This is a genomic window from Kribbella sp. NPDC048837 (genome assembly GCF_055586945.1).
In genome coordinates this window covers 349,276-464,618 of sequence record NZ_JBVJHF010000002.1, presented here as the reverse complement: position 1 = coordinate 464,618, position 115,343 = coordinate 349,276, and the positions used below count along the sequence as shown (strand labels likewise).

Below are 115,343 nucleotides of genomic sequence, written 5' to 3'. Positions count from 1 at the left end.
ACTGCGTGACGCACTGGCCGCCCGTTATGCCGGGCAGGGTGTGCCGACGTCCGCGGACCAGATCCTGGTGACGAACGGGGGTCAGCAAGCACTGTCGTTGCTGGGCCACGCGCTGGTGTCGCCCGGAGACCGGGTGCTCGTCGAGGCACCGACGTACCCGGGGGCGTTGGAGGCCTTCCGGGAGGAAGGTGCGGTGCTGCGTGGTCTGCCGGTGGGGCTGGAGGGCTTCGAGGCGGCTGTGCGGGAGCTGCGTCCGGCGGTGGCTTATGTGATTCCGACGTACCAGAACCCGACGGGGTCGGTGCTCCCGACGCTGGCCCGGGAGCGACTCGCGCGGTCGGCGGCGGCTGCCGACGTGCCGCTGATCGAGGACGAGGTGCCGGCGGACCTGGGCTTTCCGGGCGAGCCGCGGCCGGCATCGCTGGCCGCCTACAGTTCCGCGGTCATCACGGTCGGCTCGCTGAGCAAGAGCGTGTGGGGCGGCCTCCGGATCGGGTGGATCCGGGCGTCTGCTTCCCTGGTGAACCGGCTGGCCCGACTCCGCGCCGTCCACGACCTCGGCGGCAATGTCCCCGCCCAGCTGGCAGCTGCCCATCTGGTCACCCAGCTCGACGAGCTAGGCCTGGCCGAAGAACTCGAGGCCCGCCACGACCACCTCCGCGCTCTCCTCACCCAGCACCTCCCGACCTGGGAAGTGCCCCAACTCACCGGCGGCCAATGCCTCTGGGTCCGCCTCCCCCAAGGCGACGGCAACTCCTTCGCCCAAACCGCCCTCCGCCACGGCCTCGCCATCCTCCCCGGCTCCGGCCTCGACGTCACCGGCGCCGGCGACCCGTTCGTCCGCCTCCACTTCCGAGCCCGCCCCGCCGAACTCACCGAAGCAGTAACCCGCCTAACCACCGCCTGGCACGCCTACCACCCACCAACCACCCGAACTCACCCCCGCCCCACCCTCGCCATCTGATCGCGAGGCGGACCTGCGCCACTCACTGGGCTGCAGCTGAGCCTGAACCTCGCGAGCGCCACCCGCTTGATGAGTGCCCCAGAACCGGGCCGAGGTTGACTCCGGTGTCAGGGTGGGGGGAGACGAAGGCCAGGCCGTTGGCTCTGGTTTCGAGGGCGGCGGCGTAGGTGGGGTCAGCCTTGTCGAGGGAGATCATGATCAGGCCGGACAGCGGGTGGAAGGCCACCGAGGCGACGTGGGTCGGTAGGCCGAGGTCGTGTTGTCTGCGCATGAGGCCCAGGACCCATTGCAGGGTCCACTCGGCCTCCTGCTGCGGTGGGTGCCAGCGTCTGAAGCGCAGAAGTTCCGGGGAAGGCACGAGGGGTGTGATCTCGGTTCGGGCCCGGAGGAGCTCGTCGGGGTCGGGGATGCTGATGACCAGGACCACCCGACCGCCGCCGTGTTCGGTGGTCTCGGTCAGGTTGGCCTGGGCGCCGGGGTTGCGGTCGACCCAGGTCTGGACGAGCGGGAGGTCAGGTGAGGCCGATGCTGGGACGTATTCATAGTCCACTTCGCCCACCTCCGACCTGGCCGGCGCCCGGCGTGTTCAGGGAAGCACGCCGGGCGCGGCTGGGCTAGGTGGTGGTGAAGCAGAGGGTGAGGGTTGCCGGGGCGGTTTTGAGTTTGTCGCGGTCGGGGAGGGCTGGGCCGCAAGCGGCTGTGCCTACGCCGGTTTGGGCGATGTCCAGGGTGACGTGAGTGGTGTCGCCGGGGGTGAGGGCCGCGGAGTGGGTGGCGGACTCGAGGGCCTGGGTGGTCCAGTCGCGGACGGTGAGGCCGAAGAGCGTGCCGATCGCCTCGATGCGGAGGTTGTCGAGGGTTGCCCAGCGGGTGTCGATGCGGTGGCCGTTCTCCTGGGGGCGGACGTACGGCGTCTGCAGTTCGGCGACCGTGGCGGAGTACTTGCCGACCGCGGCGGCCTCGCGGGTGTCGACGTACGCCTCGTTCGGACCGGTGCCGAACCACTCGACCCGCCGCACCTTCGGGAGCTCGAAGGTGATGCCCAGCCGCGGCAGCACCTCCGGGAACAGGCCTTCGGGTACGACGCTCAGATCGAGGACGACTCCACCGTCCACAGCGGTCCAGCGCCAGGTGCTGACGAGACCCCACTGCAGCTGCGGCGGCGCGGTCCGGGTCACGACCTCCCAGGCGCCGTCACGCTCACCCTGGGAGACGATCCGGTGCTGCACCCGGTGCAGCCCCTGCTCCCGCCAGGCCTCCGCGACACCCGGGATCGCGTCGTTGTCGATCGGCGCCCGCCAGACATCCAGCCGGGCGTTCTGAACATCGCCGAAGCTGATGCCGCCAACCCCAGCCGACACGTTGGTGGCTGGGGTTCCTGCCTCGGCTGGATGAGCTGGCTGGCCGGCCAGCTCATCCAGCCGGATCTGTCCCCAGGCAATGCGATGACCTGCGTCGGCCCAAGCGGTCGGCGAGGTGAGCTCGGCAGCGACCGTCACCCATGTCTCGCGGCGAGAAGCGTCAACGGACGGCAGTTCCACCGTGACCGTCTCGCCGGGCGCGATCGCCGGCACCGACAGCTCACCCGCTTCCACGCGGGAACCCTCGACCTCGACGGCGTACGTGAAGGTCAGGTGACTCGTGTCCAGCACCTCGTACCGGTTCGTGACCGCCACCGAACCATTGCCGTCAGCAACGATCCGCAGCGGCTCGATCACCTTCACGTACTCGAGCATGCCGGGTGACGGCGTCCGGTCCGGGAACAGCAGCCCGTCGCAGACGAAGTTTCCGTCGTGGATCGTCTCGCCGAAGTCGCCGCCGTACGCGTAGACCTCGCGCCCGTCGATCGTGGTCCGGAGGCCGTGGTCGATCCACTCCCAGATGAAGCCGCCCTGGCAGCGCGGGTACTTCTCGAACACCTCGCGGTAGTCGAGCAGCCCGCCCGGCCCGTTGCCCATCGCGTGGCCGTACTCGCACAGGATGAACGGCAGGTTCCGGTACAGCGAGGTGTCCGCGCCGATCTCCGCGCAGCCCTCCGGCGAGGTGTACATCCGCGAGTAGATGTCGACCCACTCGGCCTCGGTGTCGCGCTCGTAGTGCACCGGCCGCGACGGGTCGAGCTCCTTCGCCAGGTCGTACATCGCCTTGAGGTTGTCGCCCATCCCGCACTCGTTGCCGAGCGACCAGATGATGATCGACGGGTGGTTCTTGTCCCGGTGGACGGTCCGCGCGATCCGCGCGACCAGGTCGTCGCGGAACCGCTCGTCCATCACCGGGTTCGGCAGCTTCGGCGGCTGCGGCTCGTATCCGAAGCCGTGCGTCTCGAGGTCGCACTCGTCGATCACGTACAGCCCGTAGGAGTCACACAGCGACAGGAAGTGCGGGTGCGGCGGGTAGTGGCTGGTCCGGACCGCGTTGATCCCGGCCCGCTTCATCAGCAGGACGTCGTCCAGCATGTCCTGCTCGGTCAGCGCCCGGCCGCGGTCGGGGTGGAACTCGTGCCGGTTGACACCGTTGAAGAGCACGCGATTCCCGTTGACGGTCAACACACCGTCGACGATGGCGACCGTACGGAAGCCGATCCGCAGCCGCACCTCACCACTCTCGGTCCGCAGCACACCGTCGTACAGCCGGGGCACCTCGGCGCTCCACGGCTCGACGCTCTCGATCCGGACATGCTCGCCGGTCGGCAGCTCCAGGCCCAGCTCGGGCACCGAGACGGTGCCGGGTACGTCGGACTCCACCAGCAGCGTGCCGGCCCCGTCGCGGTGGTCGTACGCCGCCTTGACGAAAACGTCGGTCGGAGCACCCGGGCGCAGCGCGAGCAGGTTCACCTCGCGGAAGATCCCGGACAGCCACCACATGTCCTGGTCCTCGACGTAGCTGCCCGCCGACCACTGGTGCACGCGCACCGCGATCCGCGCTTCCTTGCCCGGGGCAACCAGCTCGGTGAGGTCGAACTCGGACGGCAGCCGGGATCCCGACGACCAGCCGACCAGTTCGCCGTTCACGTGCACCGCGAACCGCGAGTCGACGCCCTCGAACCGCAGCAGCACCCGGGCGCCGGCCCAGTCCGCCGGCACCGTCACGGTCCGGACGTAGTCACCGGTCGGGTTGTCGGTCGGCACGTACGGCGGCTCGAGCGGGAACGGGTAGACCACGTTCGTGTACGCCGGAGCGCCGTACCCGCTGAGCTGCCAGTGCCCCGGGACCGCGATGGTGTCCCACCCGGTCGTATCCGGGTCCTTCAGGTCGTCGGGGGCGTCCGCCACGCTCGGGGAGAGCCGGAAGCTCCAGTCCCCGGTCAGGGCCACCTTGGCCGAGTCGTCGTCCAGCCAGGCCCGCGGGGGAAGCACGTTCGCGCCGGGAGCAAAGTCCTCGACATAGCTGTGGTCTTGGGTCACAGGCATCGAGCCTAAGCCCAACCCTCAGCACAAATCCACACTGATCAACAGATATGGACAGGCGTGACCGGAACGGGTCAGCCCTGACACTCCTTGCACACGCCGACGAGGGCGACCTGCTCCGGGGCCAGGTGGAAGCCGAGCTCGCGCTGGACCTTCTTCCGGGCCGACTCGAGGATGTCGCCGGGCGCGTCGTACACCCGGCCGCACTCGGAGCAGCGCAGGTGCAGGTGCCGCGGCGCGAGGTCGCCGGCCAGGTGGTACGTCGTCCCCGCGCGGCCGAGGTGAACATGGGTGACCAGGCCGAACTCGCCGAGCGCGTCCAGGGCCCGGTAGACGGTGGCGCGGTGGATGCCCGGCCGCAACTGCTCGGCCCGCTCACCGATCTGCTCGGCGCTCAGGTGCTCCTCGGTCCCCGCGAGCACCTCGACCACGGCGAGCCGGGCCGGGGTCACCCGCTCGCCGCGTTCCCGCAGCCGCTGCGCGCTGACCTCGACCGGACTCGTCACGTGAGCTCCCTCAGGACTTCTTCGCCGCCGTCTTCTTCGCGGCGGTCTTCTTGGCGGCCGTGGTCTTCTTGGCCGCGGTCTTCTTCGCGGCCGCCGTCTTCTTGGTCGTGGTCTTCTTGGCCGTGGTCTTCTTCGCCGGCGACTTCTTGGCCGTCTTCTTCACCGGACCACGCGCCCGCTTGTCGGCGAGCAGCTCGGCCGCGCGCAGCAGCGAGATGTCCTCGACCGAGTCGTCCTTGCGCAGCGTCGCGTTCGTCTCGCCATCGGTGACGTACGGACCGAAGCGGCCCTCCTTCACCACCACCGGCTTGCCGGACGCCGGGTCCTCACCCAGCTCCTTCAGCGGCGGCGCGGCCGCCCGGCGACCACGCTGCTTCGGCTCGGCGTAGATCGTGAGCGCTTCCTCGAGCGTGATGTCGAACATCTGCTCCTCGGTCGCCAGCGACCGCGAGTCCGTGCCCTTCTTCAGGTACGGCCCGTAGCGCCCGTTCTGCGCGGTGATCTCCTCGCCGGACGCCGGGTCCTTGCCGACCACCCGCGGCAGCGACAGCAGCTTCATCGCGTCGTCGAGGCCGATGCTGTCCAGCGCCATCGACTTCAGCAGCGACCCGGTCCGCGGCTTGGCGCCCTTCGGCGCGTCCTCCGGCAGCACCTCGGTCACGTACGGCCCGAACCGGCCGGCCTTCGCGACCACCTTGAGCCCGGTGTCCGGCGCCGTACCGAGGTCGTGCTCGACACCCGACGGCTGGGCCAGCAACTCGTGGGCCTTGTCGACGGTCAGCTCGTCCGGCGGCAGGTCCTCCGGCACGTTCGCGCGCCGCTCGTCCTTGTCCTCGACGTACGGCCCGTAGCGACCGACGCGGAGCACGATGCCGCTGTCGTCACCGCCGACCGGGAACGTCGACATCTCCCGGGCGTCGATGTCGCCCAGGTCGTTCACCATCGAGTGCAGGCCCTCGAGGTTGTCGTCCCCGAAGTAGAACCGGGACAGCACGCCCTCCCGCTGCAGGTCGCCGGCGGCGACCTCGTCGAGCACGTCCTCCATCGTGGCGGTGAACGCGTAGTCGACCAGCCGGGTGAAGTGCTCCTCCAGCAGCCGCACCACCGCGAACGCCAGCCAGGCCGGCACCAGCGCCTGGCCCTTCTTGTAGATGTACCCGCGGGCCATGTTCGTGCCGAGGATCGTCGCGTACGTCGACGGCCGGCCGATCTCCCGCTCTTCCATCTCCCGGATCAGCGTCGCCTCGGTGTAGCGCGCCGGCGGTTTGGTCTCGTGCCCGGAGGCGACCACCTCGACCGCGGGCAGCACGTCGCCCTCGGCCACGCCGGGCAGCCGGGTCTCCTGGTCGTCGGTCCCGGCGGACGGGTCGTCCGCGCCCTCGACGTACGCCTTGAGGAAGCCGTGGAACGTGATCACCCGGCCGGACGAGGTGAACTCGCACTGCTCACCGGTCGAGGCGGTCGCGTCGATCTTGATCGAGACGCTGCGGCCCTCGGCGTCCTTCATCTGGGACGCGATCGTGCGCATCCAGATCAGCTCGTAGAGCCGGTACTCCGAACCGGACAGACCGGTCTGGGCCGGAGTCTGGAAGACCTCGCCGGCCGGCCGGATCGCCTCGTGCGCCTCCTGCGCGTTCTTCACCTTGGAGGTGTAGACCCGCGGCTTGTCCGGCAGGTACGACGCGCCGTACAGCTCGCGGACCTGGGCCCGGGCCGCGGTGATCGCGGTGTCCGACAGCGTGACGCTGTCGGTTCGCATATAGGTGATGTTGCCGTTCTCGTAGAGTCGCTGGGCGATCTGCATGGTCTGCGAGGCCGACATACCGAGCTTGCGGCCGGCCTCCTGCTGCAGCGTGGTGGTCCGGAACGGCGCGTACGGCTTGCGGGTGTACGGCTTGGAGTCGATCGACCGGACGGTGAACTGCGAGTCCCGCAGCGCGCCGGCCAGCGCGGTCGCGGTCGCCTCGTTCAGGTGGACCGTGTTCGCGCCCTTCAGCTCACCGATCGAGCTGAAGTCGCGGCCCTGCGCCACCCGCTTGCTGTCCACCGAGACCAGGCGGGAGGGGAACTGCCGCGGGGTCCGGCTCTCGCCGGCGTCGAGCGTGGCGTCCAGGTCCCAGTACGACGCGCTGCGGAACGCGATCCGCTCCCGCTCGCGGTCGACCACCATCCGGATCGCGACCGACTGCACCCGGCCCGCCGACAGCCTCGGCATGACCTTCTTCCACAGCACCGGCGAGACCTCGTAGCCGTACAGCCGGTCGAGGATCCGGCGCGCCTCCTGGGCGTCGACCAGGGACTCGTCGATGTCGCGGGCGTTGCCGACCGCGTCCTGGATCGCCTTCGGCGTGATCTCGTGGAAGACCATCCGCTTGACCGGGACCTTCGGCTTGAGCTCCTCGAGCAGGTGCCAGGCGATCGCCTCGCCCTCGCGGTCCTCGTCGGTGGCCAGGAAGAGTTCGTCGGCGCCCTTGAGCAGGTCCTTCAGCTTGCGGATCTGCGCCCGCTTGTCGGCCGGGACGACGTACAGCGGGTCGAAGTGGTCCTCGACGTTGACGCCGAGCCGCGCCCACGGCAGGCCTTTGTACTTCGCCGGGATCTCGTCCGCCCCGCTCGGCAGGTCGCGGATGTGGCCGAAGCTGGACTCCACCACGTACCCGGACCCCAGGAAGCCGGCGATCATCCGCGCCTTCTTCGGCGACTCGACGATCACCAGGCGGCTGCCTGCCGGTGTCTTCGTCCCTGCTGCCCCTGCCACTGCGCTCCTTACGCTCGTCCTGCCGACAACGTCCGTGACCGGACGTCTGTTCCCCCGAGCACAGACCGACCCCGTCCGAGGACAGGGTACGGCCGACGGCAACGCATTTCTCCATGCGTTTCTTCAACGCACGGTAACCGGTCCCGCCCCGGGTATGCCTCCCAGGGTTTCAGAAAGTGGCGAACAACCCATCGTCACCGCGCGTCGCACCGGCGCCACTGCGGGCTCCGGGGATCGCTATCGAGAGTACGCCGTCTCAGCGGGCGAACCGGATCTCGGGGAACTTCGGGGAGTCTCCGCGCAGCAGCAGCGACGGCCGGCGGCGCAGGGTCTGGTCGAAGAAGGCGGCGATGTACTCGCGCTGGGCCCAGACGCTGCGGTCCGGCCGCGCACCGCCGACGAGCGCCTTCATTACCGAGCTGATGATCGGGTCGTCGCCGTAGATCGCGCGGAAGAGCTGGTCGAAGATGAACTGGTAGTCGGTGAACGCCTTCTGCTTGCTGCCGGCCAGGCCCAGGTTCACCTTCCCGCCGCGCTGAGCGGCCCAGAAACTGGCCCACGAGGCGTCATAGTTCTCCTGGTCCGGATCGGTCCGCTGGGTGTCGCCCGAGCCGAACAGCAGGAAGGGCTGGTCCAGCCCCGTGCGTGCCACCTCGCCGAGCGGCCCCTTCACGAGGTCGTCCTGCAGGGTGCCGTCCAGGTCTATACCAGCCGACAGCCGGTCGTCCTCGAGCAGCGTGTTCGCGGTCGCGTAGCCTCCGAGCGAGAAGCCGAACATGCCGGCCTTCCGCAGGTCCAGCCCCTCGCCCACCCCGTCCGGAAGGTCGTTGCCCTCGGCATCGGGATTCCCGCCTGCGGCGATCCGCTCGAGCTGGTCCAGCACGAAGCGCGCGTCCGCGGTCCGGGTCTCGACCGCCTGCCGCGTGAAGTCCGGATCGGGCAGCTGCGAGGCGGGTACGCCGGGCAGGAACCGCCCGCCGGGAAACTCGACCGGCGTCTCGTGGGTGTGGTCCATCGTGACCACGACGTACCCGCGACTGGCCAGGTCCTCGACCTGCGCGGTGTTCACGAACCGGCTGTACTGATAGCCGGGCGAGAACAGGACGACGGGGTGCCGGATCGGCTGCATCGGTACGCCGACGCGAGCGTGCGTCAGCGTGTTCGCGAAGTCGAAGGAACCGGTCGGCAGCGCCAGCCCGTACTCACCGGTCCAGGCGTCGTCCACCTCGACCGCGGTCCGGGCCGGCATGTACTTCGCGACCGGTGCGGCCCCGGCCACGGAGGCCGGGTACCAGAGACTGATCATCAGCTCCCGGCGACCGCTGGGCATGGCCGGGTCGGGCCGCGACTGATCGACCAGGTGGATGGCGGTCGTCCCGAGCGCCTTGCGCCCACTCGGCGCCGGCAACCGGAACCTCACCGGGTGGAAGTCCGGGTCGTCGTCGTCCGGGTCGTACGGGACGGCGCGGGCAACGCCGGGAACAGCCAGCGTGAGACCCGTCACCAGCCCGGTGGTCAGCAGGCGGCGCCTGGTGACGGTGTGACTGGTGATGCTGGTGGGCCGACTCTTCGCCATGCGACTCATCGTCACGGCCACGCTTCACCCCGTGATGGCGACTCCGTCTCAACTTCATGACGGCCGACCTGGTGACAACCCGCCTACTCTGCGCTTCAATGACCGCATCTTGTTCATAGATGCGTGAAGTGAGGCACTCGTGAGCATCTTTGTCCGCATGAAACGTTCAGAAATCGCCCTAGCCTTGATCGCCGGTGCTCTCGTGGCTGCCGGCGCCCCGGCCCGGGCCGACGGCACCACGCTCGGTGACGTCACCGGGTTCTCCGCCGACAAGGCGACGTACACCCTCAGCGCCGGTGCGGCGAAGGTGCGCGTGGTCTTCCTGAAGGACGACGTCTTCCGGCTCTGGCTGGCGCCGGACGGGAACTTCACCGACCCGGCCAACACACCGCCCACCGATCCGGGCGCGCCGGCGTCCAACATCGTCACCAAGACCGACTACGGCACCCCGAAGACGTCCTGGCGGGACCGTGGCTCCTACTACTCGCTGACGACCGGCAAGGTCGAGATCCGCGCGCAGAAGTCGCCACTGAAGTTCTCGCTCTACCGCGCGAACGGCCAACTGGTCTGGGCCGAGACCGCACCGCTGTCCTGGACCGGCACCTCCACCACACAGACGCTCGGCCGCGGCGCGAACGAGCAGTTCTTCGGCGGCGGCATGCAGAACGGCCGGTTCTCGCACCGGGACCAGACCATCAAGATCTCCCGCGACTTCAACTGGGAGGACGGCGGCAACCCGAACGCCTCGCCGTACTACATGAGCACCGCGGGGTACGGCGTACTCCGGAACACGTTCAGCCCGGGCAGCTACAGCTTCACCAGTCCCGTGGTCACCACGCACGACGAGAAGCGGTTCGACGCGTACTACTTCGTCGGCGACCTCAAGACCTCGCTGGACCGCTACACCGAGCTGACCGGCCGCCCGTTCATGCCGCCGATCTACGGACTCGAGTACGGCGACTCCGACTGCTACAACCGCGGCCACTACGCCACCGACCCGGACCCCAGCAACGACTGGAAGGTCAACCCGGACAAGGTGACCACGCTGGACGCGGTGAAGGTCGCGCAGAAGTTCCAGGACGAGGACATGCCCGGCGGCTGGATGCTCGTCAACGACGACTACGGCTGTGGTTACTCCGCCACCACCGACTCCGAGCAGGTCGACGGCACCTGGTGGGGCAAGCGGGACATCCCGGCCCTCAAGCAGACCGGTGACGAACTGCGGCAGCGCAACATCCAGATGGGTCTGTGGACGCAGTCCTCGCTGGACCGGCAGCCGGCCGAGGTCGGTGACGCGGGTGTTCGGGTCCGCAAGCTGGACGTCGCCTGGGTCGGCCCGGGCTACCGCTACGCGCTGAGTGCCTGCGACACGGCACACGACGGCATCGAGCAGTACAGCAACGCCCGCGGCTTCGCCTGGATGGTGGAGGGCTGGGCCGGCGCCCAGCGGTGTGCGGTGCAGTGGACCGGCGACCACAGTGGCTCGCTGGACGCGATCAAGTGGCAGATCCCGGCCATCACCGGCTCCGGCAACTCCGGGATCGCCTACAGCGCCGGCGACGTGGACGGCATCTTCGGCGGCTCGGCCACGTCGTACGTCCGGGACATGCAGTGGAAGGTGTTCAACCCGGCCTTCATGACCATGTCCGGCTGGTCCACTCCGGCGTACAAGCAGCCGTGGGCGTACGGCGATCCGTACACCTCGATCAACCGCAAGTACCTGAAGCTGCGCGAGCGCCTGCTCCCGTACTTCTACACGTACGCCGCCGAGGCGCACCGGACCGGAGCACCGCTCAACCGCTCGCTGGTGCTGGAGTACCCGGACGACCCGAAGACCTGGGACGACACCACCAAGTACGAGTTCCTGGCCGGCAAGGAGTTCCTGGTCGCACCGATGTGGGGCGCCGACGAGGTGAAGAACGGCATCTACCTGCCCAAGGGCCAGTGGGTCGACTACTGGACCGGCCGCGTCTACCAGGGCCCGACCACGGTGAACGGCTACCGCGCGCCGCTCGACACCCTGCCGCTGTTCGTGAAGGCCGGTGCGGTCGTGCCGATGTGGAAGGCGGGAATCAACAACGCGGCCGAGCAAGGCTTCGGCGACCGGCTCACGGTCGACGTCTACCCGCAGGGCAAATCGTCGTTCACGCTCTACGAGGACGACCGCGTCACGCGCTCGACCACGTCGGCCCAGCAGACCTTCGCGGTCGACGCACCGACGCAGTCCCGCGGTGACGTGACCGTGAAGATCGGTGCCAGCGTCGGTACGTACGCCGGCAAGCCCGCGACCCGCCCGTACGAGCTCACGGTCCACACCGGCACCGCACCCCGCGAGGTCACCGTCGACGGCCGCCAGGCCAGCTGGACCTACCAGAACGGCGTCGTCCGGATCAACACCGCACCGATCTCCACCTCACACACGGCGGTCGTCCGGCTGACCGGCACCTCGTCCGTCGGCGGACCCGATGTCGCGAACACCTTCGGCACGCCCGAACTCACCACCCCGTCACTGTGGAACGCACCGGGACAGGCCACCGAGGTGACGGCCACCTTCCGCAACGACAGCCCCACCACCATGCGCGACCTGCGTCTGGACCTAGCTGTCCCCGACGGCTGGAGCGTCTCCGGCCAGAGCACCTTTGCCGGCGTGGCTCCGGGCAAGACCGTCAGCACCAAGCTGCAGGTCACGCCGGGTGCCGACGTGAAACCCGCAAGCTTCACGCTGGAGCTCAAGGCCAGCTATGTTGCCCAAGGCAAGAGTTACACCACCAGCGCGGCGGCCACGGCACAGTTGCCGTACGCCTCGCTGTCGCAGGCGGCGACCGTCGTCGGCATCACCGACGCGTCGACGTACGCCGCGGGCAACTTCGACGGGTCGGGCAACAGTTTCAACGGTGAGGCTCTCGCCACGGCCGGATACACGCCCGGAGCGACCGTGACCGTCCAGGACGCGCAGTTCACCTGGCCGACGGGCGCGCCCGGAACACCCAACCTGGTGAAGAACCAGCCGGCCCCGATCCTGGTCTCCGGCACCGGTTCGCATCTCGCCCTGCTGGGTGCGGGTGCCAGCCTGAACGCCCGGGGCACGGTGACGATCATCTACACCGACGGCACCGAGTCCGAGGGCACCTTCCAGCTACCGAACTGGTGCTGCCAGGACCCGGCCACCGGCGGCGCCAAACTGGCGGTGTCGGTCAAGGGCCGCTACACCCGGGCCGGGCTCGCCAACACCACGACCGACTACCGGGTCTTCTACACCGCCGTACCACTGGATCCGGGGAAGACGGTCAAGGCGATCAAGCTGCCGGGCGGTGGACTCGGCTTCTTCGCCGCCACCATCGCGGACAAACCGTTGCCACCGGCACCTACAGGTGACAAGTGGGTCAGTGACCTGGAGTTCCTCGACTCGACCAACGGCTGGGGTCCGGTCGAACGGGATCACAGCAACGGAGAGGACGGCGCGGGTGACGGTGCCGCGATCACCCTCGACGGGACGCAGTACGCGAAGGGTCTCGGTACGCACGCGCCGTCGTCGGTCAGCGTGCGACTGGGTGGCAACTGCACCACCTTCACCGCCAAGGTCGGGGTGGACGACGAGATGGAGGACCGCGGCAAGGTGAGCTTCAAGGTCCTGGTCGACGGCGTCGCCAAGTACACCTCCGACCTGCTGACCGGTACGTCGCCGACCGCGGACGTCTCGGTGAACGTGGCCGGCGGTCAGACCCTCACCCTCCAGGTCACCGACGGCGGCGACGGTGTCACCAGCGATCACGCCGACTGGGCGGAGGCCAAGGTGAGCTGCAACCCATAATGGCTGCATGACTGAACTGACGGGGACCGACGTGGACGCGCTGCGGCAGGCGTTCACGGCAGCCGGGTACACGGTCGAGGGTGTTGCCGACCGGCTGGGTCCCCAGGCGAACGGTGCGCTGGCTCGCAACGAGACGACTCTCGCGGGCCGGCGCACCTCGTCAGGTGATGCTCTCGACACGATGGTCAGATTGTTCCTGCTGCAACGCGCCGTACCCGAATCCCTTGTCACACAGGCGTTTCCCGGCGTTGACTTGGTTGCTCTTGGCATCGTCGCGATCAGCCAGGGGCAGGCGCGCGCGGTGCTGGACGTCCGGCCGTTCGCGGAGGACGACCGGCAGTGGTGGGTGATCGCCGACCTGACGCCCGGACTGGACGGACGACGGGAGGCCATGCGGTCCGACTACGTGCTCGGGATCGCTCCGGCCAGCCTGAGCCTCATCCACCTGACCGTGCCGATCAAGGCCGAGCGGGCGCTCGACATCGGCACCGGCTGCGGGATCCAGTCGCTGCACCTGGCCGATCGGGTCAACCAGTTGGTGGCGACCGACGTCAATCCGCGCGCACTTCAGCTGGCCCGGTGGACGGCCGCGCTGAACCGGATCGACCTCGACGTCCGGGCGGGCAGTCTGTACGAGCCGGTCCAGGGCGAGCGATTCGACCTGATCGTGAGCAACCCGCCGTACGTGATCTCACCGCCCGGGGAAGGGCTGACCTACCGCGAAACCGGGTTCGCCGGGGACTCGGTGGTCGAGCAGCTGGTGCGACAGGCGCCGTACCACTTGACCGAGGGTGGCTGGTGCCAGCTACTCGCCAACTGGACCTGTGTGCGTGGTGAGGACTGGAAGGACCGGATCGCCGGCTGGACTGGCGATCGGTCCGCGTGGGCGGTGCAGCGCGAGCAGCTCGACCCCTCGGAGTACGTCGAGCTGTGGCTGCGTGACGCCGGTCTGCACGGGTCGACGGAATACACGGCCAGGTACGACGCATGGCTGCGATGGCTGGAGGAGCAAGGTGTTGAGGCGATCGGCATGGGCTGGATCACCTTGCACAACGTGGAGGGCACGCTCGAGGCCGAGGAGTGGCCGTACGAGATCGAGCGTCCCATCGGACCGCATGTGCTCCAGCGTTTCGAGCGAGTCGAAGGGCTGCCCGAGGATCTGACCGGGCTGCACCTGGTCCTGGCGGACGATGTCGTCCAGGAGACCAGTGGGCAGCCAGGTGCCGAGGACCCCGCGACGATCGTGCTGCGCAGGCAACGCGGCATGCGCCGGGCCGAGCAAGCGGACACAGTGCTCGCGGGATTCGTCGGTGCGTGTGACGGCGATCTGAGCGTCGGCCAGATCCTGGCCGCGTTGGCTGATCTGCTCGATCGTCCAGTGCAGGATGTATACCGGGACTACCTCCCGGAGGTCAGACGCCTTGTCGTAGAAGGCTTTCTGGACTACTGACTGCGCCGGCGCCGGCGCTTCTCGGCGTACATCCGCCGGTCCGCCTCGGTCAGCAAATCGGCCACCGGCGTACCGTCGGTGCTGCTCGCCTGCCCGATGCTGAGCCGCAGCAAGGCGAACCACGGCTCCACCGCCCGCGCCGCCTCCCGGTCCGCGGCGGCCTTGATCCGCTCGACCATCTCCCGCGCACCACGCTCGTCCGGCTTGTCCAGCACGACGACGAACTCGTCCCCACCGGCTCGCGCGACCACGTCCTCGGCCCGGCACTGCTCCGACAGCAGGTGACCGACCCGCCGGAGTACGTCGTCGCCGCAGGCATGCCCGTAGCTGTCGTTGATCACCTTGAGGTTGTCCACGTCGATCGCGACCACCGCCACCGACCGGCCGGCGTCATGCGCGACGGACATCCGCTCGTCCAGAGCGCGGCGATTGCCCACGCCGGTCAGCGGATCCTCCCGTGCGGCGCGCCACTCCGCGTCGTGCCGGATCGACAGCTCGTGGTTGGCCAGTGCGCTGCGTACGGCGTACAGACCGCGCAACCGCTCGGCCCACCAGCCTCTGGTGATGGCCCGTGCATACTGCAGCCCGGTCAACGCTCCGACATCACCCGACTCCGCGACGACCTTCACGGCCGTATGGCGGACCAGTGCCTCCACCGGCGGATCGGATGTCGGTGGCAGATCGCTCCCCGCCCGCGCCGCGGCCTCTACGGCGTCGTCGATCCGGCCGATAGCGGCGTACGCCTTGGCGAGATAGGCCCCCGCGATCGCAGCCAGCTCGAGATCACCCAGCTTGGCCAGCTGATCCCTGCAGTCCTTGAGGATCACCGCGGCCTCGGCGGCCTCGGCGACGTCGTTGCTGGCCGCCAGCCACATCCGCCCGGCGATCGGCCAGTACCCGAGCAGGTCGGCACGCACGATCACCTCGATCGCCTCACCGGCCCACCGGTGCGCGGACCGCCTCCGCTCCTGGATCTCCTCGTCGTACGACGTGTCACCAAGGCGCTCGAGCTCGTGCGCCCAGCGGAGGTTGGACTCGGCCAGGTTGAGCCGGTTGATCGCGGGCGCCTCGGCCAGTCCGAGCGGGTCGTGGTCGCCCTCGGCGGCGAGCTCGAAGTGCGGGATGCACAGCTCGTACAGCCGCAGCAGGTCGTAGGCGTAGCCGAGGCCGGTGTGCGCCCATCCGGCCAGGCCGAGATCGCGGGTCCGCGAGAGCGCGTTCTCCGCGGCGACCAGGTCGGCGACCGAGTCACCGCCCTCGCCGGTGCGGATCAGCGTGACGATCCGGATCGCGATCGCGTTCGCCTCCCAGCCCGGCTCGTCGATCGCGCGGGCGACGCGGATACAGCCGTCGACGGCATCCAGCGCCTCGACCGAGTCGGTGGCGTGGTGCGCGGCGACGGCCCGTACGTACTCGGCCGCGGCCCGCTCGTGGCTCGGCTCGGGCCCGAGCTCGGCCAGCAGCGCGCCGATCTCCAGCGCGGCCTCGGCCGGACTGCCCGACTGGGCTCGCGTCATCGCTGCCGCGATCCGCGTCGTTACCCCCGACGTCTTGCGCACCACACCTCCCCTGCGTGCCCCGAACCTTGCGGCCTCACCTCTTGCGGCGCTTGTCGCCGTACAGGCGCCGGTCCGCCGTGGCGACCAGCTGATCCACACCGACGCCTTCCGCGGTCGCGGCGTACCCGATGCTCAGTCCGAGCCGCCCCAGCCAGGGCTTGCCGGTCGTGGCCGCGATCGCGGCGACCGCGGTCCGGATCCGCTCGGCCAGCTGCGCACCACCCTTGGCATCCGGCTGGTCGAGCACCACGAAGAACTCGTCGCCCCCCGATCGAATCACGGCATCGGTCGCTCGCGCCTGTTCTACCAGGAGATTTGCCACAACCTGCAGCAATTCGTCCCCGCAGGCGTGCCCGTAGGTGTCGTTCACCAGCTTGAGGTCGTCGACGTCGATGGCCAGCAAGGTCACCGCCCGGCCGGAGTCCCGCGCCGCGGTCAGCCGCTCGTCCAGCGCGCGCCGATTCCCCACGCCGGTCAGCGGATCCTGCCGGGCCGCGTGCCACTCGGCGTCGTGCCGCGCGGACAGGTCGCGGGTGGCAAGCGCATGCCGTACGGCGTGCAGCGCCCGCTGCCGCTCCTTCCACCAGCCCCGGGCCACTGAGCGCGCGTACTCCAAGCCCGCCAGGGCTCCCGGCTCGCCGCCGGCCGCGGCGATCTCCGACCGGGTCTGCAGCACCAGCACATGGGTCGATGGGTCGGCCAACGGAATCAGGTCGTCCGCGGCCCGATCCGCCGCCGCCCTGGCCGCCTCCGGTTTGCCGTCGGCCTGCAACGCCCTGGCCAGGTAGGCGCCGGCGATCGAGAGCCGCTCGGTCTCACCAAGCTTGCTGATCTCGTCGCGGCACTTGGTCAGCTCGGTGACCGCCGCGGCCGGATCGGCGTGGGTGGCGGCCGCCGCGAGCCACAGCTGGGCGGACAGCCGCCAGAACTCCTGGCTCTCGTCGTCGACGATCACCCGCTGCGCCTCCCGCGACCAGTACGCCGCCGACGCGAGCCGCTCCTGGATCTCCTGGCCGTACGACGGATCGCCGAGCCGCTCGAGCTCGTGGGACCAGCGCAGGTAGGTCTCGGCCAGGTTGAGCCGGTCGATCGCCGGGGACTCGGCCAGCTCGAACACGTCCGCGTCGAGCCCGGTGGCCCGCTCGTAATGCGGAATGCACAGTTCGAAAAGTCGCAGGACGTCGTACGCGTAGCCGAGCCCGGTGTGTGCCCACGCGGTCAGCCCCGCGTCCTTGGTCCGGCTCAGCGCGTGCTCGGCCGTGACCAGGTCGTTGACGGTGTCGCCGCCGCGACCGCTGCGGGCCAGGTTGATGATCCGGATCGGCAGGGCGTTCGCTTCCCAGCCCGGCTCGTCGATCGCCTTCGCCACCGCGACGCAGTCGTCGACCGCCCGCAGCGCCTCGTCCGCGTCACTCGCGTGATGCGCCGTGACCCCGCGCACGTACTCGGCGGCCGCGAGCTGGTAGCTCGGCACACCACCGAGCTCGGCCCGGATCACCTCGATCTCGGCTGCCGCGATCGCATGCCCACCCGACTGGGCCGATGTCATCGCGGCGGCGATCCGGGCGGTCAGCGGATCACCCGTCGCCATCTCGCCACTACCCATAACCCCGCCGGCGGCCTTCCTGTCTCCCCACCCGCACCTCGGGCCGGACCGCCCATTGTGACCACCCACCCCCACTCCTGTCACGACCCGAACCGGCCACCGACCACCTAGTGCCACAAACACGTCACTAAAAAGAACCATCAGTTCCGTATGAAGCTCCTCCCCACGCGCCGCTACGCCGCCGCTCCCAACCACCCGACCTTCAGCTGCGGGCTACCCGCCCCCGGATCGCGAGCCGACTCAAACCTCATCCAGGCGCCGAGCGGAACCGCTGTCGGCGAGTTGAGGCGAGCCCTCCCTAGGATGATCCGATGCCAACGCTGAACCTCGGCGCCTCCGGCCTGCAAGCACTGGACGAAACTCTCCGCCGGCACACCGACGTCGACGAGCTCTACCTCCACGAGAACCACCTCACGACCCTGCCCCCATGGCTCGGCGAGTTCACCGATCTGCGGATCCTCGACCTCAGCCACCAGCCCCTGCAGTCGATCCCCGACCTCAGCCGCCTCCAGCACCTCGAGTTCCTCTACGTCAGCGACCTAGCCCTCACCGAGCTCCCCCCATCCCTCGGCACCCTGACCGCCCTCCGCTACCTAGGCGCCACCGACAACGCCCTCAAGTCAGTCCCCGAGTCCCTGGGCCGCCTAACAAACCTCATCGAGCTCCGCCTCTACAACAACCACCTCACCCAGCTCCCCGACTCCTACGGCAACCTCGCCGCACTCCGCGAGCTCCACCTCGACCACAACGCGATCGAGCACCTCCCCACCACCTTCGACCACCTGACCGAGCTCCGAGGCCTAAGCCTCCGCGCCAACGCCCTAGCTGACTTCCCCACCCACCTCAGCCAGCTCCCCCACCTACGCCACCTAGACCTCCGAGCCAACCGCCTGACCCACCTACCCGACCTACCCCCAGACGCCTTCCCCGCCCTAGAAAAACTCGACCTCCGCTGGCTAAACCTCCCAGCCACCCCTGACTGGCTCCACACCCTCGAGGGCCGGGGTTGCGCCATCTACCGCACCGCCGCCTAGCCGACCCGCAGGCCGTACTCACACAACGCCGTCGTCCCATCCCGAACAGCCTCGAGCGCCACCACGAGACGATCGGCAAGCAACGGCTTCACCAACACCCGCGCCTCGTCGACCGTGTAGAACCCCGCCGACAGAATCTCCCCGTCCGGGAACGTCAAGGCGCCGACCTCAGCCTCGGTGAGACGCCCGCCGTCGAAGACGAACACCATCCCCTCCGGCCGGACCTCCTGCGTACGCACGTAATCCACAACCAGCAGCCGCCCCAGCGGCCGGCTCACCCCAAGCTCCTCCGCAAGCTCACGCACCGCCCCGGCCCAAGGAGCCTCGTCCGCCTCGACCGCCCCACCCGGGATCTCCCAGTTCGGCTTGTACGACGGCTCAACCAACAGCACCCGGTCGTCCGCAGACCGAAACAACACCCCCGCCGCCATCCGCTTCCGAGGCAACCCCGCCGCATACCGCGCGACCGAGTCCCCACCAACTCCTACCGAATCCATGACTCCCTCAATCCCTCGGCGACAACAGCTGAGTCTCTCCAACCCCAGCGCTCCACGGGCTGACTCGCCGAGCACATGCTTCCTGGACTCGATCAGCGCCCGCCGCCGAAGGCGGCCAACAGACAGCCGCCGCGAAGCGGTGTCCTTGGCGCCCGGCGTGACAGCCGCCGCGCGGCGCCGCCTGCCTACGCGCTCCGGGTCGCCGTGCAGCGATCCATCACCAACTCACCACGGCCAACTCGCGGAGCACCTGCACCCGGAACGCCGGTCCGCGCGCCTGCCGCCGCAGGCGCCGACAAGACAGCCGCCGCGAAGCGGCGTCCTTTTGTGCAGGACAGCCGGCGCCAAGCGCCATCCTTCTTCCGCACGCCGCGTAGGCGGCGACCCATCGCCAGCTCACCCCCGGTCAACTCGCGGAGCACCTGCACCCGGACAACGATCCGCGCCCCCGCCGCAGGCGGCCAAAAGCACAGCCGCCGCGAAGCGGTGTCCGTTTCGCGGCGGCTGTGTTGGGACGTGAAGTACTACCCCGCGGCCTGCTGGGTGTTGGCGGCGTGGAGTTGGACGGGAAGCGTTTCGACCCCGTACACGATGGAGAAGTCGCGGAAGCGAAGCTGCTCCTCGGGGACGGCCAGCGCCAGATCCGGGAAGCGATGGGCCAGCGCCGTGAAAGCGGCACGCAGCTCCATCCGGGCGAGTTCGGCGCCGACGCAGCGGTGCATGCCGTGGCCGAAGGCGAGGTGTGCGGAGGACACCGTACGGCGCGGCCAGAAGTCCTCGGCGTTGTCACCGAAGACCTGCTTGTCCCGGTCTGCGCCGGACAGCGACACCGCGACCAGGTCGCCCTTCTTCACCTGCTGCCCGAACAGCTCCTGGTCGTGCCGCGCGAACCGCGGGAACGCGACCTGTACGACGGTCAGGTAGCGCAGCAGCTCCTCGACGATCCCGTCGACCGCGCCGGGCTCGTTCCGGATCCGTTCGAAGTTCTCCGGGTCGCGCAGCAGCACCAGCGTGCCGAGCGCGAGCATGCTCGCCGACGTCTCGTACCCGCCGAGGAAGACTCCGTCCGCGAGCCCACCGAGCTCGATGTCGTCGATGTCGTCACCCTGCTCGCGGATGATCGACCCGATCAGCCCGTCGCCGGGGTTGGCCCGCTGCTTGCGCACGATCTCGAACAGGAAGTCCCGCGACTCCGAAGCCGACCCGAACACCCCGATTCCACCACCGGACAGGTCGAACCGGGCCGGTCCGAGCGCGCGGAACCGATCGCGGTCGGACTCCTCCACTCCGAGCAGGTCGGCGATCAACAGGAACGGCACATTGAATGCGAAGTCGGAAACGATGTCGGCGACCGGTCCCTTGGCCTCCATCAGGTCCAGCTGGTCGTTGACGATCTTCTCGATCGCCGGCTCGAGCCGGGCCAGCCGGCGCTTGGTGAACTCGGGCGTCAGCAGCTTGCGCAGACGCGTGTGGTCCGGCGGGTCCGTGAACCCGAGGCCGCCGATCCCCTCCGACGGCTTGTTCGGGTCCGAGCCGACCAGCGGCCGGATGTCGTTGCTGAAGTTCGCGGTGTCGGCGAGCACGGCCTTCGCCTCGGCGTGGCCGCTCACCACCCAGACGTTCAGCCCGAACAGGTGGGCCAGCTTGTGCACCGGCTCCGTCTCGCGCACCTCGGCCAGCGCCGGCACCGGGTCGACGCCCGTACGGCGCAGCGGCATCGAGACCGAGCTCGGGATCATCCGCATCTTCGACAGGTCGAGACCACCCTTTCGGGTGGTCCTACTGAGAATGCGGTTGCCGACCCATCTCTTCAGGTATGTCGCAACCATGACTTCCACGCGCCCTCTCTGAACCGCTTGCCCCCAACGGCTTTTGTCACCTAAAAGCTAGCGTCGCCAGGGACCAGATCTGATGGTGTTGGCACTACTCGGGTAGTGGCGTTGGCACCACCATGGGAGGGGTCCACGGTCGTGCCAGCACAGACCTTGTCACAGTCGGGATCCATGCTTCCACCGGTATCCACCTGTACCTCGCCCGGGCCTGCGACGCGCCGTTCCTCAGGGGCTGTTCAGGGAAATCCCAGCCGAAAGTAGGATGCGCCGCCCACCCGGGGTCTGCTGCGATGAACAACGAACCGTGCATCCCATGAATTCAGGGTAGCCTTACCCGCAGCCCGGTCCGGGAAGCCCGATCTCACAGGTAGTACGGCGTAACCACCCGGATGACGTCGGTGATCTTGGCTTTCACGGCCTCACGGTGGGGAACGGGCGTGAGCATCCCCGCGCCGGCGGGCACCCGGACGCCGTGGTCCACGAGAACGTAGAGCGCTCGAAGCGTCCGGATCGTGTTGGTGACCTCCGGCGCGATCCCCTCCGCGGGTGGGTTCGAGAAAGCGCGCAGCGCCGGGTCGAGCCATTCGGTGGCGTCGGCGTCGGTGAGTTCGTCACGGGTGAGCGTGGCCGCCATGGCGTACCCGAGGCGATCGTCCTCCATGTCCCGCAGAACGTATCCGGTCGGCGTGAGCAGGCGGCCGATGCCGAGGCGGAGCATCTGGACCGGCTCGACCGCGGGGTGCAGTCCCAGCGTCCCGAGCAGGTCGGCGCCGTGCGCGACCGCGTGCAGCCAGCCGAGCTTGGCGTCGTACCCGCGCAGATCCTCCTCGGCGACGTACCAGCGTTCGAACGGCGGCACCCAGCTCGCCTCGAAGACACCGGCGGAGACGATCGCGTCCAGGATCAGCGGAGCGAATGTCCGCACCTGGACCTCGCTGTCGCCGAACCTCGGAACCATTTCGTCGCCTAGGGCACGCAACTGGTGGTCCGAGAACACCCCACGGCCGATCCAGGTGGCCAGGATCGCGTACGCCTGCCGGTCCCGCACCACCGGATCCAGGGAGCGCAGCATCCCGGTCAGCTCCGCGGCCAGCTCGTCCACCGGACGATCTCCCGGAACCACGTACCCGTCATCGCGCACCCGCGCCCAGTCGGTCATGCGCGGCACGCTAGACGCTCTCCAGTCCACCCCGCCACCCCTGACAGCCGACAACGGAGACTGCCCGTGGGACATCCGGTCTCCCAGATGTTCCACGGGCCATAGCGACCAGGACCCCTCAGCCCGGCCGGGCTCCGCGCCCCGGCCGGGCCCCTCAACTCGGCCGGGGTGGTCTTCAGTTGTGTCAGGCGTCCCGCTTGCTCGCCGAGAACAGGGCGATGGCCATCAGCGCGGCCGCCCAGCCGGCGAAGTACAGCAGGGCCCACCAGGGGCTGAGCGCGAAGTTGCTGCCGCCCGCACCGTCCCCGGCCAGACCGAAGTCCTGGCCCTGGTTCAGGAACGAGCTGCCGTTCGCGAACGGCGCCCACCGCGCCAGGTCGTCGCCGACCTTGGGGATCAGGTTGACCAGGTTCTCGACCAGCAGCGGCCAGAGGATCAGGATCGCGATCGCACCGGCGCTCTGCCGGATCAGGATGCCGACCGCCACCGCGATCACCGCGGAGATCGCGAAGACCAGACCCTGGCCGGCCAGCAGGCGCCACTCGGCACCGGTGTTGATCGACAGGTCGGCGTTGCTCGCGAACAGGCTGCCGACGCCCCAGGCGCCGAACGACGCGACCAGGCCGACGACGGCGGCCAGGAACGCGACCACCGCGGTCTTGCCGAGCAACAGCGCGGCGCGCTGCGGAACGGCCTGGAAGCTGGTCCGGATGGTGCCGAACCGGTACTCCGTGGTGACGGCCAGCGCGGCCATCACCATCATCACCATCTGGCTGAGCTGGGCGCCCGGCTGGGTGATGAAGATCGTCGCCCGCTGCTCCTCGGCCCCCTTGAGGAATCCGGTCGTCAGCGCCGCGAACCCGACGGTCAGGAAGGCCGCGATGACCATGCACCACCACGGTGAGCGGGTGGAGAAGAGCTTGATCCGCTCGACAGTGATCACCGACATGTCAGTTGTCCTCCTTCGGACCCGCGGCCACCTCGGCGGCGGTGGGCGCGTCCAGCTGGGTCACCGCGGCGACCTCGTCGTGCGCGTGGTACTCGACCGAGTCACCGGTCATCTGCATGAAGGCCTGCTCCAGCGAGCCGCGCTGCAGGGTCAGCTCGTGCAGCACGATGCCGTGCGCGGCGGCCGCCTCACCGACCTGGTCGGTGGTCAGGTCGCCCTCGACGAACAGGACCTTGCCCTGGTCCTCGATGTCCTCGATCCGGGTGACCAGTTGCTGCTCGTGCAGGACGCCGGCCAGCTGGTCGAGCTGCGGGGTCCGCACCTTGACCGTCGTACCGCTGGCGCGGTCGACGAACTCCTGGGTGCTGCTCTGGGCGATCAGCTTGCCGCGGCCGATGACGATCAGTTCCTCGGCGGTGAGCGCCATCTCGGACAGCAGGTGGCTGGACACCAGCACGGTCTTGCCCTCGTCGGCCAGCCGGTGCATGAAGGTACGGATCCAGACGATGCCCTCCGGGTCGAGGCCGTTGACCGGCTCGTCGAAGAGCAGCACCTCCGGGTCGCCGAGCAGGGCGCCGGCGATGCCGAGGCGCTGCGACATACCCAGCGAGTAGGCGCCGGCCCGCTTGTTCGCGACCGTGGTGAGGCCGACCATCTCCAGCACCTTGTCGACGGAGTCCTTCGGCAGCTTGTTGGACGCGGCCATCCAGGCCAGGTGGGACCGGGCGGACCGGTTCGGGTGCACCCACTTCGCGTCCAGCAGCGCGCCGACCTTGGTCAGCGGGCGGTGCAGGTCGCGGTAGCGCTGGCCGTCGATGGTGACCTCGCCGGCGGTGGGGGTGTCCAGGCCGAGGATCATCCGCATGGTGGTCGACTTGCCGGCCCCGTTCGGGCCGAGGAAGCCGGTCACCTTGCCGGGTTTCACCTCGAAAGACAGGTTGTCAACGGCAACGGTTGCGCCGTATCGCTTGGTGAGGCCCTTTGCCTCGATCATCGCCGTACTCCTCGTTCGGGTGGCGCGGTTCTGTCGGTTGTCGCATTCAGTATCGAGGTCTGACCGGTTCACATCATCGGACCCGGGGCGGATCCGGTGTGTCCACCCGTGGGTTGATTCTGCCGTCGGTGCGGACCGGGCGGCCATCGGTTATACCCCTGACCGCAACCCCGACGATCCCCCATCCGGCCACCCGCCCGCATCAGCCGAAAGTCTGCGAACGGTGCGACCAAAGAAGAACGGCCCACCGGGACGAGTCCCGGTGGGCCGTTCTGCTGCTACATCGGTGTACGGCGCTTCTCCGCCGTACTGCCGCGGTCAGGCGGCGGCGTTCACCTCGGCCGGCGTGTCGGCGATGACCGACTCGCGACGCTTGGAGACGACCACGGCCGCGACCAGGATCAGCACAGCCGCCACGGCGATGCCGATCCGCAGGCCGGTGTTGGTGTCGTCGCCGATCGACGACAAGCCGACGACGGCCGGGGCGATCAGCACCGAGACCAGGTTCATCACCTTGATCAGCGGGTTGATGGCCGGGCCGGCGGTGTCCTTGAACGGGTCGCCGACGGTGTCACCGATGACGGTGGCCTCGTGCGCGGGCGAGCCCTTGCCACCGTGGTTTCCGTCCTCGACCAGCTTCTTGGCGTTGTCCCAGGCACCACCGGAGTTGGCCAGGAAGACCGCCATCAGGGTGCCGGCGCCGATCGCACCGGCCAGGTAGCCGGCCAGCGGCGCGGCGCCGAGGCCGAAGCCGACGGCGATCGGCGCGGTCAGCGCGAGCAGACCCGGGGTCGCCAGCTCCCGCAGCGAGTCGCGGGTGCAGATGTCCACGACCTTGCCGTACTCCGGCTTGCCGGTGCCGTCCATGATCCCGGGGATGTCGCGGAACTGGCGACGGACCTCGTAGACCACCGCGCCGGCGGCGCGGCCGACCGCGTTGATGGCGAGACCGGAGAACATGAACACCACTGCGGCGCCGAGGATCAGGCCGACGAGGGTGGCCGGGTTGAACACCAGCGCCTCCGCCTCGAACTTGGCGTAGTTCTCGCCCAGCGAGGACCGGATCGAGTCGGTGTAGGAACCGAACAGGGCGGTCGCGGCCAGCACAGCGGTCGCGATCGCGATGCCCTTGGTGATGGCCTTGGTGGTGTTGCCGACGGCGTCCAGCTCGGTCAGGATCTGGGCCGCCTCGCCGTCCACGTCACCGGACATCTCGGCGATGCCCTGCGCGTTGTCGGAGACCGGGCCGAAGGTGTCCATCGCGACGATGACGCCGACGGTGGTGAGCAGACCACAACCGGCCAGCGCGATCGCGAACAGCGCGACCACACCGGAGCCGCCGACCAGGAAGGCGCCGTACACGGCCGCCGCGATCACCACGGCGGTGTAGACGGCGGACTCGAAGCCGACCGAGATACCGGACAGGATGACGGTCGCGGCACCGGTCAGCGACGTCTTGCCGACGTCCTGGACCGGCTTGTCCTCGGTGCCGGTGAAGTAGCCGGTCAGGGCCAGGATGATGGCCGCCAGCACGATGCCGATGATCACCGAGACGGTGGCGATCAGCCGCGGGTCGCCGTCGTGGGCGGCGATCAGGTCGGTCGCTCCGGTCAGGTCCCGGAAGCTGCTCGGCAGGTAGACGAACGCGGCCACCGTGCACAGCACCGCGGAGATGATCGCGGAGATGTAGAAGGCCCGGTTGATCGTGCGCAGGCCGTTCTCGCCGGCGCGCGGACGGGTCAGGAAGACACCGATGACCGCGGTGATGGCACCGATGGCCGGCACGATCAGCGGGAAGATCAGGCCCTGCTCGCCGAACGCGGCCTTGCCCAGGATCAGCGAGGCCACCAGCATCACGGCGTACGACTCGAACAGGTCGGCCGCCATACCGGCGCAGTCACCCACGTTGTCACCGACGTTGTCGGCGATGGTGGCGGCGTTGCGCGGGTCGTCCTCGGGGATGTTCTGCTCGACCTTGCCGACCAGGTCGGCGCCGACGTCGGCGGCCTTGGTGAAGATACCGCCGCCGACACGCATGAACATGGCCAGCAGGGCGGCACCGAAACCGAAGCCCTCGAGCACGGTCGGAGCGTCACCCTTGAAGAGCAGTACGACCAGCGCGGCGCCGAACAGGCCGAAGCCCACGGTCGCCATGCCGACGGTGCCACCGGTGCGGAACGCGACCCGCATGGCGGGCTCGCGGCCCTCGTCGCGCGCGGCCGCGGCGACCCGGACGTTGGCGCGCGTCGCGAGCCACATGCCCAGGTAGCCGATCAGGGCCGAGAAGCCCGCACCGACCAGGAAGAAGACGGATCGGAAGATCTTCAGCGTCGTCTCGTTGTCGCCGTCGGTGTGCGCCGGCAACAGGAACAGCAACAGAAACGCGACCACGGCGAAGATCGACAGCGTCCGGAACTGCCGGCTCAGAAAGGCCGAAGCGCCTTCCTGGACCGCTGCGGCGATCGTCTTCATGTTCTCGGTGCCATCGTTCGCGGCAAGCACCTGGCCCCGGAAGACCATCGCAATGGCGACCGCGAGGATCGCGATCACTCCGACGACGATCACCAGTGTGGTGTTGCTCGACGAAAGATCCACCGCTTGTGGAGCAAGCAGCGCGGACATCCGTCCTCCTTGTAGGCAACCCATCCAGGCTTGACGGCCCCCGTCTGCCGCAACCGAAGGGTTGGGAAAATACGACACAGCACCAAGGAACTGGCGCGGTGGGTCACTCTAACGGGTATCCGACCAGACCTGACGACAGGGTGGTCTACGCCATACCCGCGGGGCTGGATAAGATCTCCCCCTGGCCCCGCCGACCTCCTCACGCTTCGTAGTGCCGTGAACACCTTTTCGCTGCGGTCAGATCGCCGAGGCCACGTCCGGATGGATGTCGAAAACCTTGGTCAGACCGGTGATCCGGAAGATCTTGAGCAGCCGTTCCTGGGTGCAGACCAGGGACAGGGATCCATCGTGGGTGCGGACCCGTTTCAGTCCGCCGACGAGCACACCGAGGCCGGTGGAGTCCAGGAACTCCACGCGTTCCAGGTCGATCACCAGGTGGTAGACACCGTCGTCGACGAGCGTGGCGATCTTCTCCCGGAGCTTCGGTGCGGTGTAGACGTCGATCTCCCCCGCCACCTCGATGACGGTACGCCCGCCCTCGGCGCGCGCGGTCAGCGACAGATCCACTTCGGCCTCCGATCCCGTGAACTGCTGCATTCAACCATGTACGGACCGTGAGTAGGGCCGTTGCTCAAAACTCTTTCATCTCGCCAGACCGAAGTCGATTCTTGTCGGCAAAATGAGCCGTGCATCCGTCGCGTGCACACGCCCGTGCACCTGGACGACGACTGTCCGCACTCGCGACTAGGCTCGCGGTATGCGTGCAGGTGGTGAGGCGGCGGCCGTGCTCAAGCGTTTGGCGACCGGCCGCGACGACCGGCTCACGCATGTCGAGTCCGTGCCGGCCCGGCGGGGGCAAACGTGTGCTTGGCCGCGCTGGGTTCCCGATGACGTGCTCGGCCAGCTGGCCGATGCCGGGATCAACGAACCCTGGACGCACCAGGTCGCCACCGCGGAAGCGGCGTACGGCGGGAAGCACGTCGTGGTTGCCACCGGCACCGCCTCGGGCAAGTCGCTCGGTTATCTCCTACCTGCCTTCGCCACCTTGAGCATCGCGCAGGCCGCGTCCCCGCAGCGCCGGGTGGCCTCTGTTCTGTACTTGTCCCCGACCAAGGCTCTGGCGCATGACCAGCTCCGCGCGGTCTCGTCGTACACAGTGCCTGGTCTGCGGGCGACCACGCTGGACGGCGACTCGGAACGCACCGAACGCGACTGGGCTCGCGACCACGCGACGTACGTGCTCAGCAATCCCGACATGCTGCACCGCTCGGTCCTGCCGAACCACCAGCGCTGGGCGCGCTTCCTGGGCTGCCTGCAGTACGTCGTGGTCGACGAGTGCCACCACTATCGCGGCGTCTTCGGTGCGCACGTTGCCGGCGTGCTGCGCCGGTTGCGTCGGGTCTGTGCGCAGTACGGCGCCCATCCGATCTTCATCTGCGCTTCCGCGACGGTCGCCGAGCCGGCGGTGTCCGGCGAGCGGTTGACCGGTCTGCCGATGGTCGAAGTGGTGGAGGACGGCTCTCCGCGCGGCGGCATCTCCTTCGGCCTGTGGGAGCCGCCGCTGACCTCACTGCGCGGCGAGAACGGCGCCCCGGTGCGCCGTTCCGCCACAGCCGAGGTGGCCGACCTGTTGACCGATCTGGTCGTGTCGGGTGTGCGGACCGTGGCGTTCGTCCGGTCTCGTCGTGGCGCGGAGACAGTCGCGATGACAGCACGGGAGAACCTCCTCGAGGTCGACCCTTCGTTGTCAGACCAGGTGTCGGCGTACCGGGCGGGCTATCTGCCGGAGGAGCGTCGACGACTCGAGAGCATGCTGCAGAGCGGTGAGCTCACCGGGGTTGCTGCCACCAATGCGCTCGAGCTGGGCATCGACATCGCCGGACTCGACGCCGTACTGCTCTCAGGCTGGCCTGGTACGCGCGCATCCCTGTGGCAGCAGGCGGGACGCGCCGGCCGGGCCGGGGGCGACGCACTGGCTCTGCTGGTCGCACGTGACGATCCGCTGGACACCTATTTGGTCCGCCACCCGGCCGCCATCTTCGGACGCCCGGTCGAGGCAACAGTCTTCAACCCGGAGAACCCGTATGTCCTCGGCCCGCAGCTGTGCGCTGCCGCACAAGAGCTCCCACTCACTGCCGACGACTACGAGATCTTCGGCAGTACGACGCCAACCGTGATCGCCCAGCTGGTTCGGCAGGGGCTGCTGCGCGAGCGGCCGCACGGCTGGTTCTGGACCCGCCGGGAGCGGGCCGTGGACGCCATCGACATCAGGTCGGCCGGTGGGAAGACAGTGCAGATCGTGGAGGACCAGACCGGTCGGCTGCTCGGCACGGTCGACGGCGGCTCGGCACATGCGTCGGTTCACGAGGGCGCCGTCTACGTGCACGCCGGCGAGTCCTATCTGGTCAGGACTCTGGACCTCGAGGAGCATGCAGCGGTCGTCGAGCCGGCCTCCCCCGACTACACCACCTTTGCCCGGGACCTGACCGAGATCAGCATCCTGGCGACCGAAGAGACCTGCACCTGGGGTACGGCGGAGTTGTCGCGCGGCTGGGTCCAGGTGAAGAGTCAAGTGGTCTCGTACCAGCGCAAGCTGCTCGCCACTGGCGACGTACTCGATGAGCAGCCGCTCGACCTGCCGGAGCGCACCCTGCGGACCAAGGCGGTCTGGTGGACCATGCCGGACGCCGTCCTCGAGAGGCTCGGGCTGTCCGACGTGCCCGGAGCGGCGCATGCGGCCGAGCACGCGTCGATCGGCCTGCTCCCGTTGTTCGCCACCTGCGACCGCTGGGACATCGGTGGCGTCTCCACCGCCCGGCACGCCGACACCGGCTGCCTCACCGTCTTCGTGTACGACGGCCACCCCGGAGGGGCCGGATTCGCGGAACACGGGTACGCCGCGGCGCGCGAATGGTTGACGGCGACACGCGAGGCGATTGCACACTGTGAATGTACGGATGGATGCCCGTCGTGCGTACAGTCGCCCAAGTGTGGGAACCAGAACAACCCACTCGACAAGAGCGGTGCGGTCGCATTGCTCTCCGCACTACTGAGCAGTGAGGCCTGACAGAGTCCGGCAGTCTCCGGACGGAGAGGCAGCTTGCCATGGTCGTCCTCGGAATCGTTCTGATCGCGCTGGCCGTGTTGTTCGGGCTCGGCGTCTCGGTGTCGTCCACCGCCTCGACCAAGCTCGAGGTGTTCGGCGTCGACTTCGGCGTCGCCGTACCGACGGTGTTCTTCCTCGGCGCGGTGACCGGGCTGGCGCTGATGGCCGGCCTGTGGCTGACGAAGAAGGGACTCGGCCGCGGCTACCGTCGCCGCAGGGAGATGCGCGAACTGCGCGCCCAGGCCGCGACCGCACCCAGTGACACCGTCGGCGGCGAGATCACGGACAGTGACGCCACCGCCGACAGCCCTCCGGCTCTGGAGAGCACCCGCGAGGCCCCGGCCGACGAACGGCTCGCGGTCGAGCAGGAACTCGCCCCGGACCCCAAAGACACCAAACAGCCGCAGTGACAACTCTGTTGCCGTAGGCATCAACTGACCCGGTGAGCTACTGGAATCCCCACAGATTGCCGTAACATCTCGATCGACACACAGCCTCCACTCGGCGGCCACACGGCTGGTCTTCAGCCGGATTTCGGTGCCCTGCGCAACAACTTTCGCCTGGCAGTTAGTTGCCATTGGCATCAAGTTTCGGGGTCTCGCCATAACCACCGCCGACGCACCTGTGCCTTACTGGTTGTGGCGTCAACGTCGCGTTGAGTCACTTTCGGCCTTCCGGGCCACACCGCCTCCTCACGGGGGATCGACCGCAGCCCGCCCCACAGCGCTTGGGGTGTCCGTCGCGGTTCCCGGAACCCGGATCTGCTCACGTCACGGGGTCCCGACGACCTGACGCGAGCTGCGATGGCACGACCTCTGGAGGTTGTCTTGATCATCCGTAAGTTGTTGAGTCGCACCGGCGTGGCAGTGCTCGCGGTCAGCGTCGCGCTGGCCACCGCCGTACCGGCCCAGGCCGCGAACCCGGTCGCGGGCGGTGCGACCGCTCCCGGCGTCGAGGTGGGCGTGGCGAAACAGATCGCCACCCGCGCCGACACGCGGTACTGCCTCACCTTCGTCGCGGCCGCCAAGGTGCCGATGGCGGTCATGATGGCGTGCGCACCGGGCAAGGAGGGCAAGACCCAGGAGTGGATCTACACCGAGTCCGGCCAGCTGCAGGTCGCGATGAGCAAGAGCGTCGGTGGCGCCCTTGCCCAGACCGGCGCCTGCCTGGACAGCGGAGCGGACCTGGCCAAGGTTCCGGCCTCCGCACCACTGCTGGTGCTGCCGTGCCGCGCCGGTGACGGGCAGAAGTGGTCCTACGACGAGAGCGCCGGCACCTTCGTGAACGCCGCCAGCGGTCTCGCCCTCACGTCTCTGCTCGGCAAGGGGAAGGCCAAGCAGGCACAACCGACCGGAAGCATGTCCGCGGCCGGTACACCGATCCAGGGCTGGAGCGCACTGCCGCTGCCGGGCCTGGACATCCTGGGTGCGGTCCTGGCTCTCGTGAACGCGCTGCTGGCATCTCTGGGCCTGGCCCTGCCACTGCCGGTCGCGAACGCCGCGTCCAGCCTGCTCGAGCTGGTTCGGCCGAAGCTGCCGATCCCGGCGCAGATGTCGGTGCTGCCCAAGCAGATGATGCAACTGGCCCAGAGCTGAGCCCTCAGGGTTCCTCAGCCGGACAGAGGACGGCCGGCCCCGACATCGTCGGGGCCGGCCGTTGTTCGCACTCCTTCGGATCGACACTTCTCGTTCAGTTGTCCTGGTGATCCTCGGTCGGCGGATGGAGCGGTGCTCGGGGAGATTCCGGATTCCCCGCTGCTTGCGCGTCAGCGGGAGCCCGATGGGATCGTCACCGGCCCACCAGCCGGGTCGTGGCCGTCACCAGCCGGCCGGTCGGGTCACCACCAGCAGTGGTGCCACCAGTGGTGGCAATGACTGAGCAGGTCGTCCAGAAGGCAAGCAACTCCGTGCAGCAGTCCCATGTCGTTCACCTCCGATCCGCTGAACCGATCGGCAAGACCGTACCGCCGCCAGTCACGGTCTGTATCTACTCAACTACCTGTTGCCACACAACCTTGAGCATCCTTTAACTCTTCCGCAATGCGTCCCGCCCGCACCGGGCTTGACACTCCGTCAGTGGTTGCCTACAGCACCTGGCAAACGTTCGCTTCGGGGTTGGAAAAAAGTCTTCACATAGTCGCTCAGGAGTGCCAATGTTTGACCGGCACTCTCGCTGGACCACTTTTCGCAAGGAGCCTTGATGCGATCTCTCACCCGGTTGTCCACCGCCGGCGTCCTCGGCGCGGCGGCCCTCGCCCTGCTCACCGGCTGCCTCGGCTCGTCCGACTCCGGCAGCGGCGACCAGGACGCGAACCGCAACTCCGACGCCAAGAAGGTCGAGCTGACGATCGGCTCGAACTCGGTCAAGGGCGGCAAGAGCAGCGCCGGCGCCACCTTCATCGAGGACGTGCTGATCCCGAAGTTCGTCGCCGAGCAGAAGGGCAAGGGCGTCGACGTCACCGTCAAGTTCCAGGGTGACGGCTCCGACGACGAGGTCTACAAGCAGAAGCTCTCGCTCGACCTGTCGAACAAGTCCGGACCGGACCTGTTCCAGATCGACGGCATCTGGGTCGGCGAGTTCGCCCAGGCCGGCTACATCAAGCCGCTCACCGACACCGTCGGCGACGAGGCCAAGGTGAACGACTGGGACGGCTGGAAGCAGATCCCGGAGTCGGTCCAGCAGCTCGGCAGCTTCGAGGGCAAGCGGTACGGCGTCCCCGGCGGCACCGACGGCCGGGTGCTGTACTTCAACAAGAAGCTCTTCCAGCAGGCCGGCCTGCCCGCCGACTGGCAGCCGAAGTCCTGGGACGACATCATCACCGCCGGCCAGGCGCTGAAGAAGCTGTCCGGCGTCACTCCGATCCAGATCAACGCCGGTACGGCGATGGGCGAGGCGACCACGATGCAGGGTGTGCTGCCGCTGCTGGTCGGCACCGGCGCCACCGTCAACACCGACGGCAAGTGGCTGGGCGACACCCCTAAGCTGCGCCAGGTGCTGGACTTCTACCACAAGATCTACGGCACCGGACTCGGTGACCCGGTGCTGCAGCGCGAGGCCAAGGGCCGGGACAAGTCCTTCGCCGAGTTCGCCGCGAACAAGATCGGCATCCTGCTGGAGAGCGACTACTTCTGGCGCAGCGTGGTGGAGCCCAAGGCGGGTGTGGCCAAGATGGCCGACCGCGACTCGGCCGTCGGCTACGCGCTGATCCCGGCCGCCCTGCCGGGCGCCGGTGTGAAGGGCCAGGACTTCGTCTCGATGTCGGGCGGCGGCGCGACGGTGATCAACCCGAACACCAAGTTCCCGCAGCAGGCCTGGGAGCTCCTGCAGTTCATGAACTCCGCGGACATGGTGAAGGCTTCGCTGGACGGCGCGGCCAAGATCACCCAGCGCAGCGACGTCAACAGCGAGGTGCTCGCGAGTGACCCGATGCTGAGCTTCATCGCCGACAAGGTCCTGCCGCTCACGCAGTACCGGCCCGGACTGGCGGAGTACCCGAAGATCTCGGCCGCTCTGCAGCAGGCGACCGCGGACGTGGTCGGCGGCAAGAGCACGGACGCCGCCGCGCAGGCCTACCAGAAGGCGGTCGAGGCCGCGGCCGGCGGCAAGGACAAGGTCGCCGGCAACTGATGACCTCTGCTCCCGCACCCGCGCCGGCTCAGGCACCTGAGCCGGCGCGGCAGACCTCCGAGTCGGCGCGGCAGGCCCGTGGGCCGGCCCAGGACGTCGCCGGGCTCGGCGTCTCCCGGGCGTTCGGCTTCGTCGCTCCGGCCATGCTGCTGATCGGCGCGTTCCTGATCTTCCCGGCGGTCTGGACGATCTACATCGGGATCACCAACTACCGGTTGACCGGTGTCGAGGCCGTCTCGCCGTCGATCGTCGGCCTGTCGAACTACACCAAGGCGCTCAACGACGCCCTCTTCCACAACGCGCTGTGGCTGACGATGCTGTTCGTCCTCGGCTCGGCGATCATCGGCCAGAACATCCTCGGCTTCACGCTCGCCTGGGTGATGCGCCGTACGCGCCCCGCCGTACGCCGGACCGTCGAGGCGTTCGTGCTGCTGGCCTGGATCCTGCCGTCGACGGTGGTCGCGTACCTCTGGGTCGCGTTCTACGACCGGGACGGCGGGACGCTCAACAGCATTCTGGGTACGCCGGGCACCGCGTGGCTGATCGACTACCCGATGATCTGCCTGGTGGTGTTCAACACCTGGCGCGGTACGGCGTTCTCGATGATGTTGTACTCGTCCGCCTTGCAGGCCGTACCGCCGTCGCAGCTCGAGTCGGCGCGGATGGTCGGGGCATCGGGGTGGCAGACGCTGCGGGACGTGGTGTTCCCGCACATCCGCGGTCACGTGCTGACGAACACGCTGCTGATCTCGCTGTGGACGGCGAACGACTTCTCGCCGTTCCTGCTCACCAAGGGCGGTCCGAACCACGAGTCCGAGACCGTGCCGGTCTACATCTACAACGTGGCTCTGCAGGGCGGTGAGCTCGGCTACTCGTCGGCCATCTCGTTCCTGCTGCTGATCGCGAACCTGCTGGTCTCGCTGATCTACCTACGGCTGCTACGGAGGCGCTCATGAGGCCCGCCCACGTCGTACGCCGGATCGGTTTCTACGTGCTGATCTGCGCGATCACGCTGTTCTTCGCCGTACCGATGCTGTGGATCGCATCGGCGCCCTTCGACGCTTCGCCGGGTCTCGGCGTGCACTGGCCGGACTGGACGCTGGAGAACGTGCGCAAGACCCTCGAGCATCCGTACGCGATGCACTCGATGGTCAACTCGCTGCTGATCTGCGTGACGACCGCCGTGGCCGTGACCGCCTTCGCCGCCTTGGCTTCGTATGCGTTGTCGCGCGTACGTATTCCGGGCCGCGACGCGCTGCTGTACGGATTGTTGCTGCTGTCCTCGGTCGTCACCGGGACGGCCGCGATGGTGCCGATCTTCGTGATGATGTTCCAGCTCGGGCTGATCGACTCCCGGTTCGGGGTCGCGCTGGTGATGACCGGCGGGCTGTTGCCGGCGGCAATCTTCATCCTGAAGGACTTCGTCGACGCGGTGCCGAAGTCCTACGAGGAGTCGGCGCGGGTCTTCGGGGCGTCCACGGGCCAGATCCTGCGGGACGTCGTACTGCCGGTGGCCCGGCCCGGACTCGCGACCATCATGGTCTGGGCGTTCGTCAACTCCTGGGGCAACTTCCTGGTGCCCTTCCTACTCATCCGGTCGATCGACAAGCAGCCCGGTGCGGTGCTGATGCAGACCCTCACCGACGAAGGCGGCAGCGTGAACCTGCAGGTGCTGCCGGTCTTCTCGCTGCTGTTCTCGATCCCGGTCGTCGTGCTGTACCTGCTGGTGAACTCGCGGTACGGGTTCCGCTTCCACGGAGGGATCAAGAGCTGATGGCGGGCATCGACATCGAAGGCCTGGCGACTGTCTACCCGAACGGCGTCCGCGCCGTCGACGGGCTGGACCTGCACGTTGCCGACGGCGAGTTCTTCGCGCTGCTCGGCCCGTCCGGCTGCGGCAAGACCACGCTGCTGCGGACGATCGCGGGCCTGGAGCCCGCGACCGAGGGCACGGTCCGGATCGACGCCGCCGACGTGACCCGGACCGAACCGGGCAAGCGCGGCGTCGCGATGGTCTTCCAGGACTATGCCCTGTTCCCACACATGAACGTGGCGGAGAACATCACCTACCCCTTGAAGGTACGTCGAGTTGCCGCGGCCACTCGTACCGCGGTGGCCGAGCGCACTGGCGGCGAACTGTCCCTCCAGGGCCTCCTCGACCGCAAGCCCGGCCAGTTGTCGGGCGGCCAGCAGCAGCGGGTCGCCCTGGCCCGCGCGATCGCCTCCGAGGGCAAGGTGCTCCTCCTCGACGAGCCACTGTCCAACCTGGACGCGCGTTTGCGCCTGGAAGCACGCACGTTCCTGAAGAAGCTCCAGCGCGACCTCGGCATCACCACGGTCTTCGTCACCCATGACCAGGCCGAGGCGCTGGCCCTGGCCGACCGCATCGCGGTGATGGACGCCGGCAAGCTCCGTCAGCTCGGCTCACCCCGAGAGGTCTTCGCCCGCCCCGCCAACACCTTCGTCGCCAACTTCATCGGCTCCACCCCCATGAACCTCCTCCCCGGCACCGTCACCTCCACCGCGTCGAACGCCGGAGTCTTAACCGGCTCCGGCAGCCTGGCCGTCGCAGCCGGCTCGGGCAGCTCCGCCGGCTCGGGCGGCTCGGGCAGCTCCGCCGGCTCGGGCGGCTCGGGCAGCTCCGCCGGCTCGGGCGGCTCGGGCGGCTCCGTCGGCTCCTCCGGCTCGAACGGAGCCGCGTCCGGCTCGGCCGACTCGTTGGCCGGGGCCGCGTCCGGCCCGAAGGCCCGCTCCAACGGCTCGGCCCCCGATGGTGCGGTCGGCGTTGTCTCGGTCGCCGGCGGCTCGTTGCCTGCGACAACCTTCTCCGCCCCCGCCGGCGCCGAGGTAACCGTAGGCATCCGCCCCGAGTACCTGACCCTGACCACCGGCGACATCACCGGCCCAGCCCTCCGCGGCACCGTCGTAGTCGCCGAGAACCTCGGCACCCAGTCCCTCGTCAGCGTCGACTGCGACGGCACCCTCATCGGCGTCACCGTCCCCGAAGAAGCCGAACCCACCCCCGGCACCCGAGTAGTCCTCACCGCCCCCGCCTCCCGAGTCCTCCTCTACGACCGAGACTCCGGCCACCTCCTAGCCCGCCAACCCGCAACGGTCGCCTGATGCACCACCCATCCCGCCGCCCCCACCCGACGCCCCACCCTTCCCGGCCCGGTCACCTGACGCACCGCCCACCCCACCCAGGTCAGCGGGCCTACCGCCCATCCCACCCAGATCAGCTGGCGCACCGCCCGTCCCACCCACGTCAACTGACACACCGCCCACCCCACACGGATCAGCCGACGCACCGCCCACCCCACCCAGATCAGCAGGCCCACCGCCCACCCCACCCGGATCACCTGGTGCACCACACATCCCGACCCAGTCTGCCGACGGACCTCACGACGCTCCGCGTCCGCCAACCGAATACGGTCGACTGATGGCTGTTACGACGTACCGTCGGCTCTGGACCCTCGACGACCGCGCCGAGTCGGTCTGGCATTCCCTCCCCGTCGACATCCCGGCCGACTGCCCAGGCCTCCTCGTCACCCTCACCATCCCGCCCGTCGAGGGTGCGGTCATCGACATCGGCTGCGAGGGCGCGGCCGGCTGGCGCGGCTGGTCCGGCGGCGCCCGCCAAACCTTCGCGATCACCCCAACAGCGGCAACCCCTGGCTACCTCGCAGGCGACCTGGAACCCGGCACCTGGTGGATAGTCCTCGGCCTCCACCGCATCCCGGTCGAGGGCGTCGAACTCATCGTCGAAGCAGTCACCGGCCCAGTCCCGGAGATCCCCGGCCTCAGGTCGTACGCCGACCTGACCGCCGCAATCGCCGTACCACCACGCCCACCCCGCCGCACTCTCCCCGCACCATCCGGCCTGAAGTGGGTAGCAGGCGACTTCCACGCACACTCACTCCACTCCGACGGCTCCACCCCGATCGCCAACCTCGCCGCGCTCGGCGTCACCGCCGGCCTCGACGTACTAGCCGTCACCGACCACAACACCGTGGCCCACCACCTCGAACTCCCCTCCCTCACCAAGCGCTTCGGCATCGGCCTGATCCCCGGCCAAGAGGTGACCACCGACACCGGCCACGCGAACGCCTTCGGCGACATCGGTGTCATCGACTTCCGCCGCCCCGCCTCCACCTGGGTCTCCGAAGTCGCCCAGCGCGGCGGCCTCCTCTCGATCAACCACCCACTAGGCGGCGACTGCTCCTGGCGCCACCCCCTCCCCGAGCACCCACCCCTGGCCGAGATCTGGCACTCGTCCTGGCTCGACCACACCTGGGGCGGCCCCGTCGCCTGGTGGCAAGCCTGGGGCCTCGAGACCACCACCCCCATCGGCGGCAGCGACTGGCACAACCCAACCTCGCTGACCCCACCCGGCACCCCCACCACCTGGATAGCCGTAGACGCCGCAGCCGAAACCCCCGACGAACTAGTCCCCGCCGTCCTAGCCGGCCTAGCCGCCGGCCGCACAGCCATCTCCTGGTCCTACACCGCCCCCGTCCTAGTCCGCGCCGACGACGAACTAGTAGCCCTCAACGCCCCCAACACCCTCGTCCTGTCCCCCAACGGCACCCGCCACCCCATCCACACCCCCCACCAACGCATCCCCGCCACCCCAGGCCCCCACCTCCTCGTAACCCACACCGGCAACTTCCTCTCCACCTGCACCTAACCCCCGACGCCGGGCCGCCCCCCTCCCACGACGCCGGCCGCCCCGCGAGGTGTGACTCCCGCCGCCGCACCGGGCCGCGACTGTCGGCAGCCCGCCGACCGACCCGCCACCTTTCACGGACCCCTCCCGGCCTACACCTGCTCGCTCCCAGGACCGGCGCGCTCCGACCGACAAATCACCGCCCGGCCCGCACCCACACCACGCCGACCCGCAGCCACGCGGCCGACCTATTACCACCGCGCGCCCACCCCCGCTCGGACTGCGCGGGCCGACCGCGCCGTCACCGGCCGCCGGGCCGACGCGCCACGCGGCACACATCCACATCCAACCCACCACGCGAACCACACCCACATCCGGCCGACCCGTGAGACCGCGCGTACGGACTCACCCCGACGCGGTCCGACCGCCCAGCACTACCGGCGATCACACCCGACCGGCCTCACGACAGCCAACCTCCAGCCGGCCTCACGACAACCCGGCACCCGACCACGGACCACCGGACGACACGGGCTCAGGCAGACGCACTGCCGGACGTGGTGGGCGAGTGTGGAGGGGCGGAGCGGGCAGACTGGCCAGATGACAACCGGACGACCGCGGGTGATCGTCGTCGACGCGGCGAACGTGATCGGCTCCCGCCCCGACGGCTGGTGGCGCGACCGCCCCGGCGCAGCACGCCGCCTCCTGACGAAGCTCGCCGTACTCCAGCACCACCTGCAGGACACCACCGACATCATCGTGATCCTGGAAGGCGCCGCCAGATCCGCCGTCTCCGGCGATGACGCCCCCGACACCGGCACCCTCCGCGTGGTCCTCGCCCCCGGCTCCGGCGACGACACCATCGCCGCCGTCACCGCCGAGTCCGCGGCCCAACCACACAACCCCGAAGTCACCGTAGTCACCGCCGACCGAGGCCTCCGCCAACGCACAGAACCCACCGGCGCCACCTCCACCGGCCCCAGCTGGCTCCTCGACCAACTAGACCAGCTCTAACCACCACTCCCCGGCCAATAGGTCGGCTACCAGCGCGCAGGCCCTCAGCTAATCACCGGACGCCGACCAACGCCCTCCGCACCGTCGCCCTCCGCACCATCGTCCTCCGCAGCGTCGTCCTCCGCAGCGTCGTCCTCCGCAGCGTCGTCCTCGGCGCCGCCGAGCTTGGCGAGGTCGAGGGCCAGTTGGCTACTGGGGTAGTCGGTCAGGCGACCGGAGCCCAATCGGGCTCGGCTGCAGTCCAAGCCGGCAGCCCGTCCCTCGAAGCAGAGCTGTCGACCAGGGTTCCGTCAGCACCGTTAGGCGCCTACCTGGCTGCGTGGGAGCAGCCCACCAAGTGGTTGCTTTGGACACGGAACAAGCGCGTCGCAGTCAGCACGACCTCGACGCGGGCGTGCCAGTTGTACTCGTGGCAGGGCGGTACGAGCGAGCCGGGGTTCAGTCGAGGAGCCAGCCGTTGTGTTCGGCGATTTGGATTGCGTCGGACCGGGTGCGGGCACCAGTCTTGCCGATCGCTGACCACAGTCGGGTACGCACGACGCGCTCGGAGACATCGAGTTTCCGCGCCATCAACGCAACCGAACCACCCTCACGAGCCGTCCGCAGGGTGTCGGTCTCGTCGTCGTCGAGCGGTGTCTCGGAGTACTTGAGTGTCTCGGCCGCCAGGTTCGCGTCGACCACGCGCAGCCCGAGGTGAACCCGCCGTACTGCATCCGCCAACTGCGGCGCCGGACTCCCCTTCAGTGCGAACCCCTTCGCACCGGCGTTGAGACCACGCCGCAGATGCACCGGGCGCCCGTACGTCGTCAGCATCACGACCCGGCACTCCGGCATCGACGTCCGCAGCTCGGCGGTCACCGTGATGCTGTCACTCCCCGGGCCTGCGGCGTCGAGCAGAGCGACGTTCGCGCGGTGCCGTTTCGCGGCACCGACCACATCGTCGCTTCTGTTGAGCTCGGCAACGATCTCCAGATCTCGCTCACGCTCGAGACTGCTGCGAAGCAAGCCGCGGCTGAGGATCTGGTCGTCGACCAGCAGCAGCCGGATCCGGTCGGGCAAACGGACCTCCGAGGTAACCGTCCGGACGCCGGGGAAGTACGTCCGGGAGGATGAGCAGGACTCGGTTCCAGATCATGAAGCCCGCTCGCACGCCCCGTCCACATCAACGCGGCATCTCTACCAGATTGCGACCAGATCGCGACCCCACCAGAACCACGCCGAACCCACACACCCGAACACCGCCTCGGTGGTGCTCGTTGGGTCAGCTAGCGACCGGCGCCGGCTCGGCAGTTCGCCGTACGGATTGCCGCACGCGAGGCCGCAGTGCGAGGTAGATCAGAACCGCACAGGCCAGCGTCACGACCACGTCCGCCGACAGCGCTAGATGGAAGCCGGCGAGCTGTACAGCCTGGCTGGCCGCAATCGCACTGAGGACCGGCGTGCCGACAGTGCCGGCCACCTCCTGCGTCATCGAGGTCAGACCGCTTGCCAGTCCCTGCTCGCCGTCGGGCACGCCGGAGGTCGCCGTCACGGTGTACGCCACAATCGCGGCGACGTGCCCGAAGAAGCCGATGAACAGGGCCGGGATCAGCACGACCAGCGCGATCCGGTGGGCGCCGAGAAAGACTAGCGGGAACGTCGCGACTCCTTGCACGGACATGCTGACGGCCAGGACCAGGCGACTGCCGTGGCGCCCGATGATCCGACCCGCGAGAACACCGGCCGCCACGGACGCGAGGCCCGGAACCCCGAAGACGATACCGGTCGCAAGCGGCGACAACTTCAGCGTCTGCTGCAGGTACAGCGTCGTCAGGAAGATCATCGCGGGCTCCATCGAACACACCACGAACCCAGCGAGGTTGCCCCAAGCCACCGACGGCCGCTTCACCACCTGCCGCGCTACGAGCGGCGCCGGCGAACGTAACTCGATCACGACGAACGCAGCCAGCAGTAGTACGCCGACAACCGCCGATGGGGCGCTCCGCTCGATCACGGCGTACACGACCGCCAGGAGCCCACCGGTGACTGTAACGGCTCCCGGTACGTCCACCTTCGACCGAACACTCGCGGAACTCTCGGCGACCACGAACGGAGTGAGCGCGAGGACGACCACAGCAGCCGGCACGTTGATGAAGAACGCCGCGCGCCAGCCGAGCATGCTGACCAAGGCACCGCCGACCAGCGCGCCCACCGCGAACCCGGCTGACAGCAGTGCTCCTCGCAGCCCTAGAACCCGCTCTCTTCTTGCACCCTCACCGAAGCTCGTGGTCAGCAATGACATGGCCGAGGGAAGCGCCATCGCCGTGGCTAGACCTTGCAAGGCCCGCGCGATCAGCATCACCTCGGCGCTACCCGCGAAGCCTCCGACCAGCGACGCCGCGGCGAGCAGAACCATTCCGGACAAGAACAGCCTGCGTCGCCCGAAGAGATCCCCGAGTCGCCCGAACAACAACGTGAAACCAGCCGCCGGTAACGCGAACGCGGAGGTGATCCATGGCAACCCGGCTGGCCCCAAGCCAACCGCGGCCCCAGCCTCGGGCAGGGCCACGTTCAGGATCGAGAAGTCCACAGACATCATGAACCCGGCTCCGAGCAGCACCAGCAGAACCACCCGCTCTCGCTTGGTGAATCGCAGTGTCGGACCGGCGTGCATGACTACCTCCCGGTTAATAGCAACCTATTGGTTGCCACTTTATAGCAACCGATTGGTTGCGTCAAAGAGATGCTCTGGCCTGCGCGTTCGTGTGGTGGTGGTCGATCCGTGGCTGTTGCACCGTGAGCTGCGAGGCCGTAGCTGCTGCTCCCTGTGAGCTGCCAGGCCGTAGCTTGTGCCGTCTTGTTCAGCCGGGGTCCGTGGCTGGGGCTTGGTGAGGGCTAGAGAGGGCCGGCTCGGGCGGTGGTGGTCAGCGTTGGGTGGGAGATCTGGAGGTTGAGTTGGAGGGCTACCTCGACGGTGACCGAGGTCGGCGTCGGATGGCAGGCGGTCAGTTGGACTTGGTGGAGAGCGGCTATTCGAGCGGCTGTGGCGCAGGCCTCGGTAACGGCTGATGTGGTCGCGGCGAATGCGCGCCCGTCTGAGGTGGATGCTGCGGGAGCTGGCTCGTCTGAGGTGGTCGGAACGAGACCTGGATCGTCTGGCGTGATCGTGGCGAAGGCGGGGGCGTCTGGGTTGGCCGTGGCGAGAGCGGGTGCGCTTGAGGTCGTGGTTCGAACGGGCTCGTTTGAGGTGGTCGTGGCCTGGGGTGGTTTGCGGGTGGCTGTTGTGGGGGTGGTGTCGGTTTGGGTTGCTGCGGCGTACGGGGTGTTGTTGGGCGGGGTGGTGAGGGAGTGGGCGGCGCTTAGGGCTATTAGGTCGGCGGCGGCGGTGAGTTTGTGGCGGGCTGTGGAGATGGCGGACCAGAGGGTGGCGGCGGTTAGGGCTGTGATGAGGAGTACGGCGGCGAGGAGGGAGTGGAGGGTGGAGCTGCCTTTCTCGTTGTGGGTCATGGGGTTTCCTGGGTGGTTGGTTCGGATTGGAGGGTTGCGTGGGCGGTTAGGTGAGAGGGGGCTAGGGCTGCGAGGAGTGGGGGGTTGTGGGTGGGGGCGGCGGTGACTGTTACGTGGATGTCGGAGCCTTCGCGGGTGATGGTGATGTCGCCGGTGGGGAGGGTGCGGCGGCCGATGGCTTTCGCTTCGTCGGGTGGTTCGCCTCGGGCTACTGCGCGGGCTACGTCTCGGGCGGCGTCGATGCATTGGATGTTGAGGACGACCAGGCCGATCGACCAGATCCCTAACAGGAGCAGGGAAAGCAGGACTGGGAGGGTGATCGCCAACTCGGCGGTCACGGCGCCGCGGTCAGACGGTTGAGCTCGTGCGGCAAACGTGGCGCGGGAGCAGGTAGTGGTGTGCGCGGTGGAGACGACTCGCTTGCGTGCGGCGGATCGGGCGGCGGGGATGGCTCGAGCGGAAGGCGTGAGTTGTGGGGTGGTGCGGGCGGCGTCGCGAGGGGTGGCGGGTGGGGTGGCGGCGAGGGGGTTGGGGAGGCGCATGAGGGCTCCGGGATCCAGGCGTTGGGGCGGGTGCGAACTGGGCTGCGGGTTGGGCCGACGGCGGCGGGTGCGAACTGGGCTGCGGGTTGGGCCGACGGCGGCGGTTGTGATCTGGCCAAGGGCCCGTGGCGTCGAGTGAGGGTGGCACCCGAGGCGGCGGGCGGGCGACGCGGGTTCGAGATAGGGCGACGCGTTCGATGAGGGCGGCGGCCGGAGGCGAGGCGGGCTGCGTGATCGGGCCAGGCGTCGGTAATGGCGGCGGCCGGCCGGGGCCAGGCGGGCTGCGCGATCGGGCCAGGCGTCGGTAATGGCGGCAGCCGGGCGGGGGCGAGGTGGGCTGCCGGATGCGGCGAGGCGTTTGGGGTGAGGGTGGCGGCCGGGCGGGGGCGGCGGGATGGGGCGAGGCGTTGGGTTAGGTGCACCGGGGCGGCCGGTCGGGGAGGGGTGGCTCGACCGGCCGCCGGGGGGTGGGGGTTAGAGCTGGACGCCTTCTACGCCGGCTAGCTGGAGGGCGTAGTTGATGAGGGCTTTGAGGGCGTTCATCATGACGTCGGATTTGAGGAGGGCGACGAGGATTCCGCCGAAGCCACAGGCTGCTACGACGCTGACGGCGTACTCGGCGGTGGCGGCGCCGCGCTGGGTGTAGGGGCGGGCGCGGAGATGGTTGCGGACGGCTACTAGTGCCTTGGACATCTGGATACCTCCGTGGTTGCGATCGGCTTGTCCGGTTCGCTCATTGACAACATGCCGTTGCTGGATGGCCTTTTTTACAAGGAGTTTTGGGGTTGTGGATGACGGCTTCAGGGATGGAAAAGGTAGGGGATCAGGGCGTCGGCGATGGTGGGGACGATGGAGAGAAGGATGAAGGCGGGGAGGAAGCAGAGGCCTAGCGGGAGGGCGGCGCGGGACTCTGCCGCGCGGGCTTGTTGGTCTGCGGCGTGGTGGTGCGCCTGGCGGGTGTCGTCGGCTAGGTGTTCGAGGGTTTTGGAGAGGGGTGCGCCTGAGCGGATTGAGCGGTCGATGGCTCGGGCTACGGGGGCGCAGGCTGGTTCGGTGCGTAGACGGGACCAGGCGTCGGCCGGGTCGGCGCCTAGGGCTAGGTGGTGGGCGATCTTGGTGAAGACGTCGGCTAGTGGGCCGGGGATGGCGGTCGCGACGAGGGTTAAGGCGTGTTGGGGTGGGCGGCCGGCTCGGAGACAGGCGGTTAAGAGGTCTACGGCTAGCGGGAGGTCGCGGGTGATTTGGGCGGTGCGTTGTCGGGTGGCGGCTGGTTCTAGGCGGGATAGGGCGCGAGGGATTGTGTAGAAGGCGATTGCTGCCGGTGGGATGCCCCATGGGAGGCCGATGAGGAGGAGTGCGCCGATTGCGGTGATGGCTGCTGCGAGTCGGTGGGGTCTTGGGGTCTGGGTGCGCGTACGGCGGGGGTGTGCGGTGAGGCGGCGGAGGTCGGGGTGGGGTGGGGTTAGTAGGTAGGTGGTGATTGCTACGGCGGTTGCTGCGGAGAGGGTCGCTGGCATGACGGACCTCGGAGAGGGTGGGGCTGGCACCGGGAAGGCGGTGGTCGTGTGGGTGGCACGAGGCGGGGTGATGGCGGGTGGTGGGTTGGTCGGAGAAGCTGTTGTTAGGTGGGGGGTTTGGAGAGGTGGGTTGTCCAGTGGAGGCCGATGGTGGTGAGGGTTAGGCCTGCGGTCATGCAGAGCCAGCCGGTGGGGGTGGCGGTGAGGAAGGTGAGGGGGTGGGCGCCTAGGGAGTAGCCGAGGGCTATGCCGAAGAGAGGGAGGGCGGCGAGGATCCGGGCGGTGGAGCGGGCGCCTGCGAGGCTGGATTCGGTTTGGCGGTGGATGGTTTCGTCGGCGCGGAGGGAGTCGGCCAGGCGCTCGGTGAGGGCGGCGAAGGCGGCGCCGGATTCCTCGGCTACGCGCCAGGCTGCGGAGAGGGCGCGGAGGCCGGTGGCGCCTGGGGATTCTGCGGATAGTTCTAGGGCGCCAGGGACGTCGCCGCCGAGTTTGGCTGCTGCGTGGGCTACTTGGAAGTCGGGGCTGATGGAGGCTGCGCCTTCCAGGCCGTCGACGGGTGGGCGGCCGGCGGTCAGGTCGGCGGCTAGGACGTCTAGGGCTTCGATGATTTGAGTACGGCGTGCTGTGGCGGCTGTGCGGCGTTGGTGTTGGGTGCGTTGGTTGGCGATGAGTTTGATGACGACTGCTATGGCGATGGTCGAGACGAGGAACTGTGCTCCGAGGAGGAGTACGAGGAGCGCGGCGATCGGTGCTAGGGGGATGGCGCGGCCGAGGTGGGCGGGGCGGGTGAGGTTGTCGAGTGGTCGGTGACGGGTTGGAGACGGGCGGGTGAGTTGTCGGTCGTCGGGTCGTTGGGGGTGCGGGGTTAGGCGGTGGAGGCCGCGGCCTGGGTGCGGGAGGAGAAGGGTGCTGGCGAGGAAGACCAGGAGGGCGGAGACGAAGGCGGCGGTCATGCTGCACCGGGTACGCCGGGCTGCGGGTCGGCGGTGTGCGGGTGTGGGTTCGGGTGGGTGGCGCGCGAGGTCGACTGCAGCTGGGAGGTGACGCCGCCGGGCTGCAGGTCGCAGGTGTGTGGGCGTTGGGCCGGGTGAGTGGCGTGTGAGATCGGCTGCGGGCGGGAGGTGGGTTCGCCTGGCTGTGGGTGCGGGAGAGGCGGGCTCGGGTTGGTGGGATCTGGGTGTCGGTGGTCTACAGGTTGGGCTGGGACGGGCTGGGGTGGTTGGTGGGCTGCGGATGGCTGGGTGGGTTGGGGGTTGGCGGCGGGTGGGGTTGGGCGGAGGGTGGTGAAGGTTTGGGCTGAGGGGTGGAGGGTGGTGGTGCCGTTGGGGTGGAAGTGGACGGCGGGGGTGGTGGTTATGTGGCCGGTGGGGTGGCGGGTGAGGGTGTGGATTTCGGCTACTCGGCGGTGGCCGGTGGGGTCTCGGGTCAGGTGGATTACGGCGTGGAGGGCGGATGCGACCTGGCTGTGGATGGCCTCTCGGGGGAGGCCGGCTAGGGCGCCCAGGGCTTCCAGGCGGGCTGGGACGTCGGCGGCTGAGTTGGCGTGGATGGTGCCGCAGCCGCCTTCGTGGCCGGTGTTGAGGGCGGTGAGGAGGTCTACTACTTCGGGGCCGCGGACTTCGCCTATTACCAAGCGGTCGGGGCGCATGCGGAGGGCTTGGCGGACCAGGTCCCGGAGGGAGATCTCGCCGCTGCCTTCCACGTTGGGTTGGCGTGCTTCCAGGCGGACCACGTGGGGATGGTTGGGGCGGAGCTCGCCTGCGTCCTCTACCAGGACCAGGCGCTCGGATGGGTCTGTCAGGGAGAGCAGAGAGTTCAGGAGGGTTGTCTTGCCTGTGCCGGTGCCGCCGCTGATGAGGAACGCTCGGTGGGAGTCGAGGAGGTCGCGGAGGATCGGCGTACCTGATGGAGGTAGGGCGCCGGCGGTGACGAGGTCGTCGAGGGTGAAGACGTGGCGGGCGGGGACGCGGAGGGACAGGCAGGTGCCGGGGCCGGCTACGGGGGCGAGGATGGCGTGGAAGCGGGTGCCGTCGGAGAGGCGGACGTCGACGTACGGCGTGGCGTCGTCGAGGCGGCGGCCCGCTGCGGCGGCCAGGCGGGTGGCTAGGCGGCGGATGGCGGGTTCGTCGCCGGTGCGGACGAAGACGCGCTCCAGGCCTTGGCCGCGGTCGATGTAGACCTCGTCGGGGCCGTTGACGAGGATGTCGGTGATGCCTGGTTCGGCGAGCAGGCTGTCGAGTGGGCCGGCGCCGAGAGCCTCGCGGCGGAGGGCGGTAACGACGGCGAGGACCATCGCGTCGCCGCAGACGGTGCCGTCGGCGCGGAGGGCGGCGGCGACGTGGGCAGGGGTTGGCTTGGCGCCGGTGAGGGCGAGTGTGCCGCGGACGCGGTTGAGCAGTTCGGCGGATACCGAGGCACTCTCGAGGGTGGCTGAGGCAAGACGATTGGTCATGCGGTTTCCGATCCGAGTGTTCGCGCTCAAAGGTGAGGGAGGCGGCCGCTAAGCGGCTGTTGATTGCTGATGGGTGAAGAGGTCCAGGAGGTCGGTGGCTGCTCGGGCCAGAGGGCCGCGGGGGCGGGGGTCGAAGCGGCCTTGGTCCATGGCTGTGGGGAGGTCGCGTTCGAGGCCCACTTTTGTTGCTAAGGGCAAGGACAGGTGGGTGGCGACGTCGGTGGCGGAGAGACCGTGGGGGCGGGATTCTCGAGCGATCACGCGGAGATCGCCGGCGACGGCGCGGAGGGGGCCGACGAAGCGTTTGGCGGCGGCGACCGAGCGGACGTCGCAGGGGACGACGAGCAGGGTGGCGGCGGCTCGGATGAACCCCTCCTCGACCGCCGCGTCCGCGCGGCGGGGAAGGTCGACGACGACGAGATCACTGCTGCGTTGGGCGGCGCCGATCACCGAACTCATCGTGTCGGGTGGCAGGACAGTCACATCGGATTGGTCCCAGGACAGGACCGCGAGACCGTCGACCGACGGTAAGGCGGAGCGCAGGGCGGCGGCGCTCACCCGGCCAGAGGCGTTGAGGAGTTTGGGCCAGCGGTCGCCGGGGTCGCGTTCGATGCCGAGGGCCAACTCGATGCCGCCACCCAACGGATCTCCGTCGATCAGCATGGTGCGGAAACCGCGTCGGTTGCCGAACACCGCGACGGCCGAGGCAAGGGTGGTCGCCCCCGCTCCCCCACATCCGCCGACGAAGGCGAGCGTGACAGCCGTCCGCACGGCACCGTCCACCGCGTCCGCCAACTTGCCCGCCAGCGCGGACTCGTCGTCGGGCAAGCGCAGCACTGCATCCGCACCGACGTCGAAGGCACAGCGGTAGAGGTCGTCACCGTCCAGGACCGAACCCACGACGACGACGCCTGGTCGAGCGGCGGGCTGCGCACGGGCCAGCGGCTCGGCCAGGTCGCGGCCGACCACGACCAGCGAACAGGAGTGCCAGCGACGGCGGACGCCGACCAGGTCCGGCTCGACCACGGGCGTGATCGAGGCGGCCGCCGCCAGCCGGAGCAGGTCGTCGAGCAGGATCTCGTTGGTAGTTGCCAAGAGCACCGATGTGGGGGGTGAGGTGTTGTCCATGCCTAGAACATGCCGTCATCGACCCGCTTCCGCGGACCGCACCGAAACCCTGTGGACAAAGGGGTTGTCGGGTTTCCGTCAGCAGCGGGAACCCGCCACGGCGAGGCGGCGACCAACCCGACGGGAACGGTTACGGTTCCTTTCGAAGCGTCTTTAACTAAATTTCACCGGACCGCTTCCGTCCCACGCTCCGGAGGACCCGCCCATGAGTCGATTACGCATGCTCGCCACCACGGCCACCGTCGCCGCCACCGCCCTGATCGCCGCCGCCGGCGTCTCGCTGGCCACCCCAGAAGCACGCTCCGCCGCGGCTGCGACCAGCGGCGGCGTCAAGACGGCCTACTTCACCCAGTGGGGGATCTACGCCAACGGCTTCTACCCGAAGAACCTGATCACCACCGGCGCCGCCGGCAAGCTGGACTTCCTGAACTACGCGTTCGCGAACATCCATCCGACCGACCACACCTGCTTCATGGCCAACAAGGCCGCGTCCCAGGACGAGAACAACCCGAGCGCCGGTGACGGCGCCGGCGACGCGTTCGCCGACTACGGCAAGTCGTACGGCGCGGACATCAGCGTCGACGGGGTCGGTGACGTCTGGAACCAGCCGATCCAGGGCAACTTCAACCAGCTGAAGAAGCTCAAGGCGAAGTACCCGAACCTGAAGATCCTGATCTCGATCGGCGGCTGGACGTACTCGAAGTACTTCTCCGACGCCGCCTCCACCGACGCCAAGCGCAAGGCCTTCGTCAGCTCCTGCGTGAACATGTTCCTCAAGGGCGACCTGCCGATGGTCGACGGCTTCGGCGGTCCGGGGAGCGCGGCCGGGATCTTCGACGGGATCGACATCGACTGGGAGTACCCGGGCTCGCCGAACGGTCACGTCGGCAACCACTACAGCACCGCCGACAAGCAGAACTTCACCCTGCTGCTGGCCGAGCTGCGCACCCAACTCGATGCCTACGGCAACCAGACCGGCAAGCGCTACTACCTGACCGCGGCCACGCCGGCGGGCCAGGACAAGATCTCCACGATCGAGACGAACAAGATCGGGCAGTACCTCGACTACAACAACATCATGACGTACGACATGCACGGCGGCTGGGAGGCCACCGGGCCGACGAACTTCCAGGACCCGCTGTACACGGCACCCAACGACCCGAGCACCCCGATCCCGCCGGGCCAGGGCAAGTACTCCGTCGACGCCGCCGTGAAAGCGTGGACAGCCGGAGATTCGGCGTACGGCATCCCCGGTGGGTTCCCGGCGAGCAAGCTGACCATCGGATATCCCTTCTACTACAGGGGATGGAAGGGTGTCCCGGCCACGGCCAATGGCAAGTACCAGCCCGCGACCGGACCGGCCGATGGACACGCTCTGAGCGGCAACGTGCCCGGTGTCTCGTTCTACAAGGAGCTCACCGGCTTCGTCGACAACCCGTCGATGACGTACTTCGACGACGCCACCAAGTCCTCGTGGTTCTACAGCAACGGCACGTTCTGGTCGGGTGACAACGCCCAGTCGATCAAGGCCAAGGCCGACTACCAGCACTGCAACGGACTGGCCGGCGCGATGATGTACTCCCTCGAGGCACTGGACCCGGGCGTCACGCTCTTCAACGCCGTCGTCAACTCGGTCAACGCCGAGACGCCGGGCTGCAGCGGCCCGCCAACCTCGCCGCCGACCACGCCTCCCACCACACCCCCGACCACACCGCCCACCACTCCACCGACCACACCGCCGACGACCCCTCCCACTACGCCGCCGACCACGGCGACCCCGTGGGCGCCCAACACGGCGTACGCGACCGGTGCACTGGTGTCCTACAACGGCGTCACCTACAAGTGCATCCAGGGCCACACTTCCCTGACCGGCTGGGAGCCACCGAACGTCCCCGCACTCTGGGGCCGGGTCTGATCACGTACCGCCCACTGATCGGAGCATCATGAAACGCATCTCTCTGGCGATAGCAGCCATCATCGCGGTCGTCGTCGCACTGTTGACCGCACAGGCGGCGAACGCGGCAGGAGTCACCGCAGCCTTCACCAAAGTGTCCGACTGGGGCAGTGGCTTCGAAGGCAAGGTGACCGTCACCAACGGCACCACCAGCACAGTCAGCACCTGGTCGGTCGCACTGGACTTCCCGTCCGGCTACACCGTCAGCAGCACGTGGGACGCCACGCACACGAGCAGCGGCCAGACTCACACCTTCACCCCACCCAGCTGGGCCGGACCGCTCGCACCGGGCGCGTCGGTCAGCTTCGGCTTCAACGGCAGCCCGGGCAACTTCCCAGGCGTCGCCGCCTGCCGGCTGAACGGCGGCTCCTGCTCGGGCGGCGGTGGCGGCACTGCCCCCGGCGCCCCCACGGGCTTGTCCGGTACGGCGTCCGGCACGTCCGTGAACCTGAACTGGTCCGCGACCTCCGGTGCAACCAGCTACAGCGTCTACCGCAACGGCACCAAGGTCGGCAGCCCGACGGGTACGTCGTACACGGACTCCGGACTCAGCGCGAACACGACCTACAGCTACCAGGTCAGTGCGTCCAACAGCGCCGGTGAGGGCCCGAAGAGCAGCAGCGTCTCGGTCACGACCGGCAATGGCGGTGGCAACACGGGCACCCGCCGGGCAGCGCCGTACCTCTACATGGGCTGGGGCGACCCGCCGAACCCGCAGACGGTGATGAACGCGACCGGGATCAAGTGGTTCACGATGGCGTTCATCCTGTCGTCCGGCGGCTGCAACCCGGCCTGGGACGGCTCACGTCCGCTGCAGGGCGGCGCCGACGCCAACGCGATCGCCCAGATCCGCGCGGCCGGCGGTGACATCGTGCCGTCGATCGGCGGCTGGAGCGGCAACAAGCTCGGCCCGAACTGCAGTACGCCGGAGGCCCTGGCCGGTGCGTACCAGCAGGTCATCAACGCCTACAACCTGAAGGCGATCGACATCGACATCGAGAACTCCGACGAGTTCGAGAACGAGGCGGTCCAGGACCGGATCCTGAACGCGCTGAAGATCGTCAAGCAGAACAACCCGGGGATCCAGACCATCCTCACCTTCGGCACCTCGACCACCGGCCCGAACTACTACGGCAACCGGCTGATCGAGCGGTCCGCGGCCCTCGGCGCGAACATCGACATCTTCACGCTGATGCCGTTCGACTTCGGCAGCGGCAACATCTACAACGACACGGTCGGCGCCTCCACCGGCCTGAACAACAAGCTGAAGTCCGTCTTCGGCTGGACGACCGCGCAGGCCTACGCCCACCAGGGCATCTCCGGCATGAACGGCCTGTCCGACCAGCAGGAGATGACCACCACGGCGACCTGGCAGAACATCACCAACTGGGCCAAGTCCAACGGCCTGGGCCGGCTGGCGTTCTGGTCGGTGAACCGTGACCGCGGCTGCGCCGGCGGCGGCGTGGTCTCCAACTGCAGCGGCATCGCCCAGCCCGACTGGGAGTTCACCCGCATCACGGCAGGCTTCTAGAACAGGTACGGCTGAGCGCGGCTGATCCAGCCGTGCTCAGCCGGCCTTGATCGCGTCGACGATCAGGCCGTTGCGGGCGTTCTGACCGAGCGGCACCGACGGATGCAGCCCGTCGCGGAGATACCTCGCCAAGCGGTTCGGCTTGGCGGCCAGATGTTCGGCCCAGTGCACGACGCGAAGGTTGTCGTACCGGCGCTGCGCGTCCGCGAGCTGCAGGTTGATCCAGGCGCTGTTGCGCTGGTCCGAGACCTGCACCCCGGGACCGTGCGCCGTCCGGGCCGCCTGCACGTTGACCCAGTAGACCGTCCGCTCGTCGCCGACGATCTGCATGGTCCGGTCGACCTGAGCGGCGACCGCGGGCGGCGTGAAGATGTCGTTGGAACCGACCGACATGAGGATGCGGTGCGGCAAGCCGTAGTCCTGCGCCCAGGTGTCCAGCGCGTCGACCGCCGGCGTGACGGGGCGACCGGCCCAGTTGTGGACGGCGACGCTGATGCCGAGCTGGGACAGCTGCCGGGCCAGCGCCGGCCCGTCCTGGACCCCGATGCTGTCGCCGAACATGAAGACGCCGTCGGTCTCCCGCGTCTTGCGGACCTGCGCCTCGGCCGAGATCGCGCGGGCCTGCCGCTCCCAGGCTCCGAGTACGCCGGAGCCGTAGTTGCCGAGCGAGCTCATGCCGGCCACCGACTCGGCCGATGCCGCAGCCGTCGAGGCGACCGTCGACGCCGCAGCGGCCGTACCGGCCGCGAACAGCATCCGACGGCTCGGCCGGAACGAACTGAGACGCTTCCTCACGGAGGAAAGAGTGCGGTGGAAAGCCCTCTCACTGCAAGTCGACACCGCGAAATTGGGACGAACGCTACGGAACTCACTGCCGCGGAAGTCAGCTGGACGTCACCGGCCGGGAACGGACGAACGTCCGGAACCGCTCGGCCGCCGGCGTCAACTGCGTCCGCAGCCGCCAGGACATGCCGATCTCACGACGCGCCTGAACACCGGCGAGCGGGATGGGCACCGCGCCACTGTCGTTCCCACGGACAGCACCCGACGGCACGATCGCCACACCGAGCCCGGCACCGACCATGCTGTCGATCGTCGCGAGGTCGGTCGCCTCGAAGGCCAGCCGCGGAGTGAAGCCCGCCGCGCGGCAGAGATCGTCCGTCACGCGCCGGAAGCCGAAACCGGGCTGCAGACCGACGAAGGGCTCATCAGCGACTGTCTCCAGTTCCACTCGATGCCGGGACGCCAACGCATGTCCCGGCGGGACGTGCAGACAGAGCCGCTGCCGCTCGAGCAGGTGCCAACCGAACCGCTCCGGGTCGGGCCGCGGCGCGACGATGGCGATCTCGGCCTCGCCACTCTCGAGGTCCTGGACGATGTCGTGCGCAGGCTCCTGCCGCAGCGCGAAGTCGATACTCGGCGCCACCGCGCGGAAGGCCTTCAGCAGGTCCGGCATCAGGCTGGTCGCGACCGAGTGCAGGAACGCCAGCCGGACCGTCCCGGACTCGGGGTCGAGCAGCGCGTCGATCCGCTGCCGCGCGGCGTCGACCGCCGCCGTCCCGGCCCGGGCCGCCTCGAGCACCAGTCGCCCGTACGGATTCAGCCGTACGCCGCGGTGCTCCCGCTCGAACAGCGGGACCCCGAACGCGCTCTCCACCCGGCGCAGCGAGCGGGACAGATTCGGCTGGCTCGTCCCCAGCACTGCCGCCGTCTCGGTCATGTGCTCGGTCTCCGCGAGTACGGCGAACCACCGCAGGTCCTCGACGTGCATGCGATAAGTGTATCGATTACTGCTGAGATCGACATTTTACGTATCGCACAAGCCGTGCCACCGTCGAAGACATGCACAAGTCCGTCGCTCTCGAGGCCGGCTACCTGCCCGGTGATCCGGAGTACCGCAAGCTCTCGATCGCTCTCTTCGCGGCCGGCCTGGCGACGTTCGCACTGCTCTACAGCACCCAGCCGCTGCTCCCCGCGCTCGTCGACGCCTTCCACGTCTCCCCCAGCCAGAGCGCCTTCACCGTGTCGTTCGCCACACTCGGGCTCGGCATCGCGCTCCTGATCGCCGGTCCGGCCTCAGAGGTGATCGGCCGCACCACTCTGATGAAGTGGTCGGTCGCAGCCACGTCGGCCTTCGCCCTGCTCAGCGCGTTCGCCCCGACCTGGCACACCCTGCTCGCACTGCGCGGATTGCAGGGCATCGCCATGGCCGGCCTTCCCGCGGTGGCGATGGCCTATCTACGGGAAGAGGTCCACGCAGACAGTCACGCGCGAGCCAGCGGCCTCTACATCGCCGGTACGGCGGTCGGCGGCATGGCGGGCCGTCTGATCGCCGGTGGACTCGCGGACCTCGGCGGCTGGAGATTCGCATCCGGCGGGATCGCGGTCGTCGGCATCCTGTGCGCCGCCTTGGTGTGGCTACTGCTGCCCGCGTCGCGCAACTTCCGCCCGAGCTCGGCCAGCCCGCGAGACCTTCGGGTACTGCGGGATCCCGCACTGCTGGCGCTCTACGGCATTGCCGCCACCGCTGTGGGCGCGTTCGTCGCCGTCTACAACGGTGCGGTCTTCCGGCTGTCCGGAGCGCCGTACAGCCTGAGTGCCGGCGCCGCAGGGCTGGTCTTCTGTGTCTATCTGCTCGGGTCGGTCGGCTCAGCCACGGCCGGCTCGCTGGCGGATCGCTACGGTCGCCGTACGGTCGTGCCCGTCGGCTGCCTGATCACACTGGCCGGTGTGGCGATCACGCTGGCCGCACCGCTGCCGCTCATCGTGCTCGGGCTCGCACTGATGACCGCAGGCTTCTTCGCGGTCCATGGCGTGGCCAGCGGGTGGGTCCCGGTCCGGGCACACGCCAGCGGCGGCAGCACGGGCCAGGCCTCCAGCCTGTACCTCTTCTCCTTCTACCTGGGCTCCTCGGTCTTCGGAGGCCTGGCGGGTACCGCGTGGAGTCACGCCGGCTGGAGCGGAGTGGCGCTGGAGGCCGGAGCGTTGTTCCTCGTCACGCTCGTGCTCGCCGTACTGCTCAAGAACGTTCCCAGCAAGGTGCCAAACTAGCCAGGTGACCAGAGCGACCGATGCAGCCGATCAGTTGGGGCTCAGCTACGAGGTAACGCGGCACGGCCGGGTGAACTCGCTCGAGGAGGCCGCCGCGGCGCGCGGCATCGAGCCGGCCAGGCTGATCAAGACGATCGTCGTGCGGCTCGCCGACGACGACTACCGGTTCGTGCTGGTGCCCGGCGACCGGGAGATCGCCTGGCCGAAGCTGCGCGCGCTACTGGGCGTCAACCGCATCTCGATGCCGGACAAGGACACCGCGCTCGACGTGACCGGCTACGTCCGCGGCACGATCACTCCGCTCGGCAGCACGAACGCCTGGCCGGTGATCGCCGACGACCGGATCACCGGCACGATCTCGCTCGGCGGCGGCGACCACGGCGTCGGCATCACCGTGAACGCCGACGACCTCGTCAAGGCCCTCGGCGCCACGGTGGCCGACGTGACGGACTAAACCAACAGCCCTCGCTGACCTGCGCGGAGACCGGCCTGGAAGCGGGTCGTGGCGTCGAGTGCTTTCAGGATGCGTTGCATGCGGCGTTCCACGGTGCGTTGAGCGACGCCGAGGCGGCGGGCTATCGCTTGGTCGGTCAGACCCGCGGCGGCCAGCGAGAGTAGCTGGCGATCGTCGGAGGTCAGGGGTCCTTCAGCGGTGGATGGCGTCAGCGGGCTTGCCTGCTGCCACAAGAGCTCGAACAACCGCAGCAGCGCGTCCAGCAGATTCGATGGTCCGAGCTCCACGACCGTGTCAGGTGTGGTGGGCAGCAGCGCTGTACGACGATCCACCACGACCAGCTTGAGTGGTACGTCGCGCAGCATCCGGCAACCGGCCGACCGAGCGGCCGCCAAATCCCCCGGCTCCGACAAAGAAGCCATGTCGTAGACCGTCCGGTACGACACGCCATGCGCCCGCCGTGGCTCGATCGGCAGCACGACGAATGGCGGGCGGTCCAGTAGCAGCACCTCCTCCTGGGCACTCTGCTGTGCTTGGAAGAACCGCTGGGCTACTGCCTCGCTGCCGCGGATGACGGTGAGCAGCCCGGCGTCGCGCCGGCGGAACTCGGACGTCAGGACAGCAGCACCCAGCCGGGCCTCGACGATCGCGGCCTGCTTCCGGAGGGCCAGCAGTTCCACCGCGGCCTCCGGCACCGCGGGTACATATCTGGCCGGGCGGTCCGGCGTACGGGTGGCCAGGCCGAGGGACAAGAGGGACCGCAGGTGCCGGCCGACGCGGGTGGCCGGCCAGGCGGTGTGGTGGGCCAGATCAGTCGTCGTGGACTCCGGGCGGGCCAGAAGCGCCCGGTAGAGCTGCTCGTCCTCCGAGCAGACACCGAGCGCCTCCAGCACCGGAGCCGGTCGATAACTGTGCATGTCAGGGCAGCGCGTGGACGTGGGCGCCGACCTGATTGGCGAACTGGCTGCCGTTCAGCGCGTCCCAGTTGGTCGACCAGGTCATCGCACCGCGCAGCGTCGGCCACGTGGTGCTCGGCTTGAAGTTGCCGCAGTTCGTGCCCTTGGTCAGGCAGTCCAGCGCGTTGTTGACGATGGCCGGCGAGACGTAACCGCTCCCCGCCGCCCGCGACGACGCGGGTACGCCGAGACCGACCTGGTCGGGCCGCAGTCCGTTCTGGAGCATGATGCAGGCCTGCGCCGTGATGAAGTCGACCGTGCCCTGCGAGTACACCTGTCCGTCGCAGCCGTTCATCGAGCCGGAGTTGTAGTACTGCACGTTGACCACGGTCAGGATGTCCTTGATCGCCAGCGCGAGCTTGAAGTACTCGAACGAGGTGCTCTGCATGTCGATCGTCTGCGGTGCCATCGCGATGATCAGGCCACTGCCGAACTGACTCTGCAGGCTGCGCAGCGCCTGACCCATGTACAGCGCGTTGACCCCGTTCTCCAGGTCGATGTCGATCCCGTCGAAGCCGTACTCGCGCAGCACCGAGAGCGCACTGCTCGCGAAGTTGGCCGCGGCGGTCGGGTCGGCGACCGAGATCGTGCCGTTCTGGCCACCGACGGACAGGATGACCTTCTTACCGGCCGCATGCTTCGCCGCGATGTCGGCCTTGAACTGGGCGACGGTGTAACCACCCAGCCCGGCGCTGTCGAGGTTGAAGGTGATGCCACCGGGCCGCGACGGGTCGGCGTCGGCGAAGGCGACCGCGATCAGGTCGTACGTGGCCTGCACGTCGGAGATGCGCTGTACCGTCGCACCGTTGTTGAAGTTCTGCCAGTACCCCGTGACGACGTGCTTCGGCAGCGGTCCGGCCGGCGGGTTCGTCGGTCCGCTCGAAGTGGTGCCCGACACGGTCGGGCCGTACGGCGAGCAGTTGCCGCTCGGGTCACACGCCCGCACCTTGAAGGAGTACGTCGTACTCGGGCTGAGGCCCGTGGCGGTCCAACTGGTCACGTTGCCGACGCTCTGCGCCGCTCCGGTTCCCCGTACGACGTCATAGTGGTCGATGCCGTTCGCGTCGGAGGCGGCTGACCAGTTCAGCTGCAGTGAGCTCGACGTCGGGCTGCCGACGGTCAGTCCGCTCGGCGTCGACGGCGGAGTGGTGTCCGGGGTCCCGCCCGGTCCATCCAGTACGACGTCATCCGCCTGGTACGGCGGGAGTCCGTACCAGCCGTGCAGATAGATCGTGATCGTCGTGGCCGAGGCACTCGTGGTGAAGGGGACGGTCAACTGGCTCCACGTGCTGCTCGTGGTCCAGGTGCTGGCCCCACCGTCGACACCGAGATAGACGTTCGACCCTTTGACCCACGCCGACAGCGTGTACGCCGTACTGGGCCTGACCGCTATCGACTGGGAACAGCGAGCGATGTCGTTCGAGCCGGGACTGGCCTGGAGGGCGTAGGTCCCGGAGTGTGGGGCCGAGGTGGTCACGCTGCCGGCCGGACAGGACCATCCGGACAGGGAACCGGACTCGAAGCCGGGGTTGGTGACGAGGTTGGTGGCCGCGGACGCGGCGCCGGGGGTCAGCAGGAGACCCATGAGAACGGCGAGCAGGCTGGTGATGACCGCTGCCTGGGGGCGGTACGCAGGCGGTTTCATGACTTACAAAGTGTGACCACTCGATTACATTGTCAAGACCCTGCATAAAGTGGAAGCGCTCTCACGCGCGAAAAAGCTGAGAAATGTACAGCTCTTTACAGAGCGACCTGGAGGAGGAAAGGCGACGGCCCCCGGCGGGGGGGTGACCGGGGGCCGTCTTCGGCCACGGGCTCGGGGGGAGGAGCCGGGGGCCGTTCAGGAGGCGACAGTCTGCCACTGTCAGGGGGTATGTACCCCCCTCGACCGGGTTTAACACATCTCAGTTCGATTGCGAACCGGACCTGCTCCGCCCAGGCGTCAGGACCGCCGATCAGGCGCTCCCAGCCAGTGTCACTGTCACACTGCTCACCAGTCTAACGGGATACCGGCCGACACAAAAGCCCGGGTCTCTCGGCGTTTCGCCCGGCTGCCTATGCTCGGGGTCATGGAGCACTCCGGGGCCGCCCGATCCGCCGCCTTCTTCGATCTGGACAAGACCATTATCGCCCGCTCCAGCACGCTCGCGTTCTCGCGGCCGTTCTACGCCGGCGGGCTGATCAACCGCCGGACCGTGCTCCGCAGCGCCTACGCCCAGTTCGTCTACCTGCTCGGCGGCGCCGACCACGACCAGATGGAGCGGATGCGCGAGTACATCTCCGCGATGTGCACCGGCTGGGACGTCCGGACGGTCCAGGCGATCGTCGCCGACACCCTCGACCACATCGTCACGCCGATGATCCACGACGAGGCGGTGGAGCTGATCGAGCAGCATCACGCGGCCGGCCGGGACGTGGTGATCGTGTCCTCGTCGGGCGCCGAGGTGGTCGAGCCGATCGGCGCGATGCTGGGTGCCGACAAGGTGATCGCCACCCGGATGGTCGTTGCTGACGGCAAGTACACCGGTGAGATCGCCGACTACGCGTACGGTCCGCACAAGGCGACCGCGATGCGCGCGCTGGCCGCGGCCGAGGGCTACGACCTCGCAACCTCCTACGCCTACTCGGATTCCGTCACCGACGAGCCGATGCTGGCCGCCGTCGGCCATCCGCACGCGGTCAACCCGGACAAGGCGCTGCGCCGGCTGGCGGTCGCGCGGGACTGGCCGGTGCTCGATTTCAGCGAGCCGGTCGGCCTGACCGAGCGGTCCCGGCTCCGGCAGGTACGACGTCCCGCGGTGGCCACCGCGGCGGTCGCCGGACTGGCCGCGTGGGCCTTCTTCCTGGCCAGCCGCCGGCGCACCCGGCCGGCCGCGGACTGACCGGAACAACACCCGGAAGTAACCGGAAAAGCTGAAGGTTGCTTCATTGTTCTCAACTCCATGAAGGCCACGCATCCCCTTCCCAGGAAGGGTTTTCAGGAGTACAAAGGAAGCACAAAGGACCTCCGGGTCCGGTAGAGATTGCACGGCAGCCAGGCACCCACGCGGCGACCAGCCCATCCCAAACGGGCAGCTCGACCCAGGCCAGTCCTGTGGCGGCAAACAGGTGCACGCATGGTAACCAGGATGGCGTGCCAGCGACGGCGTTCTCAGCTGAGAACGCCGTTCGCACGTCAGCGGGCAGCCAATCGCAGGGCGGCGTTCCGGGGATCAGCGGGCCGTGGCGAGCGGCGACCGCTCGGCACCCAATGACACGACTTCACACGACCGCAGCAACCAGTCACGAACCCCGGTCAACCCTCGCGCTGCGTAGTCACCCAGCCCTGGAGCATACGAGTTCGCCAACTCACAGTGACCGACCTCCGGCACCGTGACCGCGACCGGGTCGATGCCTCGGGCAACTAACAGGCAGCGTTCGGCGGCGCGGGCGACCAGTCCGTTCGCGGTCGGGAAGGGGCGCAGGATGGCCAGCTCCGCGTGGACCACGGCCGCGACGACCAGGCCGGGTGCCGCGGTCGGCCGGGTCAGGTTCTGGGCGAGCGCGCTCAGCCGCTCCCACATCTCGTCGGCCGGCGGCGCCGGCGGCAGGCCGGGGATGTCGTCGGGCACCGGCTCCTTGCTGGTCCGCAGATGGCCCAGTTCCTCGTCCGGGCCCAGGTCGGCCGCGGCCAACTGGTGCAGTCTGGTCCATACCTGCACCGGCGCCTTGTCCACCCGTGCTGCGAGCGCCATCAGCTCACCGGTCATCCGGACCGCACCGGTGGCCAGTCCGTCACCGGCACCGCGCCGTACCTCCTCCAGCGTCGACTGGCTGCCGGCCAGCACCGCGGAGGCGTGGGCGCCGCGCAGCAGGGCCTCGGCGGTGATGTCCGAGCCGACCTTGCGCAGCCCGCGGTCCCGGAGCAGGACGTCGACCGCGTCCCGGGCCGCCCGGGCCGCCGACCCGACCCCCTCGAGACCGGCCAGTGGCTCGAACACATCTGTACTCATGACTGCACCCTAGGATGACGTGGCATGGCGCTCGGCACCGTCCCCAAGTTCAGCATCGTGGTCCCCTGCCATGCCTCGCGGGCGTGGCTGCGGCCCTGCCTGGACTCGGTGCTGAGCCAGTCGTTCACCGACTTCGAGGTGATCGGGGTGGACGACGCCGACCAGGACGGCTCCGGGCGGATCCTGGACGAGTACGCCGCCGCCGACCCGCGGGTGCGGGCCCTGCACCTGGACGAGAACGTCGGCCTCGGCCTGACCCGGAACGCCGGGCTGAAGGAGTGCCGCGGGGAGTACGTGCTGTTCCTGGACGCCGACGACCTCTATCTGCCCGGCTCGCTGGAGGCGATCGCGCACCGGATCGACGACACCGGCCGGCCGGACATCGTGCTGTTCGACTACGAGCGGATCTTCTGGGACGGCCGGGTGGTCGGCAACCGGCGGCACGACGCGTTCGCGCGGGAGGGCGCCGGCGTGTTCACCGCGGCGGAGCGGCCGATCTTCCTCACCTTCCTCGAGGTGGTCTGGAACAAGGCCTGCCGCCGGGACTTCCTCGCCCGGCACGGGTTCGCCTTCACGGCGGGCTTCTACGAGGACGCGCCCTGGACCTACTCGACCATGCTGACCGCCGAGCGGATCGCCACCCTGGACCGGGTGGTTGTGCACTACCGCCAGCACCGGACCGGCGGCAACATCCACGCCACCGCCGGCCGCAGGCAGTGGGACATCTTCGACCAGTACGACCGGGTACACGCGTTCATCCAGTCCGATCCGGAGCTGGCCGGCTGGCGCCGGTTCGCGTTCGACCGTTCGCTGGACCACATCCTCGCCGTACTCGCGAAGCCGGAGCGGCTCGATCCGGACGACCGGGCCGAGTTCTTCCACGCGGCGCATGCGTTCGCCAAGCGCTGGAAGCCCGACGGGTACACGACCGACCGGACCGGGCGTGGTTTCAAGCGCTGGCTGCTCATCCACGACGACTATGCGACGTACTCGACCCTCAAGCTCAGTGCGCGGGTCCTGCAGGTCCAGAGTCCGCGCAAGACCGTCGGCAAGCTGCTGCGGCGCGGCAAGCTCGACCCGAACCTGGCGGCGTACACGGCCTACTGGGGTAAGCAGTTCGCCTGCAACCCGCGGGCCATCTACGAGAAGGCGGCCGAGCTCGCGCCGCATCTGCGCGGGGTCTGGGTCGTCGACGCCGACTACCTGAGCGCGATCCCCGAAGGAGTCGAGTACGTCGTCGCGGGCTCACCGGCGTACCAGAAGCTGCTGGACCGGGCGACGTACTTCATCAGCAACATGAACTGGCCGAAGGAGCTGGACAAGCGCGAGGGCCAGATCCACCTGCAGACCCAGCACGGTACGCCGCTCAAGACGATGGGGACCGATCTGCGGCACTTCCCGGCGGCCTCCAAGGACCTGGACCTGGACGAGCTGATGCGTCAGACCGACCGGTGGGACTTCAACCTGTCCTCGAACCGATACTCCTCGGAGATCTGGGAGCGGACCTACCCGGCGTACTTCGAGGAGCTCGAGTACGGCTACCCGCGGAACGACCGGCTCCTCACGGCCACCGTCGACGACGTCCGGGCGATCCGGGCCTCGCTCGGGTTCGACGACTCGCACCTGGTCGTGCTCTACGCACCGACCTTCCGCGACGGCGTCGACTCGATCCGGGCCCCGGGGGGTCTGGTCGACCTCGGCGGGGACGGGATCCATCTCGACCTGGACAAACTGGCAACGGTGGCCGGTGCGCACGCCCGGGTGCTGGTGCGGACGCACTACTCGTTGTCGAAGGCACCGGAAGCGCACTCCGGCGCGGTGATCGACGTGTCCCGGCACCCGCGGGTCGAGGACCTGATGCTGGCGGCGGACGTGCTGATCTCGGACTACTCGTCGATCACCTTCGACTATGCGAACCTGGACCGCCCGATCGTGCTGCTGGTCGACGACCAGGGCTTCTACGACGGCCGGCGGGGCACGTACTTCGACATCACCGAGTTCCCACCCGGGCTGATCGCGCGGTCGGCCGAGGAGCTGCACACCGCCCTCCGCACCGGCGCGTTCGCGTCACCGGAGGCGGCCAAACACCGGCAGCTGTACCGCGAGAAGTTCTGCGAGTGCGACGACGGCCGGGCGGCCGAGCGCGTCGTACGACGGGTCTTCCTCGGCGAGACCGACATACCGGCGATCGTGCCGCTCGCGGATCGCACGGCGGCACCCTCGCCGTACTTCATGCATAATGGCTGACATGTCGATCAGCCTGGAGTCCCGGAGCGCCCTGCGCCTGCGGTCCAGCCTGCGACGACGACGCACTGTCTGAACACCTCAGCCTGTTCCAGTCGCGTCTCCTTCGAAGGACCTCGTCATGTCCGCTGTTCTGCCTGTCCTGGCCACCAGACTGTCCACCGCCGCCGCGGCCGCCTTCGGTCCGTCGTACGCCGACCTCGATCCGGAGCTGCGGTCGGCGACGAAACCGGAGTTCGGCCACTACCAGACCAATCTCGCGCTCCGGCTCGGCAACCTGCTGAAGCAACCACCGCGGGAGGTGGCCGCGCGCCTGATCGCCGAGCTGCACGTCGACGACCTCTGCTCGAAACCGACCATCGCGGGACCCGGTTTCGTCAACCTGACTCTCCTGCCGTCGACGCTCGCAGCCGCGGTCAACCAGCCACAGACCTTCGGGACCAGGGGTGAGCGGGTCGTCGTCGACTACTCGCAGCCGAACGTCGCGAAGCAGATGCACGTCGGCCACCTGCGGTCCACGGTGATCGGCGACGCCCTCTCCAACGTGCTGCGGTACGTCGGGTACGACGTGATCCGGCAGAACCACGTCGGCGACTGGGGCACGCAGTACGGGATGATGATCGAGCAACTGCTCGACGAGGGCCTGGACGCGGAATCCCTTGATCTGCAGGGATTGCAGCTGCTCTACGAACGGAGCCGGCAGCACTTCGATGCCGACGGCACCTTCGCCGACCGGTCCCGGGGCCGGGTCGTGCTGCTGCAGTCCGGCGATCCGCGGACGCGGGCGATCTGGCAACGGATGGTCGACGTGTCGCTGGACGACTTCGAGCAGGTCTACGCCCTCCTCGGTTCCCATCTCCAGCGGGCGGATGTGGTCGGCGAGAGTGCGTACAACGACGACCTGCCCAAGGTCGTCGACGAGCTCCAGGCAGCCGGTCTGCTGACCGAGTCCGACGGTGCGATGTGCGCCTTCCTGCCCGGGTTCGTGGGCCGGGACGGCTCACCACTGCCGGTGATCGTGCGGAAGTCCGACGGCGGCTTCGGCTACAGCGCGACCGATCTCGCCGCCATCCGGCACCGGGTGGGCACCTTGCACGCCGACCGGATCGTGTATGTCGTGGATCACCGGCAGGCACTGCACTTCGACCAGATCTTCACGCTGGCGCGGACAGCCGGCTGGTTGCCGGCGGACGTTCCGGCCGAGCACGTCTCCTTCGGCACTGTCCTCGGACCGAACGGAAAGCCCTTCAAAACAAGAGCCGGCGGCACGGTGAAGCTGACCGCGCTGCTGACCGAAGCTGTCGCGCGGGCCGGAGAACTACTCGAGGACCGGGACGGCATCGACCGGGAGGCGACCGCACGGGCGGTCGGGATCGGAGCGGTCAAGTACGCCGACCTGTCCAGCGACCGGGGCAACGACTACGTGTTCGACCTGGACCGGATGGTCGCGATGACGGGCAACACCGGGCCGTACCTCCAGTACGCCCACGCCCGGCTCACCCGGCTGCTGGCCAAGGCCGGTGCGACCGGTGGTGAGGTGACCGAACTCAAGGACCCGGCCGAGGAACGGCTGGCCCTCCTGCTGACCGGCTTCGCCGCGACGGTCGCCCAGGTCTCCGAGACTCTCCAGCCGCACCGGCTCTGCACGTACCTCTACGAAGTAGCGTCCGCGCTGTCCACCTTCTACGAGCAGTGCCCGGTCCTGACCAGCGAGGGCCAGACCCGGGCGAGCCGGATAGCCCTCTGCACGGCGACCCGGCAGGTGTTGCAGGATGGACTCGGCCTGCTCGGTATCGAGGCCCCAGACGCCATGTGACGGAGGTTGCCCATGTTGCCGTGGTCCGCAGAGCTCGCCGGCCGGCTCGAGCAGAAGACGTACGAGAGCGAGTTGCTCCGCGGGAACCCGCTGGGTGATCCGCACGAGCGGCCGGTGCTGGTCTACCTGCCACCCGGGTACGACGAGTCGGACCAGCGCTACCCCACCATCTACGTGACGATGGGGTACACCGGGCATGTCGGGATGTGGTTCAACCGGGTGCCGTTCCGGCAGCCCTACCCGGAGTTGCTGGACGCGATGTTCGCCGCCGGCGACGTGCCGCCGGGGATCGTGGTGTTCGTCGACTCGTGGACCAGGTACGGCGGCAGCCAGTGCCTCGACTCCCCCGGCACCGGGCAGTACCACTCGTACCTGTGCGAGGAGATCGTCCCCTGGGTCGATGCGACGTACCGGACCATCGCCGACCGGGATCACCGGGCCGTCACCGGGAAGTCCAGCGGCGGCTACACGGCGATGGTGACGCCGCTACTGCGGCCGGACGTGTTCGGCGCGCTCGCGACGCACGCTGGTGACGCGGCCTTCGACCTCTGCTACCGGCCGGAGTTCCCGGTGCGCGCCCGGACGCTGCGGGACAAGTTCGACGGCAGCTACGACAAGTACTTCGAGGACCTGGCCACCCGGACCGGCCGGACCACGAACGAGGACCTGCACCTGCTGGAGATGTACGGGTACGCCTCGGCGTACTCCGCCGAGCCCGACGGCACGGTGCTGCTGCCCTTCGACGACCTGGGCGCGGTCATCCCGGAGATCTGGGAGCGCTGGCTGTCCCGCGACCCGGTCGAAATGGTCCGCGAACCGCAGTACGCCGAAGCGCTCCGGTCACTGCGCGCCGTGTGGATCGACGCGGGCCTGCAGGACGAGTACTACCTCGACCTGGGTGCCACCGCGTTCCATCGGGCCGCCCAGAAGGCAGGCCTGCCGGACGAACGGGTGCACTTCGAGCTGTTCGAGGGCACCCACGGCGGCATCGAGTACCGCTACCCGATGGCGGTCCGCTGGTTGTGCGAGCAACTCACCCGGTAATTCGGGTGCTGGGGCCGATCGGACACCGTACCTTCGAGCCATGAGCTGGCCGGAGGGGATCGAGGCGCGTCCGATCGACAAGGCGGACGCGGAGGCGTGGGCGGAACTGCTGGCTGCCCGGGAGAAGGTCGACCAGGAGGGCGAGAACTACAGCGCCGACGACCTGCTCGAGGAGCTGGACGACCCACACCTGGACGCGGCCCACGACACCGTCGGTCTGTGGGCCGACGGGCGGATGGTCGGCTACGGCAAGGTGCACGCGTCCGCGACCGTGGTGGACGTGGACCGGGTGCGGACCGAGGGCACCATCCACCCGGAGTGGCGCCGGCGCGGCCTGGGTACGACGCTGATGCGCTGGCTGATCCAGCGCGCCGGTGAGGTACACGCCGCCAAGCACCCGGACGCGGTCGGCGAGGTCAGCAACGGCACCATCAGCACGAACGCCGGCGCCGACCGGCTGCTGCGGAACTTCGGCTTCGAGGAGACGCGGTACTTCTTCGAGATGAAGCGCCCGCTGGACCAGCCGGTGCCCGCGGTGGCCCTCGCGGACGGATTCCGGCTCGAGCCCTTCGACCCGGCGGTCGACGAGACGCTCCGGCTGACCCACAACGAGGTGTTCCTCGACCACTGGGGCTCGACGCCGCGGGACGCGGAGAGCTGGAAGGTCTGGTTCACCGGAGCCCGGGCGTTTCGCGGCGGATCGTCGTACGTCGTCCGGGACGGCGAGACGATCGCGGCGTACGTGCTCGGCTACGAGTGGGACGCCGACACCGAGGCGACCGGGATCCGCGAGCTGTACATCGGCCAGGTCGGAACCCGCCGGGCCTACCGGGGCCGCGGACTGGCCCGCGCCGCCCTGGCGAAGGTCCTCGCCGAGGCCGTACAGGCCGGCTACCAGCGATCGTCGCTCGGCGTCGATGCCGACAACCCCACCGGTGCACTCGGCCTGTACGAAAGCCTCGGCTTCGCGGTTCACAGCAAGTGGGTCACCTACCGCTTGCCGCTCTGATCAGACGTGTGAGTCGACCACCATTGGCTCGGTGGTCGCCTCGACCGCCTCCGGCTGGGTGCGGAACCAGTTCCAGGGGCGGACGCTGATGACGATCATGGTCAGGCTCAGGACGGCGTAGACGAGGGATCCGATGAAGGCGGCGTGGACGCCGTCGACCAGGACCTCCCGCGGAACGGTCGAGCTGGAGTTGCGGCTCGCCGTGCCGAAGATGGTGACCAGGATCCCCAGGCCGAGTGCGCCGCCGACCTGCTGGACGACGTTCAGCATGCCGGACGCGGCGCCCGAGTCCTCCGGCGCGACACCGGAGATGGCCCGGCCGACGAGCGGGATGAAGATCATCCCGGCACCCGCTCCGAACAGCAGCAGCGGTCCGACCACATCGGCCAGGTAGGTGCTGTGCGCATTCAGTTGCGTCAGCCAGACCGTGCCCAGCGCGACCAGCGTCGATCCGGTCAGCATCAGCTTCGCGCCGTCGATCCGCGCGACCAGCTTCGGTACGACGCGCGACGCCGTGAACAGCAGACCGGTCAGCGGCAGGAAGGCCAGGCCGGCGGCCAGCGGGCTGAGATCGAGCACACCCTGCAGGTACTGGGTGAGGAAGAAGAACATCCCGAACATCGTCCCGACCACCAGCAGCATGGTCACGTACGACGCCGACCGGTCGGCGGACCGGAACAGGCGCAGCGGCACGATCGGGTGGCTGACCCGGCGCTCGATGAGTACGAACGAGACCAGCAGGACCACGCCGACCGCGAACGCGGCCAGCACCTCGGCCGACGTCCAGCCGGCCTCGGCGACCCGGATGAAGCCGTAGACGAGTGAGGTGATGCCGAGCGTCGAGGTGAGCGCACCGGCCACGTCGAACCGACCGGTCTCCGGTGCGGTCTCGGTCAGCACCCGGCTGGCCGTGATCACCAGCGCGATACCGATCGGGACGTTGATGAACAGGCCCCAGCGCCAGGACACCCAGTCCGTCAGCATGCCCCCGAGCACCAGGCCGACGCTGCCACCACCGGACGACACCAGGCTGTAGTAGCCGAGTGCCTTCATCCGCTCGGGACCTTCGCGGTAGGTGAGCATGAGCAGGGTGAGAGCCGCCGGTGCGGCGATCGCACCGCCGATCCCCTGCAGGACACGGGCGGCGAGCAGCAGCTCCGCGTTCGGCGCGAGACCGCCGAGCAGCGAGGCGAGCGTGAAGACGCTGATACCGGTGAGGAACACCCGGCGGCGACCGAGCAGGTCGCCGGCGCGAGCGCCGAGCAGGAGCAGACCGCCGAACGCGAGCGCGTAGGCGTTCTGTACCCAGGACAGGCTGGACGGGCTGAAGTGCAGGGCCTGCTGAATATGGGGCATCGCGATGTTCACCACGGTGCCGTCGAGGATCACCATCAACTGCGTGACCAGGATGACTGCGAGGACTACCCCGGGCCGCCGGGCGGGCGTGCCTGAGGCGGCGCCGGCCGGCGCCGCGGCTGTTGCCGACATATTGCTCCTTACCCCGGAGGGGCTACAGTTGGGAGGGAAAGCGGAGCGCTCCTCCGGATACGATACGGAGGCCCCCTCCGCTTTGCAAGCGATATTGTGTGCGGACTGTGGGCCGCGGGCCGGCTACCGACAGCGAGGAGGCTGAAGATGGCGCCGACACCGTTGCCGTCGATGCGGCCGACCCGGGCCGACGCGGCGCGGAACTACGACCTGCTGGTGACGGCCGCCCGGCAGGCGTTCTCCGAGCACGGTACGGACACCTCGCTGGAGGAGATCGCCCGCCGGGCCGGCGTCGGGATCGGCACCCTGTACCGCCGGTTCCCGAGCCGGACCGCGTTGCTCGAGGCGGTCTACGTGGACGAGATCCAGTCCGTCTGCGACCGCGCGTACGACTTCGACCGGGAGCTGGAGCCGTTCGAGGCACTGGCCGCCTGGCTGCGCAGCTTCGTCGGGTACGGGCTGTCCAAGAAGAGCCTGGCCAGCGAGCTCACGGTTGCCCTGGGCAAGGACTCGCAGTTCTTCCAGGTCTGCAAGATGAACGTGGAGAACGCCGGCCAGTTGCTGCTGGACAAGGCGAAAGCGGCCGGCGAGGTCCGGCCCGAGCTCGAGCTGATGGACATCATGCGGCTGGTCGGCGGCATCAACATGGGCCGCGACATGGAGCCGGAGCAGGCGCACCGGCTGCTCGACATCGTGCTGTGCGGCCTCAGGCCCGCTGCGTCCTGACCTCCGCCAGCGACGGGTTGGCGGCATCCCGCTCGGTGGAGCTCAGCTGTTCGCGCGGGAACGGCCACTCGATCGCGAGCTCGGCGTCGAACAGGTCGACCGTGACGCGCTCCGGCGACCAGTACTCGTTCACCAGGAAGTTGTAGATGGTGTGCGGCGTCAGCGTGCAGAACGAGTTCCCGACGCCGCGAGGCACATACAGCGCGTCGTCCACGCCGAGCTCGAACGTCGCGACCGTGCCGAAGGCCGCAGTGTCGCGCAGCTCGACGAGCGCGACGAACACCCGCCCGGCCGACGGCGACAGGTACTTGTCCCACGGCTCGGCGTGGATCCCGCGGACGATCCCCGTCTCGGCGAAGTACGCGACGTTGTGCTGGACCACCTCCAGCCCGAGTTCCTGAAGCTTCCCGCGGTGGAAGTCCTCCTTGAACCACCCGTCGTCGTTGGTGTGCACATCCAGCTCGATCCGCAGCACCCCGGGGATCGAGGTCTCGTGTGCTCTCACCGGCGGACCTGCCGGCGGGCCTCGAGCTGGGCCTGGTCGGCCGCGGTCAGACCGGCATGCCACCCGGCACCGTTGGTGATGCGCGTCCGCCGGGTCGTCGTGTTCGGGAACAGCTTGGTGAACAAGGCGTCCACCTGCTCCTCCCGCTTGGCCAGCACCGGCAGCAGCCGGCTCGCATCGGCTTCGGGTACGGCGGCCTCCGCGGCGGCCGTGGTCGCCTCCAGCCGCTCGCCGATCCGTTGTGCGTAAGCCATCAGGAACGACTGCCGGAACGAGCGCGTCCTGGACTCACCCCGGTGGCCAATGTGTTTGCCTGCGGCAAGCATCGCCCGATTCGCCTGCACCAGCAGGGATGTACTGAGGATCTCGGTGTGCTGGAGGTCCAGCTCGGCCCCGACGATCGTCACGACGGCCAGGTTGTCGATCACGACCGTACGGCAGCGGTTGGCCGCCGCCACCGCGCCGACGAGCTGCGCCTTCGCGGAGACGTACGGGGTGTCGACCCAGAGCCGGCGGCCGGCGGAGTCGTCCGGGATCTCCACCTCCGCCGCCTCCACCAGAGCGCTGTCGAGGGAGAACTTCGTCATCAGCTCCTGAGCCTTGCCGGACAGGGCTTCGGCCTCGTCCGGGAACTCGGTCGCCTCGGCCTTCGCGAGCAGTCGCCGGATCCGCGCCAGCATCTTCCCGTTCGCGGGTACGGCGTGATGCTCACGACGTGCCGTCGTACCCGGCAGTGGGTAGAGCCGGGCCAGGACCGGCAGGGACTGGAGGAAACCGGCCAGGGACAGGGTGTGATGCAGCGTGAGGTAGCGGCCGACGCGCGCCGCGGCTGCCCAGGCCGTGAGGGTCAACTCGGTGAAGGGTTGCGGGACGCCGAGGTCGGTCAGTTGGTCGAACCAGCGCGGGTCGATCGTGCCCGCTCGGTAGCGCTGGTGCTCGGCGGAGATCGCTGCCAGCAGTAATGGTTCTACGCCAGGGTCCAGCTCGCGGCGGCCGTGCTGGACCACGTCGGCGGGCGCCCAGCCGCGTTCCCAGGTGGTGCGGAGCAGACCGGCCAGGAACACCTGCACGCAGCGATCCACCTGCGCTTGATCGCGTTCGTCGTACGCACCGAGACGCGCGAGCTGACCGTCGGCCAGGTCGTCGCGCTGGGCAACGACGGTCGCCGCGATCGGTAACAATCGCAGAATCTCGTCGTCGCTCACTCGGACAAGTCTGACAGACACCGCACGAAGGTCTGCCCGAAAGGACGCTGCCCGGGTCCGCGGTGGCTCGCGCAGCATGTCCGGAGCGTCCTCGGTCGACGACGGGCTGATGATCGATCAAGGCGAAGTACGACCCGGACAACGTCTTCCACCGCAATCAGAGCATCACGCCGGCCGTCTGAAGGTTGCCTTAAGCCCGCTCTGGGACGATCCTGCCGAGAGGGACATCTCAGGGGGAGGCAGTTCTCATGACACAACTTGCCGACAGCGGCATCGGTGATCTCCGCACCGCAATGGGCGGACCGGTGCTCGGTCCGGACGATGCCGGGTACGACGACGCCCGGCGACTGTGGAACGCGGGGATCGACCGGCGCCCGGCCGTGATCGCCCGGTGCCAGAGCGCGGCGGATGTCAGCCGGGCGGTGCTGTTCGCGCGCGACCAGGGACTGGAGATCGCGGTCCGTGGTGGCGCGCACAGCCCGGGCGGCTCGGCGTCCGTCGACGACGGGCTGATGATCGACCTCAGCCTGCTGAACCAGGTCACGGTCGACCCGGTCGCGAAACAGGCCCGCGTCGGCGGCGGCGCCCTGCTCGGGCAGCTCGACGCGGCCGCTCAGGAGCACGGCCTGGCGACACCCGCCGGCATGATCAGCCACACCGGCGTCGGCGGCCTGACGCTCGGCGGCGGCATGGGCTGGCTGACCCGCAGGCACGGGCTCAGCATCGACAACCTTGTCTCGGTCGAGATCGTCACCGCCGACGGGCAGATCCGCCGCGTCTCCGACGAGGAGAACCCGGACCTGTTCTGGGCGATCCGGGGTGGCGGTGGGAACTTCGGCGTGGTGACCGAGTTCGAGTTCCGGCTGCACGAGGCCGGGCCGATGATCCAGTTCGGCCTGGCGTTCTGGGATCTCGACCGGGGCGCCGACGTACTGCGGATGGCCCGCGAGGTGATCGCGAAGCTTCCGGACGAGCTGAATATCCTGGTCGGAGCGGTGAACGCACCGCCGGCTCCGTTCGTGCCGGCCGAGTACCACTTCCGGCCCGGGTACGCACTGATCGTCACCGGCTTCGGCACCGCCGAGGAGCACGCCCGGGTGATGGACGAGATCCGCTCGGCCGTGCCACCGCTGGTCGAGTTCGCGAGCCCGATGCCCTACCTGGCGTTGCAGCAGCTGCTGGACGAGGCGAACGCGTGGGGCTTCCACGCCTACGACAAGGGCTTCTACCTCGACGACTTCACCGACGACGCGATCGAGGTGATCACCGAACACGTGCCGCTCAAGCAGTCGCCGGGATCCGTGCTGCTGTTCTACCGCCTCGACGGCGCCTACTCGAAGGTCGCCGAGGACGCGACCGCGTTCAGCGGCAGCCGGGCACCCGGCTACGCGGGCTTCATCATCGCGGTCTGCCCGACACCGGAGCTGCTCGAGGACGACCGGGTCTGGGTGAAGTCCTTCTGGGACGCGCTCGTACCGGTCAGCCGGGGGATCGGGAGCTACGTGAACGCGATCAGCGACAGCGGCGTGGACGATCGGGTCCAGGCGTCGTACGGCGCGAAGTACGACCGGCTGGCCGCGATCAAGGCGACGTACGACCCGGACAACGTGTTCCACCTGAACGCGAACATCAAGCCGGCCTAGATCGAGGCGGCACCGTCGACGACTAGGACCTGGCCGTTGATGTTGGTGTTGTCGAGCAGCAGCATCCGGACGACCGGGACGACGTCGTCCGGCTCGGTCAGGTGACCGGTCGGGGTGCGGCGGACGATCTGGTCGAGCTGGGTCTGGCCGAGCACCGCGGACATCTCCGAGGCGAAGAAGCCCGGCGCGACCGCGTTGGCCAGGACGCGGCCACCGAGTTCACGCGCGAGTGAACGGGTGGCCGCGTCCATGCCGCCCTTGGTGGCGGAGTAGGCGACCAGCCCCGGGTAGCCGCGCTGCGCGCAGATCGAGGTGACGTTGACGATCCGGCCCTTCAGCCCCTTCGCGAGCATCCGGCGGAGCACGAACCGGGTCAGCACCAGCGGCGAGGTCAGGTTGGTCCGGATGATCTCGTCGAGCCGCTCGGCCGAGGTGTGCACGTGCAGCGAGTCCTGGCCGATCGCCGCATTGTTGACCAGGGCATCGATCGGTCCGAGCGCGGTCTCCACGGCCTTGACGAACGCCTGTCCGGCCGCGGCGTCGTTGATGTCGACGGAGCCGGCGTACAGGTGGTCCGGGTACTTCTCGCCGAGCGCGGTCAGCTCCGGCGTCACGGTCCGGGCGAAGGCGGCGACCTTCAGGCCGGCCGCGAGCAGGTCGGTGACGATCGCCAGGCCGAGGCCGCGGGAGCCACCCGACACCAGCACGACCGACGCGGGCGGGACCAGGCTGGGCTCAGACATCACTCTTCAAGGTTTCCTTCTGCGGGATCTCGTCGAGGAACGTGATGCGCCGCGGTACGCCGTAATCGGGCAGGCGGCTCGAGCACCACTGGACCAGGTCGGCGTTGCTGATCGGGCCGAGCGACCGGTTCGGCACCACTTCGGCGGCGACCATCCGGCCGACCAGCGGGGCCTTGCGGGCGAACACCCGGGCCCAGGAGACACCCGGGTGACCCATCAGCACGCTGCGGACGACACCGGCGGACACCTTCGATCCGCCGACGTTGATCTCGTCGGTGTCCAGCCGCCCGGTGATCAGCACCCGGTCGCCGTCGTACTCGACCCGGTCGCCGGTGTGGACGGCGCCGACCAGGCCGGCCCCGTGATGCGGTGAGCGGATGACCAGCTCGTCGCCGTCGATCGAGAGGATCGGGCGGTCGAGGTCGGGCCTGCGGTCGAGCCAGGCCTTGGGGAACCCGGCCTTGCCGTCGTGGACCACGATCGACGCGCCCACCTCGGAGGACGCGTAGATCCAGGAGATCCGGGCCTTCGGGAAGAGCTCCCGGAGCTGGTCGAGGATCGCCTGGTCGACGGGTTCACCGCCGAGCGTGATCTGCTCCAGCGGCACGTCGCTCAGCGCGTCGGCGTCGCGGTAGATCGCCTGCCGCCAGAAGGTCGGCGTTCCGGAGGCGGCGGTGACGCCGTGCTCGCCGGCGATCGCCGGCCAGTCCTCGAGCTCGCCCGGCTCGATCACGACCAGGCCCTGATCGGCCTGGGTCAGCGAGAGGGTGACGACCTGCCACCACGCGTAGGTGCCCGGTGAGTACGGCAGCAGCCACGTGCGCGGCGGCTGGTCGCCGGTGACGGTGGTCAGGGATTCGAGAGTGTGGCCGATCCGCTTCGGGCGGCCGGTCGAGCCGGAGGTGAGCAACCAGGCGCGGCCGGACTCCTCGACGCGCTTGAGCTTGGCCGGGGTCACGTCCCCATCGGGCAGAACCACCGCGAATCCGGACTCGCCCAGTTCTTCGCGCATCCGCTCGTCGACGCGGGATGCGGTGGCGACCAGGAGCTCGGTGCCGTGGACCGCGTGGTGACGGAGAGCGGCGAGGGCGTCGGCGCCGTTGTCGACCAGGACGGCCGCCGGCGACGGCAGTTGCGGGAGCTTGTGCAGGGTCCGCCAGGTCAGGCTCTTGCCGGCGACGACCACAGTGTTGTCGTCACCGATCAGGGCGGTGGTCCGGCGCCGCATGCTCACGCCGACTGGAGCTGCTCGATGAAATCCAGCACGTCGCCGACAGTGGCGATCCGGCGCAGCCCGGGGGCATCGAAGTTCAGCTCGTCGTCCAGCTCGTCCTCCACCCGGAGGGCCAGCTCGGAGAAGTCCAGGGACCGGAACCCGATCTCCCTCAGGTCCGCCCCGTCATCTGCCGGCAATGTCCGTCCCTGCGCCGTCATCACCTCACCCATCAATTCCCTGACCCGACCCCGGTCCACCGAACTCATAAGCCCAGAGCCTAGCGTCTCCGTTCCGCCGTACCCCCGGCCGACGGGGAACTCATGGGGGTTCCGGAGGCGCGGCGCCGGCCGAGTCCGGAGGTGGCGGGCGGCGGGCCACGAAAGCTTTCAGGCGTTTGATGCGCGCGCTGATCTCCCAGCCGACCAGGGCGATCAGGGGGCTCGCGGCGGCGACGGCGGCCAGAAGGACCTCCTCGACCGGTAGTCCGGCGATGTGGAGGACGATCATCGGACCTCCCGGGCGCTGCGGGTTCTGGGAGATTACTGAGTGTAAAGGGGAATCTTCCGGCGGTAAACGGGTCACCGGCCACGGACACGACTCCGGCGACTCATACACTTTGCCGATGATCAGAGCCGGCCGGGGGAAGCGCGTGGCCGCGGGACGTGGGGCGCGCGTGGCGGCGATGGTGAGCCTCCCGGTGCTGCCACTGGCCTGGTTCGTCGCGTTGCAGGAGCAGCCGCCCTGGATGACCGGCGCGTACCTCGGGTACCTCGTGGTCGTCATCGCCGTACCGGGCACGTTGTTCTGGCGCCGGCTCACCGGTGGCTCCGGCTGGTTCACCGTGGACGTGGTGCTGGGGACGGCGTTCGGCCTGGCCGTCGAGGCACTGCTCTATCCGCTCGGAATGCTGTTCGCGATGCCGTTCGCGGCGCTGCTGATGCCCGCGCTCGCGTTCGGGGTGTGGCGATCGCTGCCGCGACGGAAGCTGGCCGAACGGCCGACGCCGTGGTGGGCGATTGCCGGTGTGATGGTGGCGGTCGGTGTCGCGGCCGCGTGGTTCGTGCGGGTCGGTTCGCAACTCATCCCGCTGACCGGACCCACTGCACTCAGGCCGAACTCGGACGCCCCGCACAACCTCGCGGTGGCCGGCGAGCTGACGCATCACTTCCCGCCGCGGATCCCCTACGCCGACGGGAAGTGGCTGACCAGCCACTGGGCGGCGTACGACCACATCGCGTCGTCGCACTGGATCACGAGCATCCCGCTCGACGTACTGACGTACCGGATGGTGCCGTTCGCCTGGATCTTGCTGACCGTGCTGGGCGCTGCCGCGGTCGGCATGGTGCTCACGGGTCGCGCTGTGGCCGCTCCGATCGCCGCCGGGCTCACTGTGGCCGCGGGCGATCTGGTCGCGTGGCCGTGGGCGGTGTCGGACCGGGTGTTCGAGGACGGACCGTTCTCACTCGGTCAGCTGACCAATCCGCCGCAGGCGTTCTCGACGGTGCTGTTGCTGCCGCTCATCGCGGTCACTGCGTTGCTCCTGCGTCGCAAGCCCGGTCAGACGCGTGGACAGCTTTTCCGGCTCTACGTCACGGCCGGAGTGCTGATTGCGGCCTTGGCGTTGACGAAGGCGACCACATTGCCGGTCTACGCGACCGGGCTGGCCGCTGCGTGGATCTATCTGACCGTTCGGGCCGGACGGCTGAACCTGCGCGCGCTGGTGCTCGGTGTGGCTGTCGCGGCGGCGTACGCGGTGACCTTCTTCCTTGTCCTGCAGGGCGCCCAGTCCAGCGTGCGATTCGACCCGGCCGCGGCGTTCGAAGCCCTGGCGGACCAGATGGGCGGCGGCTCCGCGGTTCCGGTGATCGCCGCCGTGGTGGTGGTCGGCTGGGTCATGCCACTCGTCGGCGCCCTGCTGATCAAGCGACGGATCCCGCGCGATCCGATGCCGGTGTTCCTGGTCTTCGGCTTCGTCGCGGCGATCGTCGGTGCGTCCGTGTTGTACGACGAGGGCGACACCCAACTGTTCTTCGTCCGCACCGGCTTCATCTACGGCGTCCTGCTCGCCACGTGGGGTCTCGGGTCGCTGGAGCGGCGGCAGTACTGGATTGCCGCCGTGGCCCTGCTCATCGGGGTCGCTGCGATCTACTGGGGTCGCTATCGCTCGCCCGACTCGTGCACTTCGGCCTCCTGCTTCGGACAGGGCCTCGCGGTCGCCCTGGCGATCGCAGTACTCGGCATCGGTGTGTTCGGGCTCATCCTGCGCGGCTCCCGGCGTACCTGGGCTGTCATCGCCGTGGCCGTCCTCCTGGGTATGACGGCGTCGTCGACGATGGTGTCGTTGCGGAAGTTCGCCACACCGCCGTTGACGGAGTACGCGTCGATCGCACCGGGCGGGATCGAGGCGGCCCGGTTCATCCGGCGGAACTCCGGGTCCGATGACCGGATCGCCACCAACCTGCACTGCCATCGCGCTCGCGCGTCACACTGCCTCACCGGCTCCTACTGGATCGCCGGGTACGCCGAACGCCGGGTGCTCGTGGAGGGCTGGGCCTACCAGACCCGGGTCGACGACACCTACCCCGACGGCGTCCAGAGCAGCTACTGGGACCAGGAGCAGCTGCGTCTGAACGACGAGGCGTTCACCAACCCGACGCGTGACGTGCTGGAGACGCTGCGGACCAAGTACGACGTGCAGTGGTTGCTGCTCGACGAACGGGTCAGCTCGCCACCGAAGGACCTGGATCGGCTCAGCGAGCTGCGGTTCCAGTACGGCACCGTCCGCGTCTACCAGCTCTATCCGCCACCGCCGGAGAACCCGTTCCCGTCCCAGACACCGTCACCCACCGGCACGCCGTCCCAGACGCCGTCCTCGACGTTCCCGACCGGTTCGCCCACGCAGTCCCCGAGTCTCCCGACGCCGACTCCCGGAGTCCCGACGCAGTCGCTGACGCCGGGCCAGACGCTGCCGAGTCAGCCCTTCCCGACCGGCAGCCTGCCGACGTTCCCCACCAGTCCCCTCCCGACGCAGCTCACGACTACGCCGGGCGTCCGGAGCCCCTGACCGTCAGCGCGGGGACACGGCCGGGATCGGCACGCTCTGGTTCGCCAGGCGGTCCAGAGCGGCGACTGTGTAGAGGTAGATCTTGCCGGGCGTCGCCGTGGTGTCCAGGTAGGACTGGGCGGCCCCGGTCGAGCGGACCGTCGCGATGAGGTTGCGCGCGTCGTTGTCCGGGCAGTGGTCGCCACCCAGCAGCTCACGACGGTAGACGGCGTACGACGTCGTGTCGTCCGACGTACGACGCCACTTCACCTGGACACCGTCAGCCGTCCGCGTGGCCTGCACCGCGTGGGCCGGCAGCGGCGGACGGGAGTCCAGCGACGGCATCGCGGGGATGAGCGCCGGACGGGTGTACCAGGTGTTGTTCAGCAGCGTGGTCGCACCGAGCCGGTCGGCACGGACGTCCTTCGCGGAGAAGTAGATGTTGCCCTTCACCTCGGGGATCGTGCTGTCGAACGCCAGGTGGTCGCTGAGCTCCTGTGGGTCCGCCCAGTCCGGCGACTGGGTCGACGTACCGACCTTGTACGTCGCCTCGCCGATGTAGAGGTGCACGTGTGTACCGCGGACCTGGTCGGCCCACCACGGGACGATCTTGTTGTAGTCGGCGGGTGCGAACCCACCGGCCCAGTAGACCTGCGGGACGATGTAGTCGATCCAGTCCTCCCGGACCCACTTGCGGGTGTCCGCGGCCAGGTCGTCGTACGTCTGCACGCCGGCCGTGGTGTCGGAGCCCTCCGGGTCGGTGGCCTTGTTCCGCCACACCGCGAACGGCGAGATGCCGAACTTCACCCACGGCTTGATCGCCTTGATCCGCGACTGGATCTCCTGGATCAGCAGGTCGATGTTGTTCCGCCGCCAGTCGGCCAGCGTCGGGAAGCCGGCGCCGTACTGCGCGTACGTCGCGGCGTCGTCGAAGACCTGTCCGGCCACCGGGTACGGGTAGAAGTAGTCGTCGAAGTGCACGCCGTCGATGTCGTAGTTCGAGACCGCGTCCATGATCGCGTCCTCGACCAGCTTGCGGGCCGCCGGGATCCCCGGGTTGTAGTACAGCTTCCCGCCGTACGTCACGACCCAGTCCGGGTGCTGCCGCGCCGGGTGCGTGGGGAGGAGGGCGTTGATGTCCGTGCCCATCGACAGCCGGTACGGGTTGAACCAGGCGTGCAGCTCGAGGTTGCGCTTGTGCGCCTCGGCGACGGCGAAGGCCAGCGGGTCGTAGCCGGGGTCGCCGCCCTGGTGGCCGGTCAGGTACTGCGACCAGGGCTCGACCTTGGACGGCCAGAAGGCGTCCGCGGTCGGGCGGACCTGCAGGATCACGGCGTTGTGGTGCTGCCGGACCGCGTCGTCGAGCCACGAGATCAGCTCGGCCTGCTGCTGTGCCGCGGACAGACCGGTCTTGGACGGCCAGTCGATGTTCACCACCGACGACACCCAGCTCGCGCGGAACTGCCGGAGTGGTGTGGCCGGGCTGGGCGCACACCGCTCCTCGCCCGCCGGCGCTTGCGCGGCCGACGCCGTACCGGGCAGACCGCTCAGCAACAACCCTGCCGTCACGCCAAGAACACCCATGGCTCGCCAGACTCTCATGTCACTCTCCGACCGTCGTTCAAGGTGAAGTCGAAAGATGTTTACACAACCAGGCGTCGGAAGTGAAGACGCTAGGTTAGGTGCATGCTGCGGACCGCGACCGAGGACGATGTCGACACGATCCGGCGACTGCGTAATCAACCGGCCAACCGCGAGGTCAGCATCACGTCGCACGAGATCACGGCGGACGAGCACGCAGCGTGGTGGGCCAAGGCCTCGGCCGACCCGGCCCGGCGAGTGCTGATCTACGCACGGGACGGCGTGACCGCCGGTGTGGTCAACTTCTTCGACCTCGAAGGATCGACCGGCGCGTGGGGGTTCTTCCTCGACGCGGACGGGCTGGCCGCCCGCGGCGAGACGCTGCCCGCGTGGATCGAGGTGATGCGCGAGGCGACGGCGTACGCGTTCGACGAGCTCGGCCTGGACCTGCTCACCGGCGAGGTGCTCGAGCACAACACCGTGGTCCGGCAGATGAACCGGCGGTTCCGCTTCACCGAGGGGACACCCGAGCGGCGGTACGCCGACGGCCGCGAACTCACCGTGATACCGATCAGCCTGCGCAAGCAGGACCGTAGAAGCCAGGGGAAATGATGGGCACCATCGAGATCGGCGGCGTGCCGGTCGGGCCGGACCACCAGCCGTTCGTCATCGCGGAGATGTCGGGCAACCACAACGGCGATCTCGAACGGGCGAAGGACATCGTCCGGGCGGTGGCCGAGTCCGGCGCGCAGGCGCTGAAACTGCAGACCTACACCGCCGACACGATGACGCTCGACGTCGACCTGCCGGCGTTCCGGCTGCCGGTGGAGCACGAGCTGTGGAGCGAGGCGCGGTTGTACGACCTGTACGCCGAGGCGCACACACCGTGGGCGTGGCACGAGCCGATCTTCGAGCTGGCGACCTCGCTCGGCCTGGTGGCGTTCTCGTCGGCGTTCGACCAGACCGCGATCGACTTCCTGGAGAAGCTGAACGTCCCGGCGTACAAGGTCGCGTCGAACGAGATCGGCGACCTTCCGCTCGTCCGCGGGATGGCGGAGACCGGGAAGCCGATCATCATCTCCACCGGCTCGGCGACGCTGACCGACATCGACGCCGCCGTCCGCGCGGCACGCTCGACCGGCAACGAGCAGATCATCGTGCTGTCCTGCACCGCGAGCTACCCGGCACCGCCCGAGCAGTCCAACCTGCGGGCGATCCCGGTCCTGCGGGACGCGCTCGGCGTCCAGGTCGGCCTGTCCGACCACACGATGGGCATCGGCGCCGCCATCGCGGCGGTCGCTCTTGGCGCGACCGTGATCGAGAAGCACGTCACCCTCAAGCGCACCGACGGTGGCGTCGACTCCGCGTTCTCCCTCGAGCCACGGGAGCTGGAGTCACTCGTCGAGAACACCCGAGTCGCCCAACTCGCCCTGGGCCGGCCGATCATCGGCCCCAAGGAAGCCGAGCAGAACGTCCTCCGCTTCCGCCGCTCCCTCTACGTCACCCAGGACGTCCACGCCGGCGACCCCATCACCCGTGACAACGTCCGCTCCATCCGCCCCGCCGGCGGCCTGGCCCCCGACCTCTACCGCCAGGTCGAAGGCCGCCCCTTCCGCACAGACGCCAAGGCCGGCACCCCCCTCACCTGGGACCTGCTCTGACAATGCCTGAGTACTTGTTGTTCCCGGGCCGGCATCATGTGTTGACTCGGTTCCAGGGGGAGTTTCTGCGGGGGTTTGCGGATCGGACCGTGGTGTGGGCGGTGACTTCGGCCAATCATCAGACGACGAAGCGGAATCCGGTGGGGTTCGATCGGCGGGAGGCGGCGATCGAGCGGTTCAGTGTGGAGACCGGGATCCGGTCGTTGGTGGTGGGGGTGGTGGACACGCCGCCGACGGACGAGTTCGCCGAGGTGACGGTGAAGGCGATCGAGGCCGGGACGGATGATCTCGTGCGCTTGACGCCGGAGAACACCGTGGTGGCATGTTCCACGCCCGAGGTGAGCAAGTTGTACGAGCAGCTCGGGTTCGCGGTGATCGGGGTCGAGCCGGAGGGTACGGCGCGTCCGTGGGACGTGCTGCTGATGATTGCCGCAGGCAATGACCAGTGGCGGGAGACGGCCCATCCGGCGACCGTGGACGTGTTCGAGCGGTACGCACTCGACGCGCACATCCAGCGGTGTGTGAACGACCCGGTGGTCGGCGACGACGGCGGGCTCACCACCACCCGGGACTACAAGACGTACGCCGACGCCTTCGAAACGGCCGCCGACCGGAAATGGCAGCAGATCAAGGACTTCGTCCGCCCCGGCCGCATTCTCGACATCGGCTGCGCGACCGGCGCAACGCTGCAACTGATCGACAGCGACCCGCGGTTCCACGAATCCGACCTGATCGGCGTCGAGGTCGCCCGGCACCTGTACGCGGAATGCGTGCACAAGAAGGAACAAGGCCTTTTCCACAACCCGAATGTCTATTTCTACCAGCGCAACATGCTCGGCTCGGCCGTCTTCCCGCCGCGGTCGATCGACACCACGCTGACGCTCGCCCTCACCCACGAGATCTGGTCGTACGCCGACGGCTCGCGACCGGACACCGTCCAGCGATTCGCGAACGCACTCTTCGCCCACACGGCACCCGGTGGGGTCTGGATCAACTCCGACGTCTGCGGACCCGCCGAGCCGGATCGTCCCGTCGTACTGCGGCTGGACGACAGCGACGGGGACAACCCGGACACCGTCACCGAACTCGAGGCCCTCGACGACCCAGCGGCGTACGTCGGGACACTCTCCACGCGTGCGCGGTTCTTCCAGTTCGCGCACGACTTCCGGCGAAACGCGAAAGTCCCGTTCGAGTACGCCGTCCGCGGTGACGGGCTCGTGCTCCGGCTGGCCGACGCGATGGACTTCCTCACCCGGAAGGACTACGTGGACAACTGGCTGAGCGAGACCCACGAGCAGTTCTGCGGGCTGACCTTCGCCGGCTGGTCGGCCGTCGCCGAACGGGCCGGCTTCACGATCGACCCGGCGTCGAAAGCCTGGCGCAACGACTGGGTCGTCGAGAACCGGATCGCACCGGTCGCCGCCATCAGCACTCCCGACGGCGACCCGCTCGACTGGCCCGACACCCACCAGCTCCTGATCGCCCGCCGCTAGCGCACCTCGACGTGCAGCGTCCCCGCCAGCGGCCGGACCGCGAGCGTGTGCGCACCGGACGAGATCGTCAACGGCAACCGGCTGGACAGGAACGGGTCGCACTGGACGGCATGTGACGTCCCGTCGACCGCCGTCGCGAACAGGATCCAGTCCGCGGAGGCGTCGTCCACCGGCCGCGTCAACGCCTCCGTCTCGACGACCGCCGCCCAGCCGTCGTCGGAGACGGTACGACGACAGGCCACGTCGACATAGTCGTCGGAGTCCGCCAGGTAGCGCCGCCAGCCGAAGTCGACATCACCCCAGTCCGGGCCGCGCACCACCAGCATGTTGCCCGCAGCAACCGCAGCGGTGGCGGTCATCCGGATCGGCGACTCGTGCAGGTTCACGTACCCACCGGTCGATCGCGTCAGCATCACCACGCGGCCGCCCTCGGCCTGCGAGACCAGCCGCTCACCGGCCGTCCACAACAGCACCTGCTCGCGCCCCTCCGGTCCGCGCAGCCGGAACGCCCGCGTCGTCCGCTGGCTGAACGGGTCGTCCGGATTCGTCTCCTCGATGATCGGCCGGATCGGCAACCGCGCGGTGAAGTCGCGGCCGTCGACCTCGAGCGGGACCTCTTCCTCGCCGCCGGCCACCGGCCGGGTGACGAACAACGACGGCTCGTCGAACGACGACCGGCCGTGCAACACCAGCGCCTCCGGCGTCTGCTCGACCGAGGTCAACCGGCAGGGATCCGTCAGTCGCCGGATCGCGAAGCACCCGTCCTTGCCGGGACCCGGCTGAATCCAGCTGGTCTCGTCGATCCACGCCCCCGGCGGCCATCCCGGGCTCCCCGCCCGTTGCCCGCGCAGCACATCCCGCCGCCGGACCCGCCCTGACCTCATCCGTACGTCGAAGTGCGCCGGACCGGCCGTGCATTTCGCCAGCAGCTCGCGATCGAGCAGTACTTCGAACCCGACCAGCGTCTCGTCGCCGTGCAGATCGGTCGCGGTAGAGCGCCGAACTCGCAGGGGATACGACCGACCGGCGATCACCAGCGCGATCCGAAGGCTCGAAGGCCGCGCCTGCAGGTGACGGATCTCTGCAGTCCCCTTCACCGACAACTTGCCGTCGACCCACGTCACTTCTCGCACACTCGTCGCCAGCGTGAGGTCCGCGGCCGAGACCTGGAAGTGCTCCTGCGCCTCGGCGCCGTTCAGCGCGAGCCCTCGGAGCAACTCGACATCACCGGCCTGCAGCGCCGCGTACTGCATCCGATCGAGCCGCGACGCGTCCTCGAGCACCGATGCGTCCAGCCGGTCGGCGAGTTCGTGCGCGAGCTCGACCAGGTGCTGCTCCTCCTCGGCTGGAACCGTGCCGAAGGCGGACAGCACCGCGTGAAGGTCGATCTGGCGGAAGTGCGCGTGCACCCCGCGGCGGACCGCGGACAGGGCATCGTCGACCAGGTCCAGCACCATGCCGGCCGACAGGATCCGGTCGCGGAGGTTGCCGAGCTGGAACTTCTGCTGGGTGATCGAGTCACCCGACTCGCGCTCGCGCCAGTAGTAGACAGGCGCGGCGAGGGTGTCGACCGTGACCGCGTCGAGGTGCGCCTTGAGCGTGACCGGGTAGTCCTCGTACCGGATCGCCGGGAAGCGGTAGCCGTACTCGTCCCAGAACGACCGCCGGTAGACCTTGTTCCAGACCATCCGGTCCAGCACGAGCTCGGGCGTCTCCGACACATGGGTCGCGAACCGGTCCTGCGTGAAGCACTGCTTCTGCAGGTACGACGGCCGCACGCCATAGCTGTTGTTGAACCGGCGCGCGTTGCCACCCGCGAAGTCCGACCCGGTCCGGTCCAGCGTCCGGATCAGCATCCCGAACCCGTGCCGGGTGACCAGGTCGTCGCTGTCGACGAAGGTGAGGTACTCACCGGCGGCGTGCTCGGTGCCGGCGTTGCGCGCCGGCCCGAGTCCGGCGTTGTCCTGCTGCACGAGCCGGAACCGGGAATCGCGCGTACAGAAGTCCTTGGCGATGACCGTGCTGTCGTCGAGCGAGCCGTCGTCGACCAGGATCGCCTCGAAGTCCGCCCAGGTCTGGCGCGCGATCGAGTCCAGACAAGGACCGAGGTACTCGCCGACGTTGTAGAACGGCACCACCACGCTCAACCGCGGCGGCATCAGCGCCTGCGCAGGCGGCGCGACAGCTTGCGGGCGACGACCCGCGGCTTGCGGACCTGAGCGGCGTGGAAGACCACGCGGGAGAGCGCGTACGTGCGTGATCCGCGGATCCGGTCGTGGGCCGCGGTCACCTTCTGCAACTGGAGACGCAGCTCGCGGATGCGGTTCTCCCGCGTCTTCATCGCCTTGTTGCGGAAGCCGAGCGTCCGTTCGAGACCGTAGACATGGCCCTTCAGCTGGAACAGCTCGTGCCGGGCCCGCTCGGCGTCCGCGAGCGCTGTGCGTACGTCGGCAGTCTCGTGCGTCCGCAGCACGCCGGCCAGCGCGGTGGCGAGTTCTTTGCCGCGGGCAACGTGTTGCTCGGACGGCGGCGGGGTGTCGGGCGAGGTTGCCTGGACCGGTTCCGGCAGTTCGACTCCGGACATGCCCATCCAGGTGGAGACGAGGTCGTCGCCGAGCATCCACGGCGGCCAGGGGTGGCGACGGTGCTGACCGATCAACCGATCGTGGAACCGGCACCATGCGGCTGCGAGCAGGTCCGCTGCGTCCGTCGGCTCCGCAGTCGTCCAGGCCGAGACTCCGTGGGCGAAGGTGTCGCCGTCGACCACGACGTCGTCCCACCGAAGCACGACGCGCGAGTCGGTGGCCCATTCCCCGAGGCGAGCGGCGAGCTTGCGGAAGCCGGGAACGTCCTCGGCGGCCGCCAGCCGGAAGAGAAGAGTTTCCACCGACACACCACCGGGGACGACAGCCGGTAGGACGCTCGCGTCGAAAGCCAGCGTGGTCGAGGGGGCAAGGTCGCCGTCGGAGCCCGGCGTGGTGTCGGTGGCCGGGGTGGCGATCGTGGTTTGCCAGCCGGCCGCTCCCCGGGTTGCGGTGAGGGTTGTGGAGCCGGTTTCGACGTACAGGTCGTGTTCGGCGTGGGTGCCTGTGATGGCCAGCCAGCCGGTGGGAATGGCGGCGAGGAGGCCGGCGCGGGCGGCGGAGTCCACACCGTCGGCGATCGGGGAGAGCAGCGGGACGTCGGATGCTTCCAGGGCGTCCGTGGCCAGGCGGGTCGGCAGCTCCCCGGGGCGCGCGGTCGCGGCGACCTCGGCAGCCACGAACGTCCGCGAGCCGAAGTCGGCGTACACCTGCGCACTCCACGGCAGCGCGGACGCGAGCTGATCGACGGACACCGGTCGCGTCGGATCGTCGTGCAACGGACGCCAGTCGTCGTCGCCGTGCCGCTCGTGCGAAGGACGGCTGTCCAGCAGGTTCAGGAGGGAGAACTCGTTCTCCAACCCCAGGACGACGACCGCATCAGGAGCCGCGAGCGCGCTCACCGCCGCCAGGCGCTCCGACCAGCTCAGGTCATCGCTGTCGTATCCCATCACCCGGTCGAGCCCGTCGGCAGCGACGACCACCTCGAACGGCTCGGCCCTCAGCCCGTCGAGAGCACCGGCGACGACCTGAAGACGCTCACCGAACTCCGCGGCCAGCTCCTCGGCGTCCGACACCGAACGGAGCAGGATCGTCGCATCGGAGGTCAGCTCGGCGACGGCCGAGACCAGCGAACGCGAGTGCGGGCCGACGATCAGAGTACGGCGTTCCGCCGGAAGGACGTCGGCCAGCAGCGCGGCCAGGGCCGGGTGATGGTCGGTGCGGTCGGTCCACGGCTGCATCTCACCGAGAACCACCTGCAGGTCAGACACGCTCTCTCCAATCGAACAGCATCCGCAGCTCCGCGGGCGGCATCATCCAGGGCTTGCCGAGCTCCAGGTCGGTGGTGGCCCGGGCGGCTTCCAGGTCGACGGACTTGCCGAGCATCTCCGGCCACAGCCGCTCGATCCGGCTCTGCCCACCGAACAGGGGGTTCTCGCCGTCCATCTCCATCGGGTCGCCGTACACGGCGGGTTCGCAGCCGGCCGCGACGCCGTAGAAGATGGCCGTCGACAACCGGTTGGCGGCGACCCGCTTGTGGCGCCGCAGCTCGGCCAGTTGCTTGAACAGGAAGCGCCGGTCGGTCCCCTCGTAGGAGAACCCGCGGCGCCCGAACGACACCACGCGGAAGCCGGCGTCCTCGTAGTACCGGCGGACCTCGGGACGGTCGTACTCCGTGTAGTACAACGAGAACGTGACCGGACCGGGCTCGGTCTCGCGGATCTCGTCGATCAGCCGCTGGTGGTCGCCGTGGATCTTGCCGCCCTCCCACCCGTGGAAGAGGAACCACAGCGTGCCCTCGCGCTCGACCGGCTCGGTCTCCTGCTCCAGCTCCAGTAGATAGAGGAAGGGCGCGCCGATGCTGTGGTAGTTCCGCCGGCCCAGCGCGTGGCCGCGCCGCCGGGGCGCGTCGCTCCAGGTGAACCGCCAGGCGCCGTCGTAGAACTCGTGCACCGGGTTCCACCCGCAGCCGATGTTCCAGCCGTGCTGCAGATAGCCGCGCAGCCGGGGCGGGTGGTCGAAGTCCAGGCCGGCGTACCGCGACAGGATGTGCGTCTGGCCGTAGTAGTGGTTGTGGTGATGCATCAGCGGACCTCCACGTGCAACGTGCCGGCATGCGGTCGTACGGCGAGAACGTGCGCGTCGCGCGAGATCGTCAACGGCAACCGGCTGCACAGGAACGGCTCGCACTGCACGGCGTGGGACGACCCGTCGGCCTTCGTCGCGAACAGGATCCAGTCCGCCAGCGACGCCAACGGGTCCACCGAGACCCGCACCGCCGCCGCGGGAATCAACGCGTCCACCTCGGCGGCGGCCGACCAGCCGTCGGCGGTCGACGTCCGACGGCAGGCCACGTCCAGGTGATCGTCGGAGTCGGCCAGGTACCTCCGCCAGCTGAAGGAGACGTCACCCCCGTCGGCACCGCACACCACCAGCATGTTGCCCTCAGCAACAACGGTCGTGGCCGTCGTCCGGATCGGCGACTCGTGGAGGTTCACGTACCCGCCGGTGGACCGCGTCAGCGTCACCACCCGGCCGGCCTCGGCCCGGGAGACCGCGGAGTCGCCGGCCGTCCACAGCAGCACCCGCTGCTGCCCTTCGGGATCGCGGAGCCGGAACGAGCGCGTCGTCCGCTGCCCGAACGGATCGTCATGATTCGCCTGCGCCAGGATGTCCGCGATCGGCATCCGCGCGGTGATGTCGCGGCCGTCGAGCTCCAGCGGAATCTCTTCCTCGCCGCCGACGACCGGCCGGGTGACGAACAACGACGGCTCGTCGAACGAGGAGCGACCGCGCAGCACGAGCGCGTCCGCCGTCCACTCGGCCGAGGTCAGCCGGCACGGATCCGTCAGCCGCCGCAGCGAGAAGCATCCGTTCTTCCCGGCCCCCGGCTGGATCCAGTTGGTCTCGTCGATCCACGCGCCCGGCGGCCAGCCAGGACTCCCAGGCCCTTGCCCGCCGAGCACGCCCCGCCGGTCCCGCCGCCCGGACCGCATCCGCACGTCGAAATGCGCCGGAGCACCCGTACACCGGCCGAGCAGTTCGCGATCGAGCACCACCTCGAACCCGACCATCGTCGTGTCACCGTGCAGGTCCAAAGCGTCGTACCGGCGTACCTCGAGCGGGTACGACGTGTCCGCGATGACCAGCGAGATCCGCAAGCTCGAGGAACGTTCGGTCGCGAGGTGACGGATCTCGGCGGTGCCCCTGACCGACAACGCGCCGTCGATCCAGGCCACCTCGCGCACGTTCGTCGCGAGGGTGAGGCTGTGCTCCGAAACCCGGTACAGCTCCTGCGGTACGACGGCCTCCCGCAGGCCGGGGTAGTTGTAGTCGAGCTGCCGCGACCTGCGGGGCCGCGGAACCGCCCGGGCGCCACCGCGGAGACCGCCGTCGTTGCGGAAGTGCGCGAGCCGGCGGAGCAGCTCGACGTCACCGGCCCGCAGCGCCGCATGCTGGATCCGGTCGTACCGATGGGTGGCCGCGAGGACCTCGTCGTCGAGCCGGTCGAGCAGCTCGCCGGACAGCTCGACGAGGTGCTGCTCCTCCTCGACGGGCACCGAACCGAACGCGGACATCAGCGTGAGTACGTCGATCTGGGCCAGGTGCGCGTGGACGCGGCGGCGAACCACCGGCGCGGCGTCCTCGACCAGGTCCAGCACCATCCCGGCCGAGACGACCCGGTCGCGGATGTTGCCGAGCTGGAACTTCTGCTGGGTGATCGACTCCCCCGACTCCCGCTCGCGCCAGTAGTAGACCGCCTGGGTGATCGTGTCCACGGTCACCGCGTCAAGGTGCGCCTTCAGCGCGACGGGGTAGTCCTCGTAGCGGATCGCCGGGAAGGTGTAGCCGTACTCGGTCCAGAACGACCGCCGGTAGACCTTGTTCCAGAGCATCCGGTCCAGCACGAGGTCGGGGAACTCCGTGACGTGGGTGGCGTGCCGGACCCGGGCGAAGGGCTGGCGGTGCAGCCAGGACGGCCGGACTCCGAAGCTGTTGCTGAACCGCCGCGCGTTGCCACCGGCGAAGTCCGAGCCGGTCTTGTCCAGCGTCCGGATCAGCGCGGCGAAGCCGTACCGCGAGACCAGGTCGTCGCCGTCGACGAACGCGAGGTATTCACCCGTCGCCTCGCGGATCCCGGTGTCCCGGGCCGGCCCGGGACCGGCGTTGGCCTGCTGGACGAGCCGGAAGCGGGAGTCGCGCGCACAGAAGTCCTTGGCGACGACGGCGCTGTCGTCGGGCGAACCGTCGTCAACGAGGATCGCCTCGAAATCGCCCCAGGCCTGCCGGGCGATCGACTCGAGACAAGGCCCGAGGTACTCGCCGACGTTGTAGAAGGGCACGACCACGCTCAGCCGCGGCGTCACTCCGGCAAAACTCCCCTCGCTGCAGCTAAAGCACTATCTACGTAGCGGCAACGAGGTGAAGCGTCAGAAGGTTATGCACGGGCTCGAATCCGTACCTGGCCCAGACCCGCTGGATGCCGGTGTGATGGGCCTGGGTCGACACGACCAGCCGCCGGCTGGTGCACGCGTCCTCGATCGCGGCCAGCAGGTGACCGTACCGGCCGCGCCCCTGCTCGGCCGGTACGACGCCGGCCAGCTGAATCTCGGTCCACGAGCGCTGCTGGTCGATCGCGGCCAGCGCGAGCACCCGTCGGTCGGGGCCGCGAAGGACGACCGCACCGGCGTCGGCGATCCGGCGCCGGGCCCAGTCCTGCCGGCCGGCCAGCGCCACGGACCGGTCGAACATCGGGTTGGCGCCGTAGTGGTTCCCCGAGTCACCGAAGACGTCCGCCACCACGTCGTCCACCAGGACGTCGTCCACCTCGGGCTCCACTTGAGCGGTGAACCCGGCGAGTGGCGCCGGCCGGCGGCCCTTGCCGTTCGGGAGCGCCCAGTAGACGACAGTGTCCGCCAGCAGCGCCCGCCGCGGCCCGCTCGCCAGCGCGGCGAACCAGGTGGTCTCGCGGGCCGGGTACCGCAGCACGATCACATCGGCGGTCGACCGTTCGACGGCGGTCAGCACCTCGGACAGCGACGTACCCGCGGAGGCGGATACCGTCATCCGGTCGATCGAGACACCGAATCGCTTCGCCGCGTCCACCGACGGACGCACGGTCAACTCACCGGCTTCGAGCGCGTCGTACCAACTCATAGAGGACGGAGCTTAGTCGTTCTCGTCGACCGTTTCGGCGAAGGTGTGGTGTCCGTGGTCCTCGAGGCTGTCGTAGCCGACGAGGAACTGCGGCCGCCGCTGGCTCGACTGGAACAACCGGGCGACGTACTCACCGAGGAGACCGAGACACAGCAGCTGGATCGCGCCGATCACACTCACGGCGAGCACGGTCGAGGTCCAGCCCGGGATGCTGCGACCGGTCAGCTTGATCACCAGCGCACCGATCACGAACACCCCGGACAACATCCCACCGAGCAGCCCGAGCCACGTCGCCAATCGCAGCGGCGCCGCCGAGAACGCGGTCACACTGTCGAAGGCCAGCCGCAGCATCTTGGTGAAGTTGTACTTCGTCGTCCCGGCGGCCCGCTCGGCCCGGATGTACTTCACTTCGGTGCTCGGGAAGCCGAGCCACGGGATCACCAGCCGGAAGACGCGACCGTCCTCCGGCAGGGCGTTGACCGCGTCGACCACCCGGCGCGACACCAGCCGGAAGTCACCGGCGTCGAACGGGATCTCCTTGCCGACCAGCCGGCACATCAGCCGGTAGTACATCCGCGCGGTCGTCCGCTTCAGCCAGGTGTCACTCGAGCGGTCCGAGCGGACGCCGTACACGACGTCGACGTCTTCCTCGCGGACCGCGGTGAGGAACTCGGCGATCACCTCGGGCGGGTCCTGGAGGTCGGCGTCGATGGTGACCACGTACTCACCCCGGGCGCGCCGGAAGCCGGCCGACTGCGCCGCCTGGTGACCGCTGTTCCGGAGCAGCCGGACCACACGCAACTGCGCCCAGTCCTCGGCCGCCTCGAGCAGCAGAGTAGCGGTCCCGTCACGGCTGCCGTCGTCCACCACGACCAGCTCGTAGGAGATTCCGAGGCCGTCGAGCAGCGGGCGCATCCGGGCGAAGAACATCGGCAGCACTTCCTCCTCGTCGTACATCGGTACGACGACGGAGAGCGCGGGCTGATCGGTTCGCATCAATCGGGACCTTACTCGCGGTGACACAGTGCGTTCGTGCGATAACAGATTTCACATTAGTGTTACGACATGCGCGCGAAGGCGAGGCGGCGGGGGCCGCGGACGGCGGGGCCTTCCCTGTCCGGTCTGGCGGCCGGCCTGGCGGTCCTGATCCTCGCGATCGTGCTGCTCGCCCTGCACTCGACCATCTTCGAGCTCGCCAGGTTCGTGCTGTTCACCGGGCTCGCGATCACCCTGCCGGGGTTCGCGCTCTGGCGACTGATCGGCAGCTACGGACGCAATCTGGTCGAGGACCTCGCCGCCGGACTCGCGGTGGGCACAGCCGCCCAGATCATCGTCTATCTGGCCAGCGCGTCGATCGGATTGCAGGCGTGGTCATGGGTGTGGGCGCCGGTGGTGCTCCTGATCACCTTCGTGGACCGTGACGTCCGCGCACGGGTCTGGCGGCGGGTGGACCAGCCACTCCGACCGCTGCAGGCCTGGCTGCTCGCCGGGGCAACGGCCGTCGTCGTGCTGATCGTCTACCGGCGCGGACCGGGTCAGTTCCTGCCGGCGTACACCGATCCGCTGCGGGCGTACCCGGACCTCGCCTTCCAGCAGGCACTGGCCGCCAGCGCGAAGTACGACGTACCGATCTCGACACTGTGGCTCGGTGGCGAGCCGATGAAGTACCACACGTTCTTCCACCAGGCGACGGCCGCGACGGCGTGGGGGACGCGGATCGACCTGACCGACCTGATCCACTCGCTGAGCTGGCTGCCGTTGTTCCTCGCCGGGTGCGGACTGGTCTTCGCGCTGACCACGCGCTTCGCCCGGACCGCCGAGTCGGGTGCGACCTGGGCAGGGCCGCTCGCAGTCCTGATCGCCGGGCTCGGCGGGGCGGTCCAACCGCTACCCGACCAGGGGCTCGGCGGGATCTCCACCGCGGTCGCGGCGTACCTGAGTCCGACGCAGAACCTCGGCGTCCTGATCGCACTGACGCTCTGCATCGTGGCGGTCGATCTGCTGCGGTCGAGCGCTCCCCGCAGTCGCTGGGTGTTGCTGATCCTGCTCGCGCTGGTCGCGGCCGGGGCGAAGTCGACGATCCTGCCATTGCTGGGCGTCGGGTTCGCGTTCGCGTTCCTGCAGCTGACGATGGCCCGGAGACCCACGCGACCGGCGACGATCGGTGGGGCACTGTCGTTCGTGGTGTTCGTGGGCGGGTTGATCACGATCTTCGGCGGCAGCACGTGGGGGACGAAGATCGCACCGTTCCAGACGTTCATCCAGCTGGAGCCGTACCCGATCGTGATCGACGACCCGCATGCCCAGTTGTTGTCTGGGGCAACGACTTTGCTGAGCTGGGGCCTGGCCGCTTCCGGCCTGTTCTTCGTCGGACGGAAGTGGCGGGACCCCGGCGCCGTGTTCCTGCTCGGCTTCGCCGTGGCCGGACTGCTCGGGGCGATGCTGACGACGCAGTCCGGTGTCAGCCAGCTGTACTTCCTGCGGACCGGCTTCCCAGCGGTCGCCGTACTCGCGGCGGTCGGGCTGGCGAACCTGGCCGGGCGGCTCGGGGACCGACGAGCCGTGGTGCTCGTGGGTGCGGCCGGACTCCTCGGACTGATGGGACTGGCCGTCGCGCGATCCGAGTCGGCCGGCCTCAAGGGAATCAAGGGACCGTGGCTGTGGACGGCCGCGGCGCTTGCCGCGGTTGCTGTCGTCGTTGCCCTTGCGTGGAAGGCGTTCCGGCGACCTGGCAACGTCTTTGTCGCTCTGCTGGTCGGCGCGGTGGCGGCGAGCATGATCGGGGCGATGCTGGTTCCGCTGCAGGCGTTCGTGTCGGACAAGGCGTCCAATCTGGTCTTCGCGCATCCTTTCCGCGGCGGTGCGACCGCAGCTGAGGCCGGTGCGGCGCAATGGCTGCGCCGGAACAGCACACCGGGCGATCTGGTCGCCACCAACGCGCACTGCATCATCGAACGCGACGGCATCTGCGACAGCCGGCACTTCTGGCTCGCTGCCCTGTCCGAGCGGCCAGTGCTGATCGAAGGCTGGTCGTACTCCAACCAGGCCAACCGGATCGCCGTCACCACGGGCGGGAACCCCAGCCTGATCCCGTACTGGAACCGTGAGGAACTGGCCGCGAACGACGCCGCCTTCAAGTCCCCCACGCCGGCGGCGATCGAACGCTTCCGCAAGGCCGGAGTGCGCTGGCTGTACGCCGACCACCGCGCGGGCGACGTGTCGCCGGCACTCCGCAACTACGTCCGGCTCCGGCACGCGACGCTGGATGCCACGATCTACGAGCTCAGATAAGGGCCATCAGGGCATCTGCGACCCGGACGCGACCATTGCCGTCCACAAGCTTCCATCCGGCCGCGGCCAGGCGAGTGCGCTCCGCCGAATCGGTCAGCAGGCGTTTCAGCGTTGCCGCCGCGGTGGACGGATCCGCCTTCAGCTCGGACAGCACACCGACGCCTGCCGCCGTACCAGTAGCTATGGCACGCTCGTAGCCCATCACCTGGTTGTCGACCACGCAGACCAGCCCGGCCGTCGCTCCGAGGCACAGCAGCTCCCAGGTCGACGTACCTGACGCACTGATGGTCAGATCCGCCTCGCGCACCGCGGCCGCAAGCTGGTCCGTCGGCCCGATCACATCGACTCGTTGCCGCGCTTGCAGGTTGACCGCGGCAACCCGCGCCGCGAGGTCAGGAGTCGGCGCGACCACGGTGGCATCGAACGGTACGCCGGTCGCCGCGAGAGCCTGCACCACGGACGGGCCGGCGCCGAATGCGTCCGTACCCCCGAAGAACGCGAACACCTCGGGTACGGCGACCTGCCGGGGCGCGGGTGGTTCGGACGGGCGGAGCGCGAGGATCTCGTCGCGGATCATCACGTACTCGAGCCCGGCCAGCCTGGTCGCATTGAGCGGCAGCTCGGGGTGGTCGAGCTCGGCGGCGAGATTCTGGTCGACCAGCACGTCCGCCTCGGCGCCGCGGAAGTCCCCGTCGACGATGGCGAGCGTGGGGATCCCGGTCGCGCGCACGGCCGGGTAGACCGAGGCGTCCAGGTCGTAGGAGTCGAAAACGACGGCGTCCAGGCGCAGGCGATCGAACAGCTCGACGTGCTCGGCGGCCGTCCACACGGCCGGCTCCACCCCGATCCCCCGGGCCGCGATCTGCTCCGCGGCCCACGGCACGGTGTGCGCGTCGCACACGAACACGAGTTCTGTCCCGCGCCGCCGTACCTCCTCCGCGAGCGCCAGGCAGCGCATCACGTGCCCGATCCCCCGCCCCGGCCCCACATCACACCGCACCCCGACGCGTTTCACCCCCAGACCGTACTTCGCGAGCGTACGTTTGATCACACTGCGCTGAGACGCGGGATTGAGGGGCCTCGGGAACGGGCAGCTATTGTTCGAGTCTGCACTGCGCGTACTGTGCTCGGAACTGTCCGTCAGAAGGGTCCCGCTCGAGTGTCCATCCTCACCGGCTCCGACATCCTCGTCACCGGAGGCACCGGATCCTTCGGCCGGGCGTTCGTCCGGCACGCGCTGGACCAGCTGAACCCACGCCGGCTGATCGTCTTCAGCCGCGACGAGCTCAAGCAGTGGGAGGTCCGCCAGCTCTTCGGCGACGACCCGCGGCTGCGGTTCTTCCTCGGCGACGTCCGGGACCGGGCACGCCTGCTGCGCGCCATGCACCGGGTCGACTACGTCGTCCACGCGGCCGCGCTGAAGCAGGTGGACAGCGGTGAGTACAACCCGTGGGAGTTCGTCCAGACCAACGTGATCGGCTCGCAGAACGTGATCGAGGCCGCGATCGACTCCGGCGTCAAGCGGGTGGTGGCGCTGTCCACCGACAAGGCCTCCAGCCCGATCAACCTGTACGGCGCGACCAAGCTGACCGCGGACAAGCTGTTCATCAACGGCAACCACTACGCGGCGGCCTACGACACCCGGTTCGCCGTGGTCCGGTACGGCAACGTGATGGGCAGCCGCGGCTCGATCATCCCGAAGTTCCGCGCCTTGCACGCGGCCGGTCAGTCGCTGCCGATCACCGACCTGCGCTGCACCCGGTTCCTGATCACGCTGCCGCAGGCGGTCGAGTTCGTGGTCGACTCGTTCGAGCTGATGACCGGCGGCGAGCTGTACGTGCCGCGGATCCCGTCGATGAAGGTCACCGACCTGGCCGAGGCGATCGCGCCCGGCGCGAAGATGCACGACATGGGCCTGCGCCCGGGCGAGAAGCTGCACGAGGAGATGATCAGCCCGGAGGAAGGCCGCCGCGCGCTCGCGGTCGGCAACCGGTACGTGCTCCAGCCCGACCTGGCCTCCTGGGGCTACCTCCCGCCCACGGATGGCCTCCCGGTCGCGGACGGGTTCCACTACGCATCGGACACCAACGACCTGTGGTATTCGATCGAGGAGATCCGCAAGATCCTGGACAGCGACGTCTGACGTGTTGCCGTACGGGCGTCAGTCCATTTCCGACGCGGACATCGAAGCCGTCGCCGCCGTACTGCGAGGCGACTGGCTCACCACCGGACCTGCCGTCACCGCGTTCGAGAACGCCGTGTCCGAGCTGTCCGGTGGGCACCGCGCGGTCAGTTGCACGTCGGGCACCGCGGCCCTGCACATCGCGTACGCCGCACTCGGCGCCGGACCGGGTGACGAGGTCGTCACCACCCCGATGACATTCGTCGCCACGGCCTCCTGCGCGGCGATGCTCGGGGCGAAGGTGGTCTTCGCCGATGTCGACGAGGACACCGCGTTGCTCGATCCGTCGGCCGTCGAGGCGGTGCTGACCGAGCGTACGAAGGTGATTGCGGCCGTCGACTACGCCGGTCAGGCCGCGGACTACGCCGCACTGCAGCCGCTCGCGGACCAGGTCGGCGCCCGGACGCTCGCCGACGCGGCCCACTCGATCGGCGGCTTCGCCGACGGCCGCCCGGTCGGGGACCTCGCAGACGTGACCACGATGTCGTTCTTCCCGACCAAGAACCTCACCACCGGCGAAGGCGGCGCGGTAGTCTGCAAGGACGCCGCGATCGGGCAGCGCGCGCACGAGTTCCACTTCATCGGTCTCGTCCGCGATCCCGATCGCTTCGAGATCACCGACGAGGGTCCGTGGCACCAGGAGGTGCACGAGTACGGCGTGAACTACCGGCTCACCGACCTCGGCGCCGCGCTCGGGTTGTCGCAGCTCGCCCGGCTCGCGGACTTCAAACGCCGCCGGGCCGAGATCACAGCCCGCTACAACGCGGCGTTCGCCGGCGTCGACGGTCTCCGTACGCCGGTGCAGCGGGCGGGTGTGGATCCGGCCTGGCATCTCTACCCGATCCGCGTGCTCGGCGGGCGCCGGCGCGAGGTGTTCGAGGGCATGCGGGCCGCGGGCATCGGCGTACAGGTGAACTACATCCCGGTGTACTGGCACCCGGTGTTCGCGCGACAGGGCTACCGGCGTGGGTCGTGCCCGAACGCCGAGCGCTTCTACGCCGAGGAACTCTCCCTGCCACTGTTCCCGGACCTGACCGACAGTGACGTCGACCGGGTGATCGACACGCTCCTGAAACTGGTTGGCTACCGTGACTGATGTGACCCGATCGAACTTGATCGGCGGAGAGATGCTCAACTGGTCGGATCTGCACCCGGTCGACGCCCGCCCCGCGGCCGCCGGACCCGCCGCCGCAGCACTCCTGGCCGCCACCCTCCAGCCCGCGGACTCCGTCCTGATCGCCGGGCCGCACGCGGTCGACGTGATCACCGCGGTCGCCGCGCGGGTGACGTCGGTCGATCTACTGCTGCGCTCGGCCCCGGACGCGGAGGAACTCGCCGAACTCCTCACCGACACCAAGGGCCAGGTCTTCTGCGGCGCCCTGGACCGCTTCGGCACCGATGAGACGTACGACGTGATCGTCGCGCTGGACGGCCTCGACCGGCTCGTCGGCCCCGACACACCCGCGCTGACCTGGTCCGAGGCACTGGACCGCCTGCACGACCACCTGTCCCCGTCCGGGCGGCTGTTGCTGGGTGCCTCGAACTCCTTCGGCGTCGAGCGCTTCGTCCAGCCCGCGATCACCGCGGCCTTGCCCCGCGACGAGGACTGGGCCCGCAACGTCGCGGACACCGCACCCGCCGGACTCGAACCGCTACAAGCCGCCTTGCGCGAGGCCGGCGTCGAGGTCACGCAGACCTACGCAGTCTTCCCGTCCCTGGTCGACGCAGAGGTGGCGCTCACCACGGTGGATGGCTTGGCAGCCGTGGTCGCAGCCAGAGCCGTTGCCGAGCGCAACGCAGGCCCAGTACTGATGGACCCCTACCGTCTGATCCTGGACGCAGCCGGGGCCGGCCTGGCGAAGGAGCTGGCGCCCGCCTGGTACTTCGTTGCCAACACCAGCGATGGCCCTGCAACTCTTCCGGTTGATGCGGTTCCCACGGGATCAGGTGTTCTGCTGGAGGAGCACCTGCTCGCCGCCTTGCGAGTGGATGATCAGGCGGCTTTGCGGCGGATCATCCCCGACTACGTTGCTTGGCTGGGGACCGGCGGCAGCGGGTCGCCGGACAACGTGATCCTCGACGGGGCGTCGTACCGGCTGTTCGGGGAGGCGCAGGACGGTGATGTGGTCACGTACCTGCAGCGGTTTGCCCGGCGGGTGCTGGAAGGGGGCTCTCGGCAACCGTGGCCGGCGGGTGGAGATCCGCAGGCACTGACCGCGCGGCTTGCCTCGATCGCCGGAATCGCTGTGCCAGCAGGAGATTCGGCGGCGGCTGAGGTGATCCGGCCGTTGGGGAGTGCCGAGCAGCTTGTGACCGTGGCGCGGCTGGCGGATGAGTTGGCACACGCGAGTGCGCGGGCGATCCTGTTCGAGGGCACGGTCAGCGGGATCCGGCGATCGCTGCCCTACCGGGTCGGCCACGCGGTGCTGAACCCGGCGCGGGTGATCCGCCGCCGGCTCCGGCGCCTGGTCCGGAAGGTCCGTCGCTGATGCACCACGCGAACCACTTCTACGGCCACGCGAACATCATGGCGTCGTACGCCGGGCTCGCGAAGCCACCCCGGATCTGGGGCTACCTCCAGCACGGCTGGAACATCCTGGACGGCTTCGCCCACGGCACGAACTTCGCCCCCGGGATGCCGAAGTTCGTCTGGTCCGACAGCGTCCGCCGTCGCGGCCACTCGATGGGCCTGCGCAACTACGAGGTGATCGGCTCGGTCTGGCTCTACCTGCTGAAGGTGCACCCGGAGCTCGCCACTCCGGCGAAAGGGGCCGAGGGCACCATCTTCTACCCGTTCCACGGCTGGGAGGGCCAGCACGTGCTCGGCGACCACGGCCGCCTCGTTGCCTCGATCAACGAGCACGAGACCGGCCCGGTGACCGTCTGCCTGTACTGGAACGAGTACGAGAAGCCCGCGATCCGCAACCTGTACAAGGATGCGGGCTTCCGCGTCATCACGCACGGCTACCGGGGACTGCACTGGCGCCGCACCGACGCCAAGTTCCTGGTCAAACAGTTGCGCGAGCTCCGCAAACACTCGCGCGTCGCATCCAACCGGCTCAGCTCCGCCGTCCTGTACGGCGCCTCGATCGGCTTGCAGCCGGGCGTCTACGGCGACCCGATGGTGCTGGAGCACGAGCACCCGTCGTTCGGCGGGCAGGCCCGGATCAAGCGGCTGTGGCCGGAGCTCGACCAGCCGTTCGTCCCGCCCGCGATCGCCCGCGAGTTCACCGACACCGAGCTGGGCGTCGACCATGTCGCCGGTCCGGCCGAGATCCGGGAGATATTCAAGTGGACCCCCTGAAGATCGGCGTTGTCACGCAGGTGCGGGTGACCAGCACCCGCCTGCCGGCCAAGGTCCTGCTGAGCGTCCGCGGCCGGACCTATCTCGAGCATCACCTCGACCGGCTCCGCAGCACCGGCCTGCCGGTGATCGTGGCGACCACCACGAACTTCAACGACGACATCGTGCTGGAGGTCGCCGGGCAGAGCGGGGTCCCGGTCTTCCGCGGCAGCGAGGACGACGTCCTGAGCCGCTTCGCCGGGGCCGCCCGCGAGCACGGACTGGACGGGATCGTCCGGGTCACGTCCGACTGCCCGTTGATCGACCCCGAGATCGTTGCCACCGGCGTCGATCGCTGGCGGGCCGAGAACGACCTCGATCTCTACCTGTCGAACTGCCTCGAGCGGACCTATCCCCGCGGCATGGACTACGAGATCTTCTCCGCGGCCCGGCTGTACGACGCCGAGGCCAAGGCGACCCTGCGATCCGATCGCGAGCACGTCACGCCGTACCTGCACCAGAACCGGTCCGGGGACATGCGTTTGCTCAACCTCGGGTGGTCCGGCGGCGGAGCGCAGTACCGGCTCACGCTCGACACCCCGGACGACTGGAAGTTGCTCGACGCCCTCATCGACGACTTCGGCGCCGCGGAGCTGAACTGCGCGGACCTGGTCGCGATTCTGGACTCCCACCCGGAACTGGCCACGCTCAACGCGCACATCGAACAGAAGAAGCTCGGCGAGTAGGTCGCGTCCGGCGATTCCGCGCCGTGCCGAGTGCCGCGCAGTAGGCGGGGAATCGCCGGACGCGACCTTTCAGCGCGCGAGGCGGCCGCTACGGCATGATTTACGGTGATGACCACCGATGATCCAGGATCCGACGTACCGGACGCGGCCCGCGCGAAGGCGTTCGGCGCCGTCGCGGCCGCGTACGACGCCGGCCGGCCGACGTTTCCCGCCGAGGCGCTGACCTGGATCCTGGGCCCGGGACGGGGGCTGCAGGTCCTCGATCTGGGCGCCGGCACCGGCAAACTCGCGGCCGTCGCCGCCGGGCTCGGGCACGACGTGGTCGCGGTCGATCCGTCCCCGGAGATGCTCGAGGTCTGCCGCCGGCGGCCCGGGATCGACTCGATGGTCGGGGCGGCCGAGTCGATCCCGCTGGCGCACGCCTCGGTGGACGCGGTGATCGTCGGTCAGGCCTTCCACTGGTTCGACCACGCCCGGGCCCTGCCGGAGATCGCCCGCGTCCTGCGGCCGAACGGCGTACTCGGCCTGCTCTGGAACAACGCCGACACCGTCGTGCCCTGGGTCCGGCGGATGGTGCACGCGATGCAGGGCAGCGACCACATCGGCGACGACCGGTTCGACCCGATGCCGATCCTGCTGCAGTCGGACCTGTTCGCGCTGATCGAGACGGCCCGGTTCCGGCACTGGCACGACCTGGACCGGAACGGTCTGCGGCTGCTGGCCCAGTCGCACTCGCGGATCGCCGTCCTGACCGAATCCCGCCGGGAGGCGGTGCTCGATCAGGTCGACGCGTTGTACGAAACGACCGCCCGGCCGCCCGAGCCGCTGCGGATGCCGTATTTCACCGACTGTTACCGCGCTCGCCCCAGTGACCTGGCGAACTACCGCCGTACGCTCGACGCCCCGGTGGCGCCGCACCTGTGAAACAGGTGAACGTTTTGGTTGCGGTGGGTCACAAATCCACGACCAGCGGCTAACGTGCATCTGTTCGTGTCCAGCGAAGGGGATTCACATGGACGAGCAAGCGGTGCGCGAGCGGGATGCCCGCGCGTACGAGGCCGTGTACGAGGCCGCCGACTTCACCGAGCTGAGGCGGCGCTACAAGAACTTCGTCGTCCCGTGGACGATCGCGTTCATGACCTGGTATCTGGCCTATGTCGCCTGCAACAACTGGGCCCGTGACTTCATGAGTCAGAAGGTGGTCGGGCACATCAACGTGGCGCTGGTCTTCGGCCTGCTGCAGTTCGTCTCCACCTTCGCGATCGCCGCGCTCTACGGCCGGTTCGCGAACCGGAAGCTGGATCCGCTCGCGCACGGCCTGAACGCCAAGTACAAGAGGGAGCGCCGTCGGTGACCACGCTTCTCGTCCCCCTGGCGACCGAGCCGGGCAACCGGGCGCTGACCCTGTCGCTGTTCACCGCGGTCGTTGCCGTGACGCTGTACATCACCTGGTGGGCGTCCCGGCAGAACAAGACCGCGGCCGACTACTACGCCGGCGGCCGCTCGTTCAGCGGCGCGCAGAACGGCCTCGCGATCTCCGGCGACTACATGTCCGCGGCGTCGTTCCTCGGCATCTCCGGCTCGATCGCGCTCTACGGGTACGACGGCTTCCTGTACTCGATCGGGTTCCTGGTGGCCTGGCTGGTGGCACTGCTGCTGATCGCCGAACTGCTGCGGAACTCCGGCCGGTTCACGATGGCCGACCAGCTCGCGTTCCGGATGCAGCAGCGGCCGGTCCGGACCGCGGCCGCGACCTCCACGATCGTGGTGTCGATCTTCTACCTGCTGGCCCAGATGGTCGGCGCGGGCTTACTCGTCGGGCTGCTGCTCGGCGTGAAGAGCGAGGGCCTGAAGGCGGCCACGATCGTCCTGGTCGGCGCCCTGATGATCATCTACGTGACGGTCGGCGGCATGAAGGGCACCACCTGGGTGCAGATCGTCAAGGCCGTCCTGCTGATGGCCGGCACGATCCTGATCACCTTCCTGGTGCTGGTGAAGTTCCACTTCAACATCTCCGACCTGCTCGGTGCGGCGGCGGCGAAGTCCGGCAAGGGCGAGGCGTTCCTGCAGCCGGGTCTGCTCTACGGCAAGGACCTGACCGGCCAGATCGACTTCCTGTCGCTCGGCCTGGCGCTGGTGCTCGGGACGGCCGGCCTGCCGCACATCCTGATCCGCTTCTACACCGTGCCTGACTCGCGGTCCGCGCGCCGGTCGGTGCAGTGGGCGATCGGCCTGATCGGCGCGTTCTACCTGATGACGCTGGCCCTCGGGTTCGGTGCGGCGGCGCTGCTGGACACCGGCAATGGATCGGCCGTGGCGGAGTCGAAGGGCAACGTGGCATCGCCATTGCTGGCCGAGTCCGTCGGTGGCGGCGCCGACTCGATCGGCGGGGCGATCCTGCTCGCGCTGATCGCAGCAGTCGCCTTCGCCACCATCCTCGCGGTGGTCGCGGGCCTGACCCTGACCTCGGCGTCGTCGTTCGCGCACGACCTCTACGCGAACGTCATCGCCAAGGAGCCGCCCTCGGAGAAGAGCGAGCTGCGGGTCGCGCGGTTCGCCGCGATCGGGATCGGCGCGATCTCGATCGCGCTGGCGATCCCGGCGCAGAAGCTGAACATCGCGTTCCTGGTCGCACTCGCCTTCGCGGTGGCCGCCTCGGCGAACCTGCCGGCGCTGCTGTACAACCTGTTCTGGAAGCGGTTCAACACCTCCGGCGCGGTCTGGAGCATCTACGGCGGCCTGATCTCGGCCGTCGTCCTGGTGATCTTCTCGCCGGTGGTGTCCGGCAAGCCGACGTCGATGATCACCAGCGCCGACTTCGCCTGGTTCCCGCTGTCGAACCCGGGCATCGTGTCGATCCCACTGGGCTTCCTCTTCGGCGTCCTGGGCACGTACGTCGGCCGCGACAAGGCCGGCGAGTCCCGCTACCACGAACTCTCCGTCCGCTCGATGACCGGCGCCGGCGCGGAAGGCCCCGCCAAGCACTGACCTGCACGCACCGCGGACGCGGCGGCGGTTCCCCGGGGTCGATCCCCCGGCGACCGCCGCCGTTCTGCTGTCCGGCCTCCGGCACCCCACCAGGCGTCACGAACCGTTGACGCTCGCGTAGCCATGCCGTAACAATGAGTCAGCGCTGCGCAAGAAACGAGCAAGATCCGAGCAAGTTTCCGACTTCACGCTCACTTGCGGAGTGCTGTGCCCTCACCATCCCGCCCCTAGGAGAGGCCATGCGAATCCGGAAGTGGCGGCTGCCGACCGCCTTGCTCGCCGCGAGTCTCGCGCTCGCGGCGAGTCCGCTCATCCACCCGACCCCGGCCGGCACCGCGGCGGCCGCCGTACTGGCCGGACCCAACCTCGCCGCGGGCAAGGCCGCGTCGGCCAGCAGCGCCACCCAGACGTACGTCGCCTCGAACGTGACCGACGGCGACCAGGGCACCTACTGGGAGAGCGCCAACAACGCCTTCCCGCAGTGGGTCCAGGTAGACCTCGGCTCGTCCGTCGCGACCAACCAGGTCGTCCTCAAACTGCCGAGTGCGAACTGGGGTGCCCGCAACCAGACCCTCGCGGTCCAGGGCAGCACCGACGGACAGAACTTCAGCGACCTGTCGGCCTCGGCCGTCCGCGCGTTCAACCCACCGAGCAACACGGTGACCATCGACTACGGCACCGCGACCACGCGCTTCGTCAGGATCCGGATCACCGCGAACACCGGCTGGCCGGCCGGGCAGCTCTCCGAGCTCGAGGTGTACGGCCCGGCGACCGGTGACACCCAGGCTCCCACCGCCCCGGGCAACCTGGCTCTCACCGAACCCGGCGCCGGCCAGATCCGGCTCACCTGGTCCGCCTCGACCGACAACGTCGGGGTCACCGGGTACGACGTCTACGCCAACGGCCAGCTGCGAACGAGCGTGGCGGGCAACGTCCTGACCTACACCGACAACCAGCCGGCCAGTACGACGATCTCGTACTTCGTCCGCGCGAAAGATGCCGCTGGCAACCAATCGGCGAACAGCAACACCGTCACCCGGAACGGCAGCAGCGGCCCCGGCAGCAACCTCGCGCTGGGCAGGCCGATCGACGCGTCCGGCTACGTGCACATCTTCGTTCCGGCCAACGCCAACGACGACAACGTGACGACGTACTGGGAGGGCAACGCCAACCTGGCCACGCTGACCACACAACTCGGCGCGAACGCTGACCTCAGCTCGATCGTGATCCGGCTCAACCCGGACTCGGCGTGGGGACCGCGGACGCAGACGTTCTCGATCCTCGGCCGGGAGCAGAGCGCGTCCGGGTTCACCACGATCGTGCCGAGTGCGTCGTACAACTTCAGCCCGGCGAGCGGGAACAGCGTGACGATCCCGGTCAGCGCGCGGGTGGCCGACGTACGGCTGAACTTCACCGCGAACACCGGCGCCCCGGCCGGACAGGTCGCGGAACTCCAGGTGATGGGGGTGCCGGCGCCGAACCCCGACCTCACCCTCTCGAACGTCTCGTGGACGCCGACCTCGCCGGTCGAGACCGACACGATCACGCTCCGGGCGACGGTGAACAACGGCGGTACGGCGATCTCCCCGGCGACCGACGTGAACTTCTACCTCGGCGACAGCAAGGTCGGTACGGCGGCCGTCGGCGCGATCGCGGCCGGCGGGTCGACCACGGTCACCGCATCGATCGGCACCCGGGACGCGGGCAGCTACGCCCTGAGCGCGAAGGTCGACGAGTCGAACACCGTCATCGAGCAGAACGACGGCAACAACACCGCGAACGCAGCCGGCCCGCTGGTCGTCACACCGGTCGCCAGCTCGGACCTGGTCGCGGCGGCGGTCAACTGGACACCGAACAACCCGGCGGCCGGCAACACCGTGGCCTTCTCGGTCGCCCTGAAGAACCAGGGCAGCGTCGCCTCGGCGTCCGGTGCCCACGGCATCACCTTGACGGTCTTGAACGGCAGCTCCGTCGTGACCACCCTGACCGGCTCCTACAACGGTGCGATCGCGGTTGGCGCGACCACACCCGCTGTTGCCCTCGGCAACTGGACGGCGGCGAACGGCCGCTACACCGTGCGGGTCGTGCTCGCGGACGACGCGAACGAGTTGCCGGTGAAACGGGCGAACAACACCAGCGAGCGGCCGTTCTTCGTGGGCCGCGGCGCGAACATGCCGTACGACCACCTCGAGGCCGAGGACGCCTCGGTCGGCGGCGGCGCGTCCGTGATCGGCCCGAACCGGACCATCGGCGACCTGGCCGGTGAGGCGTCCGGGCGGCGCGCGGTGACGCTGAACTCGAACGGCGCGTACGTCGAGTTCACCACCCGGGCCAGCACGAACACGCTCGTCACCCGGTTCTCCATCCCGGACTCGGCCGGCGGCGGAGGTCAGACGTCGTCGATCAACGTCTACGTGAACGGCAGCTTCCACAAGACGTTGCCGCTGACCTCGAAGTACTCCTGGCTGTACGGCGCGGAGGCTTCGCCGAACAACTCGCCCGGGTCCGGTCCGGCCCGGCACATCTACGACGAGGCGAGCATCATGCTCGACTCCTCCTTCCCGGCCGGGACGAAGATCCGGCTGCAGAAGGATCCGGCGAACAGTACGACGTACTCGATCGACTTCGTCGACACCGAGCAGGTGGCGCCGCTGGGGAATCCCGGTGCTGGATTCGTGACGCCGGCCGGGTTCACCCAGCAGGACGTGCAGAACGCGCTCGACCGGGTGCGGCAGGAGAGCACACTGCAGGGGGTGTACCTGCCGGCAGGTGATTACCAGACGTCCTCGAAGTTCACCGTGTCCGGCAAGGCGGTTCGCGTCGTCGGCGCCGGGCCTTGGTACACGCGGTTCGTCGCACCGCAGAACCAGTCGAACACCGACGTCGGGTTCGACGCGCAGCCGTCGGCGAACGGGTCGACGTTCAGCGGGTTCTCGTACTTCGGCAACTACGACAGCCGCAACGACGGGCCGGGCAAGGTGTTCAACTTCGCGAACACCTCGAACATGACCATCGACAACATCTGGGCCGAGCACCAGATGTGCCTGTACTGGGGTGCGAACACCGACAACTCGGTGATCAGGAACTCGCGCATCCGGGACTCGTTCGCCGACGGCATCAACATGACCAACGGGTCGGCCGGCAACACGGTCAGCAACAACGACGCCCGGTCCACCGGGGACGACAGTTTCGCGCTCTTCAACGCCACCGACAACGGCGGCGGCGAGGTCCGGGACAACGTCTTCGAGAACCTGTCCGCGACGCTGACCTGGCGGGCCGCCGGGTTCGCGGTGTACGGCGGGACGAACAACGTGTTCCGCAACCTGTACGCCGCGGACATGCTCACCTATCCCGGCATCACGATCAGCTCACTCGACTTCGGCATCCCGATGAACGGCTTCGGCGCCACCCCGCCGACCCGCTTCGAGAACGCGTCGGTGGTGCGATCCGGCGGGCACTTCTGGGGTAACCAGACCTTCCCCGCAGTGTGGATCTACTCCGCCACGAAGGTCTTCCAGGGCATCCGGGTCAGCGATCTCGACGTCGTCGATCCGACGTACTCCGGGATCATGTTCCAGACCGACTACGTCGGCGGCAGCCCGCTCTTCCCGGTCGCCGACACCGTCTTCACCAACACCACGGTGTCCGGCGCCCGCAAGTCCGGCGACGCCTTCGACGCCAAGTCCGGCTACGGCATCTGGGCCAACGAACTCCCCGAACCCGGCGAGGGCCCCGCCCGCGGAGCCGTCACCTTCACCAACCTCACCCTCACCAACAACGCCACCGACATCCGCAACACCACCACAACCTTCACCATCACCCGCAACTAACCGCCGGAGCCGCCGGAGGATCCCCTCCGGCGGCTCCGCCAATCTGCCCCGACCTGCCCCAGGCTGCCCTGGTGTCGCAGCCCGGACCCCGTCCCTCCGCGTGTGAAGGTCAACCCTTGCCACTCAACCGGGCGGGGACATGCCGATCCACGTATTCGTCGACGAGACCAAGTCCCGAGGACTCCTGATGGCCGCCGCGCGCTGCCCATCAGGCGACGTCGCCGTCAATCGCAAGGCGCTCAGAGGTCTCCTGTTGCCGGGACAAGAGCGACTGCACTTCAACCACGAGAGGCCGGCACGTCGTAAGCAGATCCTCAAGGTCATCGCGGGGTTTCATCTGCTCGTGGACCTCTACAGCGCGGATCGGGATACGCATGCGGGTCGGCGCCGATGTCTCAAGGCGATCGTGCAGGACAGCGCCGCGACAGCTGAACGGCTTGTCGTCGAGTTGGAGGAGTCGACCTACGAGCATGATCGCCGGTGGCTCCGAGACGCTACCCGCCGCTTCGGCTGCCACGAAACGCTGCGCTGGGATGTGCTGGTGGCCAAAGCCGACCCGCTGCTCTGGGTGCCGGACGCCGTCGCGTGGAGCTGGATGCGTGGTGGCGAATGGAGACGAGCCGTGGCGCCGTTCTGTCAGCCGAGGGAGCTGTGAAAACGCGAAACCCGGCTCGTCCACCGTCCGGTGGGCTGCCGGGTTCACTTCCGGGGGACTCGTGTCCCTCGGCATCTCAACTGTAGCGGGTGTTGGTGGTTCGCGGAGGGGCTTCTGAGATCTGCCCCAGGTTGCCCCGGGTCAGAGGTCGTCGGCGATGCGGGCCAGGGCTTCGCCGGCTTTGAGGACGAGGGCTCGGTCGGCGTCGTCGAGGCGGCGGAGGAGTTTGGCGAGTTCCTCGGCGGCCTGGCGGCCGGAGGCTTCGACGGTGGCGGCGCCGGCCTCGGTCAGGACGACCGCGGTGGCGCGGCCGTCGACGGGGTCGGGTTCGCGGCGGACCAGGCCGGCCTCCTCGAGGGAGGCGACCGTGGTCGTCGCGGTGGGCTGCGAGCACGGCACCCGGGTGGCGATCTCGCCGATCCGGATCGGTTGCTCGTCGGCGATCAGCATCAGCGCCAGGAACTGCGTCGGGTGCAGGACCGCGGTGGTCCTGCTCCGGCGCAGGTGCCGGACGATCCGGTGCATGCTCACCAGCAGTTGCAGCGTTTCCTGAGCCATCGCGATCACCTCCGTGGGGAAGCGCCATCCTGGCACAGGCAACCAAAGAACACCTATCGCCCAGGTTTCAGTTGAGCCGGATGTCCGGGTGGTAGAGATCCAGCCAGGTCGCCGGCGACAGCGTCTGCTCCAGGTGCCGGCGGGCGCCGGCGCCGGCCGATCGGGTCAGCGATGCGGCCGCCTTCCGGTCGACCAGGTCGAACACCGGGTGGCGGTCGGCCAGCAGCCCACGGACCTGCCCGGCGAGGGCTTCGACGTACGCCGGATCCTGGGTCTGCGGGTACGGCGACTTCTTCCGCTCGGCGACCGACTCCGGCAGCACGTCCCGGGTCGCGGCCCGGAGCAGGCTCTTCTCCTTGCCGTCGAACGTCTTCAGCGACCACGGCGTGTTGTACACGTACTCGACCAGCCGGTGATCGCAGAACGGCACCCGCACCTCCAGCCCGACCGCCATGCTCATCCGGTCCTTGCGATCGAGCAGGATCCGGACGAACCGCGTCAGGTGCAGGTAGCAGATCTTCCGCATCTCCCACTCGGCGTCGGACTCGCCGTCCAGCCGCTCCACCTCACCGACCGCCTCGGCGTACCGATCTCTCAGATGTCCGCCCAGATCGAGCCGCTTCAGCACCTCTCGGCGCAGGATGCTGACCTGCCCGACCTCCCGCCGGGACGCCATGTAGGCGATCCACGGGAACATAGCCCGCTTCCGCACCTCGACGTCGTGGAACCACAGGTACCCGCCGAAAACCTCGTCCGCCGACTCACCCGACAGCGCGACCGTGGACTGCTCGCGGATCGCCGAGAAGAGCAAGTACAGCGAGCTGAAGATGTCGCCACCGAGCGGTGCGTCGTTCGCCCGGATCACCTTGCGCCGGATCTCCGGATCGGTCAGGTCGGCGTTGTCCAGCACGATGTCGGAGTGCTGCGAGTGGACCTTGTCCGCGACGTCGTGCACGTACGGCGTATCCGGGGTGGCCCGGAGTTCGGAAGGCTGGAAGTTCTCTTCGTGGCCGGTGAAGTCGACCGAGAAGCTGCGGACCTTGCGCCCCTCCTCGGCGAGCTGACCGGCCGCGAGTGCCGTGATCGCGCTGGAGTCGAGACCGCCGGACAGCAGCACACAACGTGGTACGTCGGCGATCAGCTGGCGGCGCGTGATGTCGTCGAGCAGCTCACGGACGTGGGCGACCGACGTGTCCTGGTCGTCGGTGTGCTCCTTGGTCTCCAAACGCCAGTACTTGCTGGTGTGGATGCCTGAGCGATCGACCGTGACCACGGTGCCCGGCTCGACCTCGTACATGCCGGCCCACAGCGAGCGGCCGGGAGTCTTCGAGACCGTGAGCAGTTCCCGGAGTCCGGCGGCTTCGACCAAGGCCTTGACGGCGGGGTTCGCCAGGATCGCCTTCGGTTCCGAGCCGAACAGCACACCGTCGGCCGTGGGGTAGTAGAAGAACGGCTTGATGCCCATCCGGTCGCGGACCATCACCAGGGTCTCGATCCGCGGGTCCCAGATGGCCAGCGCGTACATCCCGTTCAGCCGCTCGGCGAACGCCGTACCCCACTCGGCGTACGCACGGAGCACGACCTCAGTGTCGGAGTCGGTCCCGAACCGATGACCGCGGCGGCGGAGCTCGTCGCGCAGTTCGGTGTAGTTGTAGACCTCACCGCTGTAGACCATGCCGAGGGTGATCCTGTTCGCGTCCGAGCCGACCTCCGCGGTCATCGGCTGCTCACCGCCGGGGAGGTCGATGACGGCGAGTCTTCGATGGCCGAGCGCGACATGCGGGGCGTACCAGGTGCCTCGCGCGTCCGGTCCGCGACACGACATCGTCTCCGTCATCGCGTCGACGACATCCCGCTCGGTCCCCAGATCGTGCCGGTAGGCCACCCATCCGGTGATGCCACACATGGTCGCTCCTCTCCGGAAATACATTCTTCTCCAATGTATTTCTGGCGATGAGTGATCACAACGATCGTTTGAGTGACCAACCTCTCAGAGGTGTACGGCGAGGACGCCGAGCGCGAACGCGAGTCCGGTCAGCCCGAGCATCGCGCTCGCGAGCACGATGAGCCGCCGCTGCAGAACCGGCAGCTCAGCAGCGGTCGCGAACACCCGACTCGGCCAATGCCGCCAGGACACATACCAGAAGATCCCACTCGCCCCGAGCAACAACAGCCCTTTGACCGCGTGAATCCCCCAGTGATCCTGGTCGATCGCCAACAGCCCCAGCCCGCTGACCGCAATCGCCCCGATCAACCCAACCACCTTCCACCGATTGCCCGAGGCAATAACAGTGGTCAGCCCCTCCCGGCCCGCCTGGTCCGCCCCGAAGTACTTCTTCACCTTCGGCTGCACCACGAACAACGAGTACGCCATCCCACCCACCCACGCAGCAGCCAGACCGGCGTGGATGATGGCGAGGATCGCAGTCACACCGCAGACCCTAGGACAGCGAAGGGCCGCCGCAGTGGTGACCAGTCCAGGAAACGGAACAGCCCGTACGACGGAGCGTCGTACGGGCTGATCTGCGGAGATGGTCAGTCTTCGTCGGACTTGCCGGATTCCAGGTTGGTTCTGATGAGGTCCATGACGGTGGAGTCGGCGAGGGTGGTGACGTCGCCTACCTCGCGGTTCTCGGCGACGTCGCGGAGCAGGCGGCGCATGATCTTGCCGGAGCGGGTCTTCGGGAGTTCGGCGACGACCATGATCTGGCGGGGTTTGGCGATCGGGCCGATCTCCTTGGCGACGTGGTTGCGGAGTTCCTGGACGACGTCGGGGCCGCCGTCGCCGGCTTCGGAGCGGAGGATGACGAAGGCGGCGATCGCCTGGCCGGTGGTGGCGTCGGAGGCGCCGACGACGGCGGCCTCGGCGACCTTCGGGTGGGAGACCAGCGCGGACTCGATCTCGGTGGTGGACAGGCGGTGGCCGGACACGTTCATCACGTCGTCGACGCGGCCGAGGAGCCAGAGGTCGCCGTCCTCGTCCTTCTTCGCACCGTCACCGGCGAAGTAGACGCCCGGCCAGCGGGACCAGTACGTGTCGACGAAGCGCTGGTCGTCGCCCCACAGCGTGCGCAGCATCGACGGCCAGGGCTTGGTGATGACCAGGTAGCCGCCGGAGCCGTCCGGCACCGGCTTGCCGGCGTCGTCGACGACGTCCACGCTGACACCCGGGATCGCCTTCATCGCGGCACCGGGCTTGCCCGCGGTCACGCCGGGGAGCGGCGAGATCATGTGCATGCCGGTCTCGGTCTGCCACCAGGTGTCCACGACCGGCGCGTTGTTCCCGCCGATGTGCTCGCGGTACCAGATGTAGGCCTCCGGGTTGATCGGCTCGCCGACCGACCCGATCACCCGCAGCGAGGACAGGTCGAACTTCGCCGGGATCTCGGCGCCCCACTTCATGAACGTGCGGATCGCGGTCGGTGCGCAGTACAGGATCGAGACCTTGTACTTCTGGACGATCTCCCACCAGCGGCCCTGGTGCGGGGTGTCCGGGGTGCCTTCGTACAGCACGGAGGTGGTCGCGTTCGCGAGCGCGCCGTACACGATGTAGCTGTGCCCGGTGACCCACCCGATGTCGGCCGCGGTCCAGTAGACGTCGGTGTCCGGCTTGAGGTCGAACACACCCCACTGCGTGTACGACGTACCGACCAGGTAGCCGCCGGTCGTGTGCAGGATGCCCTTCGGCTTGCCCGTGCTGCCCGACGTGTACATCACGTACAGCGGGTGCTCGGCGTCGAACGCCTCCGGCGTGTGCTCGGTCGGCTGCTTGCCGACGAAGTCCTCCCACCAGAGGTCGCGGCCGTCGGCCATCGCGGTCTCCTGGCCGGTCCGCTTCACCACGAGCACGTTGCGCACGTCCGGACAGTCCGCCAGCGCGGCATCCACGGCGGGCTTCAGCGCCGCCGCCGCGCCGCGGCGGTAACCGCCGTCCGAGGTGATCACGACGCGGGCGTCGCAGTCCAGGATCCGGTCCTTCAGCGCCTCGGACGAGAAGCCGCCGAAGATGACCGTGTGCGGGGCGCCGATCCGGGCGCAGGCGAGCATCGCCACCACGGTCTCGGGAATCATCGGCATGTAGATGGCGACGATGTCACCGGCCTGGACGTTCAGCTCGAGCAGCGCGTTCGCGGCCTGGCTGACCTGGTCCTTGAGCTGGGCGTAGGTGATCTCGCGGGTGTCACCGGGCTCGCCCTCGAAGTAGTAGGCGACCTTGTCGCCCAGACCGTTCTCGACGTGCCGGTCGACGCAGTTGTACGCCGCGTTCAGCTTGCCGTCGGCGTACCACTTCGCGAACGGCGGGTTGCTCCAGTCCAGCACCTCGGTCGGCTCGGTGGCCCACGTGATGCGCTTGGCCTGCTCGGCCCAGAACCCCTCGAAGTCGGCGGCGGCGCGCTCGTAGGCATCGGCCTTGAGGTTCGCGTTCGCGGCCAGCTCGGCCGGCGGCTCGAACCTGCGCTCCTCGTGCATCAGGTTCGACAACGCCTCCGACTGGGCGGCTTCGGATTGGGGTGACTCTGCATTCGTCACGTCGACGACTCCTCCTCGCTGGCTTCCGGCGCTGGAGCGCCGGTTACCTTTCTACCAACGCAGACCCCGGCACGGGAACCGGCGTATCGCCGAGCAGCCCTCGATCTGCGCCGAACAGGGCCGATTCCGGGCTGGACGGGCCGGTGGGAACCTTTCTGGCGGGTCGTGCATCGGAGTTGACGTGAACCCGCTGCAGCCGAACCCCCAGCTGACGACGTCCGACGGAGAGCCGCGGAAGATCTCCCGCGCGGCCCGTCGCCGGGTGCACGCCCGCGAGTACCGCGTACGGCGGACTCAGAAGGCGGCCCGCGCCCAGCTTCCGGCCTCCTAGGGTCAGCCGGCCCGGTGGTAGGCCAGGAGGCGGCCGAGGAGGGTGGTCAGGCGGGTGCGGTCGGTGGGTGAGAGCGGGGCGAAGATCTCGTCCTGGGCCCTGGTGACCAGGGTGGTCAGGCGCCTGTAGTGCCGGCGACCCGCCGTGGTGATCGTGATGATGTTGCGGCGGCCGTCGTCCGGGTCCGGCGTACGCTCGACATACCCGTCGGCGGCCAGTTCGTTGAGGGCGGCAACCACGTCGCTGCGGTCGATGCAGCTGCGCCGGCCGAGCGCCGCCTGACTGGCCGGGCCGAACTCGACCAGCGTCGCGAGCAACCGGAAGTGGTACGCCCGCGCGCCGCCGGTGGCGAACGTCTCGCTGATGACCCGGTGCGCCTGCGTTGCACTCTGCGTCAGCAACCAGCTCGGCAACTGCGTCAACACGCTCGGCGTCTGCTCGTCCACACCCCGCAGTCTATCCGTTGGGGGGTCCTACGATTCGCGCGCGCCGAGCAGCTCGTCCCGTGCTCCGGTCGCCGCATCAGCTGGTGGAGGAGGTTGCGGGTAGGTTCGTCGCTATGGCTGGGGCTGAGGGGTACTTGCAGCAGGCGTTGGAGGTTGCGCAGCGGGCGGCGGAGACGCAGCTCGGGGCGATCCGGGTGGCGGTTGCGCTGGTGGTGGATGCGCTGGCCGCGGGGAAGCGGTTCTGGGTGTTCGGGACCGGGCACAGTCACACGCTGGCCGAGGAGTTGTACGGGCGCGCCGGCGGGCTGGCCGACGTCCGGGCGGTGCTCGAACCGGGGCTGATGCTGCACGAGGGGTTGCAGAAGGGTTCCCTGCTCGAGCGGTTGCCCGGGCTGGCCGACGTACTGCTGGAGACCAACGGGATCGCCGCGGGTGACGTCGTCCTGATCGCGTCGAACTCGGGGCGGAACGCCGTACCGGTGGAGTTTGCGCTGGGGGCGCGGAAGCGGGGTGCTCAGGTGATCGCGCTGACGTCGATGGCGCACAGTACGGCGACGACGTCGCGGGCGCCGGGTGGTCAGCGGCTGTTCGAGACCGCGGACGTGGTGATCGACAACTGCGGCGTCCCCGGTGACGCGCTGATCGAGGTCCCCGGCAGCCCAGAACGCACCGGCGCCACGTCCACGATGGCCGGCGCCCTACTCCTCCAGGCTCTCACCGTCGAGATCGTCACCCGCCTCACCGACCGCGGCGAGACCCCGAACGTGCTCCGCAGCCTGAACGTCTAGGTGGCGCGGTAGGCGACGGTGATGTCGTAGCGGTCGGAGCGGTAGATGGAGCGGCCGAACTCGATGACCTCGCCGGAGGCGGTGCGGGGGGCGGAGGTGATGATCAGGCAGGGGGTGGCGGAGTCGATCTCGAGGAGCTGGGCGTCGCCCGGCTCGGGTGGGGCGGCGACGATCGAGGCGGAGACCATGCCGAGGGTGACGCCCCAGCGGGAGGACAGCTCGGTGTACAGCGAGTTCTCGTCGAAGTCGACCTCGTCGAGGCCGGGGTAGCGGTGCAGGGACAGCGCGGTGCGCTCGATCGCCATCGGCTCGCCGTCGGCGGTGCGCAGCCGGACCAGGTGCAGCACCGGGGTGCCGATCGGCTCCTCCAGCTCGCGCGCCAGGTCCTCGTCGGCCGCGCCGACGCGGTGCTCGAGCACCTTCGCGCCGGGCTTGATGCCGCGCTGGATCATGTCCTGGCTGAACGACGAGGCGAGCATCCGGGACGGCCGCGGCTCGGCGACGAACGTGCCGCCACCGGGACGGCGGGCGGCCAGCCCCTCGGCCACGACCCGGTCCACTTCCTGCCGCACGGTCATCCGGGCCACACCGAAGCGCTCGGCCAGGACCCGCTCCGACGGCAGCACGGTGCCGACCGCCAGCGAGCGGGTGAGGTTCTCCAGAATCTCGCGGATCTGGTCACCCTTGGGGCGATCGGTCCGAAGCTCCGTGGGGAGTTCGGCGAGGTCGCCGGGGTTGTTCCGTGGGCGGGCCATGAAGTCAGTATCCCTGGGAATGTGCCCGGCAAACCGGTTGCCGGGGGACGCGAGCCGCGGTCGTACTCCTGATCTTCTCCGTGCTGTGTGGCCGCCGGAACACACTGTCCCGATGTACCTTGTCAGCCCGACTGTAACGGCTGCCCTCACCTCCCGGCCAGTAAGCTCCCACAATCTCGGCCGGGGGTAGTTTTACCGCTATGACTCGCGGACAGTTCGTGCAGGAGAGCTCACCGACGGGCGAATGGAAGCGGCAGGGCAATCGGTTCACCGGGCGGATCACGCGCGACTCGCGGTCAGCTCCCGGCGAAGGCCCGGACGACCGGGGTCACTGGCCGGTCGAGCCCGGGCGGTACCGGCTGGTGGTCAGCCTGGCCTGCCCGTGGGCGCACCGCTCGGTGATCGTACGGCGACTGCTCGGGCTGGAGGACGCGATCAGCCTGGCGATCGTCGACCCGATCCGGGACGAGCGCGGCTGGCGGTTCACCCTGGACCCGGACGGCCGCGACCCGGTGCTCGGGATCGGGTTCCTCTCCGAGGCGTACCGGCGTACGGACCCGTCGTACGACGGACGCGTCACGGTGCCCGCGATCATCGACACGCTGACCGGGCTCGTGGTCACGAACGACTACCCGCAGATCACGCTGGACCTCTCCACCGAGTGGGCCGAGTTCCACCGCCCGGACGCGCCGCAGCTGATCCCGGCCGACCGGACCGAGATGGACGTGCTGATCGAGGAGATCTACCGGGATGTGAACAACGGCGTCTACCGCTGCGGCTTCGCGACCAGCCAGGAGGCCTACGAGGAGGCGTACGACGCTCTGTTCGAGCGACTCGACATCCTCGAGGAGCGGCTGGCGGACCGCGCGTACCTGCTCGGCGACACGCTGCGCGAGGTCGACATCCGGTTCTTCACCACCCTGGTCCGCTTCGACGCGGTCTACCACAACCACTTCAAGTGCAACCGGCAGAAGCTCACCGAGTTCCCGCACCTGTGGTCCTACGCCCGCCGCCTCTACCGGCTCCCATGCTTCGGCGAGACCGTCGACTTCGACCAGATCAAACGCCACTACTACGTCACCCACCACACCATCAACCCCACGGGCATTGTCCCCAAGGGCCCCGACCCCCGCGTCTGGACAGCCTGACCACATCCAAGTCCTGGTTGCCCTCAGCAACATCCAGCTGGCCAAAGAGAGATGGGGAGACGTGATGATCGAGGTGCTGGTGCTCGATGTCAACGAGACGCTGACCGATCTGGAGCCGTTGCGGGCGGGATTCGCCGCGGCGGGGTTGTCGCCGGAGAGCTTGGATACGTGGTTCGCGGCGACGTTGCGGGACGGGTTCGCGCTGACGGCGGCGGGGGCGTACGCCGACTTCCGGGTGGTGGGTGGTGATGTCCTGGCGGGCCAGCTGGCCGCCGCCGGGATCGACCCGACCGAGGAAGCGATCAGCGGGGTGCTGTCCGGGTTCACCCGGCTGCCGCTGCACCCGGACGTCGCGCCGGGGCTCCGCCGGCTGCACGCGGCCGGGGTGCGGCTCATCAGCCTGGCGAACGGGTCGGCGGCGATGTCCGAGCGGGTGTTCACCGAGGGCGGGATCATCGA

The 115,343-nt window shown here is 68.9% G+C and carries 92 protein-coding genes (2 of these 92 only partly in view); 44 read left to right on the top strand and 48 right to left on the bottom strand.

What is annotated here, in order from left to right; all coding sequences use genetic code 11:
* On the top strand, positions 1 to 964 hold the 3' portion of the coding sequence (locus tag ACZ6O0_RS10090; protein ID WP_465764496.1) for an aminotransferase-like domain-containing protein. It extends 461 nt beyond the left edge of the window; 964 of the gene's 1,425 nt are visible here — the last part of the coding sequence; the start codon falls outside the window, past its left edge; it ends in the stop codon at positions 962 to 964.
* 22 nt (positions 965 to 986) lie between these two features.
* Here ACZ6O0_RS10090 and ACZ6O0_RS10085 read toward each other — a convergent pair whose 3' ends face one another.
* The 5 genes from ACZ6O0_RS10085 to ACZ6O0_RS10065 form a co-directional block, all read right to left on the bottom strand.
* Positions 987 to 1,514: a hypothetical protein gene (locus ACZ6O0_RS10085; protein WP_465764495.1), complete on the bottom strand. Its 528-nt coding sequence runs from the start codon at positions 1,512 to 1,514 to the stop codon at positions 987 to 989.
* 64 nt (positions 1,515 to 1,578) lie between these two features.
* Positions 1,579 to 4,368 (bottom strand): glycoside hydrolase family 2 TIM barrel-domain containing protein, encoded by a 2,790-nt coding sequence (locus tag ACZ6O0_RS10080; protein ID WP_465764494.1) that lies wholly within the window; start codon positions 4,366 to 4,368, stop codon positions 1,579 to 1,581.
* 77 nt (positions 4,369 to 4,445) lie between these two features.
* Positions 4,446 to 4,877, bottom strand: coding sequence for a Fur family transcriptional regulator (locus ACZ6O0_RS10075; protein ID WP_465764493.1), 432 nt, complete (start codon positions 4,875 to 4,877; stop codon positions 4,446 to 4,448).
* A 10-nt stretch (positions 4,878 to 4,887) separates the two neighbouring features.
* The gene (topA, locus tag ACZ6O0_RS10070) at positions 4,888 to 7,635 is read right to left on the bottom strand and encodes a type I DNA topoisomerase (RefSeq protein ID WP_465764492.1); all 2,748 of its coding nucleotides are present in this window, start codon (positions 7,633 to 7,635) and stop codon (positions 4,888 to 4,890) included.
* Between the two features lie 256 nt (positions 7,636 to 7,891).
* Positions 7,892 to 9,211 carry an alpha/beta hydrolase gene (locus ACZ6O0_RS10065; protein ID WP_465764491.1) on the bottom strand — a complete coding sequence of 440 codons (1,320 nt, stop codon included), beginning with the start codon at positions 9,209 to 9,211 and terminating at the stop codon, positions 7,892 to 7,894.
* 157 nt (positions 9,212 to 9,368) lie between these two features.
* On the opposite strand from ACZ6O0_RS10065, the gene ACZ6O0_RS10060 reads away from it, so the two are divergent.
* Together ACZ6O0_RS10060 and ACZ6O0_RS10055 are read left to right on the top strand one after the other, a co-directional pair.
* A complete protein-coding gene (locus tag ACZ6O0_RS10060; protein ID WP_465764490.1) occupies positions 9,369 to 13,022 on the top strand; it encodes an NPCBM/NEW2 domain-containing protein in 3,654 nt (1,217 codons plus the stop codon).
* Positions 13,023 to 13,029: 7 nt separating this feature from the next.
* The gene (locus ACZ6O0_RS10055) at positions 13,030 to 14,472 is read left to right on the top strand and encodes a DUF7059 domain-containing protein (RefSeq protein ID WP_465764489.1); all 1,443 of its coding nucleotides are present in this window, start codon (positions 13,030 to 13,032) and stop codon (positions 14,470 to 14,472) included.
* Here the strand turns inward: ACZ6O0_RS10055 and ACZ6O0_RS10050 are convergent.
* A complete protein-coding gene (locus ACZ6O0_RS10050; RefSeq protein WP_465764488.1) occupies positions 14,466 to 16,031 on the bottom strand; it encodes a GGDEF domain-containing protein in 1,566 nt (521 codons plus the stop codon). The two genes, ACZ6O0_RS10055 and ACZ6O0_RS10050, sit on opposite strands and share 7 nt — an antisense overlap.
* A gap of 34 nt (positions 16,032 to 16,065) precedes the next feature.
* Positions 16,066 to 17,622 (bottom strand): GGDEF domain-containing protein, encoded by a 1,557-nt coding sequence (locus ACZ6O0_RS10045; RefSeq protein WP_465764487.1) that lies wholly within the window; start codon positions 17,620 to 17,622, stop codon positions 16,066 to 16,068.
* Between the two features lie 326 nt (positions 17,623 to 17,948).
* Between ACZ6O0_RS10045 and ACZ6O0_RS10040 the strand changes: the two genes are divergently transcribed.
* Positions 17,949 to 18,671 carry a leucine-rich repeat domain-containing protein gene (locus ACZ6O0_RS10040; protein ID WP_465764486.1) on the top strand — a complete coding sequence of 241 codons (723 nt, stop codon included), beginning with the start codon at positions 17,949 to 17,951 and terminating at the stop codon, positions 18,669 to 18,671.
* On the opposite strand, the gene ACZ6O0_RS10035 is transcribed toward ACZ6O0_RS10040, so the two are convergent.
* The 7 genes from ACZ6O0_RS10035 to ACZ6O0_RS10005 form a co-directional block, all read right to left on the bottom strand.
* Complete coding sequence (locus ACZ6O0_RS10035; protein ID WP_465765579.1) at positions 18,668 to 19,102, bottom strand: NUDIX domain-containing protein; 435 nt, start codon at positions 19,100 to 19,102, stop codon at positions 18,668 to 18,670. The genes ACZ6O0_RS10040 and ACZ6O0_RS10035 overlap by 4 nt on opposite strands.
* A gap of 590 nt (positions 19,103 to 19,692) precedes the next feature.
* Entirely contained in the window at positions 19,693 to 20,997 is a 1,305-nt protein-coding gene (locus ACZ6O0_RS10030) for a cytochrome P450 (RefSeq protein ID WP_465765578.1), read from the bottom strand.
* 364 nt (positions 20,998 to 21,361) lie between these two features.
* Positions 21,362 to 22,159, bottom strand: a complete 798-nt coding sequence (locus ACZ6O0_RS10025) for a DUF2785 domain-containing protein (protein WP_465764485.1) — start codon at positions 22,157 to 22,159, stop codon at positions 21,362 to 21,364.
* 184 nt (positions 22,160 to 22,343) lie between these two features.
* The gene (locus ACZ6O0_RS10020) at positions 22,344 to 23,108 is read right to left on the bottom strand and encodes an ABC transporter permease (RefSeq protein ID WP_465764484.1); all 765 of its coding nucleotides are present in this window, start codon (positions 23,106 to 23,108) and stop codon (positions 22,344 to 22,346) included.
* Position 23,109: 1 nt separating this feature from the next.
* On the bottom strand, positions 23,110 to 24,102 hold the full coding sequence (locus ACZ6O0_RS10015) for an ABC transporter ATP-binding protein (RefSeq protein WP_465764483.1): 993 nt from the start codon (positions 24,100 to 24,102) through the stop codon (positions 23,110 to 23,112).
* Between the two features lie 318 nt (positions 24,103 to 24,420).
* Positions 24,421 to 26,724: a sodium-translocating pyrophosphatase gene (locus ACZ6O0_RS10010; protein ID WP_465764482.1), complete on the bottom strand. Its 2,304-nt coding sequence runs from the start codon at positions 26,722 to 26,724 to the stop codon at positions 24,421 to 24,423.
* A gap of 237 nt (positions 26,725 to 26,961) precedes the next feature.
* Positions 26,962 to 27,321: an STAS domain-containing protein gene (locus ACZ6O0_RS10005; RefSeq protein ID WP_465764481.1), complete on the bottom strand. Its 360-nt coding sequence runs from the start codon at positions 27,319 to 27,321 to the stop codon at positions 26,962 to 26,964.
* Positions 27,322 to 27,481: 160 nt separating this feature from the next.
* Here ACZ6O0_RS10005 and ACZ6O0_RS10000 point away from each other — a divergent pair, with 160 nt between their 5' ends.
* From ACZ6O0_RS10000 to ACZ6O0_RS09960, 9 genes are all read left to right on the top strand, one after another.
* Entirely contained in the window at positions 27,482 to 29,791 is a 2,310-nt protein-coding gene (locus tag ACZ6O0_RS10000; protein ID WP_465764480.1) for a DEAD/DEAH box helicase, read from the top strand.
* Positions 29,792 to 29,829: 38 nt separating this feature from the next.
* On the top strand, positions 29,830 to 30,240 hold the full coding sequence (locus ACZ6O0_RS09995; RefSeq protein WP_465764479.1) for a hypothetical protein: 411 nt from the start codon (positions 29,830 to 29,832) through the stop codon (positions 30,238 to 30,240).
* 417 nt (positions 30,241 to 30,657) lie between these two features.
* Positions 30,658 to 31,425 carry a hypothetical protein gene (locus tag ACZ6O0_RS09990; RefSeq protein ID WP_465764478.1) on the top strand — a complete coding sequence of 256 codons (768 nt, stop codon included), beginning with the start codon at positions 30,658 to 30,660 and terminating at the stop codon, positions 31,423 to 31,425.
* Positions 31,426 to 32,029: 604 nt separating this feature from the next.
* Positions 32,030 to 33,457: an extracellular solute-binding protein gene (locus tag ACZ6O0_RS09985; RefSeq protein ID WP_465764477.1), complete on the top strand. Its 1,428-nt coding sequence runs from the start codon at positions 32,030 to 32,032 to the stop codon at positions 33,455 to 33,457.
* Complete coding sequence (locus tag ACZ6O0_RS09980; protein ID WP_465764476.1) at positions 33,457 to 34,413, top strand: carbohydrate ABC transporter permease; 957 nt, start codon at positions 33,457 to 33,459, stop codon at positions 34,411 to 34,413. The genes ACZ6O0_RS09985 and ACZ6O0_RS09980 overlap by 1 nt, the downstream gene beginning before the upstream one ends.
* Positions 34,410 to 35,231, top strand: coding sequence for a carbohydrate ABC transporter permease (locus tag ACZ6O0_RS09975; RefSeq protein ID WP_465764475.1), 822 nt, complete (start codon positions 34,410 to 34,412; stop codon positions 35,229 to 35,231). Before ACZ6O0_RS09980 ends, ACZ6O0_RS09975 begins: the two co-directional genes overlap by 4 nt.
* Complete coding sequence (locus ACZ6O0_RS09970; protein ID WP_465764474.1) at positions 35,231 to 36,580, top strand: ABC transporter ATP-binding protein; 1,350 nt, start codon at positions 35,231 to 35,233, stop codon at positions 36,578 to 36,580. Before ACZ6O0_RS09975 ends, ACZ6O0_RS09970 begins: the two co-directional genes overlap by 1 nt.
* A gap of 316 nt (positions 36,581 to 36,896) precedes the next feature.
* A complete protein-coding gene (locus ACZ6O0_RS09965) occupies positions 36,897 to 38,144 on the top strand; it encodes a CehA/McbA family metallohydrolase (RefSeq protein WP_465764473.1) in 1,248 nt (415 codons plus the stop codon).
* Between the two features lie 576 nt (positions 38,145 to 38,720).
* Positions 38,721 to 39,134: a hypothetical protein gene (locus ACZ6O0_RS09960; RefSeq protein ID WP_465764472.1), complete on the top strand. Its 414-nt coding sequence runs from the start codon at positions 38,721 to 38,723 to the stop codon at positions 39,132 to 39,134.
* 438 nt (positions 39,135 to 39,572) lie between these two features.
* Here ACZ6O0_RS09960 and ACZ6O0_RS09955 read toward each other — a convergent pair whose 3' ends face one another.
* The 8 genes from ACZ6O0_RS09955 to ssd form a co-directional block, all read right to left on the bottom strand.
* Positions 39,573 to 40,193 carry a response regulator gene (locus ACZ6O0_RS09955; RefSeq protein WP_465764471.1) on the bottom strand — a complete coding sequence of 207 codons (621 nt, stop codon included), beginning with the start codon at positions 40,191 to 40,193 and terminating at the stop codon, positions 39,573 to 39,575.
* A gap of 202 nt (positions 40,194 to 40,395) precedes the next feature.
* Complete coding sequence (locus ACZ6O0_RS09950) at positions 40,396 to 41,787, bottom strand: MFS transporter (RefSeq protein WP_465764470.1); 1,392 nt, start codon at positions 41,785 to 41,787, stop codon at positions 40,396 to 40,398.
* An 829-nt stretch (positions 41,788 to 42,616) separates the two neighbouring features.
* A complete protein-coding gene (locus ACZ6O0_RS09945) occupies positions 42,617 to 43,162 on the bottom strand; it encodes a TadE family type IV pilus minor pilin (protein WP_465764469.1) in 546 nt (181 codons plus the stop codon).
* Positions 43,163 to 43,636: 474 nt separating this feature from the next.
* A complete protein-coding gene (locus tag ACZ6O0_RS09940; RefSeq protein ID WP_465764468.1) occupies positions 43,637 to 43,855 on the bottom strand; it encodes a DUF4244 domain-containing protein in 219 nt (72 codons plus the stop codon).
* Between the two features lie 107 nt (positions 43,856 to 43,962).
* The gene (locus tag ACZ6O0_RS09935; protein ID WP_465764467.1) at positions 43,963 to 44,679 is read right to left on the bottom strand and encodes a type II secretion system F family protein; all 717 of its coding nucleotides are present in this window, start codon (positions 44,677 to 44,679) and stop codon (positions 43,963 to 43,965) included.
* 104 nt (positions 44,680 to 44,783) lie between these two features.
* Positions 44,784 to 45,632, bottom strand: coding sequence for a type II secretion system F family protein (locus ACZ6O0_RS09930; RefSeq protein ID WP_465764466.1), 849 nt, complete (start codon positions 45,630 to 45,632; stop codon positions 44,784 to 44,786).
* Positions 45,629 to 47,131 carry a TadA family conjugal transfer-associated ATPase gene (locus tag ACZ6O0_RS09925; RefSeq protein WP_465764465.1) on the bottom strand — a complete coding sequence of 501 codons (1,503 nt, stop codon included), beginning with the start codon at positions 47,129 to 47,131 and terminating at the stop codon, positions 45,629 to 45,631. Before ACZ6O0_RS09925 ends, ACZ6O0_RS09930 begins: the two co-directional genes overlap by 4 nt.
* A gap of 48 nt (positions 47,132 to 47,179) precedes the next feature.
* Positions 47,180 to 48,259 (bottom strand): septum site-determining protein Ssd, encoded by a 1,080-nt coding sequence (gene ssd / locus ACZ6O0_RS09920; RefSeq protein WP_465764464.1) that lies wholly within the window; start codon positions 48,257 to 48,259, stop codon positions 47,180 to 47,182.
* Positions 48,260 to 48,464: 205 nt separating this feature from the next.
* Between ssd and ACZ6O0_RS09915 the strand changes: the two genes are divergently transcribed.
* Together ACZ6O0_RS09915 and ACZ6O0_RS09910 are read left to right on the top strand one after the other, a co-directional pair.
* Positions 48,465 to 50,174: a glycosyl hydrolase family 18 protein gene (locus tag ACZ6O0_RS09915; protein WP_465764463.1), complete on the top strand. Its 1,710-nt coding sequence runs from the start codon at positions 48,465 to 48,467 to the stop codon at positions 50,172 to 50,174.
* Positions 50,175 to 50,202: 28 nt separating this feature from the next.
* Positions 50,203 to 51,744 carry a glycoside hydrolase family 18 protein gene (locus ACZ6O0_RS09910; protein ID WP_465764462.1) on the top strand — a complete coding sequence of 514 codons (1,542 nt, stop codon included), beginning with the start codon at positions 50,203 to 50,205 and terminating at the stop codon, positions 51,742 to 51,744.
* Positions 51,745 to 51,780: 36 nt separating this feature from the next.
* Here the strand turns inward: ACZ6O0_RS09910 and ACZ6O0_RS09905 are convergent, their stop codons facing one another.
* Entirely contained in the window at positions 51,781 to 52,539 is a 759-nt protein-coding gene (locus ACZ6O0_RS09905) for an SGNH/GDSL hydrolase family protein (protein WP_465764461.1), read from the bottom strand.
* 88 nt (positions 52,540 to 52,627) lie between these two features.
* On the bottom strand, positions 52,628 to 53,515 hold the full coding sequence (locus ACZ6O0_RS09900; protein WP_465764460.1) for a LysR family transcriptional regulator: 888 nt from the start codon (positions 53,513 to 53,515) through the stop codon (positions 52,628 to 52,630).
* Between the two features lie 71 nt (positions 53,516 to 53,586).
* On the opposite strand from ACZ6O0_RS09900, the gene ACZ6O0_RS09895 reads away from it, so the two are divergent.
* Positions 53,587 to 54,795: an MFS transporter gene (locus ACZ6O0_RS09895; RefSeq protein WP_465764459.1), complete on the top strand. Its 1,209-nt coding sequence runs from the start codon at positions 53,587 to 53,589 to the stop codon at positions 54,793 to 54,795.
* 4 nt (positions 54,796 to 54,799) lie between these two features.
* Positions 54,800 to 55,249 (top strand): aminoacyl-tRNA deacylase, encoded by a 450-nt coding sequence (locus ACZ6O0_RS09890; RefSeq protein WP_465764458.1) that lies wholly within the window; start codon positions 54,800 to 54,802, stop codon positions 55,247 to 55,249.
* Here ACZ6O0_RS09890 and ACZ6O0_RS09885 read toward each other — a convergent pair.
* Together ACZ6O0_RS09885 and ACZ6O0_RS09880 are read right to left on the bottom strand one after the other, a co-directional pair.
* On the bottom strand, positions 55,246 to 56,166 hold the full coding sequence (locus ACZ6O0_RS09885) for a helix-turn-helix domain-containing protein (protein ID WP_465764457.1): 921 nt from the start codon (positions 56,164 to 56,166) through the stop codon (positions 55,246 to 55,248). The two genes, ACZ6O0_RS09890 and ACZ6O0_RS09885, sit on opposite strands and share 4 nt — an antisense overlap.
* A gap of 1 nt (position 56,167) precedes the next feature.
* The gene (locus tag ACZ6O0_RS09880) at positions 56,168 to 57,850 is read right to left on the bottom strand and encodes a chitinase (RefSeq protein ID WP_465764456.1); all 1,683 of its coding nucleotides are present in this window, start codon (positions 57,848 to 57,850) and stop codon (positions 56,168 to 56,170) included.
* Positions 57,851 to 58,262: 412 nt separating this feature from the next.
* On the opposite strand from ACZ6O0_RS09880, the gene ACZ6O0_RS09875 reads away from it, so the two are divergent.
* The gene (locus ACZ6O0_RS09875; protein ID WP_465764455.1) at positions 58,263 to 59,087 is read left to right on the top strand and encodes an HAD family hydrolase; all 825 of its coding nucleotides are present in this window, start codon (positions 58,263 to 58,265) and stop codon (positions 59,085 to 59,087) included.
* A 330-nt stretch (positions 59,088 to 59,417) separates the two neighbouring features.
* Here the strand turns inward: ACZ6O0_RS09875 and ACZ6O0_RS09870 are convergent, their stop codons facing one another.
* Positions 59,418 to 60,197, bottom strand: coding sequence for a Fic family protein (locus ACZ6O0_RS09870; protein ID WP_465764454.1), 780 nt, complete (start codon positions 60,195 to 60,197; stop codon positions 59,418 to 59,420).
* 24 nt (positions 60,198 to 60,221) lie between these two features.
* On the opposite strand from ACZ6O0_RS09870, the gene ACZ6O0_RS09865 reads away from it, so the two are divergent.
* The 4 genes from ACZ6O0_RS09865 to ACZ6O0_RS09850 all read left to right on the top strand — a co-directional run bounded on the left by ACZ6O0_RS09865 (position 60,222) and on the right by ACZ6O0_RS09850 (position 66,310).
* A complete protein-coding gene (locus tag ACZ6O0_RS09865; RefSeq protein WP_465764453.1) occupies positions 60,222 to 62,444 on the top strand; it encodes a bifunctional glycosyltransferase/CDP-glycerol:glycerophosphate glycerophosphotransferase in 2,223 nt (740 codons plus the stop codon).
* Positions 62,445 to 62,562: 118 nt separating this feature from the next.
* Positions 62,563 to 64,257: an arginine--tRNA ligase gene (argS, locus tag ACZ6O0_RS09860; RefSeq protein ID WP_465764452.1), complete on the top strand. Its 1,695-nt coding sequence runs from the start codon at positions 62,563 to 62,565 to the stop codon at positions 64,255 to 64,257.
* A gap of 12 nt (positions 64,258 to 64,269) precedes the next feature.
* Positions 64,270 to 65,301, top strand: a complete 1,032-nt coding sequence (locus ACZ6O0_RS09855; protein ID WP_465764451.1) for an alpha/beta hydrolase — start codon at positions 64,270 to 64,272, stop codon at positions 65,299 to 65,301.
* A gap of 40 nt (positions 65,302 to 65,341) precedes the next feature.
* Positions 65,342 to 66,310, top strand: coding sequence for a GNAT family N-acetyltransferase (locus ACZ6O0_RS09850; protein ID WP_465764450.1), 969 nt, complete (start codon positions 65,342 to 65,344; stop codon positions 66,308 to 66,310).
* On the opposite strand, the gene ACZ6O0_RS09845 is transcribed toward ACZ6O0_RS09850, so the two are convergent.
* Positions 66,311 to 67,798: an MFS transporter gene (locus ACZ6O0_RS09845; protein WP_465764449.1), complete on the bottom strand. Its 1,488-nt coding sequence runs from the start codon at positions 67,796 to 67,798 to the stop codon at positions 66,311 to 66,313.
* Between the two features lie 147 nt (positions 67,799 to 67,945).
* Here ACZ6O0_RS09845 and ACZ6O0_RS09840 point away from each other — a divergent pair, with 147 nt between their 5' ends.
* Positions 67,946 to 68,524: a TetR/AcrR family transcriptional regulator gene (locus ACZ6O0_RS09840; RefSeq protein ID WP_465764448.1), complete on the top strand. Its 579-nt coding sequence runs from the start codon at positions 67,946 to 67,948 to the stop codon at positions 68,522 to 68,524.
* Here the strand turns inward: ACZ6O0_RS09840 and ACZ6O0_RS09835 are convergent.
* Together ACZ6O0_RS09835 and ACZ6O0_RS09830 are read right to left on the bottom strand one after the other, a co-directional pair.
* Complete coding sequence (locus ACZ6O0_RS09835) at positions 68,505 to 69,029, bottom strand: dTDP-4-dehydrorhamnose 3,5-epimerase family protein (RefSeq protein ID WP_465764447.1); 525 nt, start codon at positions 69,027 to 69,029, stop codon at positions 68,505 to 68,507. The two genes, ACZ6O0_RS09840 and ACZ6O0_RS09835, sit on opposite strands and share 20 nt — an antisense overlap.
* On the bottom strand, positions 69,026 to 70,234 hold the full coding sequence (locus tag ACZ6O0_RS09830) for a DUF2786 domain-containing protein (RefSeq protein WP_465764446.1): 1,209 nt from the start codon (positions 70,232 to 70,234) through the stop codon (positions 69,026 to 69,028). Before ACZ6O0_RS09830 ends, ACZ6O0_RS09835 begins: the two co-directional genes overlap by 4 nt.
* Before the next feature lie 116 nt (positions 70,235 to 70,350).
* Here ACZ6O0_RS09830 and ACZ6O0_RS09825 point away from each other — a divergent pair, with 116 nt between their 5' ends.
* A complete protein-coding gene (locus ACZ6O0_RS09825; RefSeq protein ID WP_465765577.1) occupies positions 70,351 to 70,416 on the top strand; it encodes a BBE domain-containing protein in 66 nt (21 codons plus the stop codon).
* A gap of 66 nt (positions 70,417 to 70,482) precedes the next feature.
* The gene (locus ACZ6O0_RS09820) at positions 70,483 to 71,877 is read left to right on the top strand and encodes an FAD-binding oxidoreductase (protein WP_465764445.1); all 1,395 of its coding nucleotides are present in this window, start codon (positions 70,483 to 70,485) and stop codon (positions 71,875 to 71,877) included.
* Here the strand turns inward: ACZ6O0_RS09820 and ACZ6O0_RS09815 are convergent.
* From ACZ6O0_RS09815 to ACZ6O0_RS09800, 4 genes are read right to left on the bottom strand one after another with little or no spacing between them, the layout of a single operon-like run.
* Entirely contained in the window at positions 71,874 to 72,620 is a 747-nt protein-coding gene (locus ACZ6O0_RS09815; protein ID WP_465764444.1) for an SDR family NAD(P)-dependent oxidoreductase, read from the bottom strand. The two genes, ACZ6O0_RS09820 and ACZ6O0_RS09815, sit on opposite strands and share 4 nt — an antisense overlap.
* On the bottom strand, positions 72,613 to 73,848 hold the full coding sequence (locus tag ACZ6O0_RS09810) for an AMP-binding protein (RefSeq protein ID WP_465765576.1): 1,236 nt from the start codon (positions 73,846 to 73,848) through the stop codon (positions 72,613 to 72,615). The genes ACZ6O0_RS09815 and ACZ6O0_RS09810 overlap by 8 nt, the downstream gene beginning before the upstream one ends.
* 2 nt (positions 73,849 to 73,850) lie before the next feature.
* Positions 73,851 to 74,102 carry an acyl carrier protein gene (locus tag ACZ6O0_RS09805; protein ID WP_465764443.1) on the bottom strand — a complete coding sequence of 84 codons (252 nt, stop codon included), beginning with the start codon at positions 74,100 to 74,102 and terminating at the stop codon, positions 73,851 to 73,853.
* Positions 74,103 to 74,154: 52 nt separating this feature from the next.
* A complete protein-coding gene (locus ACZ6O0_RS09800; protein WP_465764442.1) occupies positions 74,155 to 74,343 on the bottom strand; it encodes a hypothetical protein in 189 nt (62 codons plus the stop codon).
* Positions 74,344 to 74,458: 115 nt separating this feature from the next.
* Here ACZ6O0_RS09800 and ACZ6O0_RS09795 point away from each other — a divergent pair, with 115 nt between their 5' ends.
* Entirely contained in the window at positions 74,459 to 76,900 is a 2,442-nt protein-coding gene (locus ACZ6O0_RS09795) for a hypothetical protein (RefSeq protein ID WP_465764441.1), read from the top strand.
* 3 nt (positions 76,901 to 76,903) lie between these two features.
* On the opposite strand, the gene ACZ6O0_RS09790 is transcribed toward ACZ6O0_RS09795, so the two are convergent.
* The gene (locus tag ACZ6O0_RS09790) at positions 76,904 to 78,463 is read right to left on the bottom strand and encodes a glycoside hydrolase family 10-like protein (RefSeq protein WP_465764440.1); all 1,560 of its coding nucleotides are present in this window, start codon (positions 78,461 to 78,463) and stop codon (positions 76,904 to 76,906) included.
* Between the two features lie 102 nt (positions 78,464 to 78,565).
* Here ACZ6O0_RS09790 and ACZ6O0_RS09785 point away from each other — a divergent pair, with 102 nt between their 5' ends.
* From ACZ6O0_RS09785 to ACZ6O0_RS09775, 3 genes are all read left to right on the top strand, one after another.
* Positions 78,566 to 79,072, top strand: a complete 507-nt coding sequence (locus ACZ6O0_RS09785) for a GNAT family N-acetyltransferase (protein ID WP_465764439.1) — start codon at positions 78,566 to 78,568, stop codon at positions 79,070 to 79,072.
* Positions 79,069 to 80,121 (top strand): pseudaminic acid synthase, encoded by a 1,053-nt coding sequence (pseI, locus tag ACZ6O0_RS09780; RefSeq protein ID WP_465764438.1) that lies wholly within the window; start codon positions 79,069 to 79,071, stop codon positions 80,119 to 80,121. Before ACZ6O0_RS09785 ends, pseI begins: the two co-directional genes overlap by 4 nt.
* Before the next feature lie 101 nt (positions 80,122 to 80,222).
* Positions 80,223 to 81,614: a class I SAM-dependent methyltransferase gene (locus ACZ6O0_RS09775; protein WP_465764437.1), complete on the top strand. Its 1,392-nt coding sequence runs from the start codon at positions 80,223 to 80,225 to the stop codon at positions 81,612 to 81,614.
* Here ACZ6O0_RS09775 and ACZ6O0_RS09770 read toward each other — a convergent pair.
* From ACZ6O0_RS09770 to ACZ6O0_RS09745, 6 genes are read right to left on the bottom strand one after another with little or no spacing between them, the layout of a single operon-like run.
* A complete protein-coding gene (locus ACZ6O0_RS09770) occupies positions 81,611 to 83,773 on the bottom strand; it encodes a glycosyltransferase family 2 protein (RefSeq protein ID WP_465764436.1) in 2,163 nt (720 codons plus the stop codon). The genes ACZ6O0_RS09775 and ACZ6O0_RS09770 overlap by 4 nt on opposite strands.
* Positions 83,773 to 85,467, bottom strand: a complete 1,695-nt coding sequence (locus tag ACZ6O0_RS09765; RefSeq protein ID WP_465764435.1) for a hypothetical protein — start codon at positions 85,465 to 85,467, stop codon at positions 83,773 to 83,775. Before ACZ6O0_RS09765 ends, ACZ6O0_RS09770 begins: the two co-directional genes overlap by 1 nt.
* Positions 85,460 to 86,281 carry a hypothetical protein gene (locus ACZ6O0_RS09760; RefSeq protein ID WP_465764434.1) on the bottom strand — a complete coding sequence of 274 codons (822 nt, stop codon included), beginning with the start codon at positions 86,279 to 86,281 and terminating at the stop codon, positions 85,460 to 85,462. Before ACZ6O0_RS09760 ends, ACZ6O0_RS09765 begins: the two co-directional genes overlap by 8 nt.
* Positions 86,281 to 88,563, bottom strand: coding sequence for a glycosyltransferase family 2 protein (locus ACZ6O0_RS09755; RefSeq protein ID WP_465764433.1), 2,283 nt, complete (start codon positions 88,561 to 88,563; stop codon positions 86,281 to 86,283). The genes ACZ6O0_RS09760 and ACZ6O0_RS09755 overlap by 1 nt, the downstream gene beginning before the upstream one ends.
* Positions 88,564 to 88,600: 37 nt before the next feature.
* Positions 88,601 to 89,353, bottom strand: coding sequence for an N-acetyltransferase (locus tag ACZ6O0_RS09750; RefSeq protein WP_465764432.1), 753 nt, complete (start codon positions 89,351 to 89,353; stop codon positions 88,601 to 88,603).
* A gap of 12 nt (positions 89,354 to 89,365) precedes the next feature.
* Positions 89,366 to 90,349: a glycosyltransferase family 2 protein gene (locus ACZ6O0_RS09745; RefSeq protein ID WP_465764431.1), complete on the bottom strand. Its 984-nt coding sequence runs from the start codon at positions 90,347 to 90,349 to the stop codon at positions 89,366 to 89,368.
* A 69-nt stretch (positions 90,350 to 90,418) separates the two neighbouring features.
* Between ACZ6O0_RS09745 and ACZ6O0_RS09740 the strand changes: the two genes are divergently transcribed.
* The gene (locus ACZ6O0_RS09740; protein WP_465764430.1) at positions 90,419 to 92,644 is read left to right on the top strand and encodes a hypothetical protein; all 2,226 of its coding nucleotides are present in this window, start codon (positions 90,419 to 90,421) and stop codon (positions 92,642 to 92,644) included.
* On the opposite strand, the gene ACZ6O0_RS09735 is transcribed toward ACZ6O0_RS09740, so the two are convergent.
* Positions 92,637 to 93,659, bottom strand: a complete 1,023-nt coding sequence (locus ACZ6O0_RS09735; RefSeq protein ID WP_465764429.1) for a PseG/SpsG family protein — start codon at positions 93,657 to 93,659, stop codon at positions 92,637 to 92,639. The two genes, ACZ6O0_RS09740 and ACZ6O0_RS09735, sit on opposite strands and share 8 nt — an antisense overlap.
* Positions 93,660 to 93,803: 144 nt before the next feature.
* Between ACZ6O0_RS09735 and pseB the strand changes: the two genes are divergently transcribed.
* The 10 genes from pseB to ACZ6O0_RS09685 all read left to right on the top strand — a co-directional run bounded on the left by pseB (position 93,804) and on the right by ACZ6O0_RS09685 (position 106,328).
* Positions 93,804 to 94,787, top strand: coding sequence for a UDP-N-acetylglucosamine 4,6-dehydratase (inverting) (gene pseB / locus ACZ6O0_RS09730; RefSeq protein WP_465764428.1), 984 nt, complete (start codon positions 93,804 to 93,806; stop codon positions 94,785 to 94,787).
* 1 nt (position 94,788) lies between these two features.
* Entirely contained in the window at positions 94,789 to 95,922 is a 1,134-nt protein-coding gene (gene pseC / locus ACZ6O0_RS09725) for a UDP-4-amino-4,6-dideoxy-N-acetyl-beta-L-altrosamine transaminase (protein WP_465764427.1), read from the top strand.
* A 1-nt stretch (position 95,923) separates the two neighbouring features.
* Complete coding sequence (locus tag ACZ6O0_RS09720; protein WP_465764426.1) at positions 95,924 to 97,315, top strand: methyltransferase domain-containing protein; 1,392 nt, start codon at positions 95,924 to 95,926, stop codon at positions 97,313 to 97,315.
* A complete protein-coding gene (locus ACZ6O0_RS09715; RefSeq protein WP_465764425.1) occupies positions 97,315 to 98,130 on the top strand; it encodes a hypothetical protein in 816 nt (271 codons plus the stop codon). Before ACZ6O0_RS09720 ends, ACZ6O0_RS09715 begins: the two co-directional genes overlap by 1 nt.
* A complete protein-coding gene (locus tag ACZ6O0_RS09710) occupies positions 98,118 to 98,855 on the top strand; it encodes a cytidylyltransferase domain-containing protein (RefSeq protein ID WP_465764424.1) in 738 nt (245 codons plus the stop codon). Before ACZ6O0_RS09715 ends, ACZ6O0_RS09710 begins: the two co-directional genes overlap by 13 nt.
* A gap of 108 nt (positions 98,856 to 98,963) precedes the next feature.
* Complete coding sequence (locus tag ACZ6O0_RS09705) at positions 98,964 to 99,779, top strand: class I SAM-dependent methyltransferase (RefSeq protein WP_465764423.1); 816 nt, start codon at positions 98,964 to 98,966, stop codon at positions 99,777 to 99,779.
* Positions 99,780 to 99,867: 88 nt separating this feature from the next.
* Positions 99,868 to 100,209, top strand: a complete 342-nt coding sequence (locus ACZ6O0_RS09700; RefSeq protein WP_465764422.1) for a DUF485 domain-containing protein — start codon at positions 99,868 to 99,870, stop codon at positions 100,207 to 100,209.
* A complete protein-coding gene (locus ACZ6O0_RS09695; protein ID WP_465764421.1) occupies positions 100,206 to 101,843 on the top strand; it encodes a solute symporter family protein in 1,638 nt (545 codons plus the stop codon). The genes ACZ6O0_RS09700 and ACZ6O0_RS09695 overlap by 4 nt, the downstream gene beginning before the upstream one ends.
* A gap of 239 nt (positions 101,844 to 102,082) precedes the next feature.
* Positions 102,083 to 105,673: a discoidin domain-containing protein gene (locus tag ACZ6O0_RS09690; RefSeq protein WP_465764420.1), complete on the top strand. Its 3,591-nt coding sequence runs from the start codon at positions 102,083 to 102,085 to the stop codon at positions 105,671 to 105,673.
* A 139-nt stretch (positions 105,674 to 105,812) separates the two neighbouring features.
* Complete coding sequence (locus ACZ6O0_RS09685) at positions 105,813 to 106,328, top strand: hypothetical protein (RefSeq protein ID WP_465764419.1); 516 nt, start codon at positions 105,813 to 105,815, stop codon at positions 106,326 to 106,328.
* Between the two features lie 141 nt (positions 106,329 to 106,469).
* On the opposite strand, the gene ACZ6O0_RS09680 is transcribed toward ACZ6O0_RS09685, so the two are convergent.
* From ACZ6O0_RS09680 to acs, 4 genes are all read right to left on the bottom strand, one after another.
* Positions 106,470 to 106,886, bottom strand: coding sequence for a MarR family winged helix-turn-helix transcriptional regulator (locus ACZ6O0_RS09680; RefSeq protein WP_465764418.1), 417 nt, complete (start codon positions 106,884 to 106,886; stop codon positions 106,470 to 106,472).
* Positions 106,887 to 106,953: 67 nt separating this feature from the next.
* On the bottom strand, positions 106,954 to 108,792 hold the full coding sequence (gene asnB, locus ACZ6O0_RS09675; protein WP_465764417.1) for an asparagine synthase (glutamine-hydrolyzing): 1,839 nt from the start codon (positions 108,790 to 108,792) through the stop codon (positions 106,954 to 106,956).
* An 84-nt stretch (positions 108,793 to 108,876) separates the two neighbouring features.
* Positions 108,877 to 109,317 carry a hypothetical protein gene (locus ACZ6O0_RS09670; protein WP_465764416.1) on the bottom strand — a complete coding sequence of 147 codons (441 nt, stop codon included), beginning with the start codon at positions 109,315 to 109,317 and terminating at the stop codon, positions 108,877 to 108,879.
* 104 nt (positions 109,318 to 109,421) lie between these two features.
* The gene (gene acs, locus ACZ6O0_RS09665; protein WP_465765575.1) at positions 109,422 to 111,356 is read right to left on the bottom strand and encodes an acetate--CoA ligase; all 1,935 of its coding nucleotides are present in this window, start codon (positions 111,354 to 111,356) and stop codon (positions 109,422 to 109,424) included.
* Between the two features lie 241 nt (positions 111,357 to 111,597).
* Between acs and ACZ6O0_RS09660 the strand changes: the two genes are divergently transcribed.
* Positions 111,598 to 111,747, top strand: coding sequence for a hypothetical protein (locus ACZ6O0_RS09660; protein WP_465764415.1), 150 nt, complete (start codon positions 111,598 to 111,600; stop codon positions 111,745 to 111,747).
* Positions 111,748 to 111,749: 2 nt separating this feature from the next.
* On the opposite strand, the gene ACZ6O0_RS09655 is transcribed toward ACZ6O0_RS09660, so the two are convergent.
* Positions 111,750 to 112,193 carry a MarR family winged helix-turn-helix transcriptional regulator gene (locus ACZ6O0_RS09655; RefSeq protein ID WP_465764414.1) on the bottom strand — a complete coding sequence of 148 codons (444 nt, stop codon included), beginning with the start codon at positions 112,191 to 112,193 and terminating at the stop codon, positions 111,750 to 111,752.
* 113 nt (positions 112,194 to 112,306) lie between these two features.
* On the opposite strand from ACZ6O0_RS09655, the gene ACZ6O0_RS09650 reads away from it, so the two are divergent.
* Positions 112,307 to 112,981, top strand: a complete 675-nt coding sequence (locus ACZ6O0_RS09650) for a sugar isomerase domain-containing protein (protein WP_465764413.1) — start codon at positions 112,307 to 112,309, stop codon at positions 112,979 to 112,981.
* Here the strand turns inward: ACZ6O0_RS09650 and ACZ6O0_RS09645 are convergent.
* The gene (locus tag ACZ6O0_RS09645; protein WP_465764412.1) at positions 112,978 to 113,736 is read right to left on the bottom strand and encodes a GntR family transcriptional regulator; all 759 of its coding nucleotides are present in this window, start codon (positions 113,734 to 113,736) and stop codon (positions 112,978 to 112,980) included. The two genes, ACZ6O0_RS09650 and ACZ6O0_RS09645, sit on opposite strands and share 4 nt — an antisense overlap.
* 200 nt (positions 113,737 to 113,936) lie before the next feature.
* Between ACZ6O0_RS09645 and ACZ6O0_RS09640 the strand changes: the two genes are divergently transcribed.
* Positions 113,937 to 114,884: a glutathione S-transferase family protein gene (locus tag ACZ6O0_RS09640; protein WP_465764411.1), complete on the top strand. Its 948-nt coding sequence runs from the start codon at positions 113,937 to 113,939 to the stop codon at positions 114,882 to 114,884.
* 64 nt (positions 114,885 to 114,948) lie between these two features.
* A protein-coding gene (locus ACZ6O0_RS09635) for a haloacid dehalogenase type II (protein WP_465764410.1) crosses the window boundary here: on the top strand, positions 114,949 to 115,343 show its 5' portion. Its footprint extends 268 nt past the window's final position; the window shows 395 of its 663 coding nt (coding positions 1–395); its start codon is at positions 114,949 to 114,951; its stop codon lies beyond the right edge, outside the window.

What these genes read in the sequence shown, in the direction of transcription:
- ACZ6O0_RS10065 (WP_465764491.1), bottom strand. Translation starts at nt 9,211, where the DNA reads ATGGCGAAGAGTCGGCCCACCAGCATCACCAGTCACACCGTCACCAGG.
- ACZ6O0_RS10060 (WP_465764490.1), top strand. Translation starts at nt 9,369, where the DNA reads ATGAAACGTTCAGAAATCGCCCTAGCCTTGATCGCCGGTGCTCTCGTG.
- ACZ6O0_RS10055 (WP_465764489.1), top strand. Translation starts at nt 13,030, where the DNA reads ATGACTGAACTGACGGGGACCGACGTGGACGCGCTGCGGCAGGCGTTC.
- ACZ6O0_RS10045 (WP_465764487.1), bottom strand. Translation starts at nt 17,622, where the DNA reads ATGGCGACGGGTGATCCGCTGACCGCCCGGATCGCCGCCGCGATGACA.
- ACZ6O0_RS10040 (WP_465764486.1), top strand. Translation starts at nt 17,949, where the DNA reads ATGCCAACGCTGAACCTCGGCGCCTCCGGCCTGCAAGCACTGGACGAA.
- ACZ6O0_RS10035 (WP_465765579.1), bottom strand. Translation starts at nt 19,102, where the DNA reads ATGGCGGCGGGGGTGTTGTTTCGGTCTGCGGACGACCGGGTGCTGTTG.
- ACZ6O0_RS10030 (WP_465765578.1), bottom strand. Translation starts at nt 20,997, where the DNA reads ATGGTTGCGACATACCTGAAGAGATGGGTCGGCAACCGCATTCTCAGT.
- ACZ6O0_RS10025 (WP_465764485.1), bottom strand. Translation starts at nt 22,159, where the DNA reads ATGACCGACTGGGCGCGGGTGCGCGATGACGGGTACGTGGTTCCGGGA.
- ACZ6O0_RS10020 (WP_465764484.1), bottom strand. Translation starts at nt 23,108, where the DNA reads ATGTCGGTGATCACTGTCGAGCGGATCAAGCTCTTCTCCACCCGCTCA.
- ACZ6O0_RS10015 (WP_465764483.1), bottom strand. Translation starts at nt 24,102, where the DNA reads ATGATCGAGGCAAAGGGCCTCACCAAGCGATACGGCGCAACCGTTGCC.
- ACZ6O0_RS10010 (WP_465764482.1), bottom strand. Translation starts at nt 26,724, where the DNA reads ATGTCCGCGCTGCTTGCTCCACAAGCGGTGGATCTTTCGTCGAGCAAC.
- ACZ6O0_RS10005 (WP_465764481.1), bottom strand. Translation starts at nt 27,321, where the DNA reads ATGCAGCAGTTCACGGGATCGGAGGCCGAAGTGGATCTGTCGCTGACC.
- ACZ6O0_RS10000 (WP_465764480.1), top strand. Translation starts at nt 27,482, where the DNA reads ATGCGTGCAGGTGGTGAGGCGGCGGCCGTGCTCAAGCGTTTGGCGACC.
- ACZ6O0_RS09995 (WP_465764479.1), top strand. Translation starts at nt 29,830, where the DNA reads ATGGTCGTCCTCGGAATCGTTCTGATCGCGCTGGCCGTGTTGTTCGGG.
- ACZ6O0_RS09985 (WP_465764477.1), top strand. Translation starts at nt 32,030, where the DNA reads ATGCGATCTCTCACCCGGTTGTCCACCGCCGGCGTCCTCGGCGCGGCG.
- ACZ6O0_RS09980 (WP_465764476.1), top strand. Translation starts at nt 33,457, where the DNA reads ATGACCTCTGCTCCCGCACCCGCGCCGGCTCAGGCACCTGAGCCGGCG.
- ACZ6O0_RS09975 (WP_465764475.1), top strand. Translation starts at nt 34,410, where the DNA reads ATGAGGCCCGCCCACGTCGTACGCCGGATCGGTTTCTACGTGCTGATC.
- ACZ6O0_RS09970 (WP_465764474.1), top strand. Translation starts at nt 35,231, where the DNA reads ATGGCGGGCATCGACATCGAAGGCCTGGCGACTGTCTACCCGAACGGC.
- ACZ6O0_RS09965 (WP_465764473.1), top strand. Translation starts at nt 36,897, where the DNA reads ATGGCTGTTACGACGTACCGTCGGCTCTGGACCCTCGACGACCGCGCC.
- ACZ6O0_RS09960 (WP_465764472.1), top strand. Translation starts at nt 38,721, where the DNA reads ATGACAACCGGACGACCGCGGGTGATCGTCGTCGACGCGGCGAACGTG.
- ACZ6O0_RS09950 (WP_465764470.1), bottom strand. Translation starts at nt 41,787, where the DNA reads ATGCACGCCGGTCCGACACTGCGATTCACCAAGCGAGAGCGGGTGGTT.
- ACZ6O0_RS09945 (WP_465764469.1), bottom strand. Translation starts at nt 43,162, where the DNA reads ATGCGCCTCCCCAACCCCCTCGCCGCCACCCCACCCGCCACCCCTCGC.
- ACZ6O0_RS09940 (WP_465764468.1), bottom strand. Translation starts at nt 43,855, where the DNA reads ATGTCCAAGGCACTAGTAGCCGTCCGCAACCATCTCCGCGCCCGCCCC.
- ACZ6O0_RS09935 (WP_465764467.1), bottom strand. Translation starts at nt 44,679, where the DNA reads ATGCCAGCGACCCTCTCCGCAGCAACCGCCGTAGCAATCACCACCTAC.
- ACZ6O0_RS09930 (WP_465764466.1), bottom strand. Translation starts at nt 45,632, where the DNA reads ATGACCGCCGCCTTCGTCTCCGCCCTCCTGGTCTTCCTCGCCAGCACC.
- ACZ6O0_RS09925 (WP_465764465.1), bottom strand. Translation starts at nt 47,131, where the DNA reads ATGACCAATCGTCTTGCCTCAGCCACCCTCGAGAGTGCCTCGGTATCC.
- ssd (WP_465764464.1), bottom strand. Translation starts at nt 48,259, where the DNA reads ATGGACAACACCTCACCCCCCACATCGGTGCTCTTGGCAACTACCAAC.
- ACZ6O0_RS09915 (WP_465764463.1), top strand. Translation starts at nt 48,465, where the DNA reads ATGAGTCGATTACGCATGCTCGCCACCACGGCCACCGTCGCCGCCACC.
- ACZ6O0_RS09910 (WP_465764462.1), top strand. Translation starts at nt 50,203, where the DNA reads ATGAAACGCATCTCTCTGGCGATAGCAGCCATCATCGCGGTCGTCGTC.
- ACZ6O0_RS09900 (WP_465764460.1), bottom strand. Translation starts at nt 53,515, where the DNA reads ATGCACGTCGAGGACCTGCGGTGGTTCGCCGTACTCGCGGAGACCGAG.
- ACZ6O0_RS09895 (WP_465764459.1), top strand. Translation starts at nt 53,587, where the DNA reads ATGCACAAGTCCGTCGCTCTCGAGGCCGGCTACCTGCCCGGTGATCCG.
- ACZ6O0_RS09885 (WP_465764457.1), bottom strand. Translation starts at nt 56,166, where the DNA reads ATGCACAGTTATCGACCGGCTCCGGTGCTGGAGGCGCTCGGTGTCTGC.
- ACZ6O0_RS09880 (WP_465764456.1), bottom strand. Translation starts at nt 57,850, where the DNA reads ATGAAACCGCCTGCGTACCGCCCCCAGGCAGCGGTCATCACCAGCCTG.
- ACZ6O0_RS09875 (WP_465764455.1), top strand. Translation starts at nt 58,263, where the DNA reads ATGCTCGGGGTCATGGAGCACTCCGGGGCCGCCCGATCCGCCGCCTTC.
- ACZ6O0_RS09870 (WP_465764454.1), bottom strand. Translation starts at nt 60,197, where the DNA reads ATGAGTACAGATGTGTTCGAGCCACTGGCCGGTCTCGAGGGGGTCGGG.
- ACZ6O0_RS09865 (WP_465764453.1), top strand. Translation starts at nt 60,222, where the DNA reads ATGGCGCTCGGCACCGTCCCCAAGTTCAGCATCGTGGTCCCCTGCCAT.
- argS (WP_465764452.1), top strand. Translation starts at nt 62,563, where the DNA reads ATGTCCGCTGTTCTGCCTGTCCTGGCCACCAGACTGTCCACCGCCGCC.
- ACZ6O0_RS09855 (WP_465764451.1), top strand. Translation starts at nt 64,270, where the DNA reads ATGTTGCCGTGGTCCGCAGAGCTCGCCGGCCGGCTCGAGCAGAAGACG.
- ACZ6O0_RS09850 (WP_465764450.1), top strand. Translation starts at nt 65,342, where the DNA reads ATGAGCTGGCCGGAGGGGATCGAGGCGCGTCCGATCGACAAGGCGGAC.
- ACZ6O0_RS09845 (WP_465764449.1), bottom strand. Translation starts at nt 67,798, where the DNA reads ATGTCGGCAACAGCCGCGGCGCCGGCCGGCGCCGCCTCAGGCACGCCC.
- ACZ6O0_RS09840 (WP_465764448.1), top strand. Translation starts at nt 67,946, where the DNA reads ATGGCGCCGACACCGTTGCCGTCGATGCGGCCGACCCGGGCCGACGCG.
- ACZ6O0_RS09820 (WP_465764445.1), top strand. Translation starts at nt 70,483, where the DNA reads ATGACACAACTTGCCGACAGCGGCATCGGTGATCTCCGCACCGCAATG.
- ACZ6O0_RS09815 (WP_465764444.1), bottom strand. Translation starts at nt 72,620, where the DNA reads ATGTCTGAGCCCAGCCTGGTCCCGCCCGCGTCGGTCGTGCTGGTGTCG.
- ACZ6O0_RS09810 (WP_465765576.1), bottom strand. Translation starts at nt 73,848, where the DNA reads ATGCGGCGCCGGACCACCGCCCTGATCGGTGACGACAACACTGTGGTC.
- ACZ6O0_RS09805 (WP_465764443.1), bottom strand. Translation starts at nt 74,102, where the DNA reads ATGAGTTCGGTGGACCGGGGTCGGGTCAGGGAATTGATGGGTGAGGTG.
- ACZ6O0_RS09800 (WP_465764442.1), bottom strand. Translation starts at nt 74,343, where the DNA reads ATGATCGTCCTCCACATCGCCGGACTACCGGTCGAGGAGGTCCTTCTG.
- ACZ6O0_RS09795 (WP_465764441.1), top strand. Translation starts at nt 74,459, where the DNA reads ATGATCAGAGCCGGCCGGGGGAAGCGCGTGGCCGCGGGACGTGGGGCG.
- ACZ6O0_RS09790 (WP_465764440.1), bottom strand. Translation starts at nt 78,463, where the DNA reads ATGGGTGTTCTTGGCGTGACGGCAGGGTTGTTGCTGAGCGGTCTGCCC.
- ACZ6O0_RS09785 (WP_465764439.1), top strand. Translation starts at nt 78,566, where the DNA reads ATGCTGCGGACCGCGACCGAGGACGATGTCGACACGATCCGGCGACTG.
- pseI (WP_465764438.1), top strand. Translation starts at nt 79,069, where the DNA reads ATGATGGGCACCATCGAGATCGGCGGCGTGCCGGTCGGGCCGGACCAC.
- ACZ6O0_RS09770 (WP_465764436.1), bottom strand. Translation starts at nt 83,773, where the DNA reads ATGCCGCCGCGGTTGAGCGTGGTGGTGCCGTTCTACAACGTCGGCGAG.
- ACZ6O0_RS09760 (WP_465764434.1), bottom strand. Translation starts at nt 86,281, where the DNA reads ATGCATCACCACAACCACTACTACGGCCAGACGCACATCCTGTCGCGG.
- ACZ6O0_RS09750 (WP_465764432.1), bottom strand. Translation starts at nt 89,353, where the DNA reads ATGAGTTGGTACGACGCGCTCGAAGCCGGTGAGTTGACCGTGCGTCCG.
- ACZ6O0_RS09745 (WP_465764431.1), bottom strand. Translation starts at nt 90,349, where the DNA reads ATGCGAACCGATCAGCCCGCGCTCTCCGTCGTCGTACCGATGTACGAC.
- ACZ6O0_RS09740 (WP_465764430.1), top strand. Translation starts at nt 90,419, where the DNA reads ATGCGCGCGAAGGCGAGGCGGCGGGGGCCGCGGACGGCGGGGCCTTCC.
- ACZ6O0_RS09715 (WP_465764425.1), top strand. Translation starts at nt 97,315, where the DNA reads ATGCACCACGCGAACCACTTCTACGGCCACGCGAACATCATGGCGTCG.
- ACZ6O0_RS09705 (WP_465764423.1), top strand. Translation starts at nt 98,964, where the DNA reads ATGACCACCGATGATCCAGGATCCGACGTACCGGACGCGGCCCGCGCG.
- ACZ6O0_RS09700 (WP_465764422.1), top strand. Translation starts at nt 99,868, where the DNA reads ATGGACGAGCAAGCGGTGCGCGAGCGGGATGCCCGCGCGTACGAGGCC.
- ACZ6O0_RS09690 (WP_465764420.1), top strand. Translation starts at nt 102,083, where the DNA reads ATGCGAATCCGGAAGTGGCGGCTGCCGACCGCCTTGCTCGCCGCGAGT.
- ACZ6O0_RS09685 (WP_465764419.1), top strand. Translation starts at nt 105,813, where the DNA reads ATGCCGATCCACGTATTCGTCGACGAGACCAAGTCCCGAGGACTCCTG.
- ACZ6O0_RS09680 (WP_465764418.1), bottom strand. Translation starts at nt 106,886, where the DNA reads ATGGCTCAGGAAACGCTGCAACTGCTGGTGAGCATGCACCGGATCGTC.
- asnB (WP_465764417.1), bottom strand. Translation starts at nt 108,792, where the DNA reads ATGTGTGGCATCACCGGATGGGTGGCCTACCGGCACGATCTGGGGACC.
- acs (WP_465765575.1), bottom strand. Translation starts at nt 111,356, where the DNA reads ATGCACGAGGAGCGCAGGTTCGAGCCGCCGGCCGAGCTGGCCGCGAAC.
- ACZ6O0_RS09650 (WP_465764413.1), top strand. Translation starts at nt 112,307, where the DNA reads ATGGCTGGGGCTGAGGGGTACTTGCAGCAGGCGTTGGAGGTTGCGCAG.
- ACZ6O0_RS09645 (WP_465764412.1), bottom strand. Translation starts at nt 113,736, where the DNA reads ATGGCCCGCCCACGGAACAACCCCGGCGACCTCGCCGAACTCCCCACG.
- ACZ6O0_RS09640 (WP_465764411.1), top strand. Translation starts at nt 113,937, where the DNA reads ATGACTCGCGGACAGTTCGTGCAGGAGAGCTCACCGACGGGCGAATGG.